Genomic DNA, 110,230 nt, shown 5'->3' on the forward strand with positions numbered 1-110,230 from the left:
GGCGACCGCGCCCATCGGGGCGGCGCATTTCAACGCCATCGCCCATTACGGGCTGATCGCGAACCTCGCCTCGGTGCCGCTCATGGGGATTTTGGTGATTCCGGCGGCGGTGCTCGCGCTGCTGCTCGCCCCTTTCGGCCTCGACTGGATCGGCCTGTGGATCATGGGTTGGGGGCTGCGCTGGATTTTGTGGGTCGCGGATACGGTGGCCAATCTCGACGGTGCGCGCGGGTTCGTGGCGGGGCCAAGTCCCTGGGTGCTGCCGATCATGGCGCTTGGCGCGCTGTTTGTGATCCTGTGGCAGGGGCGGGGGCGCTACGCGGGCCTTGCGGGCATGGCGTTTGCGCTGGGGCTGTGGCAATTCGGGCAGCGCCCGGTGGTGCTGATCTCCGATACCGGCGGGCTTGTGGGCGTCATGACTGATAAGGGCCGCGCGCTCAGCCGCGAAAAAGGGGCCGGGTTCGTGGCGCGCAACTGGCTGGAAAATGACGGCGACGGTGTCGCGCAAGAGGCGGCTGCTGCGCGTTGGTCGTCGATCAAGGCGGGTCCATATCGGCTGATCCACATCAGCGGCAAGCGGGCCATAGCCGGGTTCACGGGTTGCGGCCCCGGCGACATCGTGGTGATGAACGGCACAGCTGAAGGGCCCTTGCCGCGCGACTGCCTGATCCTTGGGCCCAAACAGTTGCGCGCGACCGGGGCCGTGGCGCTGGTGGGTGGTGCGGACAAGGCGCGCCTTGTCTCAGCCCGCGATTTGGGAGGGGATCGCATGTGGTCCGGCTGGGCACGCTACGCGCCAGTGGCACTGGACCTGCCGGAGATCACTGACAGTTTGGCCCGCAAAACGCCGTAAGGCGGACCTGATGGTCCGCCCACGTCAAAACTTGGTAACAAGCTTCAGTAAGTGCGGATCAGACCCACGAGTTTGCCCTGCACTTTGACCTGACCCACAGGAAAGACGCGGGTTTCATAGGCCGGGTTGGCCGCCTCAAGCGCGATGGTGTCGCCGCGCCGCTTGTAGCGTTTCAGGGTCGCCTCATGATCCTCGACCAAGGCCACGACGATATCGCCATTCTCGGCCACGGCCGTTTCCCGGATCACCACGACGTCGCCGTCGTTGATCCCGGCCTCGATCATCGAATCGCCTTTGACTTCAAGGGCATAGTGATCCCCCTTGCCAGACAGCATGGCACCCGGCACGGCCACGGAATGGGACACTTCGGAAATCGCCGAGATCGGCACACCGGCCGCAATCCGGCCCATGACGGGCAGTTCGACCGCATGCGCGGCCTCGACATTCAGGGCTGAGGGTGGGGGCGGTGCGTCGGGGCGGTCGCCATCAATCACGCGGGGGGTAAAGCCTGTGGTGCTGGCCCCGCCCATGCTCTCGGGCAGTTTCACCACCTCAATGGCGCGGGCGCGATGGGCCAGACGGCGGATAAAGCCGCGTTCCTCCAGCGCCGTGATCAACCGGTGGATGCCGGATTTGGATCGCAGATCAAGCGCCTCTTTCATCTCGTCAAAACTGGGCGGCACACCGTCGCGCTGCACGCGTTTATGAATGAATGCCAGCAGATCCAGCTGCTTTTTTGTCAACATGCTCTGTCCTCCGAACGTATGGTCACCATTTGGCAGTGGTTTGGGTTTGTTCTACGGACGTTCTTGTTTTGTGTCAACTGTTCAGGTCAGGAGCAATACTTCGACCTGTGCACCCTCATCCTGGGCCGGATCGTGCGGGGGGCGCACAATCAGTGCATTGGACTGCGCCAGCACGCTCAAAAGAGAGCTGTCTTGCGCGCCCGCATCCTCCACCATGCCATCCGTGATACGCGCCCGCATGTAATGCTCGCGCGGCCCATTTGCGCTTAGGCCGCCGCGCAAGGGCATGGAGATGCGCGGGGCCGGGGCCCGTCCCAGTCCCAGCATCGCGTTGAGCATGGGCGTCAGAAACACCGCCCCGCACACCATGGCCGAAACCGGATTGCCGGGCAGACCCACCATGGGGATACCATTCAAACGGCCCGCCATCAGCGGTTTGCCCGGGCGCATCGCCACCTTGTAAAAGGACTGGTCCATGCCGAGATCTTCCGCCACCCGCGCCACCAGATCGTGATCCCCGACCGAAGCACCGCCGATGGTCACAATCAGGTCTGCACCGCGTGTCAGACCAAACACCGTCTGTAGTGATCCGACAGTGTCGCGCGCAATTGGCAGGATGCGCGGTACTGCGCCGACCTTTTCCAGCATGGCCGCGAGCCCGTATGTGTTGGAGGCGATGATCTGGTCGGGTCCGGGGGCTTCGCCGGGCACAACCAACTCGTCCCCGGTCGAGATCAGCGCCACCACGGGCGCGCGGCGCACCGGGACATTTGCGATGTTCATCGACGCCAGCAGCGCGATATCGCCTGGCGACAGGCGGCGTGGGGCCTCGAGCGGCGTGCCTTGCTCAAAGTCCACGCCTGCGGGTCGGATATTGTCCTTGGGGCCGGGGTCATCGGTGATCGAGATCATGTCGCCGCTGCGCGTGACATCCTCCTGGATCACCACCTTGTCGGCGCCGTCCGGCACCGGTGCGCCGGTAAAGATGCGCACGGCCTGACCCGCGCGCAACGTCCCCTCCCAGCGGTGCCCGGCTGCGGATTCGCCGACGACCTTGAACTGCGCATGCAGATCGGCCTCGACCCCCTTGAGCGCATAGCCATCCATGGACGAGGCGGCAAAGGGCGGCTGCGTGCGCTGCGCGCTGACGGTTTCGCCCAGCACACGCCCTGCCGCTGCACGCAGAGGCACGGTTTCGAGCGGCAGTGGATCGGCTAGGGCAAAGAGGTGGTCGAGCGCAGCGGAAACCGGGATCATGGCGCAGTGTAGCGGCCCGATTTGCCGCCATCTTTCAGGACCACGCGCAAACCACCGATCTCCATGCCCTTGTCGACGGCCTTGGCCATGTCATAGACGGTGAGGGCTGCGGTCGAGGCGGCGGTCAGCGCCTCCATCTCCACCCCGGTCTGGCCGGTGGTTTTGACAGTGGCGGTGATGCGCAGGCCCGGCAGGTCGGCATCGGGCTCAAGCTCAACGGCGACCTTGGTGATCGGCAGGGGATGGCACAGCGGGATCAGGTCCGACGTGCGCTTGGCCCCCATGATGCCCGCAAGGCGCGCCACACCAATCACGTCGCCCTTCTTGGCGCGGCCTTCGGTAATGATATCAAAGGTTTCGCGCCGCATCTTCACGTGAGTTTCGGCCACGGCAATGCGATCCGTCACATCCTTGTCCGAGACATCGACCATGTGGGCCGCGCCCTTGTCATCGAAATGGGTGAGTGCCATTTACATGCCTCCGCCAGAGGTCAGCGGATTGGCCAGTAGCGTGCGGGTTGCAGCGGTCACATCCGTTTGGCGCATCAGGCTTTCCCCGATCAAAAAGGTGCGTGCGCCGTACATGGCCAGATCGGCGAGGTCGGCAGGCGTGTTGAGCCCGCTTTCAGCGACAATCGTGCGGTCCGCAGGCACGTGGCGCGACAATTGCCGCGTGGTGTCCAGCGTCACCTCAAAGGTCTTGAGATTGCGGTTGTTGATCCCCATCAAGGGGCTTTTGAGGGCGCAGGCGCGTTCCAGTTCCGCCTGATCGTGGACCTCGATCAACACATCCATGTCCCACGCAAGCGCGACCTCTTCGAGTTCCTGGGCCTGCGCGTCGCTGACCGAGGCCATGATGATCAGGATGCAGTCGGCATTGAGCGCGCGGGCCTCGGCCACCTGATAGGTGTCATACATGAAATCCTTGCGCAGGGCGGGCAGGTCGCAGGCGGCACGGGCCTTGGTCAGAAAGTCCTTGGCCCCCTGAAAACTGGGCGTGTCGGTCAGCACCGACAGGCACGTGGCCCCGCCATCCTCATAGGCCTTGGCGAGGGCGGCCGGATCGAAATCTTCGCGGATCAACCCTTTGGACGGGCTGGCCTTTTTGATTTCGGCGATCAACCCATAGGCCTCGCGGTTGGCGCGCTGCAGGGCGGCGGCAAAGGGGCGCACGGATGCGGCCTCGCGGGCTTCGGCCTCGACCGCTTCGAGCGGTTTGGCGGCCTTGTCGGCTGCGACCTCTTCGAGCTTGTAGGCTTTGATTTTGTCCAGGATCGTGTCGGTCATGGGCGTGTACTTTTTGTTGCTGTGGAACCGCGGGCCAGCCCCCGGACCCCCGGGATTTCTTTAATCAGAGAAGACCTCAGGAGACTTTTTGCGTGATGTCGGCGACGGCCTTGATCTTAGCTTTTGCCGCACCGCTGTCGATGCTTTCCTGTGCCAGTGCCACACCGTCAGACAGATCGACGACCTTGCCTGCGACCTTGAGGGCGGCGGCGGCATTCAGCAGGACGGCGTCGCGATAGGCGCCGGGTGCGCCGTCAAGCAATGCACCGAAAGCGCGCGCGTTGTCTTGTGGGCTGCCGCCGATGATGTCCTCGAACGGGTGTACCGGCAGGCCGGCCTGTTCTGGGTGCACCTCGAATTCCGACACGATGCCGTTTTCAAGTGCTGCCACCCAGGAGATGCCGCAAATCGTCAGCTCATCCGTGCCGTCCGAACCGTGCACTAGCCATGCACTGTCCGACCCCAGCTGCCCCAGCGTTTCGGCCATGGGCCGGATCAGGCCGCGGTTGAAGGCGCCGGTCAGTTGCCGCGTCACCCCGGCAGGGTTTGTGAGCGGGCCAAGGATGTTGAAAATGGTGCGCGTGCCCAGTTCAGACCGTGTTGGCATCACATGCGCAATGGCCGGGTGGTGCATGGGCGCCATCATGAAGCCGATGCCAGCCCCCGCAAGGGCTGCTTCGACCACGTCCGGGCCAACCATCACATTGATCCCCATCTGCGTCAGCGCATCTGCGGCACCGGATTTGGAGGACAGGTTGCGATTGCCGTGCTTGGCCACGACGACGCCTGCGCCCGCCACCACAAAGGCGGTTGCGGTCGAGATGTTGAGTGTGCCTTTGCCGTCGCCTCCGGTGCCGACGATGTCCATTGCACCCTCCGGAGCGCGCACCTTGTTGCACTTGGCCCGCATTACTGCGGCAGCGGCGGCGAATTCATCCACCGTCTCGCCGCGTGTGCGCAGCGCCATCAACAGCCCGCCGATCTGGGACGGGGTCGCTTCGCCTTCGAACAGGATCTGGAACGCGGCTTCGGCCTGCGAACGGCTGAGCGGGCCGTCGGCGGCCGCATCGATCAGCGGTTTCAGCTCGTCACTCATGCGGGCACCGCCAACAGGTCGGTAAAGTTCTTGAGCAACGCATGCCCGTGTTCAGAGCGAATGGACTCGGGGTGAAACTGCACGCCATGCATCGGCAGTTCGCGGTGGGCGAGACCCATGATGGTGCCGTCTTCGACCTCTGCGGTGATCTCAAGGCAGTCGGGCAGGCTGTCACGCTCGATCGTGAGCGAATGATAACGCGTTGCCTCAAACGGGCTGGGCAGGCCGGCAAACAGGCCAGTTCCGGTGTGATGCATCACGCCCATCTTGCCATGTACGATGTCGGGTGCTCGCACCACTTTGCCCCCAAAGGCCTGCCCAATGGCCTGATGGCCAAGGCACACACCCATCAGCGGGGTACGGGTTTCAGCCGCGGCCAGCGTCAGCGCCAGGCAGATGCCTGCCTGATCCGGATCGCAGGGGCCGGGGGACAACACGATGCCCGCCGGGCGCATCGCCATCGCCTCTTGCACATCCAGCGCATCGTTGCGGCGAACCACAACGTCCGCACCAAGCTCGCCCAGATAGTGCACGAGGTTGTAGGTAAAACTGTCGTAATTGTCGATCAGCAGCAGCATCGCAAAATCTCGTATTCCAAGGGGGGCCAATGGCCCCTATAGTTGCGGGCATACATGCTCAGGCTCGCGCGGTCGCGTCAAGAGGACGCGCGCGACCAGAGGCAGAGGGACAGCAGACCGGGGCGGCACATCGCAAAGCGGGGCCAGCACGGGCAGGACGTAAGGACAAACAATATGGCCAGAGGTTTTCTGAGCGGCATTATCTGGGGCGGCGTGGTCAGTGTGATCGGGGCAGGGGCCGTGTCGGTGATTGCCGATGACCCAATCGCCCCTGTGGCCGGAAGCACTGCACCGAGCAGCGCAATCGCCCCCGAAGCAGGACAGGCCAGCACCGCCGAGGCAGTGACGGATGCCGATCTGGTGGTGGATGAAAGCGCGCCGCAAGTGACTTCGCCCGAGGCTGACACGGTCACCGCAGCCACCGCGGCAGGTGCCGACACGCCGACCGTGCCGCAGACCGGACAGGCCGATGATCTGGCCGATCCGGCAACGGCGTCGGATGTGGGCGCGGTCGAGGTCGATGACGTCGCCCCCGTCCAGCCCGGCGCGCCTGCCGGGGCGCCAACCGAACCGGATGCGGAAACCGAATTGTCGATCTCGACCGAACCGGCGCAGCCTGCACCACCCGTGGTGCCCGAGGCCCCGACCGCCTTTGCGCCCGAGGATGACGCGGCCCCCGAGGCCCCCCAGACACCCGTGGCCGAAGCGGCAGCCCCAGAGGCGCCGGATGTGAGTGCAGCCCCCGAAGTGGCCGAAGCGGACGCGCCTGCCGAGGCGGATGCCGAAGTGGCCGAAGCGGAGGCGCCCACCGAAGCGGAGACCGAAGTGGTCGAGGTCCCCACGCCGCCCGCAGACCCCGAGCCCAGCGAAGAGCAAGGCGAAGAGATCGCGGCCCTGCCCAATACCACCGAAACGCCGTCCGAGGATGCGCGCCCGACCATCGGCACGCCCGCAGGAACGCTGGTGGATCGCACGGCGGATGAACCGGCCGAGGACACAGCAGAGGCCGCACCAACCGGGACGCGCGCGATCAATGCATATGCCGCCCCCTTCGAAAACCCCGAGGACAAGCCCCTCATGTCAATCGTGTTGATGGACAGCGGCGTAGACCTGTCGGGCGGACCTGTCGGTCTGGCCGCCTTGCAAAGCTTTCCCTATCCGCTGAGCTTTGCGGTCGATGCCTCGCTGCCTGATGCCACCACGCGCATGGCGGAATATCGCGCGCAGGGGTTCGAGGTCATGGCGCTGATGAACCTGCCTCAGGGCGCAACGGCGGGAGACGCCGAAGTGGCCCTGTCCGCCGCCCTTGATGCGGTGCCCGAGGCGGTCGCGGTGATGGAAGGGGTCGGCACTGGCCTGCAGGACAGCCGTGACACCGGCGAACAGATCGCGCAAGCGGTGCTGGACACGGGCCATGGCCTTTTGCTGCAATCCAAGGGGCTCAACACCGCCCACAAACTGGCTGTGCGCGATGGCGTGCCCGCGGGGCTGATCTTTCGCGACTTTGACAGCGCCGATCAAAGCCCCTCGACCATCCGTCGCTTCCTTGATCAGGCCGCGTTCCGCGCCGGGCAAGAGGGTGGCGTGATCATGGTGGGTCGGGTGCGACCCGACACGATCTCGGCGCTGTTGCTGTGGGGGTTGCAGGACCGGGCCAAGCGTGTGGCTTTGGCCCCGATTTCGGCTGTGCTGACCGCATTGGTGCCTGGGGAATAGGTAGCCCACCATGGGCAGGATCTGAGTTGGCGCGTTGCGCGGCGACCACTTTCGCCAGCGATGGCGCCCTAGATGATCTCGTCTTCGTCAAACAGCGGGTCAACTTCCAATTGCGCGGTCAGCGCATCCACCGTGTCTTCATTGGCCGTTGGACTGAGTTCAGCGAGGTGAAACACCGCGTCCCCCTCGTTCACCACGGGCAGCACGGCGCGTCCGATCAGGATGCCGGGCCCGGGGGCGAGCATTTCGGTTTCCTTATCCCCGGCAGGGTCGGACACGGCGGCCAGCACATCACCCTTTTCCACAATCTCGCCCTCGGCGCGGAAGGTGCGCAAAAGGCCGCCGACGGGCGCGCGCAGCCAGGACGAGGCGGTGCAAATGAGGGATGGCGTACGCGCCTTGGCAATGCCCTTGGCCGCCAGCATCCCCTCATCCCGCATCACGCGCAGAATGCCCGCCACACCGACACGCACCCCAAACTCGTCAAAGCGCAACCCTTCGCCCGCCTCGTAGAGCAGCACGGGCGTGCCCCGTTCGGCGGCCTCACCGCGCAGGGATCCGTCGCGCAGGGGCGAGGTCAGAATGACAGGCGCGCCAAAGGCGCGGGCCATGCGGGCCGTGGTGGTGTCGCGGGGCGTCACCCGGATTTGCGGCAGGTTGGTGCGGTGTTCCGCGGCCGAATGCAGATCGATCCCGAAATCGCAGCGCAACACCACCTCGCGCAGAAAGATATAGGCCAGCCGTGATCCCAAGGACCCCGAAGACGATCCGGGAAAACAGCGGTTGAGGTCGCGCCGGTCGGGCAGATAGCGGGACCGTGCGAGAAAGCCGAAACTGTTGACCACAGGCACAACCAGCAGGGTGCCGCGCAACGCGCTCAGTTGCGGCGTGCGCAGCAGGCGGCGCACGATCTCGACCCCGATGACCTCGTCGCCATGCACGGCGGCACTGACAAACATGGTGGGGCCGGGGCGCTTGCCGTGGATCACCTCGACGTTCAGGCCGACGGGCGTGTGATCGGGCAGGGTGGAGACGGGCAGGGTGACGCTGGCGCGGGTGCCGGGCGCCACATCGACGCCTGCGATGGTGAACGGCTCACGCGGCATATGCAGGCGCTTTCATGCGCGGCATCGGCCCTGTCCAAGAGCAGCGTTCGGCCCAATCGGAACCGATTGGGTGGGCTGATCCTCGCGACACGCGCGTGCTTCCTTGGAAGCTCCGGGGCACTGCCCATTCTAACCTGAAACCCTCCACCGGCGGCGTTCCGAGACGGTCCTCATTCTCTGATTTAAAAAAATCCTCCCCGAAGGGCCGGTCCGCCAAATGCGCCCCCCGGTGGATCACAGCGCTCACCGGTTGCCCCCGCCGAACCGCGCGGCATCCGCAGCCGCTCGCCGGATGGCGCCGGCCTTGTGCACGGTTTCCATGAACTCGGCCTCGGGGTCGCTGTCATAGACGACGCCGCCCCCGGCCTGAATATAGAGCTTTTGGTCCTGCACAACGGCGGTGCGCAGCGCGATACACATGTCCATATCGCCCCCCGCGCTGAAGTAGCCGACGCCGCCGCCATAGACGCCGCGCTTTTCGGGTTCCAGCTCGTCGATGATCTCCATCGCGCGGACCTTGGGCGCGCCGGACACCGTGCCCGCAGGCATGCCCGCAAAGAACGCATCGAGCGCATCCTTGCCGTCGGCCAGTTCGCCCACCACGTTGGAGACAATATGCATCACGTGGGAATAGCGCTCGACGATGAACTCTTCGGTCGGGCGCACGGTGCCGATCTTGGCGACGCGACCCACATCGTTGCGGCCCAGATCAAGTAGCATGAGGTGCTCGGCCAGTTCCTTCTTGTCGGCCAGCAGATCAGCCTCGAGCGCATTGTCCTCTTCCGGCGTCGCACCACGGGGCCGTGTGCCTGCAATGGGGCGGATCGTGACCTCGTTTCCAAACACGCGGACAAGGATTTCCGGGCTGGCCCCGACCACCTGAAAGCCGCCGAAGTTGAAATAGAACATGAAGGGCGAGGGGTTCGTGCGGCGCAAGCTGCGATAAAGCGCAAAAGGTGGCTCAACAAACTCCTGCGTCCAGCGTTGCGCGGGCACGACCTGAAAGATGTCTCCCGCCTTGATATAGTCGCGCGCCTTTTCGACGGCCTCCATATAGCCGGACTTGGTAAAGTTGCTGACCGGGTCGGCAACCACGCTGGCGTCACCGAGATTGCGGGTGTCCGAGGGCATCGCGCGTTCCAGATCGCGCACCGCGTCCATCACCCGCTCTGCCGCCTGCGCATAGGCGGCCCGCGCCGTCTGGCCCGCGCTGACCCATGCGGGGGAGACAACCGTGACCTCACCCTTGACCCCATCCAGCACCGCAATGACAGACGGGCGCAGCATGATCGCGTCGGGCAGGCCCAGCACATCGGGATTTACATCCGGCAGATGTTCGACCAGCCGGATCATGTCATAGCCAAGGTAGCCAAACAGCCCCGCAGCGGATTGGGGCAGATCAATCGGCAGATCGATCCGGGATTCCGCAATCAGATCACGCAAGGCATTGAGCGGATTGCCCGCCACATCCTCAAACGCATCCGCATCATAGCGGGCGTGTCGGTTGATGGCAGATTTCTCACCATGGCAGCGCCATATCAGGTCGGGTTTCATGCCCACGATGGAATAGCGCCCGCGCACTTCGCCGCCGGTGACGGATTCCAGCACAAACGCATCCTTTTGCGCCCCGGTCAGCTTGAGCATCAGGGACACAGGCGTGTCCAGATCCGCGGCCAACCGGGTGTAGACCACCTGATTGCGCCCGGCCGCATATTCGGCGGCGAAGCTCTCGTAATCAGGGACCAGTGCCATCAGGGAAAGTTCACGTGGACCGCGTCCAGCGCCTGCTGATTGACTTGCGGGCCTGCGCGCAGCACCACGTCCTCGCCATAGACGTTGAACAATTCAGTGGCGACCGACTGGCCGATCTCTTCGCTCAGCGTGGCAGTTTCGGTGCGGACCTCGTCGGTGTCCCCAATCGGGTTGATCGCGTCCAGACGGACAACGAGAACGGCGCCAAAGCCCTGAATGATTTCGACATCGCCCACGTCCATCCCGAAGACGGCGGGCAGGAAGGCAGGCGGCGTGCCTTGCACAAAGGCCGAGCGGTCCAGATCGATCTCGAGGATGGAATCCAGACCCTGTTCGGCAAAGCTTTCTCCGCCTTCAAGGGCGGGCAACAGCGCTTCGGCCTGTGCGGTCAGGCGCTCTTCGGTCTGGGCCGCTTCCCAATTGGCGCGCACATTCTGGGCGGCCTCGTCATAGGGCGCGGGACGGGGTGGCAGCACTTCGTCAAGGCGCATCGCAAAGATGCCGCCATCATCCAGAGAGATGATCTCGGGAAAATCATTTTCGCTCAAGGTGGTGGCCGCATCGCGGAACCCGTCATAGGCGCCAATGCCTTCGCCCTGCGCGGGGAACCAGTCGATGGACCCAAGGGCCATGTCCGTCTCTGCATCCAGCTCTTCGAGGGTGGCCCCCCCGGCGAGCATGTCGTCAAATTCGCTGGCAAGGGCGGCGACCTGACGGCGGGCCGCATCGCGGGCCAATCGGTCACGCAGCATGATCGATGCTTCTTCGAAAGAGGTGCTTTGGGCAGGCAGCACGCCGTTCACCCGGAAAAGGGCCGGGCCAAGGGACGAGGGCAGGGGGCCGACCACGTCGCCCACGTCGGCGCCAAAGACAGCCTCGCCCGCAGCGTCCAGTTCGAGACGCGACACATCGCCCAGATCGACATCCGACAACTCCAGTCCGCGGTCAGCCACAAGGGCCTCAAAGGTGGTGCCGTTGACCTCAAGTTGCGCCGCGGCCTGATCGGCGGCAGCGGCATCAAGATAGACCAGACGTTCCACGAGGCGGCGTTCGGGCTGGTTGAACTCGTCCGCGCTGGCCTCGTATTCGGCGCGCAGCGTCGCCTCGTCGATCTCCATACTGTCGAGTATCATTTCGGGCAGCAGGACCGCGTAGGTGATGCGCTTGGTCTCGGGCAGTTCGTAGTCGCCCAGATTGTCCTCGTAATAGGCGCGCAAGGTGGCGTCATCGGGCGTGGGCAGCGGTTCGGCGAGATCAGCCTGGCCCAGTCGGACCCATGTGAAATCGCGCGTTTCGCCAAGGAAAGAAATCAGCGTTTCGGCATAGGTGTCAGGCATGCGCACACCGGACATGATAGCACCCTGCAAGAGCGAACGGGCAACTTCCTCTCGCAGCTGGGTTTCGAATTCGGCCTCGCTGCTGCCGGAATTCTGCAAGGCAAAGCTGTAGGCGTCGCGATCAAAGTTTCCATCAAGGCCACGAAAGGCGGGGATGTTCAGGATTTCGTCGCGCAGGGTCTCGTCGCCGACGCTCAAGCCCATTTCGCTGGCCTCGTGATCCAGCGCGCGGGCCCGCACAAGCCGCGCCAGCACCGCCTGATCAAGGCCAATGGCCTGGGCCTGGGCAAAAGTCAGCTGGCCACCGGTCTGTCGACTGACCGCCTGAATCTCCTGCTGCAGCGTGCGAGCATAGCTGTCGATGCTGATATACTTGTCGCCAACGCTGCCCACGGTGCGGATCGTACCGCTGAGGTTGGTTGCGCCAAAGCCGCCAAGGCCGAGGATCAGCAGGCCCAAAAGGATCCAGACTGCGGTTTTGGAGAGTGAGTTCGAGCCCTTGGCCATGCGTGCCCTCTTTCGGGGTTATCTTGGAATTTTGCGATGTCTATCCGCGCGCGCCCGGACGGGCAAGGGCGGTTGCAGCCTCAGAGGTCAAGCGCGGCCAGTCTGGCGTAAAGCGTCTCGATCCCGCTCGCGTCCAAATTGGCAAACGCAATCCGCAACTGGCGCTGCCCCTCTGGCGCGCCGTCGGGCCAGAACATGGTGCCGGGCAGGCACAGAATGCCCGCCTCCTTGACCAGCAGCGGGGCAAGCTCAGCCGAAGACATCTGGAACGGATGGGACATGTAGGCAAAATATGCACCCAGCCCCAAAAGCGACCAACCCTTGGCCTCAAGCGCCGGGAAACCGGCACTGATCGCCGTGCGGCGACCCAGTATTTCGGCCCGTTCGCCCGCAACCCACTGGGCGAGGTTCTCGACCCCCCAAAGGGCGGCATATTGGCCAATCTGACCAGGGCAAATGGCAACCGTATCAAGGAACTTTTCCGCCTCCGCCAACCGCGCGGGCGAGGCGACCAGCGCGCCGACCCGGTGGCCGGTCAGCCGGTAGGCCTTGGAAAAGGAATAAAGGTGGATGAACGTGTCTTCCCATCCGTCCTGACTAAACAAGGCGTGGGGCGCACCACTACGGCTGTCAAAATCGCGATAGGTCTCGTCAACGATCAACGCGATGCCGTGCGCGCGGGCGAGGTGGTAAAAGGCCAAGACCAGATCGGCCGGGTATTCGACGCCCGCAGGATTGTTGGGGGTGACCAATGCAATGGCGCGGGTGCGCTCGGTGATCAGCGCCGCTGCCGCGTTCACATCCGGCAACATGCCATCGCCCACAGGCATAGGAACGGAGCGGACCCCGGTCATATCCAGCCACATTTTATGGTTGAAGTACCAAGGGGTTGGCAGAACAACTTCATCCCCTTCGTCGCACAGGGTCGACAGCGCGGCGGCAAAGGCCTGGTTGCAGCCCGAAGTGATGCATACCTGATCAGCTCGCGTCTCGGCACCGTAATGGGCGTTGAGTTGGGCACTGAGGGCCGCGCGCAGGGCGGGCATGCCAAGGACGGGGCCATACAGATGCGCGTCGTCATTGTTCAGGGCCGCATCCGCCATCGCCTGACGCAGCGCTTGCGGGGGTGGGTCTACAGGGGCGGCCTGGCTGACGTTGATCAACGGGCGGTCGGCGCCGAAAGTGACGCCATCCAGCCATCGACGCGCCTCCATCACGGGTGGCGGGAAGGTGGCGGATGTGCGTGTCTGGGCCATAGGGCACCTCTTGGGTCAAAGGGCGGATTTGCATATTTTTCGGAACAATGAAGGAGAGAAAGGCTCCAGTGCTTCATTGTTCGTCAAATATGCCCGCCGGAGGCATGAAATCTGTCTTTTAGGCGTCAGTCCGTGCCGCGATAGGGTTCAACATATTGCAGGGCCATGTCCCACGGGAAGAAGATCCACGTGTCCTGACTGACGCCGGTGATGAACGTGTCGACCTGCGGCTCGCCCGAGGGTTTGGCATAGACGGTGGCGAAATGAGCATTGGGATAGAGGCTGCGCACCAGTTCCAACGTCTTGCCGCTATCGACCAGGTCATCGACGATCAGGATGCCGGTGCCGTCGCCCATCATCTCGGCATTTGGGGATTTGAGCACTTCGGCATCGCGCCGCTCGTCGGCCTTGCCCCCGCCTGAATGGTAGGATTTGACGCTGATCGTATCAACCGTGCGAATGTCCAGCTCGCGCGCCACGATCATTGCCGGCGCCATGCCGCCCCGCGTGATGGCCACAACAGCGCGCCAGCCGCCCTCATCCGGGCCTTGCCCGTCCAGACGCCATGCCAGAGCGCGGCTGTCGCGGTGCATCTGGTCCCAGCTGACGTGAAACCCTTTTTCATGGGGCAGGCGGCTTTGGTCTTGGGCGGACATGGTTATTTCTCCAGGATCAGGCGCAGACCCAGCGCACCCAGCAGGGTGGCGGCAATGCGGTCAAAAACGGGTTTGAAGCTGAGATAGGCGCGCCGGACATGAGGTGTACTGAGCGCAAGCGCGAGCCCGGTGTAAAAGAGGAGTTCGAGCACCCAGTGATTGATCACGATCACGGCGATATCGGTCGGGGCAAGACCCTTGGGAAAAACCACCACGATCACGGCGGCGGCAAAGAGCATCGACTTGGGGTTGCCAAAGTTCAGTAGCATGCCCGACAGGATGGCGCGGCCCTTTGGCATCGGGGCCTCACCCAGTGCATCGCGCGCATGCCGCCATGTCTGGATCGCGATCCAGATCAGATACAGCGCACCGCCGATTTTCAGCGCCGTGTAAATCCAGGGGAGCAAGGTGAAAACAGCCTCAAGACCCAGGAGCGCGGCCAGTGTCCACATCGCAGCCGCCGTGCCAAGCCCTAGCCCGGTCAGCATGCCCGCGACCCGTCCCGAGGCCACTGTCGTCTTGATGAAATAGAGAAGCGCCGCACCGGGGGCGGCAATCGCCGCCATAAGAACCACATTGAAGGCGATGAGGTCGGCGAGGGTCAGGCTCATGGTATGTGGTTCCTTTCTTGCGGTCTGATAGCGCAACGGCGCGGCGCAAGGAAGGGTGCACGTAGCCGTTACAACCTGTGTATATTTTGCGATCAGATGTTGTGCTAGCTCTGCGCCATTGCATGTTTCAGGAGGACAGACATGGCAACAGCATCCGACGACATGGTTGCACAGCTTTACACCCATGGCAAAGCGGCAAAAAGCAAGATGGCGACCCTCGCCACGCACTTAAAAACCCACAAGAAAAGCCCGAATGCCCAGAAGATCGTGGATACCGGTCTGGCTTTTCGCAAGATCATGACGGAGGTGGAAAGGTTCCACGACGACATGCAGAAAAAGCCACCGGCTCTGCCGGAAGAAAACGCTTACAAATCGATCCGCGCGGCCCTGACCAAGATCATTTCCGTGATCGTCAAACTGGAAAAGGCCATAGGCAAGGAAGAGGACGATCAAGACGACAATGATGTCGAGCCAGCGCCCAAGGCTGCGCCTGAGCCGGAGCCACTGTCAGGTGTGACCGAGGTCGAATGCTACAGCGCCGCCCGCAAGGAGCTGGTCGGTACCGACGCCAAGCTAGCCCAGGCACTTGTCCAGATCGCCACCGGGGTACCGGGGCGCACCGGACCCAAGGACAAGGATGTTCCCAAGTTCAATCACATTCACATCGGGGGAAATGCCAAAAACAACGTGCTGTTCCAGCCCAATACCCGCGTGGTTCTGGGGATAATCGATTTCCACATCGAAAAGAGCAACAACAAGCAGCAAAAGGAAGCGGTCAAGAAGGTCGCCGAACGTTCGGGTGCCAAAACGACCCTGAAAGTCGAGGGCAGCAAAGTCTCGACTTGATTATCGCTCCCAGACGCGCAAGGCCCTAGCCCTTGGCGATGTCCGGCGCGTCCACCGCCTTCATGCCGACGACGTGATAACCTGCATCCACGTGCAGGTTTTCACCTGTGGTGCCGCTGGACAGATCACTCAGCAGATACAGCGCGGATTTGCCCACGTCCTCAATGGTTACGTTGCGGCGCAGGGGCGAGTTGTATTCATTCCACTTCATGATGTAGCGGAAATCGCCGATGCCGGAGGCGGCCAGTGTCTTGATGGGGCCCGCGCTGATCGCATTGACGCGGATACCGTCCTTGCCCAGATCTTCGGCGAGGTATTTGACCGAGGCCTCAAGGGCGGCCTTGGCCACGCCCATCACGTTGTAATGCGGCATCACCTGCTCGGCCCCGTAATAGGTGAGGGTGACCGCGCTGCTGCCTGCGTTCATCATCTTTTCCGCGCGCGCCATCACGGCGGTGAAGGAATAGACCGAGATGTCCATGGTCATGGTGAAATTGTCGCGGCTGGTGTCGACATAGCGCCCGCGCAACTCGTTCTTGTCGGAAAAGCCGATGGCGTGGACCAGAAAATCAAGTCCCCCCCAGCGGTCCTTGAGATCGGCAAAGAGCGCGTCCATCGACGCCTCGTCCCCCACATCGCAAGGCAGCACGATGTCGCTGTCCAGCTGTGCCGCCAATGGATCGACCCGTTTCTTGAGCGCATCGCCCTGGTATGAGAACGCCAGTTCCGCACCCGCGCCATGCAAGGCGCGCGCAATGCCCCATGCAATGGATTTGTCATTGGCCAGACCCATGATAAGGCCTCGCTTTCCTGCCATCAGGTCTGTTGCCATTTAACTGCCCACCCGTACCCTTGTTTCTTGCGATCAGCTTTAGGCCATTGCCTTATGCGCATCAAGAGAGCGCGACACGGTTGAACAGTCCCCGCCGCACCGCTAGCTGAAGGACAAGGGTGACAAGGAGCATGACAATGGCGGATCGGGACGACAAATTTGCAGGCGAGGATCCCTTTGTCCTTGTCCGCCAGTGGCTGGCCGAGGCCGAGGCCAGCGAGATCAACGACCCCAACGCGATTGCCCTCAGCACGGTGGACGCGAGCGGCATGCCGAACGCGCGGATGGTTCTGCTCAAGGAGGTCGAGGATGATGCGTTTGTCTTTTACACCAATTACGAAAGCGCCAAGGCAGGCGAGCTGGACCACGCCGAAAAGGCCGCCTTCGTGATGCACTGGAAGTCGCTGCGCCGTCAGGTGCGGGTGCGCGGGCACGTGGAAAAGGAAGACGGGCCGCAGGCGGATGCCTATTATGCCTCGCGCTCGCTGAAGTCGCGGCTGGGAGCCTGGGCGTCGGCCCAAAGCCAGCCGCTGGACAGCCGCGCCACCCTGATGGCCAAGGTCGCCAAAGTCACGGCCCAGCACGGAACAAGCCCCGCGCGCCCGCCGTTCTGGGGGGGCTATCGGATCACGCCGGTCGAGATCGAATTCTGGGCTGATGGCGCGTTCCGGCTGCATGACAGGTTCCGCTGGAGTCGGGAAAATCCGGGCGCGCAATGGTCAATTTTGAGACTTTCCCCCTGAATTTCATGCGACGTGAAATGCAAAGGGCTGAAAAATAGTAACTTTAACCGCTTGAAAATGGTGTGCGAAATAGCGCAAGTCTTAGGACGAGACACATAAAACGCAGAAAGATGAGGCGTGTCAGAGTTTTTGGAACACCCTGACACCGTGTCAGGCACGGTGAAATGGTTCGACCCGGTGAAAGGTTTCGGCTTCATCGTGTCCTCTGACGAGGGCCCTGATATCCTGCTGCACGTGAACGTTCTGCGCAATTTCGGCCAGTCTTCGGTCGCTGATGGTGCAGAGGTCAATGTCCGCATCCAAAAGACCGACCGCGGCGTTCAGGCGATTGAAGTGCTTGCGATCCAACCACCCGCCCATGCCGAGAACGAGCCGCTGGCCGACATTGCCGAGCTGGATCAGGATGCGGTTGCGAATGCGCCGCTGGAACCCGGTCGCGTCAAATGGTTCGACAAGGGCAAGGGCTTTGGTTTTGCCAATATCTTTGGCGCACCCGAGGACGTGTTCTTGCATGTCGAGGTGCTGCGCCGCTCCGGCCTGTCCGATCTGGCCCCCGGCGAGGCGCTGGCCCTGCGCGTGATCGACGGCAAACGTGGGCGCATGGCCGCCGAAGTGCAGGCCTGGGAATCAGCGATCACACAGCGCGGCGATGACTGACCCCAGACCAAGGGTCGTGACCGCACTCTATCAACTGGCGCTGGCCGGTATTTTCACGCTTCTCGCAAACCCCCTCTGGGCGCAATGCAGCGCAGAGACTGTCTGGATCAAGGGTGATTTTGGGCAGGCGCGGTTTTCTGTCGAGATCGCCGATGACGCGGGCGAGCGGGCCACAGGGCTGATGAACCGGCCCAGCATGCCGACAGCGGCGGGGATGCTGTTCGTCTATGAAGGCCCCAGCACCTTGTCATTCTGGATGCGCAACACGCTGATCGAGCTTGATATGCTGTTTGTCGATGCGACCGGCGTGATCCGCAACATCCATCACCGCGCCATTCCGTTGGATGAAACCCCGATTTTCGGCGGCGACGGGCTGACCCATGTGCTGGAAATCAACGGTGGGCTGGCGCGCACCCTGGGCATCGAGATCGGCGACCAGTTGCGCCACCCCAGCTTTGCCCAAAGCGACGCGGCCTGGCCCTGCTGACCGCCCGCACCCGGCGATAGGGGGATCAGGCACCGGGACCACGCCAATTTTCCCGCATTTCCGGCAGCATCCAGGGCCACATGTATTTTTCAAAGCGTGATGGGTCTTTTCAAATCAGAAAACCAAGTCTAAGAGGGGCGCACGGTCGGAGCGTGGCGCAGCCTGGTAGCGCACCTGTTTTGGGTACAGGGGGTCGGAGGTTCGAATCCTCTCGCTCCGACCATTATTCCAAAAAATCAGATGCTTGCGGCTTTTTTTCGCTGTGGTTTTTGCCGAGCATGGCAGCTGTTCCAGCCCCGTTTTCGCACCCATCCGAATCCGCGTGCATCATGATGTGTCGGGCTGCTCCGGATTTCAGGCCGCGCCAGCATCTTCCCGGCAGGGTTGCGAGTGCGCTCAACCATGCCGATCGCCACCTCCATCCCGTCGAATCGAGTCCTGCCTGACGATACGTTCCCCCGACGTGACCAATCGGCTTACCTCTAAGCCACTGAAACCCAGACGTTTTGCGATGCCGTTTGCAGGCTTGCACTAAAGTGATCCCGGTGTATCGTCGGGAGGTCACAGAACAGTTACACGCGGGCATTACCCCGGGCGTATCAATAGGACAAAGCACCGTTCCGGTGCATGGGAGGAAACATGAAGAAATCAGTACTCGGCGCACTCGCCGTATCCACAATGCTGTCGCCGGTTGCGGCCATGGCTGAAACCGAAGTGCAATTCTGGCACGCATTCACAGGCCGTCTGGGCGAATTGGTGAAAGCGCAGGTTGAGGAATTCAACGCCAGCCAAAGCGACTATGTCGTGGTGGAAAGCCACAAGGGCAACTACTCCGAAACGCTGAACGCCGGGATCGCGGCCTTTCGCGCGGGTGAACAGCCCCACATCCTGATGGTGTTCGAAGTTGGTACAGCCACCATGATGGCCGCCGGCGGTGCGATCAAACCGGTGCACGAAGTCATGGCCGAAAGCGGTGCCAGCTTTGATCCCGACGCCTATATCGGCGCGGTCAAAGGCTATTACACCTCGACCGATGGCCAGATGCTGTCGCTGCCGTTCAACTCGTCCACGCCCGTTCTTTGGGTGAACCGCGACGCGATGCAGGCGGCGGGCGTTGATCCCGACACGGACCTCTCCACCTGGCAACAGGTTGGCGAGACTCTGGACGCACTGAAGGCGGGCGGCGAGGACTGCGGCCTTGTCACCGCATGGCAAAGCTGGATCCACCTCGAAAACTTCTCGGCCTACCATGACGTGCCGTTTGCCAGCAAAGACAACGGCTTTGCCGGTCTGGACACCGAATTGATGCTGAACGGTGAGGCGCAGATCGCGCACCTCACGGCGATGGGTGAGTGGGCCAAGGACGGCAAGTTCATCTACACAGGCCGTCGCAACGAAGGTGGTGCAAACTTCCGGGCGGGCGAATGCGCGCTCTTTACCGAAAGCTCGGCGGGCTATGCGGGCATCAGTTCCGAGGCAGAGTTCGAGTTTGACGTGCGCCCCTTGCCCTATTGGGACGGTGTCGGCAACGCGCCACAAAACACGATCATTGGCGGTGCCTCGCTTTGGGTGATGTCGGGCCATGAAGACGCCGAATACAAGGGCGTGGGCGAATTCCTGAGCTTTTTGTCGTCGTCTGATGTTCAGGCCTCCTGGCACCAGAACACCGGCTATCTGCCGATCACAGCCGAAGCGGGTGTCGCCACCCGCGCTGCCGGGTTCTACGAACAGAACCCCGGCACAGACATCGCTGTGATCCAGATGACGGCCAAGGAACCAACGGCCAATTCCAAGGGCCTGCGTCTGGGCTCCTTCGATCAGATCCGCGGGATCATCGACGAGGAACTCGAAGGCATCTGGTCCGGCGACAAGACCGCCCAGGAGGCGATGGACAGCGCAAAGGAACGCGGCGACGCGCTGCTGCGCCGGTTCGAAGCGGCCAACCGCTAAACACTGTAAAGGCAGGCCCGACATCCCGGGCCTGCCTTTTGAATTTCCGGGGGCACAGATATGGAAAAACGCGTCACGTTTCGCGGCTGGCTGCTGCCGTTGCTGCTGATTGCGCCGCAGGTCGTGATCTCGGCCGTGTTCTTTTTCTACCCCGCAGGGCAGGCGATCTGGCAGTCGCTGTTCATTCCCGACCCGTTTGGCCTGTCCTCGCAATATGTCGGACTGGGCAATTTCGAATTTCTGCTGGGGGACAAATTCTACCGCGCGTCTTTCGTGACGACGGCGGTGTTTTCGATCCTTGTGACACTCTGCTCGATGATCCCGGCGCTGTTTCTGGCCGTGATCGCGGATCGGCTGATCAAGGGATCGGGGGTCTACCGCACCATGCTCATCTGGCCCTACGCTGTGGCACCGGCCATTGCGGGTGTCTTGTGGCTGTTCATGTTCAACACCCGCGTCGGCGTTGTGTCGTGGTATCTGGGCCAGCTTGGCTATGACTGGAACCACGTGCTGAACGGGGGCGAGGCGATGGGCCTTGTTGTCGTCGCCTCGGCCTGGGGGCGGATCAGCTACAACTTCCTGTTCTTCTTTGCCGCTCTCCAGGCCGTGCCGCGCTCTGTGATCGAGGCGGCGGCGATTGATGGCGCACGCTTCTGGCGGCGGTTCTGGACCATTGTGCTGCCGCTCTTGTCGCCCACCACGTTCTTTTTGCTGGTCGTGAACGTGGTCTATTCCTTCTTTGAAACCTTCGGCGTGATCCACACGATCACCGCTGGCGGGCCGCAGCAATCGACAACGGTGCTGGTCTACAAGGTGTTCTCGGACGGGTTCGTGGGTCAGGACCTCGGCTCATCCTCGGCGCAATCGGTGATCCTGCTGATCGTCGTGGGCGCGCTCACCATCATCCAGTTCAAATTCATCGAAAAGCGGGTGCATTACTGATGGTGGGCGAAGTGCATGGCATGGTGGAAAAGCGTGGCTCGGGCCTGTGGCTGACCCATGTGATGATGATTGCGGGCGTGCTGGTCATCTTCTTTCCGATCTGGCTCGCCTTTGTCGCATCGACCGTGACGCAGCCTGAAATCGTGCGCCCGCCCATGCCACTCTGGCCCGGTGATCAACTGGTTGAAAACTACTCCAAGGCGCTGTTTTCGGGGGTGAATGTGCCTGTCAGCACAATGCTGTTCAACAGCCTTGTGATGGCCATCGGGATCGCCGTGGGCAAGATCATCATCTCGCTCCTGTCGGCCTTTGCGATCGTCTATTTCAAGTTTCCGGGCAAGATGCTGTTCTTCTGGATGATTTTCCTGACGCTCATGCTGCCGGTCGAAGTGCGCATCGTACCGACCTACGAGGTCGTGGCTGGCTTTGGCATGCTCAACAGTTATGGCGGGTTGATCATGCCGCTGATCGCCTCGGCCACCGCCACCTTCCTGTTCCGCCAGTTTTTCCTCACCATCCCGGACGAGTTGGCCGAGGCCGCGCGGGTGGACGGCGCCAAGCCGATGCAATTCTTTTGGGACATCGTTGTCCCGATGAGCCGCACCAACGTCGCGGCCCTGTTTGTGATCCTGTTCATCTATGGCTGGAACCAGTACCTCTGGCCGCTGCTCATCACCACCGACCCTGAAATGAACACCATCGTGATGGGCATCAAACAGATGTTCCCCTCGGGCGATGACGTGGCGGACTGGCCGGTGATCATGGCCACCTCCATCCTTGCGATGATCCCCCCGGTGATCGTCGTCGTCAGCATGCAACGGCTGTTTATTCGCGGCCTCGTCGATAGCGAGAAGTAAATTATGGCAACGGTTTCCCTGCGCGACGTCAAGAAAAGCTTTGGTCCCACGGACGTGATCCACGGCATCAACACTGACATCGAAGATGGCGAATTCATCGTGATTGTCGGCCCCTCGGGCTGTGGCAAGTCCACGCTGCTGCGCATGGTGGCGGGGCTGGAAACGGTCACGGCGGGGGATGTTCTGATCGGCGGCACACGCGCCAATGACAAGGAACCAATGGACCGCGACATCGCCATGGTGTTCCAGAACTACGCCCTCTATCCACACATGTCGGTGCGCCAGAACATGGGTTACGGCCTCAAGATCGCGGGCCTGCCCAAGGATCAGATCAATGCCAAGGTCGTCGAGGCGGCCAAGTTGTTGCAGCTGGAACCGCTGCTGGATCGCAAGCCCAAGCAGCTCTCCGGTGGTCAGCGTCAGCGGGTGGCGATGGGTCGCGCCATTGTGCGGGAACCGGCGGTGTTCCTCTTTGACGAACCGCTGTCCAATCTCGATGCCAAGCTGCGCGTGCAGATGCGCCTGGAGATCAAGGAACTGCAGTCCAAGCTGGGGATCACCTCGCTATATGTGACGCACGATCAGGTCGAGGCGATGACCATGGCGGATCGGATGATCGTGATGAATGCCGGTGTGGCCGAACAGATCGGCACCCCGCTTGAGGTTTATGAAACCCCGCGCACCCTGTTTGCCGCGCAGTTCATCGGCAGCCCTGCGATGAACATTGTCGAGGCCGAAGTGAAGGGAGGCAAGGTCTTGCTCGCCGGTCAACCGGTGGCCGACGGGGCAGGGCCCGATGGACCGGTCAAGCTGGGCGTCCGGCCCGAACATCTGGTGCCTGATGATGCGGGGGCCATCGGCCTGACCGTGCAGATGGCCGAGCCATTGGGGGCAAACACATTGCTGCACGGACGGCTGGCGGGGTCGTCCGAGGCGCTGACCGCCAGCCTGCAGGGGGTGCATCTGATGGCCAACAATGCCTCTGAACTGCGGTTCTCGATCCAGCCCGGCAAGGCGCATGTGTTTGATGCTGCCAGCGGCGTGCGGCGCATCGCCTAAGTGATCGGAGTTAAGGGCACCGCCGATCAGGGAGCGGCGCGCTGCGCGCCCAGTTGGATCGCGTTCAGCCCGTCATAAAAGCTGAGCGTATCACCCACACCCACCTGCATTGCATCAATGCGGCCAAGCGCATCCATCAACTGCGCCTCAAGGGCAGCGACATCGGGCGGGCAGCCCATCTTGGTGCTTACCACGTCGCGAAAGCGCACAAATGTGGGGCCAAACATCGGCACCGCATTGATCGTATTGCAGCCCAGATCGAACGAGATTTGCCCGGCATTGACCGACATTGTCGCAGTCATACCATCCGGCACCGGCGCGTCTCCGACCTTGGTCAGCGTCCAGGTCCCTTGCAATTGCGTGGCGGGATCGGTGGCACCTGCGGACATGATGAACCTCGGGGTTTGGGGTGTGACAGACGGACCCGTCTGGAGTGACGGGGTACTGCACGCCAGGGCAGCGTGCGCCGTCACGGCAAGGGCGGGCAGCACGCAGCAACTGAAGCGAAACATGACAAATCCTTGATTTGTAATGGCTCCACTATCGCGCAGTCGCCGAACATGGGTCAAGGGGGCGCCGAGTAATGAAATACGGACTTGGCATTTCGGCGCGACCTCGCCTAGGCTGGGTCTCACACAGCGCGTTGTTCCGATCTTTCGGGGCCGTTTTTGCGCACCCATTTTGTTTTTGACCGCCGGGCCATCACCAGGGATCCGGGTTTTTCGGTCACCTTCACCATTTTGAGACAGGGAGAAGATCGTGGCCTTGAACCCGAAAATCCAAGACATCCAGCTGGCAGAGGCCTCGATCAAGAAATTCACCGAACAACATGACGCGCTGCGCTCCGAAGCGTTGCAGGACGGGATCATCGATGCTGACGAACAGGCCGATCTCGACAAGCTGGAAACCAAGATCGAGCGCCTTGCAGAGGTGGTGCGGGAACAGCGCGCGATCCTTAAACGCAACCGCGAGATGTGGGATGCGCTGGCTCCGGCCAAGACCGAATTCGACACCCGCCTTGCCACGCTGCAGGACGCCAAATGGGCCGACATCGCCAAGCTGGAACAGGTTGCCACGGCCATCACCGCCTCTGTCACCGATCAGCGCTGGGCGGATGCGACCAAGCTGCTCGAGGCCGCGCGCGCCAAGATGGCGACCACCTATCAGGCCTATCTCACTGCACAGCCCGCCATGGCGGGTGGCGGTGGCACTCCACCACCACCAGCTCCCGGCGTCGATGCCGACAAGGCCAAGTTCGAAGCGGCCAAGGCCGCCTATCAAAAGGCAATGACCGCGCTGGAACGCCACGCGCAGGCGGGCGATGCGACGATTGCGGCAGAGATCACCGCGATCAAAGGCAAGGCAACCGCCGCCGATACGGACGCGACGGGTGGCGATTTTGCCGCCGCTCTGGCCAAGGTGTCGCCCCTCGTGGCCGAATGCGCCGCGACCGAGGACAAGGCCCACGATCTGGCCCACTACAACGCGGTGCTGGCCCATCGCACGACGCTGGTGAACAATCCCGTACCTGCCGCCCTGACCGGGGATGCCGCCATCGACGACCTCAAGACCGAGATCGACACCCTCTTTGCAGGTGCGCAAACCGATGCGACGGCGGCCAAATACAGCGATGGCGTGGCCAAGCTCGACAAGATCCCGGTGCTGCACGAACGCCGCCGCGCATTGGACGAACGGCGCCAGCGCTATACCACGCAGTTCGGCAACGTGACCTGGTACATCCAGCAGATCAACAACGCGCCGGCCACAGACCGCGCGCCGCTGCAGGCCACCATCGACAAGTTCAAGGCCGAGGCGACAGCCGCCGAATATCCCAACACCAATGATTATGCAGGCTCCGCTGCCAAGATGCAGGCGCTCAGCTCGGAATTTGCCACCATCCACACCATCCTGCAGTCGGCTGCAGCCTACACGGCGGCCCTCACGGCATTTGATGCGCAACTGGCCATTCTGGACCCCCATGCAGGTCGCGTCGCGATCGAAGAGTTCTTTCAGGCCCGCAAAGCCGACCGCGCACAAGCGGTCACAGAGGCCACAGCGACCAAGTTCCCGACTGCCATCCAACTGCTGCAACGCACCGCCGCTGGCGACTGGACGGCGCAAAAGGTGATTGCAGATGCCTATGTCGTCTATGATGGCAAACGCGCCACCGCCCAGACCCTGATCGACACGGTCAAGGCGCTGCCCGGCACTGCCGATGGCATCGCACAGGCCGAGGCGCTGATGACCCTTGCAGCCACCCAGGCCGTGGCCAAGAACATCCCCGGCGCCGAGGCCAATGTCGCCGCCGCCACCGCGCGTGCCAACGAGGCCAAGACCGCCGCTGACGCCCAAAACGCCCTTGATGCCCAGCATGACACCGGGGCGCTGGACGGGGCGGGCACTGATTTTCCCGCCGCGCTCGCGGTCTACACCACCATGCGCGCCACGGTCGCCGCACTCGATACCACCAACACCTTCACCGCTGCCCTGACGGCTGCGGATGTGCCTGTGGATGCGGCCAAAGTCGAGGCAGCCAAGGGCAGCCCCGATGCCACCGTGCTGCGCGCCAAGCTGGACGAAGGCATCGCGGCCCTGCAGGCGCTGCAGCCCAAGATCCTCGCCCATGCGGCCTTTGCCACCCACTACGCAACAGCCAAGACGCTGATCGACACAACCCTGCCGCCGCTGAATCTCGACAACTGCATCAAGCCTGCGATTGATGCCTGCAAGGTGCTGCTGACCGAGGCCGACACGCTGGCCAAAGCGCCCGGTTTCGACTTTGTCGCCGCCGAGGCCAAGCTGCAGGAGGCGTCCAAGCGCGGCCATCAGGCCGAGATCAACGCCGCAATCTATGCGCCCGCGATCCAAACGGATCTGGCGAATATTGCCGCCGCGATTGCCCTCATCAACACAGGCAACGCTAATGTGCAGACCCTGATGGCCGCCCGGATGGCGCGCCTGACCCAGTTCCAGACCGATATCGCGACGGACATCGCGAACGAGGACTTCAAGGCGGCCCAGTCCAAGGGGATCGAAGGATCGACCGTCTCGACCGCAACCATGCAGGACGGACAGCACTGTATCCGTATAGATGCGAATTATACCAACTGGGTGACCAACCGGATTGCCCAGATCCAGGGCGGGCAAGCGGCTGTGGCGCCAGCGCTGGCCGAAACCAACAAGCTGATTGCCGATCATCAGGCCTGCCTTGCGTCAGGGGCCTATGGCGCGGCGTGGAACATCACCAACCAGCTCTACTGGTCCATTCAGGCTGGGATCGACGCGCTGGCCCTTGCCGGGCCTTATGACACCGCCCAGCAGGGCGCGCGTGCGGCCCTTGATACGCTGGTGACCAAACGCTCACCCGGGATCGAGGATCGCCTGAAGGCCTTTGAGGAACGGTATACTGCGGCCGTCGCATTGGGGACGGAGCCGCAATACGTGATCGCCACGCAGCGCATGGATGCGCTCAAGGCCGAGGTGCTGGCCTTTATCCCGCAGGCCGACGCATACGCGACCTATGGCCCGGCACAGGCCGAAGCCCTGAAACAGCTGACCGCCGCCGAAGCACATCCCCAACGCATCGCCATCGAAACGATGCTGGGACTGCTGCGCGACAAATACACCGCTGCCGAAACCATCGCCAAAGAGGGGGACGCGGCGCGGGCGCAAACCATGATGGAAGAGGTCACCAAAAGCGCGACCGAGTGCATTTCGGAGGCGGATTTTGCCGAAACCTGCACAGAGATTGCGGATGCTCTGGGTGACAGCGCCTCTGAAACCAGTGGTCCGAACTTTCTCCATATCGGGGCTGCCAAGGCCGCCCTTGTCGTGCAGCGCGCCCGTGACGGCGCGGACATCGCCACGCAGGAATTCACCGATGCCGAGGCCGCCCTTGCCACGGCCAGCGACGACAACGCCGCCCCCGCCGCCCAGACCGAAGGGCTGCGCAAGGCGCTCGATCTGATCGCGATGGCAGGCAATGTGATCAGCCAGAACCAGCTGCTGGAAAGCGCGCTGGAAGCCGCACGCGCGCAGATCGCGAAACACCGCACTCATGCGCAGGCGGCCTATCTCGACACGCCGCTCAAGGATGCAGAGACCGAGATCGGTGTGATCTCGTCGCGCGCGGTCAACCTCGCGGCCCTGCCGGGCTGTTCGGCGGATTTGCAGACCGTGATGGCCAACCTCCTCGAAATGGGTCCCAAGCTGGACGCGCACGCCGAATACGTGCCCCTGCGCGCCAAGCCCGAGGTCGAACCGCGGCTGGCCGAGCTGGAAAAGCACGACCACAGCTATGCGATCCAAAGCAATATCGAAGCGATCCGGCGCAAGCTGGAAGAGGCCGCGCGCCTGTCCGAAGCCTACGATCCGATCCCGGCGGTGGCCCTTCTCAAAGAGGTGGAAACGATTGGCCACAGCGCCCTTGTGCTGGCCGAGATGCGCAACAACACCCCGCCCACGCCGGCCGACATCCAGAAAATCCTCGACGGGCCCGGCGGCGACGCCGAGCTTGATGCGATGATTGACGCGCTGGAACCCGATGCGCAACGCGCGGTACTCAAGGTCGCCTTCGAGGCGCGCTTTGGCTGCACCCTGCAGAACTTTGCCGGGGTCGATGCCGCTGGCAATCCCAACAACCCCATCGCCGCAGGCGCGCAGGACGGGCCGAACATCAAACGGTTCTACGAGATCATGTCGGACCTGCCGCCAAATGCGACGGCGGACAATGACAGCATGCGTGTCTTTACCGAAATCGAGTCAGGGCAGGGGTCCTATTACAGCGGTTCGGCCAAGGACGTGGTCATGCGCGAAGGCGATGCGGCCCTGTCATCGGCCTATACGTTCGGGGCCGAAGCCGAGGTCGGCACGGTCGATCCCGGCTGCGAGCCTGCCAACGAGGAACCCGTCAGCTTCTTCAGCTGGAACACCCTGCACGAGGTGGGCCACGCGGTCGATGACCAGCACGGGTTCATGAACAAGAACCAGAACGGGCCGGACTATGGCGGCTGGACCGAATATGGCGCCAATGTCGATCCAATCGCGACGGTCCTCGCGGCCCATTTCAAATATGACAAACGCTATATCCAGCAGGCGATGTCGCAAAAACTGGCCACCGCCACGACCCCGGCCGAAGTCACCCCCGGCACACCCCAACCCCAGGGCTGCACACCCGAGGAATGGGAAGGGCGGCGCGTCACTTTTGCCACGTGGCTCAACCAGGTACGCGAACCGCGCAGCCCTTGGGCCAGCAACTCGGTTGCGCAACGGGTCGCCATCGGCGGAGTCGTCTATCAGGAAAGCTATACCGGCAAATGGACCAGCTATCAGCTCTCCGCCCGCTCCAAGGGCATGACCGGCTACCAGTTCCGCGCACCGGGCGAATGGTTCTCAGAACTCTACGCCGCCTATCATTCCGGCAAGCTGAAGGACACGCACCCCGCTGCTGCGTGGCTCGAACGCCTTGATAAGCCGTCATAAGGAATAATCGCATGTCCCTTTTCCATCCCCTCATCGTCAAATGCCCCGATTGCGAGGCCGAAGTGACCGTCGAAGCGGTGGGCAGCGTCAATGCCGACCGCCGCCCGGACTTTCGCGACGCCATCCTTGCGGACAAGTTTCAGGACGCGACCTGCGGGTCGTGTGAGCGCAGCTTTCGACTGCAGCCCGAGTTCAACTATCTCGATGCCGGGCGCGGCCAGTGGATCGCTGCGATGCCGGCACCCGACATGCCCCGCTATATCGAGCTTGAAGATGTCGTGACCGACCTGTTCGAGCGCAGCTATGGCGCCAAGGCCCCCCAAGCCGCGCGCGACGTGGGCGACAAGCTGGCGGTGCGCCTGACCTTCGGTTGGCCCTCCATTCGCGAAAAGCTGCTGCTGGCGAGCCATGATCTGGATGATGTCGTGCTTGAGATGATGAAGCTCGATTTGCTGCGCACCTTGCCCAAGGCCCCGATGGGCCCCGGGGTTGAGTTGCGCCTTGTCGATGTGACGGACGAAAACCTCGCCTTTTGCTGGATGCGTTCGGACACCGAAGAGGGGATCGAGCAATTTGTCTGCCCGCATGGCTGGTATGACAGTATCAAGGACAATCCCGACCCGTGGGAGGCCATGCGCGCGCGCCTCACGGACGGGGCGTTTGTCGACATACAAAAACTCTATATGGGCGCAGGTCGCGCCGCCGCTGAATAGATCTGAAAGGACAAGGCCATGGCCAAGAAACCAAGCCCCGCCGAACTAAAAAAGCAAGGCGAAGAGCTCTCGAAACAGATCGCCGACATCCGCAAGAAGGACCTGAACTTTGCCATGATCATGGGCAAGGATGCGCTGGCCTTTGTCACGGATCGCAAGAAAAACACCGACATCCTTTGGCGGCAGGCCAAGGGTGAGGTCGGCGGCTCCAAAGGCGCCAAGGGGGTCGTGTCGATGCGCGGCAAGATGCTGGTGCTCGATGCCGACGATCCCTCCTCGGTGCCGGGGCCAATGCTCAAGGCGGCGAAAAAGTACTTTTCCGAACGCGGTGTGGCCCTGCGCATCGTGCTGAAAGGCGAGGAAGAGGCCGAAGCGGACGAGGATGAGGCAGACGCCAAGGCAGCCCCCGAAAAGGCCAAGAAACCGGATGCAAAGGCCGACGAACAGGCCGCCAAACCGGCCAAGGCCGCTGCGGATGCACCGTCAGGCGACGATAAGAAGGCCGATGCCAAGGCCGAAGACGGCGGCGGTCAGGACGACCGCACAGACGCATTGCGCGAAAGCCTGATGCAGGATTTCAACGCGATGAAACCCGACCTCGACGTCTCTGCAAAAGCCGACGGTGGTGTTCACAAAAAGATCAACGGGCTGGCCCGCGTGTTCACCGACACGATCCAGACCGATGTGAAAAAGGCCCATTCGGTGATGGGCCTGCTGCAAACCACGCTCAAGACCGCCAAGGACAAAGGTCAGCTTGATGCCAAGGGTGAAGGGGGGCCGAACCTCGCCGCCAGCTCTGCCCGGCGCAAGAAGCTGGCCGCGCTGGAGCGCGGTGTGGATAAGCTGCTGGAACGTCTGGGCTAGCAGCCACCGAGACTTCGGAAGGTTCGACGTCACTTAAAGACGCGAAATCAAAGGCTTCGACGTCTTAAGTGATGTCGATTTGATCAGGCGCCCCGAGGCGGATGCCTAAAGAAAATCGTCCCTGCGCGGCGTGAACCCGTCGATCAGCGTGCCGGGCTCAAGGCAGACACAGCCATGCTCCATCTCGGACGGCACGACAAAACTGTCGCCGGGACCCACCTCGCGCGTCTCCGCCCCGAGGGTAAAGCGGAAGCGCCCGCTTTCCACATAGGTCGATTGCACATGCGGATGGTGATGCAGCATGCCCTCGGCCCCTTTGGCGGCAAAGCGAAAGGCCACCACCATCAGGTCCGGATGATCCGACAGCACCTGCCGCGACACGTTCTCGCCGGTGGGCACAATGGGATAGTCGCTCATGTCACTTCCTTCATATGCAAGGGTCAGGAAAACAGCATCCCGCCGTTGATGTCGATATTGGTGCCTGTTAGGAACGCCGAATCATCGCAGGCCAGAAACAGGATCAGGTTGGCAGTGTCATCCGTGTTGCCCTGCCGCTTGACCGGGGCCGCCGCCTCATAGCCGCGTCGCCCGGCGTCGGGTGTGTGGACGTTGTGAAAATCGGTGTCGATCATGCCCGGGCACAGCGCGTTGACGCGTATGTCGGGGCCCAGTTCCTTGGCCAGCGCGCGGGTCATGGTCATCACCGCCCCCTTGGACGTGGCATAGGCGACCGCACCGGGACCACCACCATCACGCCCCGCCTGGCTGGCCAGGTTGACGATTGTGCCGGAGGTCATGTGGGCAAGGGTCGCCTTGATCATCAAAAAGGTGCTGGTGAGGTTCAGATCCATCACCGTGGTCCAATGGGACAGGGGCATCTCGGCCACCGTCTTGCGGGCGACCAGACCGCCGGCATTGTTGACCAGCACGTCGATGCCGCCGAATTCGGCCACTGTTTTGGCGACCAGTGCGTCGACCTCCTCAGGCTTGGTCAGATCACCCTTCATCGCAAAGGCGCGCCCACCCGCATCCGTGATCTGTGCCACGGCGGCGTCGGCCCCCTCGCTGCTTGAGAAATAGTTGATGGCGACACTCGCGCCCTCGGCCGCCAGCTTCAGCGCAGCAGCCTGTCCGATATCGCGCCCACCCCCGGTGATGATTGCGGTTTTTCCTGTCAGTTTCATGTGCTGCTCCCTTTCTGAATGCTCGCACTGGTATACTAGTCATTTAACTGGTATACCAGTCCCAACTGCTTCGACAGAAGACTGCGCTGACGCCGAGGAACGACAAACGGCACTCAAGACCATCCTGTGCCGTTCTTTTTTGGCACGGACTTGGGTAAGAAGCGCAGGACAGACCTAAAGGTGGAGGCCGCGCAATGGCGCAAGCGACACATATCAGCGAGCGGCGCACAAGTGTCGATGACATCTTTGACTATCTCCATGACGAGATTCTGTCACTGCGGCTGCGGCCCGGTGACAAGATATCCGAAGCAGAGATCGCCGCGCAATTTGGCGTCTCACGCCAGCCCGTGCGCGACGCGTTCAGCCGTCTGGCCACACGCGATCTGCTGCTGATCCGTCCGCAACGCGCGACCGAGGTCAAACGATTCTCGACCCGTGAAATCGCCAAAAGCCGCTTTGTCCGCGCCGCCATCGAACAGGACGTGTTGCGCCGGGCCGCGCAGCATTGCGACGCCGACGGGGCCGCCGAACTTGATGCCGCGATCGCAGCACAGGAACAGACCATCCACAATGACGATGTCGAGGCCTTCACCAAGCTCGATTACGAATTCCACAAATCCTTGTGCCGAATCGCGCTGGTCGATTTCGCCTTCGACGTGATCATGGCCGAAAAGTCCAAGGTGGACCGTCTGTGCACCCTAAGCCTGTCCAAGGTCGACCGGGTGCCCGAACTGATCGACGATCACCGCGCCATCGCCGAGGCGGTCAGGGCCCATGACGGCGAACAGGCGGTGGTCTGCGGCATGCGCCACCTGTCGCGGCTTGACCGCACGATCGAACAGATCTCGGTCACCAACGCCAACTATTTCGAACCCGAATAACCCCAAGGCAGCCTGAACGGAGATCCCATGTCCCATCCCAAACCCCGCGTCGGCGCACCGATTGGCGAAATGACCTGGGCCCTGATCGGCGGGGGCGAGGTCTCGGTCGGACAGGCCAAGGATCGCTGGACCATGCTGCTGGTCTATCGTGGCAAGCACTGCCCGCGCTGCAAACGGTTCCTGAACAAGCTCAACGCCGCATTGCCCGCGTGGACGGCTGTGATGGACGTGGTGGTGGTATCGGCAGACAGTAAGGACAAGGCGCAGGCAGATATGGACGAGTTCGGCTGGGGTTTTGATCTGGCCTACGGGCTCAGCGAGGCGCAGATGCGCGCGCTTGGCCTTTATGTCTCTGACCCTTTGTCCGAGGCCGAGACAACGCACCGTTTTGCAGAACCGGGCGCCTTTGGCATCCGCCCCGACGGGTCGCTGATGCTGGTCAACATCTCCAACGGCCCCGCCGCACGCCCCGATCTCGACGAGCTGCTCGATGGCATGATTTTCAACATCGAAAACGACCGTCCCGTGCGCGGCACCGCCTGACATCCGCGCGCCAAATCTGCACTCAATTGGCCATGCGTGAATTGGCAGTTGACAATTCTGGTATACTAGTCTTCTTTTGAATTGAGAAAAATGAGACGGCGCCCCGTCCAAGGCACTCCGGACCGGAGGATCTGCGTGCCCATCAGTCGGGCAGGGCGCGGTCGTAGAAGACTTCGACACTCAACATCAGGGAGGACATCATGTTCAACAATCTCACCAAATCACTGGTCAGCGCCGTCGCGGTGACGGTTCTGGGGACAACGGCTTTTGCCGACAACTGGCGCGGCTGGAACATCCATGCCGACGGCTATCCAAACACCGTCGCTATGGACGCTTTTGCGGCCGCACTCGAGGAAAAGACAGGCGGCGAGATCACGCTGCAGATGTTCCACGGCGGCACATTGGGCAGCCAGCCCGACGCGGTCGAGCAGGTGCGCGCAGGCGCGCTTGAGATCGGCAACTTCAACCTTGGTCCCATCGGGCCCATCGTGCCTGCGGCCAACGTTGTGTCGCTGCCCTTCATCTTCAAGGACGTCCCGCACATGTTCCGCGTGCTCGACAGCGAAGGCGGGGCTGCCATCGCGGCTGGCATGGCCGAAAAGGGCCTTGTCCCTCTGGCATGGTATGATGCGGGCGCGCGGTCCTTCTACAACGGTGACAAGGCAATCAATACGCCCGAGGATGTCGTCGGCATGAAGGTGCGGGTCATGAACAACGACCTGTTCACCGGCATGATCGCCGAACTGGGCGGCAACCCGTCCCCCATGGCCTTTGCCGAAGTCTATCAGGCGCTGAAAACTGGCGTTGTGGACGGGGCAGAGAACAACTGGCCGTCCTATGAATCGACCGGGCACTTCGAGGTTGCAGGCTACTACTCGCTGTCCCAGCACCTGATCATCCCCGAATGCATCTGCATCAACGCGGCCACCTATGAGGGTCTCTCGGACGAAATGAAGGCCGCAGTGACCGAGGCCGCACAGGAATCAGCCCTGATGCAGCGCGATCTGTGGGCACAGCGTGAAGCCGCCAGCCGCAAAGCGGTCGAGGCCGCAGGGGTCGTGGTGAACGAAGTGGCCGACAAAGCGCCATTCCAGGCCGCAATGGGCCCGGTCTACGAGGCCTATTTCGGTTCAAATCCCGACCTCCGCCCGCTGGTCGAGCTTATTCAGGCCACCGAATAACGCGCGATTTGATGTAAGACCAAAGCGTCCGGCCCCATCACGCAGGGACCGGGCGCTTTTTCGAGCGGAGATTTCAGATGAGCGATGCGCACAACACCCCCAAGTCCATAGTCAGGATGACCGCCGTGCTGGACAGCATCGCGCTGGTCTGCCGGGTGCTGACGGGTGTGTCACTGGTGGTGCTGACAGTGATCTTTGGCTGGCTGGTCTTTGGGCGCTACGTGCTCAACGCCACGCCCACATGGGTCGAACAGGTGGCCTTGCTGCTGGTCATGCTCATCGCCTTTGTGGGCGCTGCGGTGGGGGTGCATGAACATACGCACCTGTCTGTCACCATGTTGCGCACGGCAGTGCCCAAGCGCATCCGCACCATCTTTGTGCTGATCACCGATCTGGCCATGGGCGGGTTTGGCGCGCTGATGCTGTGGTACGGCGCGCAACTGACCCTGTTCAAATGGGGCTCTCTCATCCCGCTGATCGACGTGCCCGAGGGCTTGCGCTCGCTGCCACTCACAGTAGGCGGCGCCCTGATCCTGCTCTTTTCCATTGGCCACCTCATCCGCCTGTTTCTCGGGCTGGACGAGCGGCTCGACAGTATCGAATAGGAACCGGATATGGGGCTGCTTGTACTTCTGGGGGTCTTTGCCCTGTGCGTCGTGATTGGCGCGCCCGTGGCCTTTGCGCTGGGGATATCGGCCATCGCTGCCTTCTGGTTCGAAGGGCTGCCGCTGATGATCGGGTTCCAGCGGATCGTAAGCGGCATCAACGTCTTTGCTCTGATGGCGATCCCGTTCTTTATCTTTGCGGGCGAGCTGATGTTTCACGGCGGCATCGCTATGCGGCTGGTGCGCTTTGCCCAGGCCGCGGTCGGGGCTGTGCGCGGCGGGCTTGGCATCGTGAACGTGTTTTCGTCCATGCTCTTTGGTGGCATCTCGGGCTCGGCCATTGCCGACATCTCGGCGCTGGGATCGATCCTCGTGCCGGTGATGAAAGAAAAGGGGTACGACGCGGATTACGCCGTCAACGTCACCGTGACCTCATCCATTGCGGGCATCATCATCCCGCCCAGCCACAACATGATCATCTTTGCCATCGCCGCAGGCGGGGGCATCTCGATCTCGAAACTGTTTCTGGCCGGAGTCGTGCCCGGCGTGCTGATGTGCCTGTGCCTCGCTGTCGCCGCCTATCTGGTCGCGGTCAAACGCGGCTACGCGGCCGAGAAGTTTCCCGGCTGGACCGCACTGCTGATTGCTTTCTTCGGCGCGATCCCGGGCCTGCTGACCGCCGTCATCATCGTGGGCGGCGTGCTCTCGGGCATCTTTACGGTCACCGAATCCGGGGCGTTTGGGGCGATCTACGCCTTCCTCGTCACGCTTCTGGTGTATCGCTCGATCACTTGGGAGAAGTTCCGCCTCGCCGTCGCGCAATCAGTGCGCACAACGGCAATGGTGATGATCCTGATCGCCTGCGCCGGGGCCTTCGCCTACATGCTCACCTTCTATAGGGTGCCGAACCTTACCGTGGCGTTCCTCACGGGCCTCACGGACAACCCGATCCTGATCCTGTTGATGATCAACGTCGCGTTGCTGGTCTTGGGCATGATCATGGATATGGCGGCGCTCATCCTGATCTGCACGCCGATCTTCCTGCCCGTCGCCAACACGCTGGGGGTCGACCCGTATCAGTTCGGGATGATCCTGCTGGTGAACCTCGGTCTTGGCCTGTGCACGCCGCCTGTGGGTTCGTGCCTCTTCGTGGGCTGTGCCGTGGGCAAATTGCCGATGGAGCAAGCTGTGCGCACCATCTGGCCCTTTTACATCGCGATCTTTGCGGCGCTGATGCTCATCACCTTTGTGCCTGCGATATCACTGACACTTCCGGCGCTGGTGGGCGGTTAACGCACGTTGGTGGCCACGCCACCTGTGGCGGCCAGCAGCCGATCCATCAATTGATCCAGATCGCGCTGTTTGAAATAGATGCGCCGCGCCTTGCCGGACTTTTGCACCACCTCGGCAAAATAAGACAACTCGACGACGAAATTGTCCGCCTCCGAATCTGTTTCCTTTTGCACAACGAGGGTGGGCGCCTGCAGCGCGCCATCATATTGCAGCACAAGAAACGCGGCGAGGTCCGGTGGTGGCAATATCCGGCACTGCACAACCGAGCGCGAGATCTGGCGCAATTCATCCCCCGGTGAGTCGCAAGACGAGCGGAATGCCAGATCAAGCGGCGCAGGCGTCTCTGCAAATACGGCACGTCGGACGGGCAGGTCTTGGTCCGATGTGGCAATCGTCTCTACATATTGTGGTGCACATGCGCCAAGGGCAGCCAACACTACAGCAAAAATGGGTCGCATCGGGTGCCTCGCTTTGGGGAATATCTGACAGGAACATATTTTCCGCAGCGCGGCAAAACCTTTCTACCTGCGCCGGCGTTAACTGTGGATAACTTAACGTGAAGCATCCACAGCCTGACCTAAGTCAGCCGATATCTTGGTAAAATTCCGAAGAGTGCGGTGGAGCATATTTTGTCCGCTTCCTGTGGCGTTAATCTTTTGAATCAGGTGCGCGGTGTTCGCCCTGCAACACGTCTGATCGTCAAGAAAAAAGTTGTCAAAAAAGTTTTAAAATTGCGTTGACGGCGGTGGGTCAGATACGCCAGTTTGTGCGGGCCGGGTCGCTCACCACAACATATAGTGGTCAACGCTATGGGAGGGCGACCGGGCACGAGGGACAGACAACACCACTCTTTCTCCGGGCTCAACCGGGGCGGAAAAAGTGCGCGGTTCACGCTGACGCATGCTGGAGACCTTTGTCATTTCGTGTCGGCACGCCACCGGGGCCCCCGCAACGTCGGGTCAGCCTGACATAGACACCAGCTGAATTAAGAGGCAGCGCGATGAAAATTGAGAGACAATTCACCAAGGCCGGGCAGGACGCATACGCGGACCTGAATTTCGTGACCACAGCGTCCGAAATCCGCAACCCGGACGGAACCATCGTCTTTCGCCTGGACGAGGTCGAAGTGCCCGCCAAGTGGAGCCAGGTTGCCAGCGACGTCATCGCGCAGAAATACTTCCGCAAGGCCGGCGTGCCCTCGAAGTTGCAAAAGGTAAAAGAAGCCGACGTGCCCGAGTTCCTGTGGCGCTCCGAGGCCGCAGCCGGTGCCGAATTGGGCGGCGAAACCTCCTCCAAGCAGGTGTTTGACCGCCTGGCAGGCGCCTGGGCCTACTGGGGCTGGAAAGGTGGCTACTTCACCACCGAAGAGGACGCACGCGCCTATTACGATGAAATGCGCCACATGCTGGCGACCCAGCGCGCAGCCCCCAACTCGCCGCAGTGGTTCAACACCGGTCTGCACTGGGCCTATGGCATCGATGGCCCGGCCCAGGGCCACCACTATGTCGACTACAAAACCGGCAAGCTGACCAAATCCAAATCCTCTTACGAACACCCCCAGCCACATGCTTGCTTCATCCAGTCCGTATCCGACGATCTGGTCAACGACGGCGGCATCATGGACCTCTGGGTGCGCGAAGCACGCCTGTTCAAATACGGCTCCGGCACCGGCACCAACTTCTCGTCCCTGCGCGGTGAAGGCGAAAAGCTCTCCGGCGGTGGCAAATCCTCCGGCCTCATGGGCTTCCTCAAGATCGGCGACCGCGCAGCAGGCGCGATTAAATCCGGTGGCACCACACGCCGCGCGGCCAAGATGGTCATCGTCGATGCGGATCACCCGGACATCGAGGACTTCATCAACTGGAAGGTCATTGAAGAGCAGAAAGTGGCGTCCATCGTCGCAGGCTCCAAGATGCACGAGGAAAAACTCAACGGTCTCTTCGCCGCGATCAAGGCCTGGGACGGCGCAACAGAAGACGCCTATGATCCCAAGAAAAACAACGCACTAAAAGACGCGGTTAAAGCGGCCAAGCGCGTTGCGATCCCTGAAACCTACGTCAAGCGCGTGCTGGACTATGCCCGTCAGGGTCACACCTCCATCGAATTCCCGACATACGACACCGACTGGGACTCCGAGGCCTACAATTCCGTCTCCGGCCAGAACTCCAACAACTCGATCCGCGTCACCAACGCCTTCCTCACGGCTGTCGAAAAAGACGCCGATTGGGAACTGATCAGCCGCGTCAGTGGCAAAGTCGAAAAGACAATCAAGGCACGCGACCTCTGGGCGCAAGTTGGCCACGCCGCATGGGCCTGCGCCGACCCCGGCATCCAATACCACGACACCGTCAACGACTGGCACACATGTCCCGAAGACGGCGCAATCCGCGGCTCAAACCCTTGTTCCGAATACATGTTCCTCGACGACACGGCCTGTAACCTTGCGTCCATGAACCTGCTGACCTTCCTCAAGGACGGCAAGTTCCAGGTCGAGGACTACATGCACGCCGCGCGTCTGTGGACCGTGACGCTCGAAATCTCGGTGATGATGGCGCAGTTCCCATCCAAGGAAATCGCGCAGCGCTCCTACGACTTCCGCACGCTGGGTCTGGGCTACGCCAATATCGGCGGCCTCTTGATGAACATGGGCCACGGCTATGACAGCGACGAGGGGCGGGCGCTTTGCGGCGCACTCACCGCGATCATGACCGGGGTCGCCTATGCAACCTCCGCCGAAATGGCGGGCGAGCTTGGCCCATTCCCCGGCTACAAGAAAAATGCCGACCACATGCTGCGGGTCATGCGCAACCACCGCGCCGCCGCCTATGGCAGCACCGAAGGCTACGAGGCGCTGGCCGTGAAACCGGTCGCGCTGGATCACGCCAACTGCCCCGATGCGCGTCTGATTGATGTGGCCATGTCCACATGGGACGAGGCGCTGAAACTGGGCGAGCAGCACGGTTATCGCAACGCGCAATCCACCGTGATCGCGCCCACCGGCACCATCGGTCTGGTCATGGACTGCGACACCACCGGGATCGAACCTGACTTTGCGCTGGTGAAGTTCAAAAAGCTCGCAGGCGGCGGGTACTTCAAGATCATCAACCGCTCGGTGCCAGCAGCGCTTGAAAACCTCGGCTATGGCTCTGCCCAGATCGAGGAAATCGTCAGCTACGCCGTGGGCCACGGCTCCATCGGCAACTCCCCGGCGATCAACCACACGTCGCTGGCGGGTCACGGCTTTGGCGCCAATGAATTGGCCAAGGTGGATGCCGCTCTGGAAAGTGCCTTCGACATCCGCTTTGTCTTCAACCAGTGGACGCTGGGCGAAGAATTCTGCACCGGTGTCCTCGGCATCCCGCAGGAAAAACTGAACGATCCAACCTTTGACCTGCTGAAATCGCTCGGCTTTTCCAAAGCTGACATTGACGCGGCCAACGATCATGTCTGCGGCACCATGACCCTCGAAGGGGCGCCGCACTTGCGCGAGGAGCACTATCACATCTTCGATTGCGCCAACCCCTGCGGCAAGAAAGGCAAGCGTTTCCTGAACGTTGACAGCCACATCACCATGATGGCCGCGGCACAGTCCTTCATCTCGGGCGCGATCTCCAAAACGATCAACATGCCCAATGACGCGACCATCGAGGACTGCCAGAAGGCCTATGAACTCAGCTGGTCGCTGGGGGTGAAGGCCAACGCGCTCTATCGCGACGGCTCCAAACTCAGCCAACCTCTGGCCGCCTCGCTGGTCGAGGATGATGACGAGGCCGCAGAGACGCTGGAAAGCGGCACACCGGTCGAAAAGGCCGCCGTTCTGGCCGAAAAGATCGTCGAAAAGATCATCGTCAAGGAAATTGTCAAATCCCACCGCGAAAAGATGCCGCAACGCCGCAAAGGCTACACCCAAAAGGCCATCGTTGGTGGTCACAAGGTGTATCTGCGCACCGGTGAGTACGAAGACGGCAATCTAGGCGAAATCTTCATCGACATGCACAAGGAAGGTGCGGGCTTCCGCGCGATGATGAACAACTTTGCCATCGCCGTGTCCGTGGGTCTGCAATACGGCGTGCCACTCGAAGAGTTCGTCGATGCCTTTACCTTCACCAAGTTCGAACCCGCGGGCATGGTGCAGGGCAATGACAGCATCAAGAACGCGACATCCATTCTGGATTACGTGTTCCGTGAGTTGGCTGTGTCCTATCTGGATCGCACCGATCTGGCCCATGTCAAACCCGAAGGCGCGACCTTTGACGACATCGGCCGCGGCGTGGACGAAGGGGTCGCCAACGTCTCTGAGTTGAGTGAAACAGCGGCCTCCAAGTCCTTGGAAGTGCTGAAACAAATCAGCTCGTCGGGTTACCTGCGCAAGCGTATGCCACAGGATCTCGTGGTGCTGCAGGGTGGCATGGCCGAAACCGCCGGGCTGGCTGTGGACGCCGAGGCGGCCTTGCAAACGCTGGTGCCCGAAGTGGCTGTGAACGGCGGTGTGGCGATGAGCACCACCACCACCGCCGTCGCCTCCGGCTCGATCAGCATGGATGCACGCACCAAGGCCAAGATGCAGGGTTATGAAGGCGAAGCCTGCGGCGAATGCGGCAACTACACACTGGTGCGCAACGGCACCTGCATGAAGTGCAACACCTGCGGCGGGACGTCCGGGTGTAGCTAAAAGAATACGCTCCCCGGAAATGGGGGGCGAGGGGGCCGGGTCGGCTACGGTTGATCCGGTCCCCGACGAGACGGGTGGGGCGGTACGTTACGTCCCCCCACCTTTTCCGGGGCGGATGCGTTCGCTCCTGACGACGTTCAGGCCGCAGGCAAAAAAGTACCGGGCGGTTAACATATTGAGCCTGAACGGCGAAACTGGATGGGGGCTTCGGCCCCCATTTTTTTGTTCGAGACATCTGGACGCTGACTCCACATCCGGCTGTGCCGGACGTTCTGTCAGAGGAGTGTGCGTTTGCGTTGCAAACACCCACGGAACGGCGAAACTGGATGGGGGCTTCGGCCCCCATTTTTTTGTGCGGGAGATTGTCTCTATGCGGGCCAAAGTTCCGCACTGCAGAAATAATATCTGACCCAGGCCCGCCGGGTGCTCTCTTGGCTGCGCCAATTCGCCCACCCACCGGCCCTGGCAGAAGTTCCCGCTTGGGGTTCACCAAGACAAAGCCCTTGTCTCGCATCCACCCTCGCATGATCTTTGGCGTGACAGACATACCTGTCTTTCCCAAGCACAATGGCCGTCTCCCGCAAGCGGGGCCCTCGGCAATTCTGCTTGGCAAAGCCATGCCTGCCCGTCCCTTGGCGATCAGGCGACGGTGGCTCCGAGACAAGGACTGCATCACGCAGGTGGTGTGCCCTCGTCCGACAGGGTCAGACGCAGGCGGGCACGGGCACGGGCGAGGCGGGACATCACTGTGCCCAGCGGCAGGCCCGTCGCCTTGGCCAGCGCCCGGGGCGAGGTTTCCCCGGCCACCACAAGGTCCATCAACTGGCGCTGCGGTTTGGACAATTGCGCAATGGCCTCAAGCGTGTCGGCACAATCCAGGCGGATCAGGGCGTCCGGCTCGATCACGGCGTGATCATCCTCGAGCTCATCCGTGGACTGCGCGCGCCAGCCGCGCCGGGCGCGGTTGGACAGAGTGCGCATCGCGTAAGCGGGTAGGTCTTCGATCCGGCTGCCATCCTCGATCCGCTGGCACAGGCTGAGCAACGTGTCCTGCACAAGGTCTTCGGCCTCTGCCGGGCTGCGCGTCAGGCGCCGAGCACGGCGGTTCAGGATCGGGATCAGCGGCACAAGGCGCTGCGGGTTTGGGTGTTTGTGTTCCATCATGCCCCCAAGGTGGGGGGTGAGACGGGGCTTGAACAGCCCGGGGATTTTGGCCGATCGGGCCATTGCCCCCTTTTTGGGCAAGGCCCCGCCCATCGCCGGGGCCGGTATCGGCAGGGCGTTGCGCGCGCGCCCCACAGCGCACGACCGCGCGGATGCACAGGCCCTCTGCACGCTCATACACAGTGAGGGCGCCACTCACGGTCCCTCATAGTGGAAACGAAAACGGGAGTTACCCATGAAGAAGTATGCGGCACTTACGGCCATTGCGGCCTTTGCCTTTCCAGCCCTGGCCATGGGTCAGAGCGCAGCGGATCTGGACACCAACGGCGATGGGGTACTGACCATCGACGAAGTTCAGGCGAGCTTCCCAGAGGTGACATCAGATGCGTTCACCGCAATGGATCTCAACGCCGACGGCGCGCTGGACGGCGACGAGATCACAGCCGCACAAGAAGCAGGATTGATGCCGGCAACGGACGGCTAAATCCAGCTCGACCGCGGTTCTGAACGACCATAGAGCGAAGCAGTAGGTCGTCAGTTCGAATGCGGAGGTGAGGCCTGGTCTCCCCCCAGGGGCCGGGCCTCACTGTATCTATGGCCCCGTTTTAAACGGGGCCCAGATGGATGTTGAACTTCGCGCGCAGCGCGGCATCCACATCCGCGGGCAGGACGGCAGCCGAGGTGCTGGCCAATATCTCTTCCTTGCGTGCAGTGGCCCGTGCAATCAGGTCAGGCTTGCCCAGTTCCACCCATTCCTTGGGCGAGGTGCGGCTGCCAAAACTTGGATAGACGCAATCGCTTTGCATCCGGCTCAGCGTCTGGTCGGTGCCCAGATAATGGCCGGGGCCGTTCATGCACACATCCGCCATCTGATCGAGGGCAAGAGTTTCATCCGTCACTTCGATACCGCGCACACAGCGCAGGGCCTGCCCGATGATGTCATCCCCCAGGATCAGGGATTCATGACAGAACCCCAACAGCGAGGCATGCATGCCTGCGGCCTCATAGACCATGTTCACCCCCGACAATCCCGCAGTCAGGTTGGAACACATCTGCTCCCATCCCGCCTGCATGTCCGGCAGCTTGCTGTCCGACGCGCCGCCTGCCGCTCCACCCGGCAGGTCGTAATGGCGATGCATCTGACCGCAGCCTGCTGTCAGCAGGGCCTGTTCGCCCGATCCGATCGACATCGCACCCGTGCGCAGATCTAGGCCAAAGGGCCATGTGCCAAAGATCGCAGGCGCGCCGGGCGAGACCGCGTTGACATAAACAAGGCCCGCAAGGCACTCGGCGGTGGCCTGCACGATGGCGCCTGCAATGGTGCTGGGCGCGGTGGCCCCCGACATCCCGGCCGACAAGAGCAGCACAGGCATACCCGCCTTGATGCACAGCTCCATCACTTGGCAGCTTTCGGTGGCGAATTTCATCGGCGGAACAACAAAACAGTTGGAATTCGACACGAAAGGACGTTCGCGCCATTTGTCTTCGCCACCCGCCATCATATGCAGCATCTCGATGCCCGGGGCCACGCATTCCGGCGCGGAAAAGCTGGTGCCGATATGCTTGGTCGTGCCCGACACGCAGGCATAGATCGAGTTGTAATCCAACTCGGTCATGTCCTCGATATCGCGGCACACCATGGGGCGCTGCAAAAAGTGGATATTGTCGAGCTGATCGGCAATGCGCGCGGCATCAAACAGGTCCTGCACGGTGGAATGGCGGTAGTTATTGCCATCAACTTCGACAAGGTTCACCGCCGCCCCGGCCGTGCCGTAATGCACGCGCGCACCCGAAAGATCGAGGTCATGGTCCGGACTGCGCCCATGCAGGGTCATCGAGCGATTGGCATTCGCAATCGTGTCTTCGACCAGCGCCCGGGGAAAGCGGATGCGCCCGTCATCGCCAAGGGTGGCACCGGCGCTGGTCAGGTATTCGACACCGCTGGGCGGGGCATCGGCCAGACCGATGGTTTCCAGCGCATCGAGGGCAGCGCGGTGGATCTGTTCGACTTGTACGGGGGAAAGCGGGTTATAGGCCCCCCCTTCAAGACCGGCGCGGATCGGGCGCAGATGCTCGGCGAGCGGGGCAGCACGGGCAGCGCGGCGCGCAGCGCGACCACCGGAGCGGGATTTATTAGAAAGATCATTCATGTCTGTTCTGTCCGGATGTTGGGGCAGGGAAAAAGGGGGTCAGCGAACGCAGCATCCGGGCCGCCCGCGCGCGGCGCGTCCGCGCTCTGCCCCGATGGTGCGGGTGATCAGAGCGATCTTGCTGCGACATGCCTGCACCCCAAGCCTCCCTGCTTCGCGCGAAAAACATCCGATGCCACCAGCCTGATGCGCCAATTCACGCCTGTCTGTCCTGTTTGCGACCTGCCTCAAGCGGCCCGTCGCGCATGTATTGAAGGCTTTGGGGCAAGGCTTTGCTCACCTGGGGCCGCGCACGGCTTCGTGTCTGGAAAGGAACCGATCTCTTACCCACGTGTTGGGGCGTGCGGCGCGCATCTGCGCCGTGAATGAATGGACAGGAGCAGACCATGAAACAGTATTTTCTTCGCACCACCCTTGCCGCGAGCCTTGCCGCTGCGACGGCGCTGCCTGCGGTTGCAGGTTCTCTCGACACGCCCGTGGCTGACCCGATCCCACCCGCGGCCCCCGCGCCAGCCCCTGTCATCGCGCAAGGCGGCGAGTGGACGGGCGGCTATGCCGGTATTCAGCTCGGTTATGGCGACGTGAACGGAACCGGCGCGGCGGATGGGGATGATTTCCTCTACGGTGTGCACTTGGGCTATGACTACGACTTTGGCACTTTCGTGCTCGGGGGCGAGATCGACTATGACGCCACCGACATCGACCTGAACGGTGCCGCGACCGTGGACAGCGTCGCACGGCTCAAGCTGCGGGCCGGTTACGACTTTGGCCGCACGCTTGGCTATTTCACCGCCGGTGTGGCCGAGGTGGACACGTCGCTGGGGTCTGAATCCGGTGAGTTCTACGGCATCGGCGCGGTCTACCAGATCAGCGACCGCTACACCGTGGGGGCCGAGCTGCTCGAACACAACTTCGATGACATCTCGGGCACGGGAGTGGATGCGGATGCAACCACTCTGACCTTGCGCGGCTCGATCCGCTTCTGAGGACTGGGGCGGGGCGTATGTCGCCCCGTCCTACCACCGCCCCGACGCGCCACCGCCGCCCGAGCGGCCGCCGCCAAAGCCGCCGCCAAAGCCGCTTCCCGAGCTGCTGGATGAATGGTCCGATGCACTGCTGCGCCTCGGCAAATAGATCGTGCTCAAGTCGTGGTAGTCGCAGGCCGTGCACGTCACGGTGCGTTCGGCCGATCCGGGCGTCATGGAGGATGCGTGAACGATCGTGCGCCGCGTGGCACGCAAGGTGCCCTTGCGCCCACATTGCGGACAGGTGCGGAAGCGCACGACAAAGTCACCCATGACATTGCGCAGCATGATCCCCAAAAAGATGACACCGAAGATCAGCACCATATACCAGGGCTGACCCTCATCTGTCTTGGCGGGCCCCGTTTTCCCGGCGAGAAAGGGCACGACGATGGTGTCAATCACCGCAGCCGACCCGCTGGAAATGCCGCTCTGATAGTCACCCTCGCGGAAATGCGGCAGGAATTCATTGCCAACCACACGCGCGGCCTCATCGTTCCAATCCTGCGCATAACCCGCACCCAGCTCGACCCGCATCGCGCGGTCATCCCGCAGCACCAGCACCAGAACCCCGTCATTGCGGCTCGCATCGCCGATGCCCCAACTGTTGAACAGACCGGTCGCAAAGGCTTCAAGGCTCAGGTTCGGGGCAAAATCCTTCTGCGTGGCCAGGGTGACTACGGTCATCTCGACGCCCGTCGCCTGGCGCAAGTTGACCAGCCGTGTGCGCAGCGTGTCGCGGACCTCGGCATCCACCAGCAGACCGGCAAAGTCATTGATGTCGGTGCTGGTGGGGTCGGGATAGGTCTGCGCGCTGGCCAAAACCGGCATCAGACACAGGCAAAACGGGCAAACAATACGGCGCAACATGGGATCAGCTTTCAATCAAACCTCAACCCAGCCTAGCGCATCGCAGACAAGCTGTCAGGCCGCGCGCGCCTCGGCAAAGCGACACAGCGTCACCAGCGCCGCCTCAAAAGCCGCGTCCTCAATCGTCATCGCCACCCGCAAATGCCCGGCTGCGGCGGCCCCAAAACTCTCGCCCGGCATCACCGCGATATGCTCGGCCTCCAGCAGCGCATCGGCGAAATCATCGCCACTCATCCCCGTCGCGCGGATGTCGAGCATCAGGTACATCGCCCCCTGCGCCGGGATCTGACCCACCGTGTTCTGCCCCGCCAGTACCCGTTGGGCGATGGCGCGGCGGCGGGCAAAGGGGGCGCCAATCTCGGCCTCGAAGGCAGTGCCGCGCGACAGCGCAAAAGCGCTGGCATCCTGCACGAACCCCGGCACCCCATATGTCGTGTGGGTGGCAAAAGTGATCAGATTGGCAATCGCCGCCTCGGGCCCGATCAGCCAGCCGCAGCGCGATCCGGTCATCGCGTGGCTCTTGGACATGGAACCGACAACAAATGTCCGCTCGGCCATGCCGGGCAGGGCGCGCGGGCTGATATGCTGCCCCTCCCAGACCTGAGTGTCGTAAACCTCATCCGAAATCAGCCACAGATCTCGGGACGTGCAAACCTCGGCTATCCCGTCGAGGGTGGCGCGGGAATAGACGGTGCCGGTGGGGTTGTTGGGCGAGTTGATCAGCAAAGATGTCGCGCCCTCCGCGACAACCGCGATATCCGCCGCACGGGGTTGAAACGCATCCTCGGCACGGGTCTGAATGCTGCGCGGCACCGCCGACACACCCCGGATCGTGCCGGGATAGGTGGCGTAATAGGGATCAATGAACAGCGCGATATCACCCGGATCGCAGGCGGCGGCATGGGCGGCAAACAGGGCGGACTGACCGCCGGGGGTGATAAGAACATTATCGCGGGTGGTGGGCACGCCCGTCCGCTCACTCGTGCGCAGTGCAACCGCATCGCGCAGCGCATCCGTGCCCGGAACCATCGCATAGCCTGTATGCCCGCCCATCGCGCTTGCGTGCATCTCCTGCAGGATCGGGGCGGCAGTGCGAATGTCATGCTCGCCAATGGTCAACTCGGTCACAGGGGTGCCAGCGGCAATCATCTCGCGTGCTTTCAGGAACAGGTCCCACCCGTCAGACCCGCCCCCGGTCAGCGTCGTGATACGTTGTGAAAGGGCCATGGCGCGTCCTCGATCCGTTTGCAGCAAGGGGGCAGAGCGCTGCGCGGATGTCAACAGATGCAATGGGGGCCAGCCCCCGTCCTTCGGACTCCCCCGGGATTTTTTGAAATCAGAGAAGGAACAAGCGTCCCGGAAACGCGCCGGTGGAGCGTTTCTCCTGCGCATGGGCGAAACCCCTGACCGTACTGGGTGGAACGCTCTTTTCGCGCATCACTGCCGGGCGACGGTGGCAGGCCACGGCGCGAGGAGGCCTTGCGTCTTTTTCGGCAAAGCCGCACGGATCAGCCCGTAAGAGGCGTGAATGCGGTCGCGGAATTCCTCTGCATCCTTGCCATCAAAGGGCACCCGCACCCAGGAGCGGTGGAAATATTTTGCCTTTTCTGCCGCCCCGATCTCGATCAGGAACCGGGCCGCCTCGACATCGGCGCATTTCACCGACACGCCGTCATTTGCCATGCCGATACAGGCAAACATCTTGTCCCCGACTTTCCATGCATCAAGGCCACCTTCATGATGGCTGGCCCAATGGGCACCGGGCAGGGCGGAACAGATGCTGTCTACGATCTCACGGCTCATGCCCCGTATGCTGCACCGGCGCAGGCCCGCAAACAAGGCTTGACCCCTTGGCGCGCCTTCGACTACCAATGGCCCATGACCCGGACCATTTGCATCATTGCTTGCATTATCTGCTGAGACTTCTCTCGCGGGCCGGTTCTTTGTTTCCATGACATTCCAGAATTGCTAGGCCCGCGCCATCCCCTTGCGCGAGACTGCCCCTATGACCATCACGCTTTACAACACCGCCACGCGCCGCAAAGAGGCCTTTGCCCCGCTCGACCCGAACAATGTGCGGATGTACCTGTGCGGGCCCACCGTCTATGACCGCGCCCATCTGGGCAATGCGCGCCCCGTGCTGGTGTTTGATGTTTTGTATCGACTGCTGCGCCACACCTACGGGGCCGAGCATGTGACCTATGTGCGCAATTTCACGGATGTGGATGACAAGATCAACGCCACCGCTCTGGCGCGCAAAGAGGCGGGGGCGGCAGGCACAATCGAAGAGTTGGTGCGCGCCCGCTCGGACGAAACCATCAGCTGGTATCACGCCGATATGGATGCGCTTGGCGCCATGCGCCCCGATCACGAGCCCCGCGCGACCGAATATATCGCCCAGATGGTGGAGATGATTTCGGGCCTGATCGCGGATGGCTATGCCTATGAAAACGACGGCCACGTGCTGTTCCGCGTGCGCAAATACGCCGAATACGGCGCGCTGTCGGGCCGTTCGGTCGATGACATGATCGCAGGCGCCCGGGTCGAGGTTGCGCCCTACAAAGAGGACCCGATGGACTTTGTCCTCTGGAAGCCCTCGGATGAAGTATTGCCGGGGTGGGAGTCACCTTGGGGGCGCGGGCGACCGGGCTGGCATATCGAATGCTCGGCCATGGCCTATGCCTTGCTGGGGGCCGAGTTCGACATCCACGGCGGCGGCAACGATCTGCAATTCCCGCACCACGAAAACGAGATCGCGCAATCGCGTTGCGCCGGTCACGACTTTGCGCGCGTGTGGATGCACAACGAGATGCTGCAGGTCGAGGGCAAGAAGATGTCCAAGAGCTTGGGGAACTTCTTTACGGTGCGGGATTTGTTGGATCAGGGGGTGCCGGGGGAGGTGATCCGGTTTGTGATGTTGAGTACGCATTACCGCAAGCCGATGGATTGGACGGAGAAGAAGCGGGCGGAGGCGGAGAAGACATTGAGGAAGTGGGCAGCGTTTTTGGCCGATCGAAATGTCTGGTCGCACAATGGATACGTTGGCGGAAAATTTGTTCCTCCACCGGCTGAGTTTTTGGCCGCAATGTCTGATGATCTCAACACCTCTCTCGCACTAAAACTGATGCGAGACTTTGCGTCCAACCTAAAAAAGGGCGCGCTTATTTCTTCACTTATTCTTCTCGGCTTCGATCCAAAGGGTTTGGTGCGAACCTTTCACAAATTTCATTTCCATGCCGTGGAAGATGACCGTGGTTCCAGCAGTGGCTACAAATCATGGGGCGACGACGGTCATGAGGCTGCAAAACTGATTCATCAGTTGGGAATTGCTTTCGACGAACTGAGAAAAACTGCGAAACAGACTAAGGACTTCTCTGCAGTCGACCAGATGAAGGCGCAGCTTTTGGAAGCCGGTGTCGAAGTGCGCATGTCAAAAGAAGGAGTCGAGCTGTTGCCGTCTCCGGAGTTCGACAGGTCCAAATTGGAAGGTTTGCTGTGACCCACAATAACCAAAGGCCAACCCCCGACCGCGGGTGGGGGTGTAGCCCCCGCCCGGGGGGGCGGTCGGGGGCTGGCCGTGACGCAAGCGCCACGGCTGGACAGAGCGAAAAACGCCAAGCGCCATCCACACCAAACGTAAACAAAGCATTAAACCCCCTCTGTAACCCATTGAATTTTCACGGACGCCCTTCTGTCCCAGCGTGGGACACACCATGACCCGAGAACGCCTCTCCCTTTTCGACACCACCCTGCGCGACGGGCAGCAGACCCAAGGGGTGCAGTTCTCGACCAGCGACAAGATGCAGATCGCCAAGGCGCTGGATTCGCTCGGCATCGACTACATCGAAGGTGGCTGGCCCGGCGCCAACCCCACCGACAGCGCCTTTTTCGACGACGCTCCCAAAACGCGGGCCAAGATGACCGCCTTTGGCATGACCAAGCGGGCCGGGATCAGCGCCGAAAACGACGACGTGCTGGCCGCCGTCCTGAACGCGAACACCCCCGCCGTCTGTCTGGTCGGCAAGACCCACGTGTTCCACGTCAAGACCGCGCTGGGCATCTCTCTGGAGGAAAATACCGCCAATATCTCCGCCAGTTTCGCCCACCTCGCAGCCCAAGGGCGCGAGGCGATTTTCGATGCCGAACACTTCTTTGACGGCTATGCCTCCAACCCCGACTACGCCCTGCAGGCCATCCACGCGGCCTATGACGCGGGCGCGCGCTGGATTGCCCTGTGCGACACCAATGGCGGCACGCTGCCCAGCGACATCGGGCGGATCACGAAGGCAGTGATCGACAGCGGCATCTCAGGCGACCGCCTCGGCATCCACACCCACAACGACACCGAACAGGCGGTGGCCGGATCGCTGGCGGCCGTCGATGCGGGCGCGCGCCAGATCCAGGGCACGCTGAATGGGCTGGGCGAGCGTTGCGGCAACGCCAACCTCACGACGCTGATCCCCATCCTGCTGCTGAAAGAACCCTATGCCAGCCAGTTCGAGACCGGTGTCAGCCTTGACGCGCTCGAAGGGCTGACCCGCACCTCCCGCATGCTTGACGACATCCTGAACCGGGTGCCGCAGAAACAGGCGGCTTTTGTCGGCGCCTCGGCCTTTGCCCACAAGGCGGGGCTGCATGCCAGCGCGATCCTGAAGGACCCGACCACGTACGAGCATATTGACCCCGGCACGGTCGGCAATGCACGCATCATCCCGATGTCCAATCAGGCGGGCCAGTCCAACCTGCGCAAGCGTCTGACCGAGATGGGACTGGAGGTCGCGCCCAAGGACCCGGCGCTCGCCCGCATCCTCGACCAGATCAAGGCGCGCGAGGCGCTGGGCTACAGCTATGATGTGGCGCAAGCCTCGTTCGAGTTGCTGGCCCGCAATGAGCTGGGCCTGCTGCCCGAATTTTTCGAGGTCAAACGCTATCGCGTGAGCATCGAGCGGCGCAAGAACAAGCGCAACAGGATGGTGTCCCTGTCCGAGGCCGTTGTGGTGGTCAAGGTGGATGGGAAAAAGATGCTGTCGGTCAGCGAATCCATGGACGAGAACGGCACGGATCGTGGCCCGGTCAATGCGCTCTCCAAGGCCCTGGCCAAGGATCTGGGCCGCTTTCAGGAATATGTCGAGGATATACGCCTCGTCGATTTCAAGGTCCGCATCACCCAGGGCGGGACCGAGGCCGTGACCCGCGTCATCATCGACAGCGAAGACGGGAAGGGGCGGCGCTGGTCCACTGTCGGCGTGTCGGCCAACATAGTCGATGCGAGTTTTGAGGCGCTGCTTGATGCGATCCGCTGGAAACTGGTGCAGGACGGTGTGACATGACCCCCGAAGAGATAGAGGCCTTTTTCAACATCCACCGCGACCTGCCCCGCGAAGGTCCGGGCGAGGCGGCGGATGTGCATTGGGCCGTGGAACAGTTGGGACTGAAGGGCCCGCTTGATGTGCTGGATGCCGCCTGCGGTCCCGGCGCGGACACGCTGGTGCTTGCCGAGGCGCTGCCGGAGGCAACCATCACGGCGATGGAAAAGACGCCGCAATTCGTGACCGAAGCCCGAGCCCGCATTGCCCATCTGGACCCGCGTGTTCGGGCGGTCGAGGGCGATATGGCAAAGCCGGGTGGCCGCTATGATCTGATCTGGTGTGCAGGTGCGCTCTATTTCCTTGGCGTGACGGCGGGGCTGCAAGGGTGGCGGGATGCGCTCAAACCGGGCGGCGCGGTGGCGTTTTCCGAACCCGTGCTTCTGGAAACGCCGCCAAGCGATCCGGCGCGCGCGTTTTGGGAAGAGTATCCGCAGATCACCGACCTTGCCGGGATCACCGCGCAGGTCACAGCTGCGGGGTACAGCGTGCAGGCCCATCGCATGATCGTCGGCGCGCCGTGGGAGACCTATTACGCGCCGATGCAGGCCCGCATCGATATGTTGCGCGGGCAAGGCCCGAATGACGTGTTGTCCGCGGCACTTGATGAAAACCAGCTTGAGATCGACCGCTGGCGCGCGGGCCGTGATCAGATCGCCTATGCGCTGCTGATCGTCAACTCTGCATGAGCCTCGCGGCAGAGATCATTCCCTGCGCCCAGACCGTTGAAAAGGGCGACCCGGACCGCTTTCGCACCGTGATGGCCGCGCCTGTGGCGGCCCGGGCGGTGCTGTTCCCGCTTTATGCGCTCAACGTCGAAGTGTCGCGCGCGCCGTGGGTGACACAAGAGGCGATGATCGCCGAGATGCGGCTGCAATGGTGGCGCGATGCGCTGGAGGAGATTGCCGGGGCACGCGAGGTGCGCAAGCACGAGGTGACAACTCCACTGGCCGGGATCTTGTCGGCCGCGCAGGCGCAGCGGCTGGATGAAAGCGTCGCCGCACGGCGCTGGGATATCTACAAGGATGCGTTCGAGGATGTCGCCCATATGGACGCCTATATCGACCAGACGGCGGGGCACCTGATGTGGACGGCTTGTGCGCTGCTTGGGGCGGAACCTCCGGATGAGGTTGCGGTGCGGGATCTTGCCTATGGTGCCGGAACGGCGGCCTTTTTGCGCGCGGTGCCGGGGCTGGCGGCGGCGGGACGCATTCCGCTTCTGGATGGCACGGATGCGGGGGTGGTGGCCCTTGCACAGCGGGCCAGGGACCGCCTTGCGCGACCAAACGTGGGCAAAGCGGCGCAACCCGCACTTTGGCCCGCGATTGGGGCTGCAAAGACGCTTGATCAGGTGATCCGTGACCCCGGGGCTGTGGCCGAGGCGCGCCTTGATCCCGGCATCACGCCATTCCGGCTGGCGCGCACTGCGCTGACGGGGCGTCTGGCGCTTTAGGCGGTGGCGGTGCGGTTGCGCAGCACCAGCCAGATCAGCGACCCGCCTGCGAGCACCAGAAACGGCACCATCGCGATGTTGACTGCGGCCCAGCCACTGACCGGATCGCCGCCGATGCAGTTCATCAAACCACCCGAGGCGAGCGAGGCCAACGTCACGCCGCCAAAGACGATCAGGTCGTTCATACCCTGCATCCGGCCCCGCTCTTGTGGGGTGTGGGCACCGGCCAGCATGGTGGTGGCCCCAATAAACCCAAAGTTCCACCCAAGACCCAGCAAGAACAACGCGCCGTAAAAGTTCATCAGATCAACGCCTTGCAGCGCGACCATGCCTGCGACGCCGAGAATCGCGAGGCCAAGCCCCATGATCCGCTCGACCCCAAAACGGCTGATCAGGTGACCTGTGAAAAAGGAGGGCGCGAACATCGCCAGCACGTGCACCGTGACCACATTGGCGGCATCTGGCTCTCCGAATCCGCAGCCTACGACAGCCAGCGGAGTCGACGTCATCACAAGGTTCATCAGCGCATAGGATACCGCCGCGCAGATTACGGCGACAAGGATGCGCGGGCTGGCCAGCAGCTCACGCCGAGAGCGGCCCAGACCATCCGTGGCGGACGGTGCGGGCGGTTTCGGGATGTCGAGAAACAGGAACAGCGCCATGCCCATCACGTTGAAGGCCATTGCCCAGTAATAGATCGGGATATAGCGTGCGACGGTCGCATCGGCTGTGTTGGCGGTGACATAGGCCACGACCTGCGGCCCGATGATGGCCGACAACAATCCGCCCGCCATCACGTAGGAAATCGCCTTTGGCCGAAACGCCTCGGAGGCCGTGTCCGCGGCGGCAAATCGGTAAAACCCCTGCGCTGACATATAGATGCCGGTCATATAACTGCCCACAAGGAACAGCCAGAAGCTGGAGACGGACAGCGCATAGGCCCCGATGGCGGCCCCGACCAGCCCGCCAAAAGCGCCAAGGAAAAAGCCCGTCCTGCGCCCGAACCGCTGCATGACATTGGACAACCAGGGCGCTGTGGTCATCGAGCCGAACACGATCAGCGAGATCGGCAATGTGGCAAGGCAGGCAAAGGGCGTGATCTGTTGCCCGGCCAGCCCTGCGACCACAAACATCATGGTGATCTGGCTGCCCAGAAAGGCTTGCGCGGCGACCAGAACGGCCACATTGCGCTTGGCGCGGGTATCGTCAACTTGGGTCATTTTGACTGCCTACGCCCGTTGTCCGGGATCGGCAAGCAGTGGTAACGCGCGGCATTGCACAGGTGGTTGCGCAAGGCGCAGGGGCGGCTAGGGTGGCGGCCATGACGGAGCGAACCCTTATCGCGCTTTTGGCAGGCGCGCGCGAAACGCAGGCGGCGGCAGAGTGGCTGGCGCAGACCCCTGCATCGGGCGTCGTGATCTGGGCGGAGGGGTCGGAACGCGTTGATCTGGACCTGCCCGAACGGGATGCGGTGCCCGGTGATGCGGTGGGCATTCTGGACGTTACCCATGCCTTTGACACCCGCACGCGGGAACGTGCGGTCGCCGCGGCACCGGGCGCGACCTATGCCCGCATTTCCCGCGATCCATGGCAGGCCGAAGCGGGCGATCAATGGGCCGAGGCCGACACAATCGAAGAGGCGGTGCATGCGCTGCCGTCTGGTGCCCGGGTCTTTGCGGCCACGGGGCGGGCCAGCCTGCCAGCTCTTGCGCGCCATGACGGGCCGGTGTTCCTGCGCCAGCTCAACAGGCATGACCAGCCAACGGGCTATCCCAATTGCACATATGTCTTTGGCGTGGCCCCCTTTGATCCCGAGGGCGAGGCCCACCTGCTGACACAGTTGAAGATCGACGTGGTTCTGGCGCGCAATATCGGCGGCGCGGGCAGCTTTCCCAAGCTTGCAGCGGCGCGCAAGCTGGGCCTGCCGGTTGTGCTGCTGCGCCCGCCTGCGGTGCCAGTCGGCGCGCAGCTGCGCAATGCGGCGGACGTGCTGGCCTGGGTGCGCAGCCTATGACCCCCGGTCGACTTATCGAGACGGACGCGGATGTCGCGGAAGGGGCCGCGTGGCTTGCCGCGCGTGACCCCGCACTGGCGCACGCGCTGGAACAGGCGGGGCCTTTGCCACTGCGCCGCAGACCAGACGGGTTTGCGGCCCTGTTCAATGCGATCATCGGCCAGCAAGTGTCGACTGCATCGGCAGGGGCCATCTGGGCGCGCCTCGATCAGGGCGGCATGACAAGCCCCGCATCCGTGATCGCTGCCGGAGAGGATGGGCTGCGCGCCGCAGGTCTCAGCCGTCAAAAGATCGCCTATGCATTGGCGCTGGCCGAGGCGGGCATCGACTATGACGCATTGCGCACAGCGCCTGATGCCGACGTCATTGCGACTCTGACAGCCGTGAAAGGCATCGGTGTCTGGACGGCAGAGATATATGCGATGTTCGCGCTGGGACGCGCGGATGTGTTTGCGCCGGGGGATCTGGCCTTGCAGGAGGCCGCCAGACTGATTTTTGAGCTACCGGAGCGGCCCCGCGAAAGGGCATTGCGCACAATGGCCGAGGACTGGAGCCCGTGGCGGGCAGTTGCCGCGCGCCTGTTCTTTACATATTACCGCGTGGCAAAGGGGCGTGAGGGGGTGACATGAGGCGATTTGCAGCGGCGGCCGCCATGGCCATGCTCACACTTGTGCCGGGGGGACCTGCGGGTGCGGCGGGCTTTGACAGTGACACGACCTGCGTCGGGCGGATGATCTTTCCCAACTCCGACGGCAGCGCGGAAACCTACGACATGGAGTTGAGGTTTGACGCCGCCGGCTATCGCATCGAGACCACCAGCGTCGAACGGCAGGAAACCACAACCGACGAAGGTACCTGCACGACCTATCTGGGCGGCATCTGTCGCCACGATCTGGCGGTCTATGGCGAGCGGGTGAATGACTATTACGAATTCGGGCTGCGGGCGATGACACAGTCCAATTATGCCTATCAGGAAACATGGAAAGACGGGGCAACAGGGCGCACGATCCTGACCTGTCAGCCGGGCTGAGCCGATCACAATGGAAAGGGACACATGACACGCGTTTTGAAATCCGAGCGGCGGGCGCCGCACTCCGGCGAGCTGCGCTCGATTGTCGTGTTTCTGCACGGCTACGGGGCCAATGCCGCCGACCTGATGGGGCTGGCCGACCCGCTGGCCGAACATCTGCCTGATACGCTGTTCGTAGCCCCCAACGCCCCCGAGGAAATCCCGGGCTTTCCGGGTGGATATCAGTGGTTCCCGATTCCGTGGATTGATGGCTCAAGCGAGGAAGAAGCCGAGCGTGGGTTGATCGCGGCCAGCGCTGATCTGAATGCCTTTCTCGATGCGCTGATGGTGGATGAGGACGTGATGCCCGAACAGGTGGTCCTGTTCGGCTTTTCCCAAGGCACGATGATGGCGCTGCATGTGGCGCCGCGACGCGAGGACGAAGTGGCCGGGATCGTCGCCTTTTCCGGGCGGCTCCTGAACCCCGAAAGCCTCGCCGATGAGGTGATAAGCCGCCCGCCGATCCTGCTGGTGCATGGCGATCAGGACGATGTCGTTCCGCCCCAATCGCTGCCGCAGGCGGCCGAGGCCTTGCAGGAAGCGGGCTGGAAAGACGTCTATGCGCATGTGATGGAAGGTACGGCACACGGGATTGCCCAGGATGGGCTGAGCGTGGCGCTGGCCTTTATGCGGGACAAACTGGGTTTGTAACGCCATGCGGATGCTGGTGATGATCGGCGGTTTTCTGTTTGCGCTTCTGGGCGTGGCTTTTGCCATGACCGTGTGGCGCGACGCATCCCCAACCGTTGCCAGCAGTCCGGCACCCGTGGTCGAGACATCTGCATTGCAATCGCTTGAAGACCGGTTGGGCCGGTCCATCGTGATGTATGTGGACGGGGCGGTGCCTGCCGACTTTTCGACCGCCTTGCAGGCGCTGGACGCGAAAGTTGGTGCGCTGGCCAACCCGGCAGAGATCCGCACGTTGATGGATCTGGATGTCTACGTGATGCTGCGAGACAGCTGGGATGTCTATCGCGCGCTTGAAAATCACGACCTGAGCGCGCTGATCCGCGCGCAGGCGCAGAACAAGAGTGCCGAGGCTGGCGTTGCGTGGTTCGAGGCAGCGCTGGGCGGGCAGGATGACGCAAAGCGGGACGTGCTGGTCATTCTGGCCGCACAAACGGGGTTGGCAGAGGTCAGCGCATTCTGTTTCGCGCTGACTATCTATGACGTGGCGCGCTATGCGGGCAACGGGGCCGCCTTTCTTGAGGCGACCGAGGGTGATGGATCACAGTGGAGATATTGCCGCGCCAAGGGGTGGACCAGCGTCGCCGATATGGGATCGAACGACGGCTGAGGACCGCCCCCAGGGCGATCAGCAGATCGCTTCGAACCCGACGGGGCTGCGCGGGGCCACAACCACACCTTGATGTCCAGGTGTCGCGATATGCGAGCGCACCCAGGCGGCGTGAATGACAAAGCCGACGCTGGGCTCGATCTTCATCATGTTTGCCGCCGTGCGCCCCGAAACGGTGCGTTTTCCACCCAGACCGAGGATGGCCATCATGGTCTTGAACAGGGTCGCACGCAGTGGCACGCGCCGGGCATCTTCTGCCGTGACATCAAAGGCCACGGCCCCGCTGCGCAGATCGGCGGCAAGCCGTTCGATATGGGCCCAGCGGCGATTGAGATCGGCCTGTGCGCCAAGGGCGACGGTTGCATGTTCGATTGCCTCGAACGGGTCGGCGCATTGGGCGTGATAGACGGGGGCGTCGCCTTCGGGGGCGACGTACCACAACAGATCGCCGGTTGTGGTGATCGCGCGGAAGGCCGTCATGCCACCGCATTTGGAGCGGATCGCGTGGGCCGGATCATACCACAGGGTCACCCATGTGCGGTCCACAAAGGTGAAGGCGCTGGCATCCGCGATCGCTTCCTTTTCGCCCGCAGACAGTGTCTTGCGTTCGCTTGCCAGCTTTTGAAACAGCGCGCCGGGGCGCTGTGGGGCAGGGGCGGGGGCGTAAGTTTGCTCGGCGGACATTGCGTGGCTCCTGACGTGGAAACGTGTTCGTTTCATTGGCGGGCCCGAATTGGCCCTTTCGACTTTTCGAATATGTATTGAATGTGGGGGACGCAGCCGCCGACGTCGAGTGATGTATTCCTTACCTTTGCGCATGGAAACGCGCCAAGCTGACGCAGGGTCGCGCAGGGGGGCCATGTCATATACCAGTCACAAATCCGGCCCATTAAGCTTGCGACATCCTGTGGTGATCTGAGGCCTTGCAGAACGATTTCCACAAGATATAGTCATTTGAAAATGACCGGGGCGGGTTCCCCGCTCTGGTGCCAGAGGGCAGACAGGGCCAGGACGGGTGCAGGTGTGATGAACGGTGACTTCAGGACGGAATTCGTGCGCAGCCCGTCTGCGCTGAAACACCACCCGGCGTTGGTGTTGAATGCCGATTATCGCCCGCTCAGTTACTATCCCCTGTCGCTGTGGCCCTGGCAGGAAGCGGTCAAGGCGGCCTGGCTCGACCGGGTGGATATCGTGGCCGAATATGACGAGGTGGTGCGCAGTCCGAGTACCGAGATCAGGATACCCTCGGTGGTTGTTCTCAAGGACTATGTCAAACCTCAAAAGCGCGTGGCCTTCACGCGCTTTAATTTATTTCTGAGGGACGAATTTCGGTGTCAATATTGCGGGGCCAAGGGGGATCTGACCTTTGATCACGTGGTGCCGCGCGCCAGTGGCGGCGTGACCAGCTGGCAGAACGTTGTGGCCGCCTGCAGCCCGTGCAACCTGCGCAAAGGCTCCAAAGCGCTGCATCGCACCGGGATGAATCTGCGCAAACCCCCGCGCCAACCGGGTGCGGAAGAGTTGCGCAATATGGGCCGGAAGTTCCCGCCGAACCATCTGCATGACAGCTGGATGGACTTTTTGTACTGGGATGCGGAGTTGCAGGCCTAGTCGTCGGGCTGGTCTGTTTGCCTGACGGCAAAGGCGCCCGCCCGCCGACCCAAGTTCAGCTTGGGGTTCACCAAGACAAAGCCTTTGTCTCGCATCCACCCTCGCATGATCTTTGGCGTGACAGACATACCTGTCTTTCCCAAGCACAATGGCCGTCTCCCGCAAGCGGGGCCCTCGGCAATTCTGCTTGGCAAAGCCATGCCTGCCCGTCCCTTGGCGATCAGGCGACGATGGCTCCGAGACAAAGATGCGTTGGAGAGGTGGGTGCTCAGGCGGCGAGGTCGACCCAGACGGGCACGTGGTCTGACGGTTTTTCCTCGCCCCGCACCTGTTTGTCGATCTGACAGTCCGTCATCATGTCCGCGCAAGCTGGCGACATCAGGAAATGGTCAATGCGGATCCCGTCATCGCGATTCCACGCGCCTGCCTGATAGTCCCAGAACGAATAGTGGCCCGGCCCGAACGTGCGGGCGCGAAAGCCCTCGGTCAGGCCGAGGTTGAGCAGGCGGCGATAGGCGGCGCGGGACTCGAGGCGAAACAGCGCATCTTCGCGCCATGCATCCGGACGTTTGGCATCTTCGGCGTGTGGTATGATGTTGTAATCCCCGGCCATCAGAAACGGCATCTCTTCGGACAGGAGTGCAATGGCGCGTTGGCGCAGACGTTCCATCCAGGCCAGCTTGTAGTCGTATTTCGGCCCCGGGCAGGGGTTGCCGTTGGGCAGGTACAATCCGCACAGGCGCACAGCTTCGCGTTCGCCCATCACCGTTGCCTCGATATAGCGGGCCTGTTCGTCGGTCTCGTCACCCGGCAGACCGCGCGTGACATCCTCAAGCGGCAGCTTTGACAGGATCGCGACCCCGTTGAATGACTTTTGGCCGTGCGTTTCGACGTTGTAACCGCGGTCCTCGAACAGATCGCGGGGGAAGTTTTTGTCGATGGACTTGATCTCTTGCAACAGGACCACGTCGGGCGTGGCGGCATCAAGCCAGCGGGGCAGGGCATCGATCCGGGCCTTGATCCCGTTGATGTTGAAGGTGGCGATTTTCATGACGGACCCCCGAATGTAGCGCATATCAGATGTGACCGATGCACAGCGCGACTGCAAGAGGGCGCTGCGTACGGTGAATTAACTATTTCTTAACCAATCGATTCGGGGTATCTTGTCTCCAGTGACCTGTGTTTTGCGAGAAAACACAATAAAATCATGCCTGTTGATAAGTTTTTTTTGACGTATCCTCAACGCTAATTTGAGGAGCTACGTCAAGCCCTTCTGTTGCTTTCCTTATGTGGATTTTTTGGGCGCCGCTGACCCGGCGCCAGAAATTGTCTTTGCGAAAACAATTTTAACGAGCATTGCTAAAAGGACCACAACCCAAGGATGAAAAGGGACTTTCCAATGACCGCTCAACGTAAAATCGACCTTACTCTGGCTGCCTCCGACATCAGCGCGCTGCACAGCGGCGACGCGGTTGAAATGTTCTCTTCGGGCAGTATTGCAGCGCAGACCGACATGCTGTCGGGTGATGCCACTGCGATGTTCTCCTCAGGCTCGGCACCCATGGCCACGGCCCACAGCGACGCAGGCGATGCAGTCGAGATGTTCTCCTCAGGCTCCGCTCCGACGCGCAGCGACCTGAGCACGGGCGACGCGGTTCACATGTTCTCTTCGGGCTCTGCGCCATCGGGCACGGCGACCGCGTCAGGCGATGCCACCGAAATGTTCTCCTCCGGCTCGGCGCCGACAACGGGCAAGATCACCGAAGGCGCCGTCACGGGCCTGTTTTCCTCCGGTTCGTAAACCCGGCTGCGGCGGGACGTTTACCAATTTGATTTGAAAGGACAGACCCCATGTCGAACATCATCGCCCTGAACGCCCCGCCGCGCCGCCAACGCCTGTCTGAACGGACGGCTGCGCTGATCGAGTGTTTTGCCCGTCAGCGTCGCATCCCGGATGATGTGTTCTGGCTCAAGGAAAACGCCGAACTGCTCAACATTCTGGAGTGTACCGGGCAACAGCTGACCCAGGATGATCTGGAACCGCAGCGCGCCTTTTACGAGGAATTGCCGGAACGGCTGGGGTTTTTCCCGCAATATTACCGGTTTCTGCTGTCCATCGGCCTCGATCTCGAAGACCTCGGGATGGAGGGCGTACAGATGGAACGGCTTTGCACCTGGACGGCGGCCCAGGGCCTGCCCGACGCCGAACTTAGCGATCTGCAGCGCGCCGAGGCCCGCCGCCTGCTGGCACGGCGCGGGGTGCATATGGGTGCCGCCGACCTCGGTCTGGATGACCGCCTGCGCGCCTTCATCAACCGCCCAGAAACCTTTGCGCTGCCCAACAAGAAAGCGGCCTATGAGCTGACGCATATCGTCTTTTACCTGTCCGAATATGGACGTTGTGATCCGAAACTGGGCACCGCGGCGCTCACCAGCCTCGAATACGCCGGCATCCTTGCCTATCTGGACCAGAACATGGACCTGCTGGCCGAGATTTGCGTGGCCTTGCGCCAGGCCGGGCGGACACCCAGTGCCATCTGGGAAGGGACAGTGCGCGCCAACCTGTCGACTTTTTACGTCGTTGCAGATGATCAGACGCCTTTTGCGGATCACTACCACGAATATCTGGTCTCGACCTGGGCGATGGCGGTGTTGGGGGCGGATGACAGCGGGGCGGCCTTGCCCGTGGGCCGCTGCCTGTTCCGGCGGCCGGAAAACCTCGCCTCTGCCTTGCGTCCCATGTCAGCAGCACTGATGTCCTTTGGCGCGTCACGCTCGGGCGATTGGGGCAAGATGGAACAGGGCGTGCTTGGCCTGTTGGAAGAAGACGCGGCATGCACGCTACAGGCCACCGTCGCCTCAAGCGCTGTCTATCCGCAATTCTTCGAGGCCTTTGCCCGCGCCACCAGACTGTAAATCGACGCGAGCGCGCCGCGTTCACATGGAAAAGGACGTCCCGCAACCACAGGAACTGGTGGCATTCGGGTTTTCGATGACGAAACGCGCGCCGATCAACTCTTCGGAAAAGTCGATAACGGCGTTTGACAGGAACGGCAGGCTGACGGAATCCACGACCACCTTTTGGCCGGACCCTTCCAGCACCAGATCGTCGTCCTTGGGCGCATCCAGCGCAATCTCGTACTGAAAGCCCGAGCATCCGCCACCCTCGACAGCCACACGGAGGGCCTGACCGTCCTTGGCCGCACCGATTTCCGCAAGACGCTCAAAGGCGCGGGGGGTCACTGTGGGGGGCAATTGCATCTTCAACTCTCCGAAATGGCGCGTTTCAACTCCGGCCTGATTGCAATATATGGGGCCCATGTTCCGGCGACAAGGATAAGGCAGATGTCCGCGCCCTTTGCTTCTGATCCAGCCCGCGCCCGGGGACGGCGGTGGCCGGAGGACGAATCCCCCTTTCGTTCGTGCTTTCAGCGCGACCGGGACAGGATCATCCATGCTTCGGCCTTTCGCCGCCTCAAGCACAAGACGCAGGTCTTCGTCGAACATGAGGGCGATTATTTCCGCACGCGCCTGACCCATTCCATCGAAGTGGCGCAGGTGGCGCGCACGATCGCGAGTGCGCTCAATCTGAACGAAGAGTTGACCGAAGCCGTGGCACTCGCCCACGACCTGGGTCATCCGCCCTTTGGGCACACGGGCGAGGATGCGTTGCAGGCGCTGATGGCGCCCTATGGCGGCTTTGATCACAACGCGCAGGCGGTCAAGATCGTGACTCGTCTTGAGTGTCACTATGCGGCGTTTGATGGGTTGAACCTCACCTGGGAAACCCTTGAAGGCATTGCAAAACATAATGGTCCAGTGATCGGGGAATTGCCCTTTGCACTGGCTGACTATAACGCCGAGCACGATCTGGAACTGCACACCCATGCCAGTGCCGAAGCACAAGTGGCGGCCCTCTCCGATGACATCGCTTATAACAATCACGACCTGCATGACGGGTTGCGCGCAGGCCTCTTGAACGAGGATGACGTGGCCAACCTGCCCATCGCGCGCGACGCTTATGCCGAGGTCGATGCAAAATACCCCGGCCTTGATCCGTTCCGCCGCCGTCACGAGGCGCTGCGGCAGGTGTTCGGTGCGATGGTCAGCGATGTGATCATCACCTCGCGCGCCATATTGGCCGAGAGCGGCGCACAGTCCGTCGAAGAGATTCGCCATCTGGGCCGTCCCGTCATCCGCTTTTCGGATGCGATGTGGGCCGACCTGCAGGTGATCCGCGCCTACCTGTTCAAGAACATGTATCGCGCGCCCTCGGTCATGGCCAAACGCGAAGAGGTGACAAAGGTGGTGCATGACCTGTTTCCGGCCCTTCTGGCCCAGCCCGAGCTGTTGCCCAAACACTGGCATGACGCAACCAAAGGTGCCGAAGGGGACCAGACCGCCCTTGCACGGCTCACAGCCGACTACATCGCGGGCATGACCGATCGCTTTGCCTTGCAGGAACACGCGCGCTTGGTGCCGGAAGGTGAGGCGCGCGCCAAATGTTAGCGCGCGCCCGCTGGGGTCAGGTGGCCCCGATCATCCGCAAGTGCAGCACCCTTTGTCCGCTGGGTTCATGCACACTCACGTCGCTGCCTTCAAAGCCGTAGGCGGCATAAAACCGCCGCCCGATGGCGTTTTGTTCAAACACCTCGACGCTCAGCGGCCCGGTCTGGGCGACGGCTGCATCAACCAGTGCGCGCCCGTGGCCTTTGCCATGCAGGGCAGGGTCCAGAAACAGACCCGCAAGGGCGTTTTCCACAACGGCGGCAAAACCCACCACGCGGCCTTCGACCTCGATCACCCAAGTGCGGGCGAATTTCAGGTAGACGCTGCGCAGGTTTTCCGCCTCCGCCTCGATAAAGGCGGGGGGCAGAAACGGGTGCGCAAGGGCGGAGGCCCTCCGCCAGATGGCGACAAGCGTTTCGGTATCATTGGTGTCAAAGTCTCTGATCATTGTCAGACATGTCCTTTGTTTGGCCGCAACGCCTCGCGCGCGGCCTGAGATTTGGAATGTGTTGGGGACAAACGAAACAATTCGGCGCCTAATGCGGCGCGCGGGGGCATCGTTTCAGTTTGAAAGGGCGCGCATCATGCGGCCCGCAGCAATCAGGACATCAAATCTCCATGTCTGGCACTGGTATGGCATGATGCGCATGCTGTCTCAAGCGGTACGGACGGTTGACCCGGCCCTTGGGCATGATAGACCGCGCCAAACACTCCGAAAGACCCCGACAATGAACCTGTTTGCCGATATCCGTGCCCTTGTGCTGTCCAACCTCGCCGCCATGGTCGAGGCCGGGGACCTGCCCGAGGGGCTGGCCTTTGACAACGTGACCGTTGAGCCGCCGCGCGATGCGGCACATGGGGATATGGCGACCAACGCGGCGATGGTGCTGGCCAAGCCTGCGGGCCTCAAACCCCGCGACATTGCCGAGACGCTGGCGGCACGGCTCACCAACGATCCGCGCATCACCAGCGCCGAGGTTGCAGGCCCCGGCTTCCTGAACCTGCGGCTGGCGCCGGGCGAATGGCAGCGCGTTGTGGCGGCCGTTTTGGGTGCGGGCAATGGTTTTGGCCGTTCTGACATGGGTGCGGGCAAGAAGGTGAACGTCGAATATGTTTCGGCCAACCCGACGGGGCCGCTGCATGTGGGCCACACGCGCGGTGCGGTCTTTGGCGATGCGCTGGCCTCGCTGCTGGATTTCGCAGGCTTTGAAGTCACGCGCGAATATTACATCAACGATGGCGGCGCGCAGGTCGATGTGCTCGCCCGGTCTGTTTACCTGCGTTATCTCGAAGCGCACGGGCAAGAGGTTGCCTTTCCCGACGGAACCTATCCCGGTGACTATCTGGTCGCCGTGGGCGAGGCGCTGAAGGCCAAGGTGGGTGACGCCTTTGTCGATAAGGGCGAACAGTTCTGGCTGGCCGAGGTGCGCGATTTCGCCACAGAGGCCATGATGGACCTGATCCGCGCCGATCTCGCAGCACTCGGGGTCGAGATGGACCTGTTTTACTCCGAAAAGTCGCTCTACGGCACTGGCCGGATCGAGGCGGCGATCGAGGATCTGAAATCCAAGGGCCTGATCTATGAGGGCACGCTTGAGCCGCCCAAGGGCAAGGTGCCCGAGAACTGGGAAGCGCGTGAACAGACGCTGTTCAAATCCACCGAACATGGCGACGATGTGGATCGCCCGGTGATGAAATCGGATGGCGGCTGGACCTATTTCGCGCCCGACATCGCCTATCACTATGACAAGGTGCAACGCGGCTATGATGCGCTGATCGACGTGTTCGGGGCCGATCACGGTGGCTATGTCAAACGGATGAAGGCCGCCGTCAGCGCGCTGTCCGGGGGCACCGTGCCGCTCGACATCAAGCTGTGCCAGCTCGTCAAACTCTACAAGAACGGCGAACCGTTCAAGATGTCCAAGCGGGCAGGGACCTTTGTGACCTTGCGCGATGTGGTGGATCAGGTCGGCGCGGACGTCACCCGCTTTCACATGCTGACGCGCAAGAACGACGCGCCGCTCGATTTCGATTTCGACAAGGTGCTGGAACAGAGCCGCGACAACCCTGTGTTTTACGTTCAATACGCCCATGCGCGGGTGGCATCCGTGCTGCGCAAGGCGGTCGAGGCGGGCGTGGCCGTGGATGACGCGACACTGGCGGCGGCGGACCTTTCGCTGCTTGATCACGAGGCGGAACTGGCGCTGGCGGGCAAGCTGGCCGAATGGCCCCGCATGGTCGAAACCGCCGCGCGCAGCAATGAACCCCACCGGGTGGCCTTCTACCTCAATGATCTTGCCAGCACCTTCCATGGCCTCTGGAACCGGGGCAACGACGTGCCGGGTTTGCGCTTTGTGCAGGACGATGCAGGCACCACGCAGGCAAAAATCGCGCTTGCACGCGCCTGCGGCGTTGTAATTGCGGCAGGCCTTGGTATTCTCGGCGTGAAGCCAGCCGAAGAGCTGCGTTAAGCCCACCAAACGGGCAACACAGGCACGATTCCCAAACGCACCCGGGCCACGGGCGCACCACAATCAGATGATCTGCGCCGGCACGTATCGGCGCGGACGCATGAGGCAAAGATGGCAGATATGCACTATACCCACAATATGGGTCATGTGGGGTATGCGACCCCCGAGACGACTTCAACTCCGCCCTCCAACCGGTTCAAAAATATGGCAAACCTGACCGGAGCCATGACGTCGCTGGCCTTGATTGCAGGGGTTGCGGTCTGGGGCTATCAGCTGATCGTGCGGGACGTCTCTGGCATTCCGGTCGTGCGGGCCACCGAAGGCGAAATGCGCATCCGCCCCGAAGAACCCGGCGGTCAGCTGGCCCAGAACACCGGCCTTGCCGTGAACGAAGTGGCCGCCGCTGGCGAGGCGACCGGCCCTGTCGACAGCGTCACGCTGGCCCCCCGACCCGTCGATCTGTTGGAAGAAGATCAGCCGATCCCTGCCGAAACGGTGGCACCTGTGCAACAACCCGCCCCTCTGGACGTGGCCGCGAGCTTCGAGGCGACGCCCATCGACGTCTCTGCCGTGCTGCAGGACGGCGAAGTGGATGAGATCGTGCGCCAGTTGACCCAAGGGGTCACCGCCATCGACTCACCCGCCGATGAAACCACGCCTGTGCTGGCCAGTATCTCGATTCCCGAGGTTGAGGCCGCCCCCGTTGTGACCGGCCCGGGCCCCAAGCAATCCAGCCGCCCGCAACTGCGCCCGCGCACTGCCCCGGCGGTTGTTGTCCCCGCATCGGCCCCGGCCCCCGAAACGGTCAAGGATATTGATGCCGGATCGATTCCCGCAGGCACCCGCCTTGTCCAGCTTGGCGCCTTTGATACGCCCGAAATCGCGCGCGCCCAGTGGGACAAGATGCAGGGCAGGTTCGGCGACTACCTGAAAGGCAAGGACCGCATCGTGCAAACCGCGGAAAGCGGCGGGCGCACGTTCTACCGTCTGCGCGCACACGGGTTCAGCGACCTCAGCGACGCGCGCCGGTTCTGCTCGGCCCTTGTGGCCGAAGGGGCCGACTGTATCCCGGTTGTGACGCGGTGACATTTGGCGCCACGATCCTCGACGCGGACGGCCTGCGGCTGAGCAAGGATGAGGCCGCGTTCTTTCGCGAGGCAGACCCATTCGGGTTCATCCTGTTTGCCCGCAATATCGACACACCTGATCAGGTCTATGGCTTATGTTCCGAATTCCGCGAAGCGGTGGGGCGCGAGGCCCCAATCACCATCGATCAGGAAGGTGGACGGGTGCAGCGCCTGCGCGGGCCCACGTGGACGGATTGGGCGCCGCCGCTGGACTTCATTCGAGCCGCCGGGGATGCGGCGGAACGCGCAATGTATTTGCGTTACAGATATATAGCGCACGAACTTAAAGCGCTAACCATCGACAGCAACTGTGCCCCGATGGTCGATCTGATCGTGAAAGAGACCCACACATTCTTGCGCAACCGTTGCTATGGGACGTCGCCGGGCGATGTCGCCGCCCTTGGGCGCGCGGCCGCTGACGGTATGCTGGATGGAGGTGTCTTGCCCGTGCTCAAGCACATCCCCGGCCACGGGCGCACGGACCTTGACAGCCACTTCGATCTGCCCCGCGTCGGCACCGACCTTGATGAGCTGAAAGAGACCGATTTCGCGCCCTTCCGCGCGCTGAACGATCTGCCAATGGGGATGACCGCGCATGTGGTCTATGACGATGTGGATGATGCGCCGGCAACGCTGTCGCGCGATATGATGCAGCTGGTGCGGGACGAGATCGGCTTTGACGGGCTGATCATGACCGATGATATCGGGATGAAAGCGTTGAGCGGTACGGTCCCGCAGAACGCACGCGGTGCGCTGGATGCGGGCTGTGACGTGGTGTTGCACTGCAATGCCCCGCTGAAGGACCGCATCGCCTGCGCCAATGCCGCTGGGCAAATGACCGCAGCGGCCCAAACCCGCGCCGAGGCGGCATTGGCCGCGCGTCGCACCCCTGATGACATTGACATTGCCGAGCTGACAGCGGAACTTGAGACGCTGTTGAGCGGGCGACCATATGGCTGACGACACATTCGAAGAAGACACGATGTCCGTGGCCGACCGCCTTGCGGCGGAGGCGTTGATCATCGACGTCGACGGCTATGAAGGGCCGCTCGATCTGCTGCTGACGCTCAGCCGCACCCAAAAGGTCGACCTGCGCAAGATTTCCGTGTTGCAACTCGCCCGCCAATACCTTGCTTTTGTTGAGAAAGCCAAGGCGCTGAGGCTGGAACTGGCTGCCGACTATCTTGTGATGGCGGCCTGGCTCGCCTTTCTTAAATCGCGTCTGCTGCTGCCGCCTGATCCGGCCGAAGACGGGCCATCCGGCGAGGAACTGGCCGCCCATCTTGCCTTTCAGCTCGAACGCTTGCAGGCCATGCGCGATGCGGCTGCCAAACTGATGGCGCGCGACCGGCTGGGGCGCGATTTCTTTGCCCGTGGGCAATCCGAAATGGTGACGCGGGTGCGCAAGGTGACCTATTCCGCGACCCTGCTTGATCTGATGCAGGGCTATGCCCGCATCCGCACCCGCGACGAATTCCGCCCCTTCATCATGGACCGCGACGCGGTGTTCACGATGGAACAGGCGCTGGAACGGATGCGCGGGCTGATCGGCTATGCAGGTGAGTGGACCGACATCCTGTCCTATCTGCCCGAGGGGTGGGAGATGGACCCGGGCAAGCGCCGTTCGGCCACCGCCGCGACCTTTGCCGCCAGCCTCGAACTGGTCAAGGAAGGCCATCTGGAGATCAGACAATCCGAAAACTTCGCGCCCATCCAGCTGCGCAAACGAGATGAGCCCCGTGACAGAACAAGTTGAAGAAAAAGAAGAAAGCCTGTTCGAGGCTCCTCCAATGGCGGAACAGGAACGGATGGTCGAGGCGATCCTCTTTGCCACTGCCGAACCGATCACAGTGCGCGAGCTGGAATCGCGCATGCCGCATGGCTGTGACCCTGCCGAGGCGTTGGTTTACCTGCGCAAACGCTATGAGGGGCGCGGTGTGCAGGTGATGAAGATCGGTGATGCCTGGGCGATCCGCACGGCTGCTGACCTTGGGTTCCTGATGCAGAAAGAGACGGTCGAGACCCGCAAACTGTCCCGCGCCGCCATCGAAACCCTCGCCATCATCGCCTATCACCAGCCCGTCACCCGCGCCGAGATCGAGGAAATTCGCGGTGTGAGTGTCAGCCGGGGCACCGTTGATCAACTGCTGGAGCTGGAATGGATCCGCTTTGGGCGGCGCAAGATGACACCGGGGCGGCCAGTGACTTTTGTCGTGACCCAATCTTTCCTCGATCACTTTGGCCTTGAAAATGCCCGTGATTTGCCGGGCCTCAAGGAATTGCGCGCAGCGGGCCTGCTGGAAAACCGGCCCGCGCCGGGCCTGTCCCTTGGCAGCGAAAGCGAGGATGAGGACGAGGAAGAGGCCGAAGGTCAGACCGAGCTTTTTGAAGACTGACCTGAAAATCGCCGTATTTTACCTTATATTGCGCTGAAACCATCAGGCAGGAGCAGTCCTTATGAATGGCAGTCAGATCCTCAACATGATCATCCGCACGATCATGCGCAAAGCAATCAATGGCGGCATCAATGCCGGAATGAAACGCATGTCTGGCGGGGGTGCCAAGCAACCGCCACCGCGCCCGCAGCCCGAAGCTGCCTATACGCCACCCCCTGAGCCCCAGGCGCCCGCCAAAGAGCTCGGCCCGCACGAGGCCAAGATACAGCGCAAACTGGCCGCCAAACGCGCCGCCCGTGCGGCAGAGCGGGAAAGTCGCGGATAGGGGTCAGGAAATCCACCGTTGATCGCGCATAAGTAGTGCCCTAGCGTAAACCCATTGATTGAAGCGGTTTGGGAAAAGCTTGAGAAATCAATTGTCACTGAAAGCGTTTGAGCCAAATTCGACAGGCCGCGACGCCGTGATGCAGCAATGTCCCAAGGCGCCATAGGATGGGAAATTGGGCCATGGCTGATCCGAAACTCGCTATTCGCGCGTCATCTGTGTCGCTGGGGATCACCGTTATCCTGCTCTACGCAATCTTTGTGTCGATGGTCACTTTTGGTTTCGGCACCTATATTTTCCGCACCACATGGCAGTCCAACCCGCCCATCGTCGTGGCCGATCAGGACGAGGCCGAGGTTGACACTGATATCGACAACAACGTCTTTCTGTTGCGCCGGGAAAAGGCGATTGAAAATGACAAGCTGCTGGTGGCCGCCGAAATCCGGGAGTTGCGCCAACAACTGGCTGACAATGAGGCGGCGGTCAAAGTCTCGTTCGGCCCTATAGCGCGCGAGCGTGAAGAGATGCGCCTGCTGGTCAATCGCACCATTCTTGATCTTCAGGACTACCAATATGCGCTGGTGGGGCTCGACCGGTTGAAATACGAAACCGTGCTCAATGACAACTCGCTCCAGCCCTTTGCCAAGCTGACAGAGCTGTTTAGCGTGCTGGATGCCGGGGTCGAGACGGCCGATATGGATGAAGAGGCGCGTGCCGCATATCTCGACATGAGCAATGCAGCCAAGGTCGCGTTGCAAGAGGCGCTGAGTGATGTCGAGGCCGCCAACGCCGCCTCGCACAAGGTTCAGCAGGAAGGGCAGCTGATCTCGGACAATATCGCGGCCCGCACCGAGCGCATCCGCATGAATGACGAAAGCATTGCGGCCCTCAGACGTGTGTTGCCGCTGGAGTCCGTGATCCGCGCCCGGCTGTCATCGCTGTCGCTGGAAATACCGATTGCGCCGGACCTGTTGCTGCGTCTGGTCAGCTTTCCCACGATTTTCCTGACGCTGATCGTGACCATCGCTTCCGGTGCGCTTGGCACGGTGGTCGCCTTTTCGCGCCGCTACTATTCGGCCAAAAGCTCAGAAGAGCTGACCCTGTCCCGCCTGTTTGTGAACGTGGGCGAGGGGATCGCGGCGGCCATCGCCATCTTCCTGTTTTCCGGGGCGGGCATGCTTGCGCTGACCCAGGGCGGCGGCGGGGCCGAGAACAATGTCGAACTCAGCCCGTATACGGTGGCGTTCATCGCCTTCCTGTCCGGGTTCATGGCCGAAGACGCCTTTGCCTCGATCCAGGCGGCCGGCAAACGTATATTCAAGACCGAAGAGCCAAACGGCAACACCAACGGCACGACGACCAACCTGCCGGCCGTCATCCCCGAGGGCGAAGATCTGCCCGCCACGACCGCACCGCCGAGCAGCTAACTCAGGCGGGTGCGGCGAAGTGTTTGCTGAGTTTCAGGCCCTGACCCTGATAGTTCGACGCAATCCCCGACCCGTATAGCTGTGCGGGGCGCTCGGCCATGCGTTCATAGATCAACCGACCCACAATCTGCCCGTGTTCCAGCACAAAGGGCGCTTCGTGGCAGCGCACCTCAAGCACCCCGCGCGAGCCGAGCCCACCTGCAGCGTCATGGCCAAAGCCGGGATCGAAAAAGCCTGCGTAATGCACCCGAAACTCGCCGACCATCGCAAGGTAGGGCGCCATTTCGGCGGCATAGTCGGGCGGGATATGCACCGCCTCGCGGCTCACCAGAATATAGAATGCGCCGGGGTCGAGGATGATGTGCCCGTCGCTGGCATGCACCTCTTCCCAGAACTCGGCCGGGTTGTAATGCCCGATATTGTCCAGATCGATGACGCCGGTATGCGGCTTGGCGCGGTAGCCGACAAGGGTTGACCCCGGCAGGCGTAGATCGACGGAAAAACCGAGGCCATCGTCGATCACCGCATCCCCGTCCACCAACGGCATCTGGCCATGCAGGGCATTGAGTTCATTGTCACTCAGCACCGCCTGACCCGCGCGAAAGCGGATCTGGTTCAGCCGCATGCCGGGGCGCACAAGGACAGAAAACGAGCGCGGGCAAATCTCGGCGTATAGAGGGCCGTCATAGCCCGGCACGATACGGTCAAACTCAGTGCCACCATCGCAGATCGTGCGCGTGAGCAGATCAAGCCGCCCGGTCGAGCTTTTGGCATTGGCCACGGCCTGCACACCAGCGGGCAGGGACAGGCGCTCCATCAGGGGCACGACATAGACGCAGCCCTTTTCCAGCACGGCACCATCACTGAGGTCGACGCGGTGCATTTCGAACTCTACGAGCCGGTCCGAGACGCTGCGTCCGTGACCGGCCAGAAACGAGGCGCGCACGCGGTAGGCAACCTGCCCAAGGCGCAGATCAAGGCTGGCGGGCTGGATTTGCGCAGCCGTCACAGCCGGACGTGCAGAAATCTCGCCGCGCGCGATCATGTCCTTCAGCTGGCTGTCTGCAAGTACACCGGTCATCCTGTCCCTCCGGGGGTGTTGCTGATCAAAGCGGAGAGCAGGTGAGGCCCCGTAGCGCTGGGGCGGGTGTTGTTGGTCGGGCTAGCAGGACTCGAACCTGCGACCTTCCGTCCCCCAGACGGACGCGCTACCAGGCTGCGCCATAGCCCGACGTGAGGGGTGTCATACCCGATTTGTGCGTCGAGGCAAGGGTGAATGCGCACCGAATGCAGTCTCTTTATCGCGGATCGTGCCGGGCGCGGGCCATCTGGTCCCTGAGGGCGGTCAATTGGGCCACGAGCGGGCGCAAACCGTCGCGTTGGGCCGGGGTCAGACTACGCAACATGACGGCCTTGGTCAGAGCAGAGGGCGCGATGTCGTCTGACTCCAGATCAACGTCGTCAGGTGCGTCGACGATGCGTGGACGTGGCGTGGGTGCCGCGGCGACCTCGGGTTCCGGTGCGGGTTCGGGGACAGGGCTGCGCGAAAACATCGGCAGCGGCTCGTGCTCGGGCTCTGGTGCAGGTTCCGGTGCTGGCTCGGCTGCGGGGACGTCTTCGATTGGCTGTGCAGGAGCAGCTTCGAACTCAGGTTCTGGCGCTGCCTCTGCCACAGGTTCGGGCTCAGCCACAGGATCGGGTGCTGGGGCCGGGGGCATCTCTTGGACCGGCTCCGGCTCGGGGGCGCTGGCCTCCACCGGCTGCTGCACGGGTTCGGGGGGCGTTTGATCCGGTGCAGGCGTGTCTTCCCACATATCAACCGTCTCGGGTGGTTCCGTGGCGCTGAGCGGCTCGGCGGGGGCGTCTTCGGTGGGATCAGCCTGCGCAGGCGCGCTTTCTACGGGTACGAAATCGGAGGTCAGCGTGGGCACATCCGGTTCGCGCGGCACGGGCGGGGCATCGAGGGATGGCGCAGGTTCTTCGGCGCGCATGAACGAGGGCAGGGCGCTTTTGGTCTCCAATGGGGCCGCGTCCGCTGCGTCGGCCTGTTTCTCAGGCTGCGGCGGGATCGGCGCGTGATCGATACCATCTGGTGCATCATCACCGCCCACCGAAAGGGCGATATCATCACCGGCAGGCGCTGCCAGATCGCTGTCGAGCTTGGCTGTGGTGTCCTCATCCAGCGGCGGCGACAGGTCAGCCACATGGGCGACACCCTCTTCGCGCAGGATCTTTTGCACGCCTTTGATGGTCAGCCCATCATCGTGCAGCAATTTGCGAATCCCGCCCAGCAGCAGCATGTCGGCAGGGCGGTAATAGCGCCGCCCGCCCGCGCGTTTGACCGGCTTGACCTGGGTGAACTTACTTTCCCAGAACCGCAGGACGTGGCTTTGAACGCCCAGCCAGTCGGCCACTTCGGAAATGGTGCGAAAGGCGTCAGCGGATTTTGCCATCTTCGCTTACGACTTGTTGCCGCTCGCGACGCGGTCTTTCATCAGATGAGAGGGGCGGAAGGTCAGAACCCTGCGCGGATTGATCGGCACTTCTTCGCCGGTCTTGGGGTTGCGGCCCACGCGGGCCGACTTGTCGCGCACCGAAAACGTGCCGAACGAGGAAATCTTGACCTGCTCGCCGCGCGCCAGCGCGTCGGACATGTGATCCAGCACACTTTCTACAAGCTGCGCACTTTCGTTACGCGACAACCCGACCTCGCGAAATACCGCTTCACTCAGGTCCATACGCGTCAGAGTCTTGTCAGTCATAATCACTCCCCTTTGACAAACCATAAGTGGAGGGGAAATTCCGAGTCAATATCAATGGCTTGCGCAAAGGCGGGAATCTGCAACCAAAGCGGGTGTTTCTGCCAATTGCACGATAATGCGCAACAACTCACCAGCGCAGAACGACGGCACCCCAGGCCAAACCACCGCCAATGGCCTCTGTGACAACCAGATCGCCGTCCTTGATCTGGCCACGCGCGCGGCCAACGGACAAGGCGAGGGGAATCGATGCAGCCGACGTGTTACCGTGATCCTGCACGGTCACGACCACCCGGTCCATCGGCACACCCATCTTGCGCGCGGTGCCCTGAATGATCCGGATGTTCGCCTGATGCGGCACGATCCAGTCCACGTCGTCGGCTGTCACGCCTGCGGCGTCCATCGCCGTATGGGCGGTCGAGGCCAGTTTTTCCACCGCGTGGCGGAACACCTGATTGCCCTGCATGCGCAGATAGCCGCTGGTGCCCGTGCTGACGCCGCCATCCACATACAAAAGATCGCGCAAATTGCCGTCGGAATTTAGGTCCGTCGCCAGAATTCCGCGATCACTTGCATCACCGGTGCCGGTCTGCGCCTCAAGCACAACGGCCCCCGCACCGTCACCGAACAGCACGCAGGTGCTTCGGTCGGTCCAGTCCATGATCTTGGAAAATGTCTCGGCCCCGATGACCAGCGCCCGCTTGGCCTGACCCGAGACGATCAGCGCATTGGCATTGGCCAGCGCATAGACAAAACCCGCACAAACCGCCTGAATGTCAAAGGCAAAGCCGCGGGTCATGCCCAGTTGGGACTGCACCATCGTGGCCGCCGAGGGAAAGGTCAGATCAGCTGTCGAGGTGGCCACAACAATGGCGTCGATGTCGTCAGGTTCAAGACCGGCATCGGCAAGAGCCGCCTGTGCCGCCGCGCAGGCCATCGAAGACGTTGTGTCCTCATCCGTGGCAAAATGGCGCCGTTCGATGCCAGAGCGGGATTTGATCCACTCATCGGTTGTATCGAGCGTCGCCTCGAACTCGGCGTTCTCGACCACACGGGCCGGCAGATAATGCCCGGCCCCCCGGATGACGGCACGCACGCTCATGTTTCGCTCTTCTCGCTGCTCGGACCGGCGGCCGCCACACGCGCTGCCAGTTTGTCATTGAAACGCAACTCGGCCAGTTGCGCGGCCAATTTCAGGGCGGCAGAGACACCGGTGGCATCTGCGCTGCCATGGGATTTCACCACGGTGCCGTTCAGGCCCAGAAACACGCCGCCATTGTTGCGGCGCGGGTCGATCCGCTTTTTCAGGCGGTTCATCGAGGTGAATGCCAAAAGGTAGGCAAGGCGGGACAGAGGGCTGAACCGGAACGCCTCGCGCAGCAGATCGCCAATCAGGCTGGCGGTGCCTTCGCCGGTCTTGATGGCCACGTTGCCGGTGAATCCATCTGTCACGATCACATCCGCCACATTGCCCGGAATGTCGCCGCCTTCGACAAAGCCGACGAAATCGAAATCCGCCGCCTCTGCGTGATCGCCAATAAGTTCATAGGCCTCTTTCAACTCCGTGCGGCCCTTGTGCTCTTCGGTGCCGACGTTCAGCAGGCCGATGCGCGGGCGGGCCAGATCCATGCCGTTGCGGGCATAGGATGCACCCATAAGCGCAAAGCGCAACAGGTCATCGGCATCCGCGCGCACATCTGCGCCCACATCCAGCATCACGTTAAAGCCTTGCGGATTGCGCGAAGGCCAAAGGACGGCGATGGCGGGGCGGTTGACGCCGGGCAGCTTGCGCAGGCGGATCATCGACACGGCCATCAGCGCGCCCGTGTTACCGCAGCTTACGGCCACCGTCGCTTCGCCTGCGCGCACGGATTCGACGGCCGACCACATCGAGGTGTCCTTGCCGTTGCGCACGATATGGCTGGGTTTGTCTTCCATGGTCACAACGCCGGTGGCATTGCGAATCTCGCAGCGCTCGGCCAGACCCTTGCGGCGCGCGACCAGCCGTTCCAGCTCGTCCGCCGGACCATGAAGGATAAATCCGAGGTCGCGGTTCTTTTTGGCCGAGATGGCGCAGCCCCCAACAACAGCAGCGGGGCCCTGGTCCCCGCCCATGGTGTCTACAGAAAGAATGATAGGAAACGCGAGAGCGGCGTTCTTGTCGGCCTGTTTGGATATGGGGGCCGTCATGTGATGCTGTCTAGCCTACCGCCTGCGATTGCCCTTGCTTACGCCGCGTCGTCTTCCAGATCAACTTCTTCGGTCATCGCGACGATCTCGTTGTCGTCATAGTGACCGCAAGCCGCACAAATGTGATGCGGGCGCTTCAGCTCGCCACAGTTGGGGCATTCGTTGGGATTCGCGGGCGTCAGGCTGTCGTGGGCGCGGCGGTTGTTGCGGCGCGATTTCGACACTTTGTTCTGTTGCACAGCCATTGGAATGGGCCTTTGCGTTTCGGGCAGAGCCGCGTGGGGCGGATGCGTGTTTCAAATTGCCCGTGCTCGGGCGTGGTTTCGGCGGTCGCCCGGGGGTCGGGCATGTATCAAGCACCCGGGGTAAGGCGCAAATTCGGTCGTCCTGTTTCAGGCGTGACGTGCGTTTAGGCAATGGCCTAGCCCATGTCCAACCCAAAATGACGTGAAGCGCGGAAAATACGCATATCCGCGCCATGCGCAAGGCCAAATCACGGCCCCCTTCGCCTATTCGCCCGCGTCCTTGTCCAGCTTGGCCTTGAGGTCCGCAAGACCAGCAAAGGGGCGCACCGCCTCGTCCGTCAGGGGCGCCTTGCCCGGCTCGGTCAGTACCGTCTCGCCCAGGGCCACACCTTCGGCGCGCGGATAGTCGGGGACGGCCAGGCTCAGCGCCTCGGTCAGCACCGCCTCCGGGTCGATCCAGGGTCCAAGAGCCTCGACCTCGTCATCTTCGGGCATTTCCACTTCGGGATCGTCGAAGTCATCACTGAAATCGCGCAGGTAGACGCGGCGCACAGGCACATCGATGCGTGTTGTGACCGGGGCCAGCGTCACGCCGCAAGGCTGGGTCACCGTGGCGCCCAACTTGCCGCTCAGCAGCCAGTCCGCTGCCCCTTGGGCGCGTACCTCGCCGACAAAGCGCACCTTGCGCAGGCCGGTGAGGTCCAGCATCTCGGCCATGGCCTTCAATGCCGCCGCATCGGGCACAATTTCGAACCCGGTGCCCGCATTCTGGGCAAGGTCAGCAACCCGCAAAGCGGTGCGTGAGGGCGGTGTCATGGCCATGGCTTTTGCTTTCGTTTCTTGAACAGCGGGCAAACCTTGAGTAAGTCGAGATAAAAGCACGAGCCTCAGCAAGCAAGGGGCGGCGCAAAAAAGGGGGGCCGGTATGCGGACCTTGGCATTTCTGACACTGACGATGGTCACGCTGGCCATGGCCGGGTGCACACCGACATTCCGCAACCACGGCTATATCCCACCCGAAGAAGATTTGCAGGAACTGGTTGTAGGCATCGACACCCGCGCCAGCGTCGAGGATGTGGTCGGATCCCCCACCGCAGGCGGCGTGCTGGAAGGCGGCAATTTCTTTTATGTGCGCAGCACGGTCAAAACGTTTGGCCCCCGTCGCCCCGAAGTGGTCGACCGTCAGGTGCTTGCCATTTCCTTTGATGAGGCCGGAGTGCTCAGCAATATCGAAAGCTTTGGCCTCGAGGATGGCCGCGTCGTGACCCTGTCGCGCCGCGTCACCGACAGCAACATCACCAATGTCAGCTTCCTGCGTCAGCTTCTGGGCAATATCGGGCGGGTCGGTCCCGACTTTGGCGGCGGGTGAGGCGTCACGGCCCTGTCATGGGACATGTGCTAACCGCCCGATGCAGCAGATTGCGAGGGCATAGCGCATGATTGCAATGAACAAGGGCCGCTATCGCGCCTGCCAGGCGCAGGGCCCACATGACATCGCTGCCGCCCAGGGCCTGCGCGCCCGCTGCTTTGGTCTTGCCCAAGACACTGATCCCTTTGATCCGCTCTGCACCCACATCCTGATCCGGCGCGTCAATGACGAAGCCCTTGTGTGCTGTTTTCGGATGATGCCCCTGTCTGGGGCGGAAATCTCGCGCAGCTATTCGGCGCAATATTACGAGTTGGACGCCTTGTCTGGTTTTGCAGGCAACATGGTCGAGATGGGCCGTTTTTGCATTGATCCCGAGTTGAACGATCCCGACATCCTGCGTGTGGCGTGGGGGGCGGTGACCTCTTATGTGGATGCCAACGGGGTCGAGTTGCTGTTTGGCTGTTCGTCCTTTGCGGGCACCGAAACGGCGGACTATCTGGACGCGTTTGCGATGCTCAAGGCCCGCCATCTGGCCCCGAAACGCTGGCTGCCACGGGTCAAGGCGCCCCATGTGTTCCGCTTTGCCGCGCGTCTGCGCCGCAAGCCGGATGCGAAAAAGGCGATGGTGCGCATGCCACCTTTGCTGCGCACCTATCTGATGATGGGCGGTTGGGTCAGCGATCACGCCGTTGTGGATCGCCACATGAACACGCTGCACGTGTTCACTGGGGTCGAGATCGGTGCGATCCCGCCCGCGCGCAAACGGTTGCTGCGTTCGGTTGCCGGTTAGGCCCGGCTGCGCGCCTTGCGCCAGCGCAGACCGGCGAACAGGCCGATCCCGACCGCCAACAGGGGCAAACCTGCAGGCAGCGGCACGGGCGCAACCGGCGCAACCGGCGCAACCTGCGCAAGCGTGAATGGGGTGGTGATGTTTTCGAACGCGGTGTTCGGCACTGTGGGATTGGTCGGCGCGCGAAAGCCGAGCTGCGTGGTCGTCAGGCGCAGGTTTTCTCTTGTGTTATTGGTTGCGACATCTGCGGCCAGAAACAAGGTGGCGAGTGCCAGTCGATTTGTTTCGGACGTGGATAGGATAATATCGGTTGCGCTGACGGTGATCGTGGTCCCTGTTCCAGGGCCAAAGGTGCTGTTTGTTTCTGTAAAGGTGAAGGGGTTCGTCCCGTCGGTAGTTGCTGTGATGGAATAGCCCGTCACGACAGCGTCAAAACCTGCCGGATCAAAGCTACCGGTTGTTGAGATGTCGATCGTACCACTCAGGTCAACGAAGCTGCCATCGAAACTGATATTGTATGTGGCCGCATAAGCCGGTGCGGCGAGTGCTGTACAAAAGGCCGCTGCGCAAAGCGCTTTAACGAAATCCATAGTGAAAATCCTCTGGGGAAAATGAAACACGATGAGAATGTTAGCAGGCTTTGTGGTGTTGGCAACACACGTTTCATTCGCCCAACCGTGGCCCTCTGTATGAGAGACCAGCCACTCGGTGCACCAGCGATTTGATTGGCGAAGAGAAGCTGCAGCCCGGATCGACCGTCCGGGGGCTGTTGACGGGGTGCGTGCAAGCCACTAGCTGGCGCTCATGGCCCGTGTACCCCTTCTTCAACTCTCTGATATCTCGCTGACCTTTGGCGGCGATCCTGTCTTTGATAACCTGTCCCTCGTGATTCAGCCAGGGGACCGTGTTGCCCTTGTAGGGCGCAACGGGTCGGGTAAATCCACGCTGATGAAGGTGATGGCCGGGCTGGTTGAGGCCGACAAGGGCGAGGTGGTAGCAGGCCCGGGCATTTCGGTCGGCTATATGGAGCAGGACCCGGATATGGCGGGTTTTGCCACGTTGGGCGATTTCGCCATGTATGGGCTGGGGCCTGCCGATCTCTACAAGGTCGAGCGCGCGGGCGAGGGGCTGAAATTCGATCCTGCCCGCCCTGTGTCTACGGCCTCGGGTGGAGAGCGGCGGCGTGCCGCGCTGGCGCGGCTGATGGCAGAATCCCCGGATCTGATGCTGCTGGACGAGCCAACCAACCATCTGGACATCGAGGCCATTGGCTGGCTCGAATCCGAGCTGAAGGCCACCCGGGCCGGGTTTGTGTTGATCAGCCACGACCGAGCATTCTTGCGTGAACTTGCGCGCGCAACCCTCTGGATTGACCGCGGAATGGTGCGTCGGCAGGAGAAAGGCTTTGATGCGTTCGAGGCCTGGCGCGATACCACCTGGGACGAGGAAGACACCCAGCGTCACAAGCTGAACCGCAAGATCAAGGCCGAGGCCCGCTGGGCAGTCGAGGGCATTTCGGCACGGCGCAAGCGCAATCAGGGCCGAGTGCGTGCGCTGCAGGAATTGCGCGCCGAACGCTCCGCCCAGATCAAACGGCAGGGCACCGCCGCCATGGCGTTCGAGCAGGGCCCCAAGTCCGGGCGCAAGGTGATCGAAGCGCGCGAAATCACCAAGGCCTTTGACGACAAGACCATTGTCGAACCGTTCTCGCTGACCATCCAACGCGGGGACCGCATCGCCTTTGTCGGACCCAACGGGGTGGGCAAGACGACGTTGCTCAACATCCTTGTGGGGCGTGAGGCACCGGATTCGGGCTCTGTGACCCTTGGCACCAATCTTGAAATCGCTCTGTTTGACCAATCACGTGCGCAACTGGACCCGAACATGACCCTTTGGGACAGCCTGACCGGGGACCCGGACATGCGGGTAAGCGGCAAGGCCGATCAGGTCATGGTGCGTGGTGCCCCCAAACATGTGGTCGGCTACCTCAAGGAGTTCCTCTTTGACGAAGCGCAGGCCCGCGCGCCGATCCGTTCACTCTCGGGTGGGGAAAAGGCGCGATTGCTGCTGGCCAAGATCATGGCCAAGCCGTCCAACCTTTTGGTGCTCGATGAGCCGACCAACGATCTGGACGTGGAAACGCTGGACCTTTTGCAGGACCTGATCGACCAATATGATGGCACCGTCATGCTCGTCAGCCATGACCGCGATTTTCTGGACCGTGTGACCGTCACCACCATCGCGATGGAAGGGGACGGCAAGGCCACGGTCTATGCAGGCGGGTGGAGCGACTACCAATCCCAGCGTCGCCCCAAGCCGAGCAAGGAAGAAGTAGCCAAAGCAAAGGCTTCGGAGGCGAAGTCAAAGCAGAAGGACGCGCCGAAAACTGCCCTGACCTTTACCGAAAAGCACCGGCTTGAGGCTTTGCCTGCCGAGATGGAGCGTCTGGAGGCCGAGATCGTCAAGCTGCAAGAGTTGATGAGCGATCCGGACCTGTTCACCGAGAACCCGGTGAAGTTTCAAAAGGCCACGGATGCATTGATTGAGCGGCAGGAGCGCCTTGATGAGGCCGAAGAGGAATGGCTGACGCTTGAGGAAAAGGCGAGCGCCTGACGCCTCAGCGCGCCACTGCGCGGGCCGGATTGCCGACCACTGTTGTGTCTGCTGCCACGTCGCGCGTCACGACGCTGCCTGCCCCGACAATCGACCGATCCCCGATGGTCACACCCGGCAGGATGATCGCGCCCGCGCCGATCCAGACATTTTCGCCCAGGGTGACGGGCAGGGCCCGTTCGATCCCGGCGCGCCGTTTGACGGGGTCGCGGTGGTGATCGGCGCAGAGGATCTGTGCCCCGGTCCCGATCATCGTCCCACTGCCAATCCGCACGGGCGCGCTGTCGAGGATCACGCAATTTGCGTTGATAAAGACCTCATCGCCCAGATGGGTGTTGATGCCGTAGGAACAGTGAAACGGTGCCTCCACCAGGCAATCCGCGCCGACGCTTGCAAAGAGGCTACGCAAGGGTGCGCTCAAGGTCCGTCGTTCCGTCGGAGGCAGGTGGTTGTGGGCATGCACGGCCTCAAGTGTTGTGACCCGCAGGGCCTCAAGCGTGTCATCAAGGCAGCTATACCATTCACCGGCCTCCATTTTGTCTTGCTCGCTGGTCATTCCAGACAAATCGAATCGCCGGGCTGAATGGTTCCACTCGCAATGATCCGACAATTGAGGCCCGAACGATGTTCGAGCAGATCGCAGATCGTCTTTTTCGTGATCATGTCGATATATCGGCAGGGTGTGTTCAGCCGTCCGCCCTCCAGCACCACATCCCCGACGCGAAATCGACGCCCGACCAGATGGTTCAGCGGCACGTCGCGGGTGGTCAAGTTGCGCCTGTGCTCAACCGCATCCAGCGTGATGTCGTGATCGCGCGCCAGTGCCTCAATCGTTTCGACCTCGATCAGTGTGACCTCGCGGATGTCAGGCTGTGCGGAATAGGTGCCGGTGTCGATTCCCTTGGCATAGCGGTCCCCTTCGATGCCGACGCCCGCGATCAGAGTCGCCTTGCTCTGTTCGACCATGGGCGCGCGGGCATTTGGGGTGATGTGGATGCTCAACAGCGTGCCTTGCCACATCTCAGCGCATCCTCAGCGCGCCGTCGAGGCGGATCACCTCGCCGTTGAGATACCCCATCTCGACGATGAAACCGGCCAGCCGCGCATATTCCTGCGGATCGCCAAGGCGGGCCGGGTTGGGCACGTCTGCGGCCAATGCGGCCTGCACATCGTCCGGCAGACCTGCCAGCATCGGGGTTTTGAAGATCCCCGGCGCGATGGTCATCACCCGGATGCCGTCCTTGGCCAGATCGCGCGCCATCGGCAGAGTCATCCCCACGATCCCGCCTTTGGAGGCCGCATAAGCCGCTTGCCCCTTTTGCCCGTCAAAGGCGGCGATGGAGGCGGTGTTGATGATCACCCCGCGTGCGCCATCCGGTTCGGGGTCGTTCGCGCCCATGGCCAAGGCGGCAAGGCGGGCGACGTTGAAGCTGCCCACCAGATTGATGTCGATGGTCTTTTGAAAGGCGGGTAGGGGGTGGGGGCCGTCGCGGCCCACCGTCTTGATGCCGAGGGCGATGCCTGCGCAGTTCACCGCCGCGCTGATCCCACCCATCTTGGCGCCGCCCAGATCGATTGCTGCCTGAACCGAGGCTTCGTCCGTCACATCCGTTTGTGCGAAATGCCCCCCAATCTCGTCGGCCACGGCTGTCCCACGCTCCGCATCGCGATCAAGCAGCGTCACCTGCGCGCCCTGACTTGCGAAATAGCGCGCTGTCGCCTCGCCAAGGCCTGACGCACCTCCGGTCACGATGGCTTTGGTTGTGGCAAGTTTCATGGGGCACCTTCGTGTTGCGCGGAACTGGGGTGCAGATAAGCGCAAGGCGTCGCGCGGGGCAAGGCGCGCCCTTATCCCTTGTGGATCCACCCACCGCCAAAGATTCGGCTGGAATCGCGATCATAGAACACGCAGGCCTGCCCGGGGGACACGCCCGCCTCGGCAGCAACCAGTTCCACGGTCGCTTCGGTCGCACTGATCGGGCGAATCACCGCATCCGTCGGGGGCCGGGTCGAGCGGACCTTGACCGCCACATGCCATTCAGATCGGGCATTGAACGGTTCATCCCCCAGCCAATTGACCTCGCGCACGGGAACAGTGCGCGTGGCCAGCATGTCCTTGGGGCCGACGATCACACGGGCGTTGTCGGCATCCAGTTTCACCACGTAAAGAGGGTCTGCGAGCCCGCCAATCCCAAGGCCCCGGCGCTGCCCGATGGTGTAGTTGATCACGCCGTCATGGCGCGCCAGTACGCGCCCTTCGGTGTCGACGATATCACCGGGGGCCGCCGCCTCGGGGCGCAGCGTGCGGATCACGGCGGCATAGTCACCGTTGGGCACGAAACAGATGTCCTGACTGTCGGGCTTGTCCGCCACGCTCAGCCCGTATTTTGCGGCCAGCGCGCGGGTGTCATCCTTGGACGGCAAATGGCCCAGCGGAAAGCGTAAGTAATCGAGTTGCGCAGGCGTCGTCGAGAACAGGAAATAGGACTGGTCGCGGTTCGCATCGGCCGCACTGTGCAGTTCGGGGCCCGCGTCGCCCATCTTGCGCTGGATGTAGTGACCGGTAGCCATGCAGTCGGCCTCAAGATCCTTTGCGGTTTCCAGCAGGTCCTTGAATTTCACCCGCTCGTTGCAGCGGATACAAGGCACCGGAGTGGCGCCGCCCAGGTAGCTGTCGGCAAATTCGTCGATCACCGCGTCCTTGAAAACGTTCTCGTAATCAAGGACGTAGTGGGGAAACCCCATCTCTTCGGCCACGCGGCGCGCGTCATGAATGTCGATGCCTGCACAGCACGCACCTTTCTTGGCCAGGGCCGCCCCATGATCATAAAGCTGCAGCGTCACCCCCACCACGTCATAGCCCTGCGCCTTCAGCTCAGCCGCCACAACAGAGCTGTCCACGCCGCCGGACATGGCCACGACAACACGCGTGTCTTCCGGGGCTTTGGCAAAGCCCAATGAATTGAGCGGACCGGACTGGTCAAGCATGTCACGTCTCCTTGGGGGTATCGGCGCATATATATGAAAATGCGAAATAGTCTCAAGGGCAGGTTTAACCCGCCATTAGGGTCGCCGGGGCATGGTGCACGCGAAGCAGAAAAGAGCAGTGCAATGTATTTGAAAAAAGTCGATGGGCCCCGCGCGGTCACCTTGCCGGATGGCACGGTGCTGACTCGGGCCGACTTGCCGCCCCCATCCACTCGCCGTTGGGTTGCATCGCGCAAGGCGGCGGTCGTGCGGGGGGTGATTTACGGATTGCTGACACAGGCAGACGCGCTCGAACGCTATTCCCTAAGCGAAGAAGAGTTTTTGGCCTGGGTCAAGGCCGTTTCCGACCATGGTGAAGAGGCGCTGAAGGCGACTGCTGTGCAAAGGTATAGACAACTTTAGGTTGTTAAGCTATATTTCCCACAGGAGTAACGTGTGGTTAACTATTTAGGTTCACGTTTAGTTCAACACCGACACCCATAGTGGAGACTATTGAATGCGCGTGCTGCTTGTAGAAGACGACCCCACGACCTCCAAAAGCATCGAACTGATGCTGACCCATGCCAACCTTAACGTCTATGCGACCGATCTGGGGGAGGAGGGTATCGATCTTGCCAAGCTTTATGATTACGATTTGATCCTTCTGGACCTCGATCTGCCGGACATGAACGGCCACGAGGTGCTGCGCCAGCTGCGGCTTGCCCGGGTCGAAACGCCCATTCTGATCCTGTCGGGTGCGGATGACACGGAAAACAAAATCAAAGGCTTCGGTTTCGGTGCCGACGACTATCTGACCAAACCCTTCCACCGCGAAGAGCTTGTGGCACGCATCCACGCGATCATCCGCCGCTCCAAAGGGCATTCCCAGTCGGTGATCGATACCGGGGCCGTGTCGGTCAATCTGGATGCCAAGACCGTCAGCGTCGACAGCAAGGCCGTGCATCTGACCGGCAAGGAATACCAGATGCTCGAACTGCTCTCCTTGCGCAAAGGCACAACGCTGACCAAGGAAATGTTCCTCAACCACCTTTATGGGGGCATGGACGAACCCGAACTCAAGATCATCGACGTCTTCATCTGCAAGCTGCGCAAAAAGCTGAGCGTGGCCACCGGAGGCGAGAACTATATCGAGACAGTATGGGGCCGTGGCTATGTGCTGCGTGATCCCGAACCGGCCCAACAAACAGACGATACGCGGCTGGCCGTCGGAGCCTGAACCGCCTCAAACGTTAAGACAGGCCGGCGCAGTTAACCACTGCGTCGGCCTTTTTGCTGCCTGGACATGTGTTCATCTCTCCCCGAATTCGCGATCAATGACTGGACCCGGCGCGCACACGCTTTTATCCCTGGGCGAGAAGCAGACGGGGACAGACGTGAGCGCAGATACACCCATCAACGACTTGTCACCCGAAGAGGCCCGCGCGGAACTGGCGCGGCTGGCTGCGGTGCTGGCAACGGCGAACACCGCCTATCACGGCGCAGATGCGCCCGAGATATCGGATGCCGATTATGACGCGCTCAAGCGGCGCAATGCCGGGATCGAGGCGCGCTTTCCCAAGCTCAAACGCGCCGATAGCCCCTCGGACCAGGTGGGGGCCGCCCCGTCAGAGGGGTTTTCAAAAGTTACTCACGCGGTCGCCATGCTGTCGCTCTCCAACGCATTTGATGACACGGACATCACCGAATTCGACACCCGCATTCGCAAATATCTTGGCCTCAATGCTGATGCGGCCCTTGCCTACACCGCTGAGCCCAAGATCGACGGCTTGTCCCTGTCCCTGACCTACAAGAACGGCGCGCTGGCACAGGCTGCCACGCGCGGCGACGGGGCGGTGGGCGAAAACGTCACGTCCAATGCGCGCACGATTGCCGACATCCCCCAGACCCTCACCGACGCGCCCGACCTGCTGGAAGTGCGCGGCGAAGTCTACATGTCCCACCCGGATTTCGACGCACTGAACGACCGCCAGCGCGAGGCCGGGCAAAAACTCTTTGCCAATCCACGAAATGCTGCCGCCGGATCGCTACGCCAACTGGATTCCAGTATCACCCGCGCGCGCCCGTTGCGCTTCTTTGCCTATGCCTGGGGGGCTTTGTCTGAACCGCTGTCCGACACGCAGCATGGTGCCATCGAACGCTTCAAAACGCTTGGATTTCAGACCAACCCGCTGACCGCGCTCTGCAACGGCCCTGACGAGATGATCGCGCACTACCGCTTGATCGAACAGCAACGCGCATCGCTCGGCTATGACATCGACGGCGTGGTCTACAAGGTCGACGATCTGGCGCTGCAGGGGCGGCTTGGGTTTCGCTCGACCACGCCGCGCTGGGCGATTGCCCATAAATTTCCCGCCGAACTGGCCTGGACGCGGCTTGAGGCCATCGACATCCAAGTGGGGCGCACCGGCGCGCTATCGCCGGTGGCGCGGCTTGCGCCTGTGACGGTCGGCGGGGTCGTCGTGTCCAACGCGACACTGCACAACGAGGACTACATCGCCGGGCGCGACAACACCGGTGCACAGATCCGCGGGGGCAAGGACATCCGTGTGGGCGACTGGGTGCAGGTCTATCGCGCCGGTGACGTAATCCCGAAAGTGGCGGACGTGGACCTGTCCAAACGTCCCGAAGACGCAACACCATTCCAGTTTCCCAAGCTTTGCCCCGAGTGCCATTCAGATGCCATTCGCGAAGAGGGTGACGCGGTTGCCCGCTGCACCGGCGGTCTGATCTGCCCTGCACAAGCCGTTGAAAAGCTGAAGCATTTCGTCAGCCGCGCCGCCTTTGACATCGAGGGGCTGGGCGCCAAGCAGATCGAGATGTTCTATGGCGATGATCAACTGCCGATCCGCGAACCTGCCGACATCTTTACCTTGCAAGAGCGGGACGCGTCCAATCTGACCAAGCTCGCCAATCGCGATGGCTGGGGCGATAAAAGCGCCGAAAATCTGTTTCAGGCCATCGAGGAAAAGCGGAACATCCCGCTGAAAAAGCTGATCTTTTCCCTTGGTATCCGCCATGTGGGCGAGGTGGCGGCGGCCGATCTGGCCCGCCATTTCGGCAATTGGGAAACGCTGCTCGACGCGGTGGATCGTGCAGCGCTTGCAGCGAGTTGTCATCTGCAGGCCGACGCGGCCGAGGCGCAGGAGCGTATCGCCGCGCAAGCCGAAGGCCGGCGCGCCCGCATCAAACCCACGCGCGACGCGGTCTGGGCCGGCTTGGAGGCTGACGCCAAATCCGCCTGGGACGCGCTGACCGGCATCGACGGCATCGGCGCGACCGTCGCCGTCGCCCTCGTCACCACCTTCCGGCAAGAGGCCGAACGCGCCAGCATCGACCGCCTTGTTGCGCACTTGGCCATCGCGCCCGAGGACGCGCCCGCCGACACCGACAGCCCCGTGGCGGGCAAAACGGTCGTCTTCACCGGCACCCTCGAAAAGATGACCCGCGCCGAGGCCAAGGCGCGCGCCGAGGCGCTGGGGGCCAAGGTTGCCGGTTCGGTCAGTGCGAAAACCGATCTGCTGGTCGCGGGGCCAGGCGCCGGATCCAAGGCGAAAAAAGCTGCCGATCTGGGCATCGAGACGCTGGACGAGGATGGCTGGCTGGACCTGATCGGCGCTTCATGAGCCGTCCCGAGATCCTGTTTCCGCTGTTTGCGGACCTCGAAACGCTCGAAGGGGTCGGCCCGAAAACCGCCCAGCATCTGGGTGCGCTTGGCGTCACGGCACCACGCGATCTGCTGTTCACACTGCCCCATACGGGCATCGACCGCACCTTGCGCGACACGATTCAGGACGCGGTTCTGCCCGCGACGCTCACGGTCCGGATCAAGGTCGGCGCGCATCACGCGGCGCGCAGTCGCGGTGGGGCCCATCGCATTCACGTGGAGGACGGGGCGACCTCGTTCCAGCTTGTCTTTTTCCACGGGCGCAGCGATTACCTGACCAAAGTGCTCCCCACCGGGTCCGAACGGGTCGTGTCGGGGCGCGTCGAATTGTTCGATGGGATTGCCAACATGGTGCATCCCGACCACATCCTGCCGGTCGAAGAGGCGGGCGACATTCCCGGTTTTGAACCCGTCTATCCGCTCACCGGCGGTGTCACGCAAAAGACCATGTTCAAGGCCACGCGTTCGGCCCTGACCCGTGTGCCGGACGTTACCGAATGGATCGATCCGGGCCAGATCGAGAAGGCCAAGTGGCCCGGTTTCGCCGATGCGGTCGCGCAGGCCCATGCGCCCACCGGTCTGGGTGATCTTGCCGCCACGAGCCCCGCACGCACCCGTCTGGCCTATGACGAGCTGTTTGCCCACCAGATCACACTGGCGCTGGCGCGCGCCTCGGAACGGCGCGTGACCGGGCAGGTGACCCAAGGCACGGGCGCGTTACAGGCGAAGGTGCGCGCCGATCTGCCTTACGCTCCGACCGGCGCGCAGGATCGCGCGATTTCCGAGATCGCCGCCGACATGGCCCGTGAGACGCGGATGAACCGCCTGCTGCAGGGCGACGTGGGTGCGGGCAAGACGCTCGTGGCCTTCATGGCGCTGCTCGTTGCGGTCGAGGCGGGCGGGCAGGGGGTGATGATGGCTCCAACAGAAATCCTTGCGCGTCAACATCTTGAAGGGTTGCAGCCGCTCGCGGAAAGCGCAGGCGTGGTGCTCGAAATCCTGACGGGCCGCGACAAGGGGGCTGAGCGGCGCGCCAAACTTGCCGCCCTTGCGCGCGGCGATATCCAGATCCTCGTGGGCACCCATGCGGTGTTTCAGAACGACGTGGTGTTCGCCGACCTGCGCCTTGGTATCGTGGACGAACAGCACCGCTTTGGTGTGCGTCAACGGTTGGCGCTCGGTAAGAAAGGCGCGGCCTCGGACGTGTTGGTGATGACCGCCACCCCGATCCCGCGCAGCCTTGCACTGGCGCAATATGGTGACATGGACGTGTCGGTGTTGGACGAAAAGCCACCCGGGCGCAAACCGATCAAGACGGCGCTGGTCAGCACGGGCCGCATGGACGAGGTGATCGAGCGCTTGCGGGCCGTGATGAAAGAGGGGCGGCAGTGCTATTGGGTCTGCCCGTTGGTCGAGGAAAGCGAAGCGGTGGATTTGACGGCCGCCGAGGAACGGTTCAAACGTCTGCGCGCCACTCTTGGCGAAGGGCGCGTGGGGCTGGTCCACGGGCAGATGCCACCGGCCGAGAAGGACGCGGCGATGGCCCGTTTTCAGGCCGGAGAGACGGGGGTGCTTGTCGCAACCACGGTGATCGAGGTGGGCGTGAACGTGCCCAATGCGACGATCATGGTGATCGAACGCGCAGAGACGTTTGGCCTGGCGCAACTGCACCAGCTGCGGGGTCGCGTCGGGCGGGGCGAGGCGGCCTCGACCTGTTTGCTGATGTACCAGGCCCCCCTTTCGGAAAGTGGGCAAAAGCGGCTCGAGGTGCTGCGCGCAACCGAGGATGGCTTTGCCATTGCCGAAACGGACCTGCAGATGCGCGGATATGGCGATCTGATCGGCACGGCCCAGTCGGGCGTGCCCCGTTTTCGCATCGCTGATCTGGAACGGCAGGGCGCGCTGATGGCCATTGCCCAAAGCGACGCGCGCAAGTTGCTGAATGATGACCCCGACCTGACCAGTGCGCGGGGGCAGGCGGCGCGTGTTCTGCTCTGGCTCATGCGGCAGGACGAGGCGATCCGTTTGATTTCAGTGGGTTAGCACCAAATGTGCTAAAAAGTTCGCAAATGTTCTTAAAAAGTTCTTTACGAAGCGTTAAGGATATGAGAACAAAGGGGCAACTCCAGAGACGAAAGGCACTGACATGACCACGCTTCGCACACTGAAAGATGTCGCAACCCGCGCTGAGGCCACGCTGCTTCAGGATATGCTGGGTGCCGGGGCATTGGCAGTGATGCTGGTGGTTGCGCTGTACCTTCCGTCCTTGTTCTGAGTTTCTGCCTGCGATCTTGCTGTGATCCCACATTTGCGCCCGTCCCAATTGGCGTCTTCACATGCGGCTCTGCCTGCCGCCTCGTGACCCTGTTTGCCGCAGGGGTTATCGGATCCGTCCCCCGCAAGACACGCTTACCTTGCGCCGCCATCCCTTTGGATGTGCGGCGTTTTTTTTGGTTTTCAGTCGGGAGGGGCGGTCAGGCGCAGTCGGATTGCAGTGCCTGTTCCATCGCTTCTGCCGTCGCTTCGATGGCCAGCAGGATCGAGGCGTGGCGGTTCTTGAACTCGCGCGCGGGTTCAAGCACTTCGAACCCGTCAAAGGGGGCGGAGGGCACAGGGCCATTCGATTTCAGCATCGCGCGCAATTCATCGCGTGCGCGTTGCACTTCGGCCAGCGACCGGCCGACAACCGCATGTCCGGTCACGGCCGCTGCCGCCTGACCCAGCGCGCAGGCCTTCACGTCCTGCCCATAACCCGCGATCCGCCCGTCCTGAACGGACACATCCACCGTCACGGTGGAGCCGCAAAGCGGCGAGCGTTTCTTGACGCTTGCATGGGGATCGGCCAGCCGCGCGGTGTGTGGCATGTCGGCTGCCAGCGCGAGAATGCGGGTCGAATAGAGTTTGATCAGGTCGGTATCGGCGGGCATGTCCCCTCCGGCTCTGGTGTCTGGTGTCGTTGTGTCCTACATAATCGCCTGCCCGCCAGATGCAAAAAGGTTTTGCCATGACGCCCGCCTTTGATCCCGCAACTTTGCGTTACAACGCGCAGGGCTTGGTCCCCGCCATCGCGCAGGATGTCGCAAGCCACGAGGTGCTGATGCTGGCGTGGATGAATGCCGAAGCCGTGGCGCAGACGCTGGAAACGGGTCGCGTGACCTATTGGTCGCGTTCGCGTCAGGCGTTCTGGATCAAGGGCGAGACCTCTGGAAACGTGCAGGAACTGGTGTCGCTGCGTGTCGATTGCGACCGCGATTGCCTGATCATGCAGGTGCGCCAGACCGGGCCAGCCTGCCATACAGGGCGTCGTACGTGCTTTTACACAGACGTGACGGATGGGTCCGAAGTTGAGTTGATGGCACCGATGCAGGGGGGATAGCCCCCCGTCGCTGTGCGACTCCCCCCAGGATTTTTCTAAATCAGAGAAGGGGACAACCCCAGCATTTGGCGTATGTCGGCGGGCGTTGCACCTTCTGCGCGGTATTTTGCGATGGCACGCGCATCATCCCGTTTGGCGAGCCGTTTGCCCGCATCGTCGCGGATCAGGCGGTGGTGGTGGTAGATTGGTGTGGGCAGGCACAGCAGGTGTTGCAGGATCACATGGATTTGCGTGGCTTCGGCCAGATCCGCGCCGCGTATCACGTGGGTGATGTCTTGGGCGGCGTCGTCGATGACGACCGAAAGGTGATAGGACGTGCCCATGTCCCGCCGTGCCAGAACGATATCGCCGGTTGTAGTCGGCATGTCCATGATTGCGATCTCGCCCGCGTCCATGCCGGTTTCGGTGTAAGAGAGTGCGCCGGAGATTGTCGCCAGTGCCGTAGCCATGTCGAGGCGCAGTGCAACATTCTTTGGGCGTGGCCCTGTGCGCGGATGTTTTGCGCGGCAAGTGCCGGGATAGATCAGACCGTCCGGGCCGTGGCTGGGCACCCCTTCCTGTGGTGCGTTTGCGGCCTCTTCGATGTCGCGGCGGGTGCAATCGCATTGATAGAGAAGGTTATTTTCCCACAAATTATCAAGGGATTGTGCGTACGCCTTCATGTTATCTGATTGCCGCAACACCGGTTCAGGCCAGTTGAGCCCAAGCCATGCCAGATCGTCAAATATCTGCGCTTCCCATTGCGGGCGTGCGCGGGACTGATCAATGTCCTCGATCCGCAACAGGAACGTCCCACCGGCGCGCTGCGCCAGGTCAAAGGCCAGCATCGCCGAATAGGCGTGGCCCAGATGCAGAGGTCCCGTCGGGGATGGCGCAAAACGAGTGGTGAATGTCACGCTTTTTCAAGCACGTAGACGTTCGCGTTCAACCCGATTCCGGGCAGGTGCGGACCGTGTTCTTTGAACAGCAGACGGGCCGCGCCGCAATCGGTCCACTCGGCGATCCCGGCCTCGTTGCTCGGGTCCTCAAGCGCGTGATCGTTAAAGGAAAACACCAGCTTTCCGTCCCGCGGCAGCGCACGCATCAACATGTGCAGGACTGAAATGGGGGCAGCACCGGCGCCGATCACGCCAATGGCGGTACAAAGCGGATAATCCTTGCGCGGCAGGTCGTCGCCGGCCTCGATCTGCTCAAGATGGCGGTAAACACCCTTGGTCCGCGCGCCTTCGAGCATCTCGGCCGAGAGGTCGAGGCCATCGATCGTTTCAAACCCGGCCAGCTTGAGCGCTAGGCCGGACAAGCCCGTGCCACAGCCAAAATCCAGGACAGGCGCGCTCAGATCGTCGGCGTAGGATTTCAAAGCGTCCGCGCAGCGCTGCGGCGTGGCATAGCCGTTTTCGCCGATTTCGGCCTCGTAGCTTGCCGCCCAACTGTCATAGAGGCTGCGTGTCGACCCCGCGTCGCGGGCCTGATAGGCCTTGTCCAGAAATCCGGTCATGGCGGCAGTTTAACGCCTCGGGTCCCAGCGTCCAGAGGCTTGTCAGGCGGCGGCCGCCTGCGGGGCGAGCCAGGTTTGCCAGTCGTCCTTGGCGCGGTCGGTGTAGGCCTTGTAGCGGTCCTTGCGGCCCCGACGCCCGCTCTTGAGGCCCTCAACCAGGGGAAACAGGCCGAAATTCACGTTCATGGGCTGAAAAGTTTTGGCGTCAGCCCCGCCGGTGATGTGGGTGATCAGCGCGCCCATGGCCGTGGTGGGCGGGGGCACGTCCAAAGCGCCGCCAAGGATTTCGGTGGCCGCCAAGCGGCCCGCGAGCAGCCCCATGGCGGCGGACTCCACATATCCCTCGACACCCGTGATCTGCCCGGCAAAACGGATGTTGGGGCGCGATTTCAGACGCATATCCGCGCTGAGAAGCGTGGGCGAATTCAGGAACGTGTTGCGATGAATGCCGCCCAAACGGGCAAAGCTGGCATTCTCGAGCCCCGGAATCATTTTAAAAACGTCGGTTTGCGCGCCGTATTTCATCTTGGTCTGAAAGCCGACGATGTTGTAGAGCGTGCCGAGTTTGTTGTCGCGGCGCAGTTGCACGACCGCGTGGGCCTTGACGTCCGGTTGGTGCGGATTGGTCAGGCCCACAGGCTTCATCGGGCCAAAGCGCAGGGTTTCGCGCCCGCGTTCGGCCATCACTTCGATGGGCAGGCAACCGTCGAAATAACCCGCCGTTTCGCCCTCATGAAACTCGGTCTTGTCCGCAGCAAGCAGCGCATCGATGAAGGCCTCGTACTGGTCGCGGTCCATCGGGCAGTTGAGATAGGCGGTGCGCTCTTCCTCGGTCTCGCCCTTGTCATAGCGCGACTGCATCCAGGCCTTTTCCATGTCGATGCTGTCGAAATAGACGATGGGCGCGATCGCGTCGAAAAAGGCAAGCGCCTCGGCCCCGGTCTCGGCCGCAATTGCCTGACCAAGCGCGGATGACGTCAGGGGCCCGGTGGCTATGATCCACTGCCCCTCGGCGGGCAGTGCGGTGATTTCGCCATATTCGACGCGGATATTGGGATGAGCGACCAGCGCATCCGTCACCGATTGGGCAAAGGGGTCGCGGTCGACCGCCAGTGCGCCACCGGCAGGCAGGCGGTGCTTGTCCGCGCAGGCCATGATCAGCCCGTTTGCCGCGCGCATTTCCCAATGCAGCAAGCCCACCGCGTTTTGTTCGCTGTCATCCGAACGGAAGGAGTTCGAGCACACCATTTCACCCAGCAGCCCGGTCTGATGCGCGAACGTGCCGACCTTTGGGCGCATTTCATGGATCACCACCTGAACGCCCATATGAGCGGCCTGCCATGCGGCCTCGGATCCGGCCATGCCGCCGCCAACGATGTGAAGTTCCTGTGCCATGGCGCGGATGTAGGGCAAGCCTGCGCATTCCGCAATCCTGCATCCCCTGATGTAGATCAATCGGGGCTGTGGGATGCCCTCTAGGGTCCGCATCACACGGAACGTCTGGAGTGAGACATGAAACCAGTTCTTTATTGCCTTGGCCTGTTGGCCGTCCTTGCCCTCAGCGCTTGCGAGCCGCCTGACCGTTATCCGGTGTCTGGTGAGCAATGTGGGCCCGAGGATCCGGTGCTGGATCTGTCGGTCGATGACTGCACGCCACCGGTATAGGGTGGTGCTTTGATCGCTGATGGGGGGATTTTTGGGGTCGCCGCTGCGGGGATGGTCGGTCAGTGAGAGGCTGACCTGGAGGGACCTTCCGCCAGTCGGCGACCCAAAATCGTCATCGGTTATTCACCGTGTCCAATTTGTGCCTCATTTGCGCCCGAATTGATAGCGCTGTTTGGGAAACTATCGGGTGAGCATTTGGAAACAACCGCTGGTAGCCCTTGTTTTTATGGGCAAAACCCTATTGCGACCAGTCCGGAGGGCGCTTTTCGATAAAGGCAGCAATGCCTTCTTTCGTGTCCGGGTGTGCCATATTGTCGACCATGACCTGCCCGGTATACGTGTAAGCGTCAGCCACAGGCATTTGAATCTGGGCATAAAAGGCCTCTTTTCCGATCCGCACGGCCGACCCGAGCTTGGCGGCGAGTTGCGTGGCGAGGGCCATCGTCTCGGCCTCAAGCGCGTCTGGGTCCACGGCGCGATTGATCAGACCCAGGGTCGCGGCGCGTTCGGATTCAATGAATTCGCCGGTGGTCAGCATCTCAAAGGCCTGCTTGCGCGGGATGTTGCGGGATAGGGCCACCATGGGGGTCGAACAAAAGAGGCCGATATTGACCCCGTTGACGCCAAAACGGGTGCCATGCGCGGCCACGGCCAGATCGCAGGTCGCCACCAACTGGCAGCCCGCCGCGGTCGCGATGCCGTGCACTTGCGCGATCACAGGCTGGGGCAGGGACTGGATGCGCGCCATCATCGCAGCACAGCGGTCAAACAGGTCCTTGAAATAGGCCGCGCCACCGTCCGTGTTCTGGCGCCCGGCGGTCATCTGTTTCAGATCGTGGCCCGCGCAAAACGCTTTGCCCGCCCCGGACAGAACCACCGCGCGCACCGATCGGTCCTCGGCCACCTCATCCAGCGTGTTGTGCAAGGCCGCGATCATCTCGTCGCTCAGCGCGTTCAGCCGTTCAGGCGCGTTCATCCGCAGATGCAACACCGCGCCCGTCACCTCACGTTCCAGAATTCCCATCTTGCCCTCCGCCGGATTTGCGGCAAAGCCTAGGGCATTCGCGTGGGGAGGAAAAGTATGGCGCTGATGATGGATGCCGCGGAAATGAACGCATTTCTGGGCAAGGTGTTTCTGGAAGTTGCCGGAGAGTACCAGGTTGAGGCGGTCAGCGAGGCCAGCGTGACCATGCGCCTCTTGGTACAGGATCGCCACCTGCGCCCCGGCGGAACGGTGTCGGGCCCCGCGATGTTCGGCCTTGCTGATGTGACCGCCTACATGGTGACGCTCGCCCATATCGGTCCGCGCGCGCTGGCAGTGACCACGAATTGTGCGATTGATTTCATGCGCAAGCCTGCCGCCGGTGTCGATCTGATCGGCGAAGGGCGGTTGTTGAAGCTGGGCAAGCAGTTGTCGGTCTCGGACGTGCTGATCTATTCCGAAGGGATGGCGCAGCCTGTGGCGCGGGCCAGTCTGACCTATGCTATCCCGCCGCAGGGTGTTGATTTGGCGGAATAGTTACCCACGAATTGAAAAAGGCGGCCAGGACGAACCCGGCCGCAAGGGAAGAGGTCTGGCAGGTGCCACGGGGATGTCACGCCCGCCAGAACACACGCCGCGACTCGCGATAAGCCTCGTCGGGTGTCAGTCCCACATCGCGCAGCAGGTGATCATCCAGCAGCTTGAGCGCCAGCCGTTCGCGGCGCCGTGTGGCCCATTTCGACATCGTGACCGCGACGCGCAGCGCAATCACCGACGCCGCAGGAATGCGGGTCTGCGCCGACAGATAGGCGAGGTGTTGAGCGGGGCTTGCTGGTCCGAGTGTCATGGGTATCTCCTGAAATTGTATTGACACAATATGGCTGATTTGCCATTAATAAAGGGTACAATAGGCGCGCACCGGAAATCTACGGAAACATTGTAATGGATACAATTTGGCAACCTGATCTGCTCGACACCGCTGGTCCCAAATACAAAGCCGTCATGCAGGCGATCCGAGACAAGATCGCAAGCCAGAGCCTGATGTCGGGCGACAAGCTGCCCCCGGTGCGCGATCTGGCGTGGAAACTGGGGATCACGCCGGGCACAGTGGCCCGCGCCTACACGCTGCTGACAGACGACGGCACGCTGGTGGCCGAGGTTGGGCGGGGCACTTTCGTGGCCACACCGGATTCCAAGGCGCCGCTCTGGGCGGACATCCCGCTCGAGGTCGATTCCACCACCCACAATTCCGAGGCCGAGACCTGGCAGGTCAACCTGTTCTCGCCCCATCTGCCCGAGGTCGGACAGGCCACGCTGATCCGCACACTGCTGGCCGAGGTTGCCGCCGATCCACCCTCGGGCATGATGCACTATCCCACCCGTGCCGGGGCACGTCCGGCCCGCGAGGCCGCTGTCAAATGGCTGGAGAACGCCCCGCTGGGCTCGATCACCGAAGGCGACATCCAACTGGCCCATGGCGGGCAGAACGCGATCCTGCTGATCCTGCAGGCCCTGTTGCGTGGTCGCCGTCCGGCCGTTCTGGTCGAAGAGCTGGCCTATCCCGGCTTTCGCCGCGCGGCCGAGTTGTTGCGCGCGGATGTGGTGCCCGTGGCGATGGATGATGAGGGTGTGATCCCCGAAGCGCTCGAGGCTGCGATCCGGGCCCATGACGCGCAGATATTCTGTACCTCACCCGAGGTCCACAATCCGACCCTTGCCTTTACCCCGGAACATCGACGCGCCGCGCTGATCGAGGTGGTACGGCGACATGATGTGCAGATTCTCGAAGACGACTGTTACCGCCTTGGCGCCGCACAAGCCGCCAGCTACCGGATGCTGGCGCCCGAACGCAGCTGGTATATCTCGTCAATCTCGAAATCCGTGACACCTGCGCTGCGTCTTGGCATCGCAGTGGCTCCGCGCGGGCAGGCAGCCACTTTGCGGCGTACGGCCGAATACTCTTTCTTTGGCCTCGCCACCCCGATGACCGATCTGGCCGCCCGGTTGCTGGTTCATCCCGAATTGCGCGGCATGATGGACAGGGCCAAGAACGAGATCAGCGCCTACGTGCGCTGCGCGGTCAACGTGCTGGGAGGCTATGATCTGAAATGGAGCAAGGACGTGCCATTCCTGTGGTTGCGTCTGCCCGAGGGCTGGCGGGCCGGGGCCTTTGTGCAGGCCGCCGAGGCACAAGGCGTGCGCATCCGCGCCGCCGAGGAATACGCCTGCCGCGATGCGCGCGCGCCTCATGCGGTGCGCTTTGCGGTCAATGCGGGTGTCAGCCTGCAAAGTTTCGAGGCCGCGATCCTGCGCCTGCGCAACCTGCTCGACAACCCGCCCGAATCCATCGGCGTCTAAAGCAGCCCAACCGCCCCCCACACCAGCCCGGTCGCCACGGCAATGCAGGACAACAGCGCCGAATAGCCCAACAGCTTTTTCATCGAAAACGGACGTTCGCCAAAGGTGCGGCCCTGCATCCCGCAGACCACCACTTTGTGCGCCGCCCCGTTATAGCTGTAGTGCAGGATCCACACGGGCAGCAGGATGCGGCGGTAATGGATGCCGGTCGTGTCCGTGTGATAGCCGATGTCGTGCACACGCGACTTGTTGATGTCACGCTTGATCTTGTTGCGGATCAGCAGCGCCTTGTCGTCGGCATTGGCGGCCAGCCCTTCGGCCACGCTTTGGTGGTGCTGTTCGGCGGCGAACCCGGCGACATAGCCCGCGCGGTAGGGGCGCAGGCGCCGCGGATCAAAGTCGTGCAGAATGCCATCGCGGATCAGCGGCGTGACATGGGGCGAGCCTGGCACCAGCAGATCGTCAAAGTGGATGCGTATGTTGCCCCGGACCCTCTTGGTGTAGTTACGCTTGTTGCGCCGCACCGTGTACTTGGCCCAGTAATCCACGGCCTCCTGACTGTCGAAGGTCCAGAACGGCACATAAATCCCGGCCACGCGCGCCTTGGCCACCACGCCATAGAGATCGTTGGGTGCCGCCAGCCGTTTCTTGACCCATGCAAGGGCAAATGCCTGCGCATCCTGTTGCGGCACGCGGTAGGGAATAAGCGCCATCGGGGCAAAGCCGCGATCCGCCTTTTTCAGCACCACAGGTCCGTCGCAATAAGCACAGGCCGAACTGAGGGATTCGGCAACGAAGGTGACAGTCCCGCCGCAGGTCTGGCAGGACAGCACCTGACCCTCGAAGGTGATGGGGGATTCGTCCTCGGGGGCGTCGGGGTCAAAGGGGAACTCAGCCCACGCCTCTGAATCGTCCTCACGCTCCAACCGGCGCACAGTGCCACAACTGCTGCACTTCAGCGCCTGCACGGCCGGGTCATACTGACACTGCCCTGCGCAATTTTCGCATTGCAACTCGGACTGGATGGCGGTGACGTCGCTCAACTGTCCTGACCCATGATGGCCATGCCGATTTCCAGCAGCACCCGCAAGCGCAGCCAGGACCGATCCACAGCCCCCCCGAAATCGCCCGAGACACCCCAATCCCCGATGATCGTGGCGGCGAACCACGTGGTCATCAGCCAGAACGCGACAATCGACCAGCCCGCAATGCTGCGCAACCACCCGGTCGAGCCCTGTTTCAACTCGTGCTTTGCCTCGTAGACGGTAATCAGTTTTTGGACCGACCCAATACCGCCAATCGTCGCCACAGCGATCAGAGCAAGAGTGGCAAGGGCAGGGGCGGCAAGGGAAAACAACATGAAACAGGTGTCAGCGTCAGGGCAAATGTGATCTGTGCCAACCAGTGTGCCAGACGGACCGGTAATGCAAGGGGGCAGGGGCGCAATTTTGATGGGGTAAAATAGTACCTTAATTTCAAGTATATGTTTTTGAATGATTTATTGTCGTATATGACCGTTGACGCGGCATTGCAGCGCCCGTATACCCGCCCAATCCGAAATTCGAGCCCCCCAAGGGATGCGACACATGAAAACCTATACCGCAACACCTGCGGACATCGAGAAAAAGTGGATCCTCATCGACGCCGAAGGCATCGTGCTGGGCCGTCTTGCCTCGATCGTCGCCACGCGCCTGCGTGGCAAGCACAAGCCCTCGTTCACACCGCACATGGACTGCGGTGACAACGTGATCGTCATCAACGCCGACAAGATCCAGTTGACCGGCAACAAGCGCCAGGAAAACCACTACTGGCACACCGGCCACCCCGGCGGGATCAAGAGCCGCACCAAGGAGCAGATTCTTGAAGGCGCACACCCCGAGCGTGTCGTGACCCTCGCGGTCAAGCGCATGCTGCCCGGCAACCGCCTCAGCCGTCAGATCATGACCAACCTGCGCGTCTATGCGGGCGGCGATCACCCCCACACGGCGCAAGAGCCCGAAGTTCTGGATGTTGCGTCCATGAACAAGAAAAACACCCGGAGCGCATGAGCATGGCCGACGATATCAACACACTCGAAGACCTGCAGGCCGTCGCGGGCGAAGTCGCCCCCGAGGCCGTCGAAATGGTTCAACGCGACCCGGTTCGCGATGAACTGGGCCGCTCCTATGCCACTGGCAAGCGTAAGGATGCGGTTGCCCGCGTCTGGATCAAGCCGGGCTCCGGCAAGGTCACCGTGAACGGCAAAGAGATGAACGTCTACTTTGCCCGCCCCGTGCTGCAGATGATCCTGGCCCAGCCGTTTTCGGTGGCCGGCGTCGAAGGCCAGTTTGACGTGGTTGCCACGGTCAAGGGCGGCGGTCTGTCCGGTCAGGCCGGTGCGGTCAAGCACGGCGTGTCCAAGGCGCTGCAGCTCTATGATCCCTCCTTGCGCGGCGCGTTGAAAGCCGCAGGCTTCCTGACCCGCGACAGCCGCGTGGTCGAGCGTAAGAAATACGGTAAGGCCAAAGCGCGCAAGAGCTTCCAGTTCTCCAAGCGCTGATACGGATCGTACATCCAAACCAAAGGCACGTGCGGATTACCGCGCGTGCCTGTTTTTTTGGCCAAATCCCCGGCGGGTGACGTGGCCATACGGTCGGGTATTCCTGGCTTGGTGCATTTTTTTCTTGAAAATCAGACCTCAAAGAAGATTTCTTGTGAGGCAATGCGGTGGTTGGACCGGTCAGTCACAGGCCTGTTCCCGGCCAATGGGCGATATTTCAGCCTGTCCGCTGCGACGAAATTGACCGAATGGCATTAAAAGACGAGGGCACCCCGCATGTGGACAGTTTACAAGACCAAGCCCGGCGACACGATGGACACCATCATCGCCAAGCACAAGATCAGGGACCCGGGCACCGTCCTTGTCCACAAGGCGAACAAGAAGATTTACAAGGACCTCAAGGCGGGCAAGGAACTGCCCAAGAACACCCCCGTCACCATCCCTGATCCCAAGGCAAAGCTCTACAAGGTGCCCACGCCGGGCGGCGACATCTGCATGGATGAGAAGACATTCAAATCCTACTGCAAAGGTGTGGATCAGCGCATGGACGATGCGATGTTCCAGCTCAAACAGCGTTACACCTACGCAACAGGGCGTCATGATGCGCAACTCAAGATCAACAAGGATCAGTGGTTCGTGGCCGCCTGCATTGATCTGGTCAACCGCGTGCCGGAACCCAAAAGCCGCAAAAAGGCGGACTCTGCGTTCAAGACTGCAGAAAAGGCCTGCAAATCGCGCAATTACAAAGCCTTCGAGAAGGCTGTTGAACCAGCCAATATCGCTATCGCCACCTACAAGAACGAAGTGCTGCGCTGGATCGACGGCATCATCAATGGCGGTGAAAGCTCGATCAAAGTGCTCGAAGGCGTGAAATCCGTCGGCATGGTGGCAGGTTCCGTCGCGGCCACGACGATCCTGGCCCCGGTCAGCGTACCGGCCATCCTTATCACTGGTGCGGTGGTGGGCGGTGGCACGTCACTGGCCTATAATGGCGCTGACGCGCTGGGGCGCGAGGTTGCAGGGACCAAGCAAAAGGCAGCGTCCGAAATCGTCAAGGACGCGATGGGCGGTGCGCTTGGCGGGGCCATTGGTGCCGGTATGGGCAAGTTGTTCATGAAATTTGCCGGACCACATCTTGTTGGCACCGCCTCCAACAGTCGCTTTTTGGGCAATCAGGTGAACCGTATCCTGTCCAAGGCGCCGATCAACCTCAAGGAACTTTACGCCGCCGAAGTGAAGGCGGTTGTCAAACGGCTGGGTATTGCCAGCACGGACGCCTTGCTGGCCGCGCGGCCCGTGATCATGAAGCAGGCCCTCGTCAAGTTCATGACACGCGTCACGATCGGGTCGTTGAACAAGTATTTCAGCACCGGAGGCGAGATCATCGACGCCGCGCTCGATTATCTCAAAAAGGATCCCAAGCGCGCCAACGGCAAGGACCCGTCCAAAGCGGCCAAGGCTTTTGCCAATGAATTCATGAATTCCAAAAGCGTAGATGGCGTCGTGGACGGCATCCTGAAGGACAACCAGAAGAAACTGGTCACCATCCTGCGCGAAGAGATCAAGGCCGCCGCCATTTCCGAAATGAAGAAGGAACGGGCCTGAGAAGAACGCAGCCAACCCATTGGCAGCGCAGCATGTCCATGGTTCAGGCCGCTCCGATCCGGGGCTGCCTTTTTCGTTGCGCCCGGTGGCGCGCGCTCTCCATTCGTTCGAATTTTCCCTTTAACCCGCCGGTGATGGTTTGCGGACTATGGCTTTGGTTCACAGTCCAGTTGGGTGAGGCCATGGCGGATATCGAGGGCGACGAGAACGACAACACCATCAACGGCACCTCTGGCTCTGACAACATCAGGGGCAACGGGGGAAATGACACGCTGAACGGGTCGGGCGGCGACGACACCGTTTCGGGCGGGGATGGCAACGACAATATCGACGGCGGGACTGGCAATGACACCGTCTATGGCGGGGATGGTGACGACACGATCACCGGGGGCGCGGGGGATGATGTCATCGTCGGCGGGCGCGGCGATGACGTGATGACGGCGGGCAACAGCTCGCCCAGCGATACCTTTGTCATTCGCGACGGCGACGGTAACGACACGATTACCGATTTTGATCCCGGTGAGCCGGATATCATCCGGTTCGATATGGTCGAAATGAACAGTTTTCAGGATGTGCTGGACCGGATGTCGTCGGACGGGCCGGACACAGTCATCACCTATGATAACGGGCAGTCCGTGCGGCTGCTGAACGTCAGTCCGGGCAGCCTCAGCTCCACCAATTTTCAGTTTGGACCCGGACCCGTCTGTCTGGGCGAAGGCACCTATGTGGAAACTCCGGACGGGCCACGGTGCATCGAAACACTGAGGTCGGGGGATTTGGTGATGACATTGGATCACGGGCCGCAGCCGATTCTGCACGTCCTGTCTGAAACCATCGCGTTTCGGGATCGCAACGACCGGCAAAAACCGATCCTGATTGCGCGCGGTGCGCTGGGGCCGGGGCTGCCTTTTGCGGAAATGTGCGCGTCTCCTCAACACCGTGTGCTGGTCAACTCTCCCGCCACCGGAGGCGAGGCGCTGGTGGCCGCAGTCAAACTGGTGGGTCGCAAGGGCGTGCGGCGGATGCGCGGATGCAGGCACATCACCTATTTTAACCTGCTGTTGCGGCAACACGAGCTGATCCTGGCCAATGGATGCCCGGTCGAAACCCTGCTGCTTACGCCCTATTCGTTGCTCAAACTGGCGGCGCTGCAGATCATGGTGGACCCGACCCGCGTGGCGATGACAAGCGCGCGCCCAATCGTGCAACGCGACCCTTTGCTGCGATTGCAGTCGGACCCTTTTGCAGTTTGAGATCTCACAGTGCGGTGGTGTTCGACCCCATTGCTCCGCTTTTTCGACCGGGCAACAGGCTGGCCGAATTCGTAAGAAGACCACCGAACAAAGGCTGTTTTCATGATTAGGTCGGCGGCCTCAGATCACTCATCCGGCCGGATCAGGCCCAGACCGCGCAGGTAAATCCCGATCCCCGTTTCCAGCAAATCCTCGGGTGGAAAGGGCGAGGCGCGACCGGGAGAGTTGCGCGCGAACAATTCGACGACGCCGTGGCTCATTGCCCAGATATGGGCGGAAAACATCGAAGCCGGGGGGCGTTTGTCCTCGGGGATGTGCTCGCTCAGGTCTCCGGCCGCCTTTTCCAGCACCGCATTGGCGCGACCCGCGACATCAGCCAGTTCCGGTGTGCGGTTGACCGAAATACCGGACTCAAACATCGCGATGTAGTGGCCCGGAAAGCGGCGGGCAAAGGCGAGGTAGGCTCGCCCCGTCGCCTCGAAAGCGGCGAGAGCCGAGGGCTGGCCGGACTGGTAGGCATGCTCCATCAGATCGGCAAAGATGCCATAGCCCTGCCGCGCACATTCCGCGATCAGGTCCTCGCGCCCCTCATAGTGGCGGTAGACGGCCGCCGGGGTCACGCCCGCCTGCTTGGCCGCCTCGGACAGTGTAAAGCCCGTAGGCCCCTTGTCTTCGATCAGAACAAGGGCTGCATCAATCAGGGCCTGGCGCAGGTTGCCATGGTGGTAGCCGCGTTTAGGCATCCCAGATGTCCGGACCACCGCAGATGTCTTTTTCTATCTTGCCAATGGCTTGTGCGTCTTTGTTCGTGTAGTCGAGCCCGTGCAAAACCGTGCGGATTGCATTGAGACGCGCGCGTTTCTTGTCGTCCGAGCGCACGATGGTCCACGGCGCGTGTTCGGAATGGGTCAAGGTCAGTGTCTCGCGGATCGCGTCGGTATAGGCGTCCCATTTTTGCAGGCCTTCGACGTCGATCCAGCTGAGTTTCCACTGTTTCAGAGGATCGCGTTCGCGCGCCATGATGCGGCGCAGCTGTTCGGCGCGGCACACGTTCAGCCAGAATTTGAAGACATGGATACCGTCATTGACGAGCATCGTCTCGAACGGGTTCACCTGACCAAAGAAGTGGTCGCGCTGCGCGGGTGTGCAAAAGTTGAAGACATGCTCGACAACACCGCGATTGTACCAGCTGCGATCAAACAGGGCGATCTCTCCACCCGCAGGCAACTGCCTGATATAGCGCTGGAAATACCACTCGGACGCCTCGGTTTCGGTCGGTTTGGACAGGGCCACAACACGCGCGCCGCGCGGGTTCAGGTTTTGGGTGAACCGCTTGATTGTGCCGCCTTTTCCGGCCGCATCGCGCCCTTCAAAGACGCAGGCCACGCGCGCGCCGGTTTCATTGACCCAATCCTGCATCTTGACCAGTTCGATTTGCAGTGCAGCCATCTGGCGCTCGTAGTCCTTGCCCTTCATTCGTGCAGAATGGGGGTAGGACGGGGTGAGGATGTCGCCCTTGTCGGCGCTTGCAATCGTGGCGCGCACATCATCCGGCGCGCCGGATTCGAAGAATGCCGTGATGGCGCCGTCAAAGGGAAGGCTCATGGGGATCCCAACTCAAGTTACTGCTCTTAACATGCAATATGGGGGAGGTTGCCCCTTAACGCAAACCTGCACGTGCCGCGACGCGGTCGATTGCGGCGATGACATCGTCCGGGTTGGTGTGCTGGGGCATGTGCCCGACGCCGGGCAGGACGGTGACATTGGCCCCTTCGATCTGGCCCGGCACCTTGGCCGAGTGGACGGCAAGGGGGACAATGGTGTCGGCATCGCCGTGCACGATCTCTACTGGCACGGTGATGGTTCCGTATTGCGCTGACATTTCAACGACGTAAGGGCGCAGCCAGTTCACTTGCCGCGCATTGGCGCGCATCGAATGACGCCGCAGCGACAGGTCCGCACCGACATGGTCGAGGTAACCTTCCGGAGGGACTTGCGGCTCGAAAATACTGCCCAAAGTCTCTTCGACCAGCGTGTGCGGGACAAATGCAGAGAGCACCGGCACCACCAGCCCGCCGCCCCAGGCGGAGCCATTGACCGTGTACGTCCACCCGAGATCACCGGGCCAGGGGTTGGCGACCCCGGCGACGGACACAAGGCCCGCCAGATCGTCAAATTCCAGCGCCCAGGCGTAACCGACAATGCCGCCAAAGGAATGGCCCAGCACGATGGGGTTGGTGACGTCCAGCTGGTCGGTGGCGGCCTTGAGCAGGCGGGCCTGATCGCGCGGCGAGGCGTGGGCGGTGGAAAAGGCCCGTCTGTGCGCCGGGTCGATCTGTTCTGTCCAGCCCAGACCCGGACGGTCCAGCATGGTCACCCGGTAGCGATCCTTGAGAAGATCAGCGAAGGCAAAGGTGAAATCCCGCGTGCTGCCTGACGCACCATGCAGCAGCACAAGGTCGGGGCCTTGTCCGACCTGCACGGCATGCACCGTCACTCCGTTTACGTCGATCAACTGCCCGGTCGGCGGATAGTCCCGCGCTGCATCCCGGTCCCGTTTCAGGGCATACATCTGCACAAGGGCAAGCGAAACAAGCACCACGCCCAGCAGAACAACCATAACCGTCTTCATCGCTTACCCCCGCAGATCGGTGCGATCCTGCCCGATCCGCTGCATGTCATATGGGGTGGTCAGATAAACCTCGGACAGCCAGTTTCCATAAAGAAGATGGGCATGGCTGCGCCAGCGGTTGAGCGGGCGCTGGCTGGCGTCATTGTCCGGGAAATAGCCCACGGGCATAGCGATTTTCGCGCCCTGCACCTGAACCGATGCCAGATCGCGGTCATATTCCTGTTTCAGCGTGTCGCTGTCGTACTCAAAGTGATTGAGGATGTAGAGCGCGCGGTGATCGGGGTCTTCGATCAGGCAGGGGCCGGTCACGTCCGACCCGAGCAGGATCGGCAGACCTGCCGCTTCGACTTCGGCCTGGCGCACCTCGGTCCAGCGGCTGACGGGGATCACGCAATCATCTGAAAACCCACGCAAATAGGGCGAGGCCGGGGCCATGTTGGCGTGGCGATAGGTGCCGAACAGCTTTTCACCCAGCAGGTGCTTGGGCACGCCGTGAAAATGGTGCAGCATCGCCATGCCGCCCCAGCAGACCCCGAAGGTGGAATGCACATGGGTCTGGGTCCAGTCCATGACCTCGCACAGCTCCTCCCAGTAACTCACATCTTCATAGTCCAGATGCTCGATCGGGGCGCCGGTGATGATAAGCCCGTCGAATTTCTCGTCTTTCACTTCGGAGAAAGGGCGATAGAAGCTCTCCATATGTTCGGCGGCCGTGTTCTTGGTCTCGTGATCGGACATGCGGATCAGCGACAGTTCGATCTGCAGCGGTGTGGCCCCGATGAGGCGCGCGAACTGCGTCTCGGTCTGGATCTTTTTCGGCATCAGGTTGAGCAGCGCGATTTTCAGCGGCCGTATATCCTGATGGGCTGCCAGCTCGTCATCCATCACCATCACGCCCTCTTGGGTGAGGACGGAGTAGGCGGGCAGGGTGCGGGGCAGTTTCAGGGGCATGGGTGTCTTTCTCGAGCGGTGCGCCGGGTGCGCCGTTCCTTTTGCATATTTTTCAGAACAATGAAGGCCAGATGCGTGAGATAGCCCTAAGGTTTGCGCCGCTCAAGGGCCCCGGCCACCAGATCGATGAAATCCGCTTCACCTTTGAGCGAGGCAACCTCGTCTGCGGTGACCGTCACCCCCCAGCGCGCCATCGCCTCGTAGCGGGGCTGGCGGTGGGCCAGTGCGCGCGCATATGTCCAGCGCACGAAGGTGTCGGGGTTGACGCGGTCTTCGGCGAGGCCGGTGTCGGCGAGGTATTCCTGCCAGCATGCCAGCAGGAATTCGGGCTGGTAGGCCATCGGCTTGGGCGCCTTGTCGAACCGCGCGATCAGGGCCTGCGTGTGCGCCTCGCTTCCCTTGATCCAGAGCGGCAGGCAAGAGGCGCTGAGCGTGCTCATCAGCGGGTCATTGTCGTTGTCTGGTTCGACCCATTCGCAGATCGATCCGCCCGTGTCGCAGATGAAATGCGGATAACCATAGAGCGCCTGACCCCGCTCGGCGAAATAGAGCGTGTCATTGAGGGCGGCGAGTTCGGAGGTGCGGAACTGTTCCTGACGGCGGCGGTATTCGGCGATGGGCAGGCCGCCCAGCTCCGGATCGCCGGGCTTGCCAAGATAGGTCGAGACCGGGCTCAGATTGTCGAAGGTGATGTTGGAGCCGATATAGATGCTGTCGCTCATCAACAGCGACCGCAGAAATGGCACTTTCATCGCCTCTGCCTTGGCGTTGTCAGCGATCAGCTCGCCCATATAGCGCGTGCCGATGCGGTAATCGATGGAATAGTGAAACCAGTGCCCCGAGGCGCGCACAATTGAGGACATGTGCGTCTTGCCAAGGCCGGACATGCCATAGACCAGCACGCGCTTGTGCGTGGCAGCGCGCCAGTGATCGGCGTCCTGGTAGAGCATGATGGTGGTCCCCGTCCTCGTCTGTGGCGCTTGTCCTAACGGGGGCGTGTGGTCCGGTCAACGCTTGGTGCGCAGCCATGCAACGATGCGCCCGTCCAGGATCACAAGGCCAAGGGCCAGAAGGGCGAAGCCGGCAAATGCGTTTGGGCTGAGGTCCTCGCCGCGCACCGCGGCGCCGAGGGTGATTGCAACCGGCGGGATCAGCAGGGTGACCAGCATCAGGTTGCCCGACCCGGCCAGCGCCAGCACCCTGTAATAAAGCAGGTAGGCCGCGGCGGTGGCGATCAGCGCGTAGTAGCCAATGGCGATGAATGTGGCCGGTGCCAGATCAAGGCTGATGGGCCCGTCGACGATCCAGGCCAGTGGCAGGGTGATCAGGGTTGATCCGGTCAGCATGCCTGCCGCCGCCACCTGCGGGGTCAAACCACCAAGGAAATGGCGTGCCCAGACGCTGGCCAGTGCGTAAGACACCGTGCCTCCAAGGATTGCCAGTTGCGCAATGCTGCGCAGATCGAAGCTGGCAAAGTTGTCCAGACCAATGGCCGTGGCGACGCCGAAAAAGCCCAGACCCACACCGATGGCCTTGCGTCGCGTTATCCGCTCGTCCGCAAAGAACAGGGCGGCTGCGATGACGCCGAAAATGGCAGTTGCCGCGTTCAGAATCGAAGTGAGCCCGGTTTCGATATACAATTGCCCCCAGGCCATCAGCCCAAAGGGGATCACGTTGTTGAGCAGGCCCATGCCGAGAAAGCCAAGCCAGATGCGCGGATCGCGCGGCACCGGCAGGCGCATCACGATGACGACACCCCACAGCAGCAGCATCGCCCAGCCCGTGCGATGCGCGACAGAGGTGAGCGGGTTGATTTCGTCCAGTGCCACCCGGATGGCCAGAAAGGAGCCGCCCCAGATTACGGCCAGCAGCAACATCTCGGCCCAGGCGCGGCCCGTCATGGTCTTTTGCATTGTCATGAGGGATCAGTGGCAGAGCTCTTGGGCCAGTGCCACCCGTTTCCTGCGCAAAGAAAAACCCCGCCCGAATGAGGGGCGGGGTTCTGATTTACGCTGACTGTGTAGCAGTCACGTGACTAGAATTTGAAGGCGAGCTTTACACCGACGGAAATGGCGTCATTGCTTTCAAAATCTGCAACCGGGCGGCCGCCGGGAGACGAAAACGCATCCCCCAGCATTGTGTATCGCACGCCGCCCGAGATCGCGAACTTCTCGTTCACATCATATTTTGCGCCGACTGCGATGTGGCGCGAGCCATTGGTCGGTGCCAGCGGAGAAACCAGACTGTCATCACCGACGGTTGAGAAACCGACTGCGACCGACCCGGACCACTTTTCATTGAAACGACGACCAACGCCGATTTGAAAATCGTAACCGTCTTCGAGATCGGTCAAAGGGCTGCCGGTAATTCCGGTAAAGCCAGTCGGCGCAACGACCGTCTGGCTGTAACGGGCATAACGAATGTTGCCGAACAACAACGTGTTCGGTGCAATGCCGGTCTGGAAGTCGAGGTTGATCGATTCCGGAGTTTCAACTTCTGTCGTCGCACCCGGTGCGGAAATCTGAGCCCCGCGAATGGTTTCAATCGTTGGAAGATCATGCGTTGTGCTCGAGTTGTAGGTCAGAGCAATGCGCAACGCGATTTCGGGAATTTCGTATGCGGCCCCGACGACAAACCCGACATCGCCCGATGAAGAAAATTGCCCGCTGTAGCCATTTACACCGCTCGGTGTGAAGGGGGAAGCCGGGCTGTTGAAGGCCAGTCCGCCCAGCGTGACGCCAGCCGAAACTTCCTGGTAGCGGATCCCACCATGGGCAGACCAGTTGTCGTTGAATTTGTACCGGGCCAGCGCCGTGATGGCAAAGCTGTCGGCAGTTGCGCCGGTTCCACCAAGAATGGTTGACGCGGTTGATCCGGGATAGATGACGTCAGATCCGAAAGGCTCGTCCCCGATCAACGCCACGGACAACTTATCGTTCACGTCATACTTCAGAGCGATGCTTGCAATGCTGAAGGATTCGGCCACATTCGCGATCGATGCCCCCCCAAACGCGGCAAAGGCGGTGCCTTCGATGGTCGGATCGACATAACCAAAGCTGAGTTCGACCCGGTTGCCTTCTTCAAACAAGATTCCGATGCGTTGCTCGGACCTGTCCAGGCCGACCGCATGTGCGGAGACGGCCGATGTCATCAGGGCCGCCACGGCGATAACGCCATATTTCATATTAACTTCCTCCCAAAGCGCGCGGATAACAGTTGAGTGGGTGCGCGTTGGGCTTAACTAGGCTATTTTCAAGGGGTCTGCGTCAATAATGACCCTAGGGCACAAATCCGCTTATGACGGAGCGTCATTAATTTGTGACATTGCAGTCACAGCCCCTAGCGCCGGCGGGTTTCGACCCAGAGGTTCAGGTAATTACCTGCAAAAATGATAGCTGCGCCGACAAAGACCCAGACATCAATGGCTTCGTTATAGACCAGCATCCCGATCACCGCGATTGTGGGCAGACGGATAAAGTCGATGGGCACCACCACGGTGGCCGGTGCGATGGACAGCGCATTGGTCAGGCAGTAATGCGCCAGCAACCCCGCACAGCCGATCAGCAACACCCAGGGGCCGGTCCGCGAATCGGGCAGGGCGATGTCGCCGTCCCACCCGGCCATGATGACCCCCATCACCAATTGCATCACCGTCAGCCAGAACAGGATCGAAGTGATGCCCTCGGCCCGGGTCAGCCGCTTGGTCAGCATGATGGTCAGCGCAAAGAAGATCGCCGAGGAGGCAGCGGTGATCACGCCCGCATTCAGCCCCGCCATGTCCGGGCGCGCCACGATCAGGATGCCGATAAAGCCCATGATGGCGGCAAAGGCCCGCACCAGCGTCAGCCGCTCGCCCAGCACCAGCGGGCTGAGGACAATCACCCAGATGGGCGAGGTGAACTCAAGCGCAAAGACCTGCGCCAACGGGATGATGG

112 protein-coding genes and 2 tRNA genes (2 of these 114 cut by a window edge) are annotated in these 110,230 nt (G+C 62.0%); 58 read left to right on the plus strand and 56 right to left on the minus strand.

The genetic code is table 11. The features are described 5' to 3' along the window. Positions 1–853 carry the 3' portion of a ComEC/Rec2 family competence protein gene (locus tag Q1A89_RS07060; RefSeq protein WP_299725309.1) on the plus strand. The gene continues 1,235 nt to the left of window position 1, outside the view, so only the last 853 of its 2,088 coding nucleotides appear in the window; the start codon falls outside the window, past its left edge; the stop codon is at positions 851–853. Positions 854–897: 44 nt separating this feature from the next. Here Q1A89_RS07060 and lexA read toward each other — a convergent pair whose 3' ends face one another. The 6 genes from lexA to Q1A89_RS07090 form a co-directional block, all read right to left on the minus strand. After that, complete coding sequence (gene lexA / locus Q1A89_RS07065) at positions 898–1,599, minus strand: transcriptional repressor LexA (protein WP_299725311.1); 702 nt, start codon at positions 1,597–1,599, stop codon at positions 898–900. Between the two features lie 81 nt (positions 1,600–1,680). After that, positions 1,681–2,856 carry a gephyrin-like molybdotransferase Glp gene (gene glp / locus Q1A89_RS07070; RefSeq protein WP_299725313.1) on the minus strand — a complete coding sequence of 392 codons (1,176 nt, stop codon included), beginning with the start codon at positions 2,854–2,856 and terminating at the stop codon, positions 1,681–1,683. Beyond that, complete coding sequence (gene moaC / locus Q1A89_RS07075) at positions 2,853–3,326, minus strand: cyclic pyranopterin monophosphate synthase MoaC (protein WP_299725315.1); 474 nt, start codon at positions 3,324–3,326, stop codon at positions 2,853–2,855. The genes glp and moaC overlap by 4 nt, the downstream gene beginning before the upstream one ends. Next, positions 3,327–4,142 carry an indole-3-glycerol phosphate synthase TrpC gene (trpC, locus tag Q1A89_RS07080; protein WP_299725317.1) on the minus strand — a complete coding sequence of 272 codons (816 nt, stop codon included), beginning with the start codon at positions 4,140–4,142 and terminating at the stop codon, positions 3,327–3,329. A gap of 76 nt (positions 4,143–4,218) precedes the next feature. Continuing rightward, positions 4,219–5,238: an anthranilate phosphoribosyltransferase gene (gene trpD, locus Q1A89_RS07085; RefSeq protein WP_299725319.1), complete on the minus strand. Its 1,020-nt coding sequence runs from the start codon at positions 5,236–5,238 to the stop codon at positions 4,219–4,221. After that, entirely contained in the window at positions 5,235–5,816 is a 582-nt protein-coding gene (locus Q1A89_RS07090; RefSeq protein ID WP_299725321.1) for an aminodeoxychorismate/anthranilate synthase component II, read from the minus strand. The genes trpD and Q1A89_RS07090 overlap by 4 nt, the downstream gene beginning before the upstream one ends. Before the next feature lie 174 nt (positions 5,817–5,990). Between Q1A89_RS07090 and Q1A89_RS07095 the strand changes: the two genes are divergently transcribed. After that, a complete protein-coding gene (locus tag Q1A89_RS07095) occupies positions 5,991–7,532 on the plus strand; it encodes a polysaccharide deacteylase family 2 protein (RefSeq protein ID WP_299725323.1) in 1,542 nt (513 codons plus the stop codon). Positions 7,533–7,600: 68 nt separating this feature from the next. Here the strand turns inward: Q1A89_RS07095 and Q1A89_RS07100 are convergent, their stop codons facing one another. The 6 genes from Q1A89_RS07100 to Q1A89_RS07125 form a co-directional block, all read right to left on the minus strand. Continuing rightward, positions 7,601–8,638 carry a succinylglutamate desuccinylase/aspartoacylase family protein gene (locus Q1A89_RS07100; protein ID WP_299725325.1) on the minus strand — a complete coding sequence of 346 codons (1,038 nt, stop codon included), beginning with the start codon at positions 8,636–8,638 and terminating at the stop codon, positions 7,601–7,603. Between the two features lie 243 nt (positions 8,639–8,881). Further along, complete coding sequence (gene trpE / locus Q1A89_RS07105; protein ID WP_299725327.1) at positions 8,882–10,390, minus strand: anthranilate synthase component I; 1,509 nt, start codon at positions 10,388–10,390, stop codon at positions 8,882–8,884. After that, a complete protein-coding gene (locus Q1A89_RS07110) occupies positions 10,390–12,234 on the minus strand; it encodes a peptidylprolyl isomerase (RefSeq protein WP_299725329.1) in 1,845 nt (614 codons plus the stop codon). Before Q1A89_RS07110 ends, trpE begins: the two co-directional genes overlap by 1 nt. A gap of 80 nt (positions 12,235–12,314) precedes the next feature. Beyond that, positions 12,315–13,490: an aminotransferase gene (locus Q1A89_RS07115; RefSeq protein WP_299725331.1), complete on the minus strand. Its 1,176-nt coding sequence runs from the start codon at positions 13,488–13,490 to the stop codon at positions 12,315–12,317. Positions 13,491–13,615: 125 nt separating this feature from the next. Further along, positions 13,616–14,146 carry a xanthine phosphoribosyltransferase gene (gpt, locus tag Q1A89_RS07120; RefSeq protein WP_299725333.1) on the minus strand — a complete coding sequence of 177 codons (531 nt, stop codon included), beginning with the start codon at positions 14,144–14,146 and terminating at the stop codon, positions 13,616–13,618. A gap of 2 nt (positions 14,147–14,148) precedes the next feature. Next, positions 14,149–14,757 (minus strand): LysE family transporter, encoded by a 609-nt coding sequence (locus Q1A89_RS07125; protein WP_299725335.1) that lies wholly within the window; start codon positions 14,755–14,757, stop codon positions 14,149–14,151. Positions 14,758–14,919: 162 nt separating this feature from the next. Here Q1A89_RS07125 and Q1A89_RS07130 point away from each other — a divergent pair, with 162 nt between their 5' ends. Then, on the plus strand, positions 14,920–15,603 hold the full coding sequence (locus Q1A89_RS07130; RefSeq protein WP_299725337.1) for a hypothetical protein: 684 nt from the start codon (positions 14,920–14,922) through the stop codon (positions 15,601–15,603). 25 nt (positions 15,604–15,628) lie between these two features. On the opposite strand, the gene fabI is transcribed toward Q1A89_RS07130, so the two are convergent. Next, positions 15,629–16,435 carry an enoyl-ACP reductase FabI gene (gene fabI / locus Q1A89_RS07135; protein ID WP_299725339.1) on the minus strand — a complete coding sequence of 269 codons (807 nt, stop codon included), beginning with the start codon at positions 16,433–16,435 and terminating at the stop codon, positions 15,629–15,631. A 131-nt stretch (positions 16,436–16,566) separates the two neighbouring features. On the opposite strand from fabI, the gene pdxH reads away from it, so the two are divergent. The 8 genes from pdxH to ugpC all read left to right on the plus strand — a co-directional run bounded on the left by pdxH (position 16,567) and on the right by ugpC (position 23,130). Continuing rightward, complete coding sequence (pdxH, locus tag Q1A89_RS07140) at positions 16,567–17,178, plus strand: pyridoxamine 5'-phosphate oxidase (RefSeq protein ID WP_299725341.1); 612 nt, start codon at positions 16,567–16,569, stop codon at positions 17,176–17,178. A gap of 117 nt (positions 17,179–17,295) precedes the next feature. After that, the gene (locus Q1A89_RS07145; protein WP_299725343.1) at positions 17,296–17,835 is read left to right on the plus strand and encodes a cold-shock protein; all 540 of its coding nucleotides are present in this window, start codon (positions 17,296–17,298) and stop codon (positions 17,833–17,835) included. Beyond that, positions 17,828–18,322 carry a DUF192 domain-containing protein gene (locus tag Q1A89_RS07150; protein WP_299725345.1) on the plus strand — a complete coding sequence of 165 codons (495 nt, stop codon included), beginning with the start codon at positions 17,828–17,830 and terminating at the stop codon, positions 18,320–18,322. The genes Q1A89_RS07145 and Q1A89_RS07150 overlap by 8 nt, the downstream gene beginning before the upstream one ends. A gap of 146 nt (positions 18,323–18,468) precedes the next feature. Beyond that, positions 18,469–18,545: transfer RNA gene (locus Q1A89_RS07155), tRNA-Pro, on the plus strand. Positions 18,546–18,961: 416 nt separating this feature from the next. After that, on the plus strand, positions 18,962–20,272 hold the full coding sequence (ugpB, locus tag Q1A89_RS07160) for a sn-glycerol-3-phosphate ABC transporter substrate-binding protein UgpB (protein ID WP_299725347.1): 1,311 nt from the start codon (positions 18,962–18,964) through the stop codon (positions 20,270–20,272). Between the two features lie 60 nt (positions 20,273–20,332). Then, a complete protein-coding gene (gene ugpA / locus Q1A89_RS07165; RefSeq protein WP_299725349.1) occupies positions 20,333–21,214 on the plus strand; it encodes a sn-glycerol-3-phosphate ABC transporter permease UgpA in 882 nt (293 codons plus the stop codon). A gap of 20 nt (positions 21,215–21,234) precedes the next feature. After that, positions 21,235–22,071, plus strand: coding sequence for a sn-glycerol-3-phosphate ABC transporter permease UgpE (gene ugpE, locus Q1A89_RS07170; RefSeq protein WP_299726148.1), 837 nt, complete (start codon positions 21,235–21,237; stop codon positions 22,069–22,071). A 3-nt stretch (positions 22,072–22,074) separates the two neighbouring features. Beyond that, on the plus strand, positions 22,075–23,130 hold the full coding sequence (ugpC, locus tag Q1A89_RS07175) for a sn-glycerol-3-phosphate ABC transporter ATP-binding protein UgpC (RefSeq protein WP_299725351.1): 1,056 nt from the start codon (positions 22,075–22,077) through the stop codon (positions 23,128–23,130). 26 nt (positions 23,131–23,156) lie between these two features. Here the strand turns inward: ugpC and Q1A89_RS07180 are convergent, their stop codons facing one another. Then, complete coding sequence (locus tag Q1A89_RS07180) at positions 23,157–23,519, minus strand: META domain-containing protein (protein ID WP_299725353.1); 363 nt, start codon at positions 23,517–23,519, stop codon at positions 23,157–23,159. Positions 23,520–23,889: 370 nt separating this feature from the next. Here Q1A89_RS07180 and Q1A89_RS07185 point away from each other — a divergent pair, with 370 nt between their 5' ends. The 3 genes from Q1A89_RS07185 to Q1A89_RS07195 are packed head-to-tail and all read left to right on the plus strand — an operon-like array spanning position 23,890 to position 30,188. Further along, entirely contained in the window at positions 23,890–28,611 is a 4,722-nt protein-coding gene (locus tag Q1A89_RS07185) for a hypothetical protein (RefSeq protein WP_299725355.1), read from the plus strand. Positions 28,612–28,622: 11 nt separating this feature from the next. Next, the gene (locus Q1A89_RS07190) at positions 28,623–29,324 is read left to right on the plus strand and encodes a CpXC domain-containing protein (RefSeq protein ID WP_299725357.1); all 702 of its coding nucleotides are present in this window, start codon (positions 28,623–28,625) and stop codon (positions 29,322–29,324) included. An 18-nt stretch (positions 29,325–29,342) separates the two neighbouring features. After that, on the plus strand, positions 29,343–30,188 hold the full coding sequence (locus tag Q1A89_RS07195; protein WP_299725359.1) for a hypothetical protein: 846 nt from the start codon (positions 29,343–29,345) through the stop codon (positions 30,186–30,188). Between the two features lie 105 nt (positions 30,189–30,293). Here Q1A89_RS07195 and Q1A89_RS07200 read toward each other — a convergent pair whose 3' ends face one another. Next, the gene (locus Q1A89_RS07200) at positions 30,294–30,605 is read right to left on the minus strand and encodes a cupin domain-containing protein (protein WP_299725361.1); all 312 of its coding nucleotides are present in this window, start codon (positions 30,603–30,605) and stop codon (positions 30,294–30,296) included. A 23-nt stretch (positions 30,606–30,628) separates the two neighbouring features. After that, a complete protein-coding gene (locus Q1A89_RS07205) occupies positions 30,629–31,372 on the minus strand; it encodes a glucose 1-dehydrogenase (RefSeq protein ID WP_299725363.1) in 744 nt (247 codons plus the stop codon). Between the two features lie 194 nt (positions 31,373–31,566). Here Q1A89_RS07205 and Q1A89_RS07210 point away from each other — a divergent pair, with 194 nt between their 5' ends. The 5 genes from Q1A89_RS07210 to Q1A89_RS07230 all read left to right on the plus strand — a co-directional run bounded on the left by Q1A89_RS07210 (position 31,567) and on the right by Q1A89_RS07230 (position 35,875). Further along, positions 31,567–32,253 (plus strand): GntR family transcriptional regulator, encoded by a 687-nt coding sequence (locus Q1A89_RS07210; protein ID WP_299725365.1) that lies wholly within the window; start codon positions 31,567–31,569, stop codon positions 32,251–32,253. A 27-nt stretch (positions 32,254–32,280) separates the two neighbouring features. Continuing rightward, entirely contained in the window at positions 32,281–32,796 is a 516-nt protein-coding gene (locus Q1A89_RS07215) for a redoxin domain-containing protein (RefSeq protein ID WP_299725367.1), read from the plus strand. Positions 32,797–32,996: 200 nt separating this feature from the next. Further along, positions 32,997–33,977 (plus strand): TRAP transporter substrate-binding protein, encoded by a 981-nt coding sequence (locus Q1A89_RS07220; RefSeq protein WP_299725369.1) that lies wholly within the window; start codon positions 32,997–32,999, stop codon positions 33,975–33,977. Positions 33,978–34,054: 77 nt separating this feature from the next. Next, a complete protein-coding gene (locus Q1A89_RS07225) occupies positions 34,055–34,582 on the plus strand; it encodes a TRAP transporter small permease (protein ID WP_299725371.1) in 528 nt (175 codons plus the stop codon). A gap of 9 nt (positions 34,583–34,591) precedes the next feature. Continuing rightward, the gene (locus Q1A89_RS07230) at positions 34,592–35,875 is read left to right on the plus strand and encodes a TRAP transporter large permease (protein ID WP_299725373.1); all 1,284 of its coding nucleotides are present in this window, start codon (positions 34,592–34,594) and stop codon (positions 35,873–35,875) included. Here the strand turns inward: Q1A89_RS07230 and Q1A89_RS07235 are convergent. Continuing rightward, on the minus strand, positions 35,872–36,333 hold the full coding sequence (locus Q1A89_RS07235; protein ID WP_299725376.1) for a hypothetical protein: 462 nt from the start codon (positions 36,331–36,333) through the stop codon (positions 35,872–35,874). The genes Q1A89_RS07230 and Q1A89_RS07235 overlap by 4 nt on opposite strands. A gap of 542 nt (positions 36,334–36,875) precedes the next feature. Here Q1A89_RS07235 and Q1A89_RS07240 point away from each other — a divergent pair. Beyond that, positions 36,876–40,547: a vitamin B12-dependent ribonucleotide reductase gene (locus Q1A89_RS07240; protein ID WP_299725379.1), complete on the plus strand. Its 3,672-nt coding sequence runs from the start codon at positions 36,876–36,878 to the stop codon at positions 40,545–40,547. A gap of 672 nt (positions 40,548–41,219) precedes the next feature. On the opposite strand, the gene Q1A89_RS07245 is transcribed toward Q1A89_RS07240, so the two are convergent. Next, positions 41,220–41,774 (minus strand): RNA polymerase sigma factor, encoded by a 555-nt coding sequence (locus Q1A89_RS07245; protein ID WP_299725382.1) that lies wholly within the window; start codon positions 41,772–41,774, stop codon positions 41,220–41,222. Positions 41,775–41,946: 172 nt separating this feature from the next. On the opposite strand from Q1A89_RS07245, the gene Q1A89_RS07250 reads away from it, so the two are divergent. Beyond that, positions 41,947–42,195: a hypothetical protein gene (locus Q1A89_RS07250; RefSeq protein ID WP_299725385.1), complete on the plus strand. Its 249-nt coding sequence runs from the start codon at positions 41,947–41,949 to the stop codon at positions 42,193–42,195. Between the two features lie 121 nt (positions 42,196–42,316). On the opposite strand, the gene Q1A89_RS07255 is transcribed toward Q1A89_RS07250, so the two are convergent. Then, positions 42,317–43,861 carry a trimethylamine methyltransferase family protein gene (locus Q1A89_RS07255; protein ID WP_299725388.1) on the minus strand — a complete coding sequence of 515 codons (1,545 nt, stop codon included), beginning with the start codon at positions 43,859–43,861 and terminating at the stop codon, positions 42,317–42,319. Positions 43,862–44,247: 386 nt separating this feature from the next. On the opposite strand from Q1A89_RS07255, the gene Q1A89_RS07260 reads away from it, so the two are divergent. Beyond that, positions 44,248–44,847 (plus strand): outer membrane beta-barrel protein, encoded by a 600-nt coding sequence (locus Q1A89_RS07260; protein ID WP_299725391.1) that lies wholly within the window; start codon positions 44,248–44,250, stop codon positions 44,845–44,847. 30 nt (positions 44,848–44,877) lie between these two features. Here the strand turns inward: Q1A89_RS07260 and Q1A89_RS07265 are convergent, their stop codons facing one another. The 3 genes from Q1A89_RS07265 to Q1A89_RS07275 all read right to left on the minus strand — a co-directional run bounded on the left by Q1A89_RS07265 (position 44,878) and on the right by Q1A89_RS07275 (position 47,556). Next, the gene (locus tag Q1A89_RS07265) at positions 44,878–45,714 is read right to left on the minus strand and encodes a YgcG family protein (protein ID WP_299725394.1); all 837 of its coding nucleotides are present in this window, start codon (positions 45,712–45,714) and stop codon (positions 44,878–44,880) included. A gap of 93 nt (positions 45,715–45,807) precedes the next feature. Continuing rightward, complete coding sequence (locus tag Q1A89_RS07270; RefSeq protein ID WP_299725397.1) at positions 45,808–46,980, minus strand: pyridoxal phosphate-dependent aminotransferase; 1,173 nt, start codon at positions 46,978–46,980, stop codon at positions 45,808–45,810. A 210-nt stretch (positions 46,981–47,190) separates the two neighbouring features. Further along, positions 47,191–47,556, minus strand: a complete 366-nt coding sequence (locus Q1A89_RS07275) for an MmcQ/YjbR family DNA-binding protein (RefSeq protein ID WP_299725399.1) — start codon at positions 47,554–47,556, stop codon at positions 47,191–47,193. Positions 47,557–47,758: 202 nt separating this feature from the next. Between Q1A89_RS07275 and cysS the strand changes: the two genes are divergently transcribed. From cysS to Q1A89_RS07295, 4 genes are all read left to right on the plus strand, one after another. Next, complete coding sequence (gene cysS, locus Q1A89_RS07280; RefSeq protein ID WP_299725401.1) at positions 47,759–49,252, plus strand: cysteine--tRNA ligase; 1,494 nt, start codon at positions 47,759–47,761, stop codon at positions 49,250–49,252. A gap of 214 nt (positions 49,253–49,466) precedes the next feature. Continuing rightward, the gene (cimA, locus tag Q1A89_RS07285; protein WP_299725403.1) at positions 49,467–51,083 is read left to right on the plus strand and encodes a citramalate synthase; all 1,617 of its coding nucleotides are present in this window, start codon (positions 49,467–49,469) and stop codon (positions 51,081–51,083) included. Further along, positions 51,080–51,808, plus strand: a complete 729-nt coding sequence (locus Q1A89_RS07290; RefSeq protein WP_299725406.1) for a class I SAM-dependent methyltransferase — start codon at positions 51,080–51,082, stop codon at positions 51,806–51,808. Before cimA ends, Q1A89_RS07290 begins: the two co-directional genes overlap by 4 nt. Further along, a complete protein-coding gene (locus Q1A89_RS07295) occupies positions 51,805–52,572 on the plus strand; it encodes a squalene/phytoene synthase family protein (RefSeq protein ID WP_299725409.1) in 768 nt (255 codons plus the stop codon). Before Q1A89_RS07290 ends, Q1A89_RS07295 begins: the two co-directional genes overlap by 4 nt. Here Q1A89_RS07295 and Q1A89_RS07300 read toward each other — a convergent pair. Next, positions 52,569–53,792, minus strand: coding sequence for an MFS transporter (locus Q1A89_RS07300; protein ID WP_299725412.1), 1,224 nt, complete (start codon positions 53,790–53,792; stop codon positions 52,569–52,571). The two genes, Q1A89_RS07295 and Q1A89_RS07300, sit on opposite strands and share 4 nt — an antisense overlap. A 101-nt stretch (positions 53,793–53,893) precedes the next feature. On the opposite strand from Q1A89_RS07300, the gene Q1A89_RS07305 reads away from it, so the two are divergent. Genes Q1A89_RS07305 through Q1A89_RS07325 form a run of 5 tightly spaced genes read left to right on the plus strand, consistent with a single transcriptional unit; the run spans position 53,894 to position 56,952 of the window. Next, positions 53,894–54,586, plus strand: a complete 693-nt coding sequence (locus Q1A89_RS07305) for a precorrin-6A/cobalt-precorrin-6A reductase (protein ID WP_299725414.1) — start codon at positions 53,894–53,896, stop codon at positions 54,584–54,586. Further along, the gene (locus Q1A89_RS07310) at positions 54,583–55,215 is read left to right on the plus strand and encodes a DNA-3-methyladenine glycosylase 2 family protein (RefSeq protein ID WP_299725417.1); all 633 of its coding nucleotides are present in this window, start codon (positions 54,583–54,585) and stop codon (positions 55,213–55,215) included. Before Q1A89_RS07305 ends, Q1A89_RS07310 begins: the two co-directional genes overlap by 4 nt. Continuing rightward, the gene (locus tag Q1A89_RS07315; protein ID WP_299725420.1) at positions 55,212–55,616 is read left to right on the plus strand and encodes a hypothetical protein; all 405 of its coding nucleotides are present in this window, start codon (positions 55,212–55,214) and stop codon (positions 55,614–55,616) included. Before Q1A89_RS07310 ends, Q1A89_RS07315 begins: the two co-directional genes overlap by 4 nt. Positions 55,617–55,640: 24 nt before the next feature. Then, on the plus strand, positions 55,641–56,306 hold the full coding sequence (locus tag Q1A89_RS07320) for an alpha/beta fold hydrolase (protein WP_299725423.1): 666 nt from the start codon (positions 55,641–55,643) through the stop codon (positions 56,304–56,306). Positions 56,307–56,310: 4 nt separating this feature from the next. Then, positions 56,311–56,952 (plus strand): hypothetical protein, encoded by a 642-nt coding sequence (locus Q1A89_RS07325; protein WP_299725425.1) that lies wholly within the window; start codon positions 56,311–56,313, stop codon positions 56,950–56,952. Between the two features lie 18 nt (positions 56,953–56,970). Here Q1A89_RS07325 and Q1A89_RS07330 read toward each other — a convergent pair whose 3' ends face one another. Continuing rightward, complete coding sequence (locus tag Q1A89_RS07330; protein ID WP_299725427.1) at positions 56,971–57,636, minus strand: hypothetical protein; 666 nt, start codon at positions 57,634–57,636, stop codon at positions 56,971–56,973. Between the two features lie 342 nt (positions 57,637–57,978). On the opposite strand from Q1A89_RS07330, the gene Q1A89_RS07335 reads away from it, so the two are divergent. Further along, positions 57,979–58,563 (plus strand): HNH endonuclease, encoded by a 585-nt coding sequence (locus Q1A89_RS07335; RefSeq protein ID WP_299725429.1) that lies wholly within the window; start codon positions 57,979–57,981, stop codon positions 58,561–58,563. A gap of 268 nt (positions 58,564–58,831) precedes the next feature. Here the strand turns inward: Q1A89_RS07335 and xth are convergent, their stop codons facing one another. Next, positions 58,832–59,614 (minus strand): exodeoxyribonuclease III, encoded by a 783-nt coding sequence (xth, locus tag Q1A89_RS07340; RefSeq protein WP_299725431.1) that lies wholly within the window; start codon positions 59,612–59,614, stop codon positions 58,832–58,834. Positions 59,615–59,962: 348 nt separating this feature from the next. Here xth and Q1A89_RS07345 point away from each other — a divergent pair, with 348 nt between their 5' ends. Then, a complete protein-coding gene (locus Q1A89_RS07345; RefSeq protein WP_299725434.1) occupies positions 59,963–60,364 on the plus strand; it encodes a DUF6749 domain-containing protein in 402 nt (133 codons plus the stop codon). 50 nt (positions 60,365–60,414) lie between these two features. Further along, entirely contained in the window at positions 60,415–61,479 is a 1,065-nt protein-coding gene (locus Q1A89_RS07350) for a hypothetical protein (RefSeq protein ID WP_299725436.1), read from the plus strand. 21 nt (positions 61,480–61,500) lie between these two features. Here the strand turns inward: Q1A89_RS07350 and Q1A89_RS07355 are convergent, their stop codons facing one another. Next, positions 61,501–61,824 (minus strand): iron-sulfur cluster assembly accessory protein, encoded by a 324-nt coding sequence (locus Q1A89_RS07355; protein WP_299725438.1) that lies wholly within the window; start codon positions 61,822–61,824, stop codon positions 61,501–61,503. 84 nt (positions 61,825–61,908) lie between these two features. Between Q1A89_RS07355 and Q1A89_RS07360 the strand changes: the two genes are divergently transcribed. Continuing rightward, positions 61,909–63,072: a deoxyguanosinetriphosphate triphosphohydrolase gene (locus Q1A89_RS07360; protein WP_299725440.1), complete on the plus strand. Its 1,164-nt coding sequence runs from the start codon at positions 61,909–61,911 to the stop codon at positions 63,070–63,072. A gap of 16 nt (positions 63,073–63,088) precedes the next feature. Here Q1A89_RS07360 and Q1A89_RS07365 read toward each other — a convergent pair whose 3' ends face one another. Beyond that, positions 63,089–63,520: a GNAT family N-acetyltransferase gene (locus Q1A89_RS07365; RefSeq protein WP_299725442.1), complete on the minus strand. Its 432-nt coding sequence runs from the start codon at positions 63,518–63,520 to the stop codon at positions 63,089–63,091. 280 nt (positions 63,521–63,800) lie between these two features. Between Q1A89_RS07365 and argS the strand changes: the two genes are divergently transcribed. The 7 genes from argS to Q1A89_RS07400 all read left to right on the plus strand — a co-directional run bounded on the left by argS (position 63,801) and on the right by Q1A89_RS07400 (position 70,818). Next, positions 63,801–65,543 (plus strand): arginine--tRNA ligase, encoded by a 1,743-nt coding sequence (argS, locus tag Q1A89_RS07370; RefSeq protein ID WP_299725444.1) that lies wholly within the window; start codon positions 63,801–63,803, stop codon positions 65,541–65,543. 111 nt (positions 65,544–65,654) lie between these two features. Further along, positions 65,655–66,629 carry an SPOR domain-containing protein gene (locus Q1A89_RS07375; RefSeq protein WP_299725446.1) on the plus strand — a complete coding sequence of 325 codons (975 nt, stop codon included), beginning with the start codon at positions 65,655–65,657 and terminating at the stop codon, positions 66,627–66,629. Further along, entirely contained in the window at positions 66,626–67,630 is a 1,005-nt protein-coding gene (gene nagZ / locus Q1A89_RS07380) for a beta-N-acetylhexosaminidase (RefSeq protein WP_299725449.1), read from the plus strand. The genes Q1A89_RS07375 and nagZ overlap by 4 nt, the downstream gene beginning before the upstream one ends. Next, a complete protein-coding gene (locus Q1A89_RS07385) occupies positions 67,623–68,426 on the plus strand; it encodes a ScpA family protein (protein ID WP_299725451.1) in 804 nt (267 codons plus the stop codon). Before nagZ ends, Q1A89_RS07385 begins: the two co-directional genes overlap by 8 nt. Next, positions 68,401–69,066 (plus strand): SMC-Scp complex subunit ScpB, encoded by a 666-nt coding sequence (gene scpB, locus Q1A89_RS07390; RefSeq protein WP_299725453.1) that lies wholly within the window; start codon positions 68,401–68,403, stop codon positions 69,064–69,066. The genes Q1A89_RS07385 and scpB overlap by 26 nt, the downstream gene beginning before the upstream one ends. A gap of 61 nt (positions 69,067–69,127) precedes the next feature. Continuing rightward, a complete protein-coding gene (locus Q1A89_RS07395; RefSeq protein WP_299725455.1) occupies positions 69,128–69,391 on the plus strand; it encodes a hypothetical protein in 264 nt (87 codons plus the stop codon). Between the two features lie 167 nt (positions 69,392–69,558). Next, positions 69,559–70,818, plus strand: a complete 1,260-nt coding sequence (locus tag Q1A89_RS07400; protein ID WP_299725458.1) for a hypothetical protein — start codon at positions 69,559–69,561, stop codon at positions 70,816–70,818. 1 nt (position 70,819) lies between these two features. Here the strand turns inward: Q1A89_RS07400 and Q1A89_RS07405 are convergent, their stop codons facing one another. The 8 genes from Q1A89_RS07405 to Q1A89_RS07440 form a co-directional block, all read right to left on the minus strand. After that, complete coding sequence (locus tag Q1A89_RS07405; protein WP_299725460.1) at positions 70,820–71,899, minus strand: 2'-deoxycytidine 5'-triphosphate deaminase; 1,080 nt, start codon at positions 71,897–71,899, stop codon at positions 70,820–70,822. Positions 71,900–71,972: 73 nt separating this feature from the next. Beyond that, positions 71,973–72,049: transfer RNA gene (locus tag Q1A89_RS07410), tRNA-Pro, on the minus strand. Positions 72,050–72,116: 67 nt separating this feature from the next. After that, on the minus strand, positions 72,117–73,271 hold the full coding sequence (locus Q1A89_RS07415; RefSeq protein ID WP_299725462.1) for a MerR family transcriptional regulator: 1,155 nt from the start codon (positions 73,269–73,271) through the stop codon (positions 72,117–72,119). A gap of 6 nt (positions 73,272–73,277) precedes the next feature. Continuing rightward, a complete protein-coding gene (gene ihfA / locus Q1A89_RS07420) occupies positions 73,278–73,580 on the minus strand; it encodes an integration host factor subunit alpha (protein WP_299725464.1) in 303 nt (100 codons plus the stop codon). A 127-nt stretch (positions 73,581–73,707) separates the two neighbouring features. Continuing rightward, on the minus strand, positions 73,708–74,679 hold the full coding sequence (locus tag Q1A89_RS07425) for a beta-ketoacyl-ACP synthase III (protein ID WP_299725467.1): 972 nt from the start codon (positions 74,677–74,679) through the stop codon (positions 73,708–73,710). Continuing rightward, positions 74,676–75,767: a phosphate acyltransferase PlsX gene (gene plsX, locus Q1A89_RS07430; protein ID WP_299725470.1), complete on the minus strand. Its 1,092-nt coding sequence runs from the start codon at positions 75,765–75,767 to the stop codon at positions 74,676–74,678. The genes Q1A89_RS07425 and plsX overlap by 4 nt, the downstream gene beginning before the upstream one ends. Before the next feature lie 38 nt (positions 75,768–75,805). Beyond that, complete coding sequence (gene rpmF / locus Q1A89_RS07435) at positions 75,806–76,012, minus strand: 50S ribosomal protein L32 (protein WP_299042248.1); 207 nt, start codon at positions 76,010–76,012, stop codon at positions 75,806–75,808. Between the two features lie 264 nt (positions 76,013–76,276). Further along, positions 76,277–76,834, minus strand: coding sequence for a DUF177 domain-containing protein (locus Q1A89_RS07440; protein ID WP_299725473.1), 558 nt, complete (start codon positions 76,832–76,834; stop codon positions 76,277–76,279). Positions 76,835–76,937: 103 nt separating this feature from the next. On the opposite strand from Q1A89_RS07440, the gene bamE reads away from it, so the two are divergent. Further along, a complete protein-coding gene (bamE, locus tag Q1A89_RS07445) occupies positions 76,938–77,381 on the plus strand; it encodes an outer membrane protein assembly factor BamE (RefSeq protein ID WP_299725476.1) in 444 nt (147 codons plus the stop codon). Between the two features lie 67 nt (positions 77,382–77,448). After that, the gene (locus Q1A89_RS07450; protein WP_299725478.1) at positions 77,449–78,171 is read left to right on the plus strand and encodes a GNAT family N-acyltransferase; all 723 of its coding nucleotides are present in this window, start codon (positions 77,449–77,451) and stop codon (positions 78,169–78,171) included. On the opposite strand, the gene Q1A89_RS07455 is transcribed toward Q1A89_RS07450, so the two are convergent. After that, a complete protein-coding gene (locus Q1A89_RS07455; RefSeq protein ID WP_299725480.1) occupies positions 78,168–78,761 on the minus strand; it encodes a hypothetical protein in 594 nt (197 codons plus the stop codon). The genes Q1A89_RS07450 and Q1A89_RS07455 overlap by 4 nt on opposite strands. 214 nt (positions 78,762–78,975) lie before the next feature. On the opposite strand from Q1A89_RS07455, the gene Q1A89_RS07460 reads away from it, so the two are divergent. After that, a complete protein-coding gene (locus Q1A89_RS07460) occupies positions 78,976–80,784 on the plus strand; it encodes an ATP-binding cassette domain-containing protein (protein WP_299725482.1) in 1,809 nt (602 codons plus the stop codon). Between the two features lie 4 nt (positions 80,785–80,788). Here Q1A89_RS07460 and Q1A89_RS07465 read toward each other — a convergent pair whose 3' ends face one another. The 4 genes from Q1A89_RS07465 to mnmA all read right to left on the minus strand — a co-directional run bounded on the left by Q1A89_RS07465 (position 80,789) and on the right by mnmA (position 83,772). Beyond that, the gene (locus tag Q1A89_RS07465; RefSeq protein ID WP_299725484.1) at positions 80,789–81,340 is read right to left on the minus strand and encodes a sugar O-acetyltransferase; all 552 of its coding nucleotides are present in this window, start codon (positions 81,338–81,340) and stop codon (positions 80,789–80,791) included. Next, entirely contained in the window at positions 81,337–81,804 is a 468-nt protein-coding gene (locus Q1A89_RS07470; RefSeq protein ID WP_299725486.1) for an MOSC domain-containing protein, read from the minus strand. Before Q1A89_RS07470 ends, Q1A89_RS07465 begins: the two co-directional genes overlap by 4 nt. A gap of 1 nt (position 81,805) precedes the next feature. After that, entirely contained in the window at positions 81,806–82,561 is a 756-nt protein-coding gene (locus Q1A89_RS07475; protein ID WP_299725488.1) for a 3-hydroxyacyl-CoA dehydrogenase, read from the minus strand. Between the two features lie 71 nt (positions 82,562–82,632). Further along, entirely contained in the window at positions 82,633–83,772 is a 1,140-nt protein-coding gene (gene mnmA / locus Q1A89_RS07480) for a tRNA 2-thiouridine(34) synthase MnmA (RefSeq protein WP_299725490.1), read from the minus strand. A gap of 123 nt (positions 83,773–83,895) precedes the next feature. On the opposite strand from mnmA, the gene Q1A89_RS07485 reads away from it, so the two are divergent. The 5 genes from Q1A89_RS07485 (at position 83,896) to Q1A89_RS07505 (ending at position 89,711) form a co-directional block, all read left to right on the plus strand. Next, positions 83,896–84,174: a DUF1153 domain-containing protein gene (locus tag Q1A89_RS07485; RefSeq protein ID WP_299725493.1), complete on the plus strand. Its 279-nt coding sequence runs from the start codon at positions 83,896–83,898 to the stop codon at positions 84,172–84,174. Positions 84,175–84,268: 94 nt separating this feature from the next. After that, the gene (ctrA, locus tag Q1A89_RS07490) at positions 84,269–84,988 is read left to right on the plus strand and encodes a response regulator transcription factor CtrA (RefSeq protein WP_299725496.1); all 720 of its coding nucleotides are present in this window, start codon (positions 84,269–84,271) and stop codon (positions 84,986–84,988) included. Between the two features lie 157 nt (positions 84,989–85,145). Next, the gene (gene ligA / locus Q1A89_RS07495) at positions 85,146–87,395 is read left to right on the plus strand and encodes an NAD-dependent DNA ligase LigA (protein ID WP_299725499.1); all 2,250 of its coding nucleotides are present in this window, start codon (positions 85,146–85,148) and stop codon (positions 87,393–87,395) included. Then, positions 87,392–89,479: an ATP-dependent DNA helicase RecG gene (gene recG / locus Q1A89_RS07500; protein ID WP_299725502.1), complete on the plus strand. Its 2,088-nt coding sequence runs from the start codon at positions 87,392–87,394 to the stop codon at positions 89,477–89,479. Before ligA ends, recG begins: the two co-directional genes overlap by 4 nt. Before the next feature lie 103 nt (positions 89,480–89,582). Beyond that, positions 89,583–89,711: a hypothetical protein gene (locus Q1A89_RS07505; protein ID WP_299725505.1), complete on the plus strand. Its 129-nt coding sequence runs from the start codon at positions 89,583–89,585 to the stop codon at positions 89,709–89,711. A gap of 199 nt (positions 89,712–89,910) precedes the next feature. On the opposite strand, the gene Q1A89_RS07510 is transcribed toward Q1A89_RS07505, so the two are convergent. Next, positions 89,911–90,363: an iron-sulfur cluster assembly scaffold protein gene (locus Q1A89_RS07510; protein ID WP_299725508.1), complete on the minus strand. Its 453-nt coding sequence runs from the start codon at positions 90,361–90,363 to the stop codon at positions 89,911–89,913. 59 nt (positions 90,364–90,422) lie between these two features. Between Q1A89_RS07510 and hisI the strand changes: the two genes are divergently transcribed. Beyond that, a complete protein-coding gene (hisI, locus tag Q1A89_RS07515; RefSeq protein ID WP_299725510.1) occupies positions 90,423–90,812 on the plus strand; it encodes a phosphoribosyl-AMP cyclohydrolase in 390 nt (129 codons plus the stop codon). A 35-nt stretch (positions 90,813–90,847) separates the two neighbouring features. On the opposite strand, the gene gluQRS is transcribed toward hisI, so the two are convergent. Genes gluQRS through trmFO form a run of 3 tightly spaced genes read right to left on the minus strand, consistent with a single transcriptional unit; the run spans position 90,848 to position 93,705 of the window. Next, positions 90,848–91,708 carry a tRNA glutamyl-Q(34) synthetase GluQRS gene (gene gluQRS / locus Q1A89_RS07520; protein WP_299725512.1) on the minus strand — a complete coding sequence of 287 codons (861 nt, stop codon included), beginning with the start codon at positions 91,706–91,708 and terminating at the stop codon, positions 90,848–90,850. Next, positions 91,705–92,310: a methyltransferase domain-containing protein gene (locus Q1A89_RS07525; protein WP_299725515.1), complete on the minus strand. Its 606-nt coding sequence runs from the start codon at positions 92,308–92,310 to the stop codon at positions 91,705–91,707. Before Q1A89_RS07525 ends, gluQRS begins: the two co-directional genes overlap by 4 nt. 42 nt (positions 92,311–92,352) lie before the next feature. Then, positions 92,353–93,705: a methylenetetrahydrofolate--tRNA-(uracil(54)-C(5))-methyltransferase (FADH(2)-oxidizing) TrmFO gene (gene trmFO / locus Q1A89_RS07530; RefSeq protein ID WP_299725518.1), complete on the minus strand. Its 1,353-nt coding sequence runs from the start codon at positions 93,703–93,705 to the stop codon at positions 92,353–92,355. A 117-nt stretch (positions 93,706–93,822) separates the two neighbouring features. On the opposite strand from trmFO, the gene Q1A89_RS07535 reads away from it, so the two are divergent. Further along, positions 93,823–93,975, plus strand: a complete 153-nt coding sequence (locus tag Q1A89_RS07535) for a hypothetical protein (protein ID WP_299725521.1) — start codon at positions 93,823–93,825, stop codon at positions 93,973–93,975. 238 nt (positions 93,976–94,213) lie between these two features. On the opposite strand, the gene Q1A89_RS07540 is transcribed toward Q1A89_RS07535, so the two are convergent. Beyond that, positions 94,214–94,999: an enoyl-CoA hydratase gene (locus tag Q1A89_RS07540; protein WP_299725524.1), complete on the minus strand. Its 786-nt coding sequence runs from the start codon at positions 94,997–94,999 to the stop codon at positions 94,214–94,216. 57 nt (positions 95,000–95,056) lie between these two features. Between Q1A89_RS07540 and Q1A89_RS07545 the strand changes: the two genes are divergently transcribed. Continuing rightward, positions 95,057–95,494, plus strand: a complete 438-nt coding sequence (locus tag Q1A89_RS07545) for a PaaI family thioesterase (RefSeq protein WP_299725527.1) — start codon at positions 95,057–95,059, stop codon at positions 95,492–95,494. A gap of 76 nt (positions 95,495–95,570) precedes the next feature. Here Q1A89_RS07545 and Q1A89_RS07550 read toward each other — a convergent pair whose 3' ends face one another. Next, positions 95,571–95,804 carry a DUF1127 domain-containing protein gene (locus Q1A89_RS07550; RefSeq protein WP_299725530.1) on the minus strand — a complete coding sequence of 78 codons (234 nt, stop codon included), beginning with the start codon at positions 95,802–95,804 and terminating at the stop codon, positions 95,571–95,573. A gap of 95 nt (positions 95,805–95,899) precedes the next feature. Here Q1A89_RS07550 and Q1A89_RS07555 point away from each other — a divergent pair, with 95 nt between their 5' ends. Then, the gene (locus Q1A89_RS07555; RefSeq protein WP_299725533.1) at positions 95,900–97,315 is read left to right on the plus strand and encodes a PLP-dependent aminotransferase family protein; all 1,416 of its coding nucleotides are present in this window, start codon (positions 95,900–95,902) and stop codon (positions 97,313–97,315) included. Here the strand turns inward: Q1A89_RS07555 and Q1A89_RS07560 are convergent. Together Q1A89_RS07560 and Q1A89_RS07565 are read right to left on the minus strand one after the other, a co-directional pair. Beyond that, positions 97,312–98,358: a hypothetical protein gene (locus Q1A89_RS07560; RefSeq protein ID WP_299725535.1), complete on the minus strand. Its 1,047-nt coding sequence runs from the start codon at positions 98,356–98,358 to the stop codon at positions 97,312–97,314. The two genes, Q1A89_RS07555 and Q1A89_RS07560, sit on opposite strands and share 4 nt — an antisense overlap. Then, positions 98,355–98,675, minus strand: coding sequence for a hypothetical protein (locus tag Q1A89_RS07565; RefSeq protein ID WP_299725538.1), 321 nt, complete (start codon positions 98,673–98,675; stop codon positions 98,355–98,357). Before Q1A89_RS07565 ends, Q1A89_RS07560 begins: the two co-directional genes overlap by 4 nt. Before the next feature lie 226 nt (positions 98,676–98,901). Between Q1A89_RS07565 and rplM the strand changes: the two genes are divergently transcribed. The 4 genes from rplM (at position 98,902) to Q1A89_RS07585 (ending at position 102,712) form a co-directional block, all read left to right on the plus strand. Next, positions 98,902–99,363 (plus strand): 50S ribosomal protein L13, encoded by a 462-nt coding sequence (gene rplM / locus Q1A89_RS07570; protein WP_299725541.1) that lies wholly within the window; start codon positions 98,902–98,904, stop codon positions 99,361–99,363. A 2-nt stretch (positions 99,364–99,365) separates the two neighbouring features. Continuing rightward, positions 99,366–99,854, plus strand: coding sequence for a 30S ribosomal protein S9 (gene rpsI / locus Q1A89_RS07575; RefSeq protein WP_299725543.1), 489 nt, complete (start codon positions 99,366–99,368; stop codon positions 99,852–99,854). 276 nt (positions 99,855–100,130) lie between these two features. After that, a complete protein-coding gene (locus Q1A89_RS07580; protein WP_299725545.1) occupies positions 100,131–101,459 on the plus strand; it encodes a hypothetical protein in 1,329 nt (442 codons plus the stop codon). 182 nt (positions 101,460–101,641) lie between these two features. Next, on the plus strand, positions 101,642–102,712 hold the full coding sequence (locus tag Q1A89_RS07585) for a Hint domain-containing protein (protein ID WP_299725547.1): 1,071 nt from the start codon (positions 101,642–101,644) through the stop codon (positions 102,710–102,712). A 125-nt stretch (positions 102,713–102,837) separates the two neighbouring features. On the opposite strand, the gene Q1A89_RS07590 is transcribed toward Q1A89_RS07585, so the two are convergent. From Q1A89_RS07590 to Q1A89_RS07625, 8 genes are all read right to left on the minus strand, one after another. Then, the gene (locus Q1A89_RS07590) at positions 102,838–103,455 is read right to left on the minus strand and encodes a TetR/AcrR family transcriptional regulator (RefSeq protein WP_299725550.1); all 618 of its coding nucleotides are present in this window, start codon (positions 103,453–103,455) and stop codon (positions 102,838–102,840) included. Continuing rightward, positions 103,448–104,317, minus strand: coding sequence for a polyphosphate kinase 2 (gene ppk2 / locus Q1A89_RS07595; RefSeq protein ID WP_299725553.1), 870 nt, complete (start codon positions 104,315–104,317; stop codon positions 103,448–103,450). The genes Q1A89_RS07590 and ppk2 overlap by 8 nt, the downstream gene beginning before the upstream one ends. 55 nt (positions 104,318–104,372) lie before the next feature. Then, positions 104,373–105,344, minus strand: coding sequence for an alpha/beta hydrolase (locus Q1A89_RS07600; protein ID WP_299725556.1), 972 nt, complete (start codon positions 105,342–105,344; stop codon positions 104,373–104,375). 3 nt (positions 105,345–105,347) lie between these two features. Then, positions 105,348–106,295, minus strand: coding sequence for a homoserine O-succinyltransferase (metA, locus tag Q1A89_RS07605; protein WP_299725559.1), 948 nt, complete (start codon positions 106,293–106,295; stop codon positions 105,348–105,350). An 86-nt stretch (positions 106,296–106,381) separates the two neighbouring features. Continuing rightward, complete coding sequence (locus Q1A89_RS07610) at positions 106,382–107,245, minus strand: ATPase (RefSeq protein WP_299725562.1); 864 nt, start codon at positions 107,243–107,245, stop codon at positions 106,382–106,384. Between the two features lie 57 nt (positions 107,246–107,302). After that, complete coding sequence (locus Q1A89_RS07615) at positions 107,303–108,214, minus strand: DMT family transporter (RefSeq protein ID WP_299725565.1); 912 nt, start codon at positions 108,212–108,214, stop codon at positions 107,303–107,305. A gap of 116 nt (positions 108,215–108,330) precedes the next feature. Next, on the minus strand, positions 108,331–109,479 hold the full coding sequence (locus Q1A89_RS07620) for an outer membrane protein transport protein (RefSeq protein ID WP_299725568.1): 1,149 nt from the start codon (positions 109,477–109,479) through the stop codon (positions 108,331–108,333). A 155-nt stretch (positions 109,480–109,634) separates the two neighbouring features. Beyond that, positions 109,635–110,230, minus strand: the 3' portion of a protein-coding gene (locus Q1A89_RS07625) for a DMT family transporter (RefSeq protein WP_299725570.1). The gene runs 298 nt beyond the window's last position; 596 of the gene's 894 nt are visible here — the last part of the coding sequence; the start codon falls outside the window, past its right edge; its stop codon occupies positions 109,635–109,637.

Source organism: uncultured Tateyamaria sp. (assembly GCF_947503045.1).
Classification (GTDB): domain Bacteria; phylum Pseudomonadota; class Alphaproteobacteria; order Rhodobacterales; family Rhodobacteraceae; genus Tateyamaria.

What these genes read in the sequence shown, in the direction of transcription:
- lexA (WP_299725311.1), bottom strand. Translation starts at nt 1,599, where the DNA reads ATGTTGACAAAAAAGCAGCTGGATCTGCTGGCATTCATTCATAAACGC.
- glp (WP_299725313.1), bottom strand. Translation starts at nt 2,856, where the DNA reads ATGATCCCGGTTTCCGCTGCGCTCGACCACCTCTTTGCCCTAGCCGAT.
- moaC (WP_299725315.1), bottom strand. Translation starts at nt 3,326, where the DNA reads ATGGCACTCACCCATTTCGATGACAAGGGCGCGGCCCACATGGTCGAT.
- trpC (WP_299725317.1), bottom strand. Translation starts at nt 4,142, where the DNA reads ATGACCGACACGATCCTGGACAAAATCAAAGCCTACAAGCTCGAAGAG.
- trpD (WP_299725319.1), bottom strand. Translation starts at nt 5,238, where the DNA reads ATGAGTGACGAGCTGAAACCGCTGATCGATGCGGCCGCCGACGGCCCG.
- Q1A89_RS07090 (WP_299725321.1), bottom strand. Translation starts at nt 5,816, where the DNA reads ATGCTGCTGCTGATCGACAATTACGACAGTTTTACCTACAACCTCGTG.
- Q1A89_RS07095 (WP_299725323.1), top strand. Translation starts at nt 5,991, where the DNA reads ATGGCCAGAGGTTTTCTGAGCGGCATTATCTGGGGCGGCGTGGTCAGT.
- Q1A89_RS07100 (WP_299725325.1), bottom strand. Translation starts at nt 8,638, where the DNA reads ATGCCGCGTGAGCCGTTCACCATCGCAGGCGTCGATGTGGCGCCCGGC.
- trpE (WP_299725327.1), bottom strand. Translation starts at nt 10,390, where the DNA reads ATGGCACTGGTCCCTGATTACGAGAGCTTCGCCGCCGAATATGCGGCC.
- Q1A89_RS07110 (WP_299725329.1), bottom strand. Translation starts at nt 12,234, where the DNA reads ATGGCCAAGGGCTCGAACTCACTCTCCAAAACCGCAGTCTGGATCCTT.
- Q1A89_RS07115 (WP_299725331.1), bottom strand. Translation starts at nt 13,490, where the DNA reads ATGGCCCAGACACGCACATCCGCCACCTTCCCGCCACCCGTGATGGAG.
- gpt (WP_299725333.1), bottom strand. Translation starts at nt 14,146, where the DNA reads ATGTCCGCCCAAGACCAAAGCCGCCTGCCCCATGAAAAAGGGTTTCAC.
- Q1A89_RS07125 (WP_299725335.1), bottom strand. Translation starts at nt 14,757, where the DNA reads ATGAGCCTGACCCTCGCCGACCTCATCGCCTTCAATGTGGTTCTTATG.
- Q1A89_RS07130 (WP_299725337.1), top strand. Translation starts at nt 14,920, where the DNA reads ATGGTTGCACAGCTTTACACCCATGGCAAAGCGGCAAAAAGCAAGATG.
- fabI (WP_299725339.1), bottom strand. Translation starts at nt 16,435, where the DNA reads ATGGCAACAGACCTGATGGCAGGAAAGCGAGGCCTTATCATGGGTCTG.
- pdxH (WP_299725341.1), top strand. Translation starts at nt 16,567, where the DNA reads ATGACAATGGCGGATCGGGACGACAAATTTGCAGGCGAGGATCCCTTT.
- Q1A89_RS07150 (WP_299725345.1), top strand. Translation starts at nt 17,828, where the DNA reads ATGACTGACCCCAGACCAAGGGTCGTGACCGCACTCTATCAACTGGCG.
- ugpB (WP_299725347.1), top strand. Translation starts at nt 18,962, where the DNA reads ATGAAGAAATCAGTACTCGGCGCACTCGCCGTATCCACAATGCTGTCG.
- ugpA (WP_299725349.1), top strand. Translation starts at nt 20,333, where the DNA reads ATGGAAAAACGCGTCACGTTTCGCGGCTGGCTGCTGCCGTTGCTGCTG.
- ugpE (WP_299726148.1), top strand. Translation starts at nt 21,235, where the DNA reads ATGGTGGAAAAGCGTGGCTCGGGCCTGTGGCTGACCCATGTGATGATG.
- ugpC (WP_299725351.1), top strand. Translation starts at nt 22,075, where the DNA reads ATGGCAACGGTTTCCCTGCGCGACGTCAAGAAAAGCTTTGGTCCCACG.
- Q1A89_RS07180 (WP_299725353.1), bottom strand. Translation starts at nt 23,519, where the DNA reads ATGTCCGCAGGTGCCACCGATCCCGCCACGCAATTGCAAGGGACCTGG.
- Q1A89_RS07190 (WP_299725357.1), top strand. Translation starts at nt 28,623, where the DNA reads ATGTCCCTTTTCCATCCCCTCATCGTCAAATGCCCCGATTGCGAGGCC.
- Q1A89_RS07195 (WP_299725359.1), top strand. Translation starts at nt 29,343, where the DNA reads ATGGCCAAGAAACCAAGCCCCGCCGAACTAAAAAAGCAAGGCGAAGAG.
- Q1A89_RS07200 (WP_299725361.1), bottom strand. Translation starts at nt 30,605, where the DNA reads ATGAGCGACTATCCCATTGTGCCCACCGGCGAGAACGTGTCGCGGCAG.
- Q1A89_RS07205 (WP_299725363.1), bottom strand. Translation starts at nt 31,372, where the DNA reads ATGAAACTGACAGGAAAAACCGCAATCATCACCGGGGGTGGGCGCGAT.
- Q1A89_RS07210 (WP_299725365.1), top strand. Translation starts at nt 31,567, where the DNA reads ATGGCGCAAGCGACACATATCAGCGAGCGGCGCACAAGTGTCGATGAC.
- Q1A89_RS07215 (WP_299725367.1), top strand. Translation starts at nt 32,281, where the DNA reads ATGTCCCATCCCAAACCCCGCGTCGGCGCACCGATTGGCGAAATGACC.
- Q1A89_RS07220 (WP_299725369.1), top strand. Translation starts at nt 32,997, where the DNA reads ATGTTCAACAATCTCACCAAATCACTGGTCAGCGCCGTCGCGGTGACG.
- Q1A89_RS07225 (WP_299725371.1), top strand. Translation starts at nt 34,055, where the DNA reads ATGAGCGATGCGCACAACACCCCCAAGTCCATAGTCAGGATGACCGCC.
- Q1A89_RS07230 (WP_299725373.1), top strand. Translation starts at nt 34,592, where the DNA reads ATGGGGCTGCTTGTACTTCTGGGGGTCTTTGCCCTGTGCGTCGTGATT.
- Q1A89_RS07235 (WP_299725376.1), bottom strand. Translation starts at nt 36,333, where the DNA reads ATGCGACCCATTTTTGCTGTAGTGTTGGCTGCCCTTGGCGCATGTGCA.
- Q1A89_RS07240 (WP_299725379.1), top strand. Translation starts at nt 36,876, where the DNA reads ATGAAAATTGAGAGACAATTCACCAAGGCCGGGCAGGACGCATACGCG.
- Q1A89_RS07245 (WP_299725382.1), bottom strand. Translation starts at nt 41,774, where the DNA reads ATGGCCCGATCGGCCAAAATCCCCGGGCTGTTCAAGCCCCGTCTCACC.
- Q1A89_RS07250 (WP_299725385.1), top strand. Translation starts at nt 41,947, where the DNA reads ATGAAGAAGTATGCGGCACTTACGGCCATTGCGGCCTTTGCCTTTCCA.
- Q1A89_RS07255 (WP_299725388.1), bottom strand. Translation starts at nt 43,861, where the DNA reads ATGAATGATCTTTCTAATAAATCCCGCTCCGGTGGTCGCGCTGCGCGC.
- Q1A89_RS07260 (WP_299725391.1), top strand. Translation starts at nt 44,248, where the DNA reads ATGAAACAGTATTTTCTTCGCACCACCCTTGCCGCGAGCCTTGCCGCT.
- Q1A89_RS07265 (WP_299725394.1), bottom strand. Translation starts at nt 45,714, where the DNA reads ATGCCGGTTTTGGCCAGCGCGCAGACCTATCCCGACCCCACCAGCACC.
- Q1A89_RS07270 (WP_299725397.1), bottom strand. Translation starts at nt 46,980, where the DNA reads ATGGCCCTTTCACAACGTATCACGACGCTGACCGGGGGCGGGTCTGAC.
- Q1A89_RS07275 (WP_299725399.1), bottom strand. Translation starts at nt 47,556, where the DNA reads ATGAGCCGTGAGATCGTAGACAGCATCTGTTCCGCCCTGCCCGGTGCC.
- cysS (WP_299725401.1), top strand. Translation starts at nt 47,759, where the DNA reads ATGACCATCACGCTTTACAACACCGCCACGCGCCGCAAAGAGGCCTTT.
- cimA (WP_299725403.1), top strand. Translation starts at nt 49,467, where the DNA reads ATGACCCGAGAACGCCTCTCCCTTTTCGACACCACCCTGCGCGACGGG.
- Q1A89_RS07290 (WP_299725406.1), top strand. Translation starts at nt 51,080, where the DNA reads ATGACCCCCGAAGAGATAGAGGCCTTTTTCAACATCCACCGCGACCTG.
- Q1A89_RS07295 (WP_299725409.1), top strand. Translation starts at nt 51,805, where the DNA reads ATGAGCCTCGCGGCAGAGATCATTCCCTGCGCCCAGACCGTTGAAAAG.
- Q1A89_RS07300 (WP_299725412.1), bottom strand. Translation starts at nt 53,792, where the DNA reads ATGACCCAAGTTGACGATACCCGCGCCAAGCGCAATGTGGCCGTTCTG.
- Q1A89_RS07305 (WP_299725414.1), top strand. Translation starts at nt 53,894, where the DNA reads ATGACGGAGCGAACCCTTATCGCGCTTTTGGCAGGCGCGCGCGAAACG.
- Q1A89_RS07310 (WP_299725417.1), top strand. Translation starts at nt 54,583, where the DNA reads ATGACCCCCGGTCGACTTATCGAGACGGACGCGGATGTCGCGGAAGGG.
- Q1A89_RS07315 (WP_299725420.1), top strand. Translation starts at nt 55,212, where the DNA reads ATGAGGCGATTTGCAGCGGCGGCCGCCATGGCCATGCTCACACTTGTG.
- Q1A89_RS07320 (WP_299725423.1), top strand. Translation starts at nt 55,641, where the DNA reads ATGACACGCGTTTTGAAATCCGAGCGGCGGGCGCCGCACTCCGGCGAG.
- Q1A89_RS07325 (WP_299725425.1), top strand. Translation starts at nt 56,311, where the DNA reads ATGCGGATGCTGGTGATGATCGGCGGTTTTCTGTTTGCGCTTCTGGGC.
- Q1A89_RS07330 (WP_299725427.1), bottom strand. Translation starts at nt 57,636, where the DNA reads ATGTCCGCCGAGCAAACTTACGCCCCCGCCCCTGCCCCACAGCGCCCC.
- Q1A89_RS07335 (WP_299725429.1), top strand. Translation starts at nt 57,979, where the DNA reads ATGAACGGTGACTTCAGGACGGAATTCGTGCGCAGCCCGTCTGCGCTG.
- xth (WP_299725431.1), bottom strand. Translation starts at nt 59,614, where the DNA reads ATGAAAATCGCCACCTTCAACATCAACGGGATCAAGGCCCGGATCGAT.
- Q1A89_RS07345 (WP_299725434.1), top strand. Translation starts at nt 59,963, where the DNA reads ATGACCGCTCAACGTAAAATCGACCTTACTCTGGCTGCCTCCGACATC.
- Q1A89_RS07350 (WP_299725436.1), top strand. Translation starts at nt 60,415, where the DNA reads ATGTCGAACATCATCGCCCTGAACGCCCCGCCGCGCCGCCAACGCCTG.
- Q1A89_RS07355 (WP_299725438.1), bottom strand. Translation starts at nt 61,824, where the DNA reads ATGCAATTGCCCCCCACAGTGACCCCCCGCGCCTTTGAGCGTCTTGCG.
- Q1A89_RS07360 (WP_299725440.1), top strand. Translation starts at nt 61,909, where the DNA reads ATGTCCGCGCCCTTTGCTTCTGATCCAGCCCGCGCCCGGGGACGGCGG.
- Q1A89_RS07365 (WP_299725442.1), bottom strand. Translation starts at nt 63,520, where the DNA reads ATGATCAGAGACTTTGACACCAATGATACCGAAACGCTTGTCGCCATC.
- argS (WP_299725444.1), top strand. Translation starts at nt 63,801, where the DNA reads ATGAACCTGTTTGCCGATATCCGTGCCCTTGTGCTGTCCAACCTCGCC.
- Q1A89_RS07375 (WP_299725446.1), top strand. Translation starts at nt 65,655, where the DNA reads ATGGCAGATATGCACTATACCCACAATATGGGTCATGTGGGGTATGCG.
- Q1A89_RS07385 (WP_299725451.1), top strand. Translation starts at nt 67,623, where the DNA reads ATGGCTGACGACACATTCGAAGAAGACACGATGTCCGTGGCCGACCGC.
- scpB (WP_299725453.1), top strand. Translation starts at nt 68,401, where the DNA reads ATGAGCCCCGTGACAGAACAAGTTGAAGAAAAAGAAGAAAGCCTGTTC.
- Q1A89_RS07395 (WP_299725455.1), top strand. Translation starts at nt 69,128, where the DNA reads ATGAATGGCAGTCAGATCCTCAACATGATCATCCGCACGATCATGCGC.
- Q1A89_RS07400 (WP_299725458.1), top strand. Translation starts at nt 69,559, where the DNA reads ATGGGAAATTGGGCCATGGCTGATCCGAAACTCGCTATTCGCGCGTCA.
- Q1A89_RS07405 (WP_299725460.1), bottom strand. Translation starts at nt 71,899, where the DNA reads ATGACCGGTGTACTTGCAGACAGCCAGCTGAAGGACATGATCGCGCGC.
- Q1A89_RS07415 (WP_299725462.1), bottom strand. Translation starts at nt 73,271, where the DNA reads ATGGCAAAATCCGCTGACGCCTTTCGCACCATTTCCGAAGTGGCCGAC.
- ihfA (WP_299725464.1), bottom strand. Translation starts at nt 73,580, where the DNA reads ATGACTGACAAGACTCTGACGCGTATGGACCTGAGTGAAGCGGTATTT.
- Q1A89_RS07425 (WP_299725467.1), bottom strand. Translation starts at nt 74,679, where the DNA reads ATGAGCGTGCGTGCCGTCATCCGGGGGGCCGGGCATTATCTGCCGGCC.
- plsX (WP_299725470.1), bottom strand. Translation starts at nt 75,767, where the DNA reads ATGACGGCCCCCATATCCAAACAGGCCGACAAGAACGCCGCTCTCGCG.
- rpmF (WP_299042248.1), bottom strand. Translation starts at nt 76,012, where the DNA reads ATGGCTGTGCAACAGAACAAAGTGTCGAAATCGCGCCGCAACAACCGC.
- Q1A89_RS07440 (WP_299725473.1), bottom strand. Translation starts at nt 76,834, where the DNA reads ATGGCCATGACACCGCCCTCACGCACCGCTTTGCGGGTTGCTGACCTT.
- bamE (WP_299725476.1), top strand. Translation starts at nt 76,938, where the DNA reads ATGCGGACCTTGGCATTTCTGACACTGACGATGGTCACGCTGGCCATG.
- Q1A89_RS07450 (WP_299725478.1), top strand. Translation starts at nt 77,449, where the DNA reads ATGATTGCAATGAACAAGGGCCGCTATCGCGCCTGCCAGGCGCAGGGC.
- Q1A89_RS07455 (WP_299725480.1), bottom strand. Translation starts at nt 78,761, where the DNA reads ATGGATTTCGTTAAAGCGCTTTGCGCAGCGGCCTTTTGTACAGCACTC.
- Q1A89_RS07460 (WP_299725482.1), top strand. Translation starts at nt 78,976, where the DNA reads ATGGCCCGTGTACCCCTTCTTCAACTCTCTGATATCTCGCTGACCTTT.
- Q1A89_RS07465 (WP_299725484.1), bottom strand. Translation starts at nt 81,340, where the DNA reads ATGACCAGCGAGCAAGACAAAATGGAGGCCGGTGAATGGTATAGCTGC.
- Q1A89_RS07470 (WP_299725486.1), bottom strand. Translation starts at nt 81,804, where the DNA reads ATGTGGCAAGGCACGCTGTTGAGCATCCACATCACCCCAAATGCCCGC.
- Q1A89_RS07475 (WP_299725488.1), bottom strand. Translation starts at nt 82,561, where the DNA reads ATGAAACTTGCCACAACCAAAGCCATCGTGACCGGAGGTGCGTCAGGC.
- mnmA (WP_299725490.1), bottom strand. Translation starts at nt 83,772, where the DNA reads ATGCTTGACCAGTCCGGTCCGCTCAATTCATTGGGCTTTGCCAAAGCC.
- Q1A89_RS07485 (WP_299725493.1), top strand. Translation starts at nt 83,896, where the DNA reads ATGTATTTGAAAAAAGTCGATGGGCCCCGCGCGGTCACCTTGCCGGAT.
- ctrA (WP_299725496.1), top strand. Translation starts at nt 84,269, where the DNA reads ATGCGCGTGCTGCTTGTAGAAGACGACCCCACGACCTCCAAAAGCATC.
- recG (WP_299725502.1), top strand. Translation starts at nt 87,392, where the DNA reads ATGAGCCGTCCCGAGATCCTGTTTCCGCTGTTTGCGGACCTCGAAACG.
- Q1A89_RS07505 (WP_299725505.1), top strand. Translation starts at nt 89,583, where the DNA reads ATGACCACGCTTCGCACACTGAAAGATGTCGCAACCCGCGCTGAGGCC.
- Q1A89_RS07510 (WP_299725508.1), bottom strand. Translation starts at nt 90,363, where the DNA reads ATGCCCGCCGATACCGACCTGATCAAACTCTATTCGACCCGCATTCTC.
- hisI (WP_299725510.1), top strand. Translation starts at nt 90,423, where the DNA reads ATGCAAAAAGGTTTTGCCATGACGCCCGCCTTTGATCCCGCAACTTTG.
- Q1A89_RS07525 (WP_299725515.1), bottom strand. Translation starts at nt 92,310, where the DNA reads ATGACCGGATTTCTGGACAAGGCCTATCAGGCCCGCGACGCGGGGTCG.
- trmFO (WP_299725518.1), bottom strand. Translation starts at nt 93,705, where the DNA reads ATGGCACAGGAACTTCACATCGTTGGCGGCGGCATGGCCGGATCCGAG.
- Q1A89_RS07535 (WP_299725521.1), top strand. Translation starts at nt 93,823, where the DNA reads ATGAAACCAGTTCTTTATTGCCTTGGCCTGTTGGCCGTCCTTGCCCTC.
- Q1A89_RS07540 (WP_299725524.1), bottom strand. Translation starts at nt 94,999, where the DNA reads ATGGGAATTCTGGAACGTGAGGTGACGGGCGCGGTGTTGCATCTGCGG.
- Q1A89_RS07545 (WP_299725527.1), top strand. Translation starts at nt 95,057, where the DNA reads ATGGCGCTGATGATGGATGCCGCGGAAATGAACGCATTTCTGGGCAAG.
- Q1A89_RS07550 (WP_299725530.1), bottom strand. Translation starts at nt 95,804, where the DNA reads ATGACACTCGGACCAGCAAGCCCCGCTCAACACCTCGCCTATCTGTCG.
- Q1A89_RS07555 (WP_299725533.1), top strand. Translation starts at nt 95,900, where the DNA reads ATGGATACAATTTGGCAACCTGATCTGCTCGACACCGCTGGTCCCAAA.
- Q1A89_RS07565 (WP_299725538.1), bottom strand. Translation starts at nt 98,675, where the DNA reads ATGTTGTTTTCCCTTGCCGCCCCTGCCCTTGCCACTCTTGCTCTGATC.
- rplM (WP_299725541.1), top strand. Translation starts at nt 98,902, where the DNA reads ATGAAAACCTATACCGCAACACCTGCGGACATCGAGAAAAAGTGGATC.
- rpsI (WP_299725543.1), top strand. Translation starts at nt 99,366, where the DNA reads ATGGCCGACGATATCAACACACTCGAAGACCTGCAGGCCGTCGCGGGC.
- Q1A89_RS07580 (WP_299725545.1), top strand. Translation starts at nt 100,131, where the DNA reads ATGTGGACAGTTTACAAGACCAAGCCCGGCGACACGATGGACACCATC.
- Q1A89_RS07585 (WP_299725547.1), top strand. Translation starts at nt 101,642, where the DNA reads ATGGCGGATATCGAGGGCGACGAGAACGACAACACCATCAACGGCACC.
- Q1A89_RS07590 (WP_299725550.1), bottom strand. Translation starts at nt 103,455, where the DNA reads ATGCCTAAACGCGGCTACCACCATGGCAACCTGCGCCAGGCCCTGATT.
- ppk2 (WP_299725553.1), bottom strand. Translation starts at nt 104,317, where the DNA reads ATGAGCCTTCCCTTTGACGGCGCCATCACGGCATTCTTCGAATCCGGC.
- Q1A89_RS07600 (WP_299725556.1), bottom strand. Translation starts at nt 105,344, where the DNA reads ATGAAGACGGTTATGGTTGTTCTGCTGGGCGTGGTGCTTGTTTCGCTT.
- metA (WP_299725559.1), bottom strand. Translation starts at nt 106,295, where the DNA reads ATGCCCCTGAAACTGCCCCGCACCCTGCCCGCCTACTCCGTCCTCACC.
- Q1A89_RS07610 (WP_299725562.1), bottom strand. Translation starts at nt 107,245, where the DNA reads ATGCTCTACCAGGACGCCGATCACTGGCGCGCTGCCACGCACAAGCGC.
- Q1A89_RS07615 (WP_299725565.1), bottom strand. Translation starts at nt 108,214, where the DNA reads ATGACAATGCAAAAGACCATGACGGGCCGCGCCTGGGCCGAGATGTTG.
- Q1A89_RS07620 (WP_299725568.1), bottom strand. Translation starts at nt 109,479, where the DNA reads ATGAAATATGGCGTTATCGCCGTGGCGGCCCTGATGACATCGGCCGTC.